We start from the raw sequence: 114,997 nt of genomic DNA, 5'->3' as shown, positions 1-114,997 counted from the left end.
CGGTCGACCCACGTCCCAGCGGATGGGCTCTTTCAGGGGCATCACGCTGGGATGGCCTTGCAAGAGGCGCCGGCTGTCGCCGGTGGAGAGGTCCACCACCACGAGCGCCGCCTTGTCGCCGACGCCGCCCGAGCCTTCGCCGATGGCCTCATCGGCGATCACGATCACGTTGTGCTTCAGGTCCACCACGAAGTCGTTGTGCTGCGACTCGGTGAGGGTGGCTTCCGGTGAGATGGGTACGACGCGCTCGAGCTTGTTCTGGTGGGTGTTCCACCCGACGAGCTTGGGCACGAGGCCAGCCGGGCGCCCCGCCGCCTTGTCCGTGGATTTGGCCGAGTCGAGCAGCCAGAGGACGCCGTTCTGGTCCGTGTGCAGGCCGAGCACCCAGTCCAGGCAGGCGTTGAAGTCGGATTTCCAGCTGCCGTCGGCGTTCTTGCAGCTTTGCCACTCCGCGCTCGGGTACGGTGTGGTGGACTCCCGGTCTGGGTTGAGCAGCGCGACCTGCACCTCGGGCGCGTAGAACGGGTGAAAGCCGATGATGACCCGTCCGTCGGGCATCTGGGTGATGCCGCCGACGCCGGTCGCGTCGAGCCGAGCATAGACCTCGAGTGTGGGCTGCGGCGGCCGCGCCGGGCTGGCGCTGGCGCCGCAGGCCGCCGCGCCCGCGACCAGGGCCGCGCCCGCGGCCAGGGTCAGGCTCGCGAGCTCGAGCTTGAGATGGGCAAACCGATGCATGCTTGTCTCCTCGTCGTGGTGGTCCTCCATGCTTGAGGAGCGCGCCCTGCCGGACAAGCGACGGCACGCGGAAACAGTTTCAGCGTTTCGTTGAGGATGGCTCGACCCGCGCGCCGCGCCGGCGTCCGGTCGCACCACGAGATTGCGCGCTAGCGCGCGCCCCGCCGTGCCTTGAGCGAGCGCCCCCCCGCGGGCGCGAGCTCCCGGAGCGCCGCCGACAGCGACGAGAACGTGGCCAGCGCGCCGAGGTCGACGTCGACGAGGCTCATCGCGATGTCGGGCCGCACGCCGACCAGATAGACCCGCGCCCCGAGCATGGCGGCCGCGCGGCTGGTCATGCCGAGGGAATGCGCGACCTGGGCGTCCACGAACGGCACGCCCGTGAGATCGAGCAGCACGCGGAGCGCCTCGTGCCGGCTCACCCCCTCGGCCACCTTCTCGAGCACCTGCTGGGCGCGGCCGCCGTCGATCATCCCGATCAGCGGCACGAGCAGCACGCCGGGCAGCAGCGGGATGAGCGGACAACCCAGCTCGCGCACCGTCTCCGAGAGCGCGCGCTCGCTCGCATAGGCCTTCTGCAGGTCGACGTGCTGCGCCGACAGCGACTCCACGAGCGCGTCGCGCTCCAGCGCCGCGCCGAGCAGCGTCCCCCAGATCGCGACCGTGCCCTCGTCGCCGGTCATCGCGACGATCGTCGGGCCGACGAGCGCCAATATCCCCCAATCGCGCTGGGCAGAGCGGATCGGCAAGAGAAACACCGAATACGTGCCGTCCGTCGCCGAGGGCGGCAGCATCGTCTCCGGCGGGAACGCCCCCAGCCGGCAGCGGCTGCCGTCCGGGGGGACCGGGCCGCCGTCGCGGCTGTACGCGCCGGCGATGACGAGCTCCGCGCGCGCCGCCGGATCGTCCCATAAGGCAAGGCAGCCCCAGACCACCGTGGTCGTCTCGAGCCACGAGAGCGACCGGTATTCCTGCTGAGTGCCGCCGAGCAGGGCGAAGCTCACCTCGTAATTGGTCCTCGCGAGCACCCCGAGCTGGTGGACATACTGCGTCTCGGCCGCGAGCCGGGCCCGCGCGATCGCGAGGCGCGCGAGCTCCAGGAAGTCTTCCACCCGCCGCCTGGCCGCGGCGTCCAGGGGCGCGCGGCGCCGCTCGGGGAGCTGGCCGAGGAGCCGCGCCGTCGCCAGCAGGGCGCCCAGATCGGGCGTGATGTCGACCGCCTGCCGATAAGCGCGCTCGAGCTCGGCGGCCGGCGCCGGCGCGGCGCCGCGGAGCGCCGAGAAATACATGTCGACCACCCGCGTGACCGCCGGCCATACGTCGGTCGGCGGGGTGTCGGGCGGGAGCGGCCGGGGCAGGATCAAGAGCTCGACCAGCTGCCGGGCGACGGCGTCGACGGCGTCGTCCTCGGGCGCCTCGTCCCTCGCGTCGAGGAAGTTCTGGATCACATTGCATCCGCACGAGCTCCGCTGGATCAGCGCGTTCGCCGTGCGCACGCCCTCGGCCGGGAATGCCTCGCCGGCGATCATCGTCAAGATGAGCTCGCACGCGGCGCTCCCCATCATCTCGAACCGCTGGCGCACGGTGCTCAGCGGCGGATCGGCGCTCTGCGCCTCCGCGACGTCGTCGAAGCCGATGATCGCGAAATCCTCGGGGAGGCGGACGCCCGCCGCCTTCAGCGCGGACATCATCCCGAGCGCGTTCTTGTCCGTGCCGAAGACCGCCGCCGTGCACCCGGGCAGCAGCGCGAGGAGCTCGGGCGCGACGGCCCGGCCGCCGCTGTACATGTTGTTATCGCACGGGATGACCAGATCGGGATCGAAGGGAATGCCCGCCTCGGCGAGCGTGTCCTTGTAGGCGTCGCGGCGCTCGCGCACGTCGTACGCGGCGAAGTTGCCGACGAACGCGATGCGCCGGTGCCCGTGCTCGATCAGGTGGAGCACCGCGCTCCGGACGCCGCCGTGGTTGTCCGGGAGCACGGCCGGGCAGACGATGTCGGCGGGACGGGCGCCGAGCGTGATGAACGGGACCCCCGCGCGCGCGAGCTCCGAGAGGCCGTCGAACTCGATGATGACGATCCACCCGTCCACCTGCTCCCCCCCGAGCGAGGGCGCCTGGACCTCGGACGGCGTGCCGCGCAGCACCAGCGTGCGATGGCCGCGCTGCTGCGCCGCCTCGTGAATGCCGATCAGGACAGGGCCCCAGAACGCGCCGGAAAGGAAGGGGGCGACGACGCCGATGGTGCGAGGGCTGGCCGCTCCGCGCGGGACGTCGGCCCGGCCCGCTGCGCCGGAGGTTCCCCTGGCCCGCCGCGACGCGGTGCCGGGCAGATCACCCCACTGCTCCGGCAACGGCACTCCACTGCGCTGGCGACCCTGACCCATTTCTGACGGCCTCCTGCTGTCAACCCCTGGTCGCCCTCCCCACGACGGCTGCGGACCCTTCCAGCGTACACGCTGGACCGGGGGCCCGGGCGAGAAGTCTGGCATTCTGCCGCGGAATCCGCGGCGAACCGTCAGACCGCGGACACGGCCGCCCCACGATTGCCGCGCCGTCGGCGGAGCGCCCCGCGGCGCGAGGCGCTCCGCCGGCGGCGCGTCGGGCGAGCCGCGCGCCCGCGCGTCGGGCGAGCCGCGGGTGCTATCGTTGTGCGATGCGGTACCGCGACGAACGGGACGCGCTGCGCGGGCGCGTGGACAGCCTCGAGGAGCAGCTCGCGTCGGCCAGGAAGGAGCTCGAGGATCAGGGGGACGAAGGCCGGGCGGCGCGCGTCGAGCAGCTCGAGCGTCAGATGGACGAGGCCCGCCGCGTGCTCGACCAGCTCGGCCGCGAGCTCGACGATTTGCGGGGCGGGCCGAAGCGCTCGCTGATCGTGCCGGTCCTGGCGACGATCGCGGGCGTCGGGTTCTGCGCCATGGTCGCGGGCTACGCGATGAGGCGGCCGGAGTCTTACGCGATCAACGGCCCGCCGCGGCCGGTCGCGGCCCCGCCGCCCGAGCCCGTCCCCGTGTCTCCGGCGCCCCCGCCCGAGCCCGCGCCGCCGCCGCCGGAGCCGGCCGCGCCCGCCCCGGAGAAGCCGCTCGCGACCCGGACCGCGACGTGGAAGGCGACCGTGGCGCGCGCCACGGGGCTCCCCCTCTCGGCCGGCGCGCCGTGCACCGTCGAGGCGAAGCTCACGAGCTCGGGCGACGACCTCCGCGTGCCCGCGCTCGACGTCGTCTGCGGCGGGAGGGCAATCTATCGATCGAGCGATCCGCTCAATGGCATGTCGATGTTCCGCAGCGGCGTGGAGGAGGACGGGGGCGCGGCGCCCGGCACCTATGTTTATGCGCTCTCCTACGACGACAAGGGAACGCGCGCGGGGGAGCGGGCCGAGGTGTCGCTCGACAGCCTCGGCCGGACCGGCGCGGTCTGGCGCGACTCGGCGCCCGCGTACCGCGTCGAGCTCACGCTGTCTCCCCAGAGCGCGCCCGTGGGCGGGGAGCCGCTCCTCGACGCCACCGGGAAGGCGCTGCGCCGGTCGGCGCGCGTCACCGAGACCACGGGCCCGAGCCCGGTGAAGGCGGGCGCGAAATGCGCGCTGCGCTCCTCGTGGATTCCACGGTCCGACAAGTGCCGCACGCGCATCGAGTGCGGCGGCCGCATGCTCTACGGCGCCGGCACCACCGGCATGTCCGGGTGCGCGGTGGAGGAGGGCCGGGTCGTCCGCGTCCACGACGCGAACACGACCCAGAACGGCGGGGATCCGGCGCTCGATCTCGACGTCGCCGCGGGACGGGCGACCCTGCGCGACGAGGGGAAGGGCGGCGCGTGGACCGCCGGGATCGAGCTCGATCCGAGCGAATAGGCATTTCGGCGGTTCAAAAGGAGAGCCGCGCCGACAGCCCGGCGATCGCGCCCGAGGCCGCGGGCACGATCCGGAGCTCCACGCCGCCTCGATCCTCGCTGCGATACGTCCGCGGCATGTTGAGGAACACGAGGACCGCGCCTGCCGCCAGGGTCGCGCCGCCGGCGATGAACAGGCCGGTGGCGACGCGGCTCTCCGTGAGCCCCCGGCTGGTCGTGTCCGTCGTCGTCGGAGCGCAGCTCGACGTGCACGTGTCTTCGAACTGCTGCTCCGCCGCTTCCATGTGCTCGTCGGCTTGCCAGCGCAACACCGCGCCCGCCAGCCCGAGGCCCGCGCCGGCCCCGACCACGGCCCACGGCTTCCAGGCGGCCCACCGGCGCACCGTGACGAGGCCGTCGGCGCTCAGCGTGAGCGCGCCCGAGGCGTGCGCCCCGGCGAGCACGACGACGGGCTCGACGAGGGGGAAATACCCCTCCTTCCGCGCGCTGATGACATGCTCTCCCGGCGTCACGAACCGGCGCGCCGAGCCCGGGCCGACGAACCACGGCCTCCCGTCGAGCAGCACCGCGGCGCCGAGCTCATCGCAGCGCATCTCGACGACGGCCAGCTCCCGCTCGACGAGCTCCTTCATCAGCGCGCGCGCCTCTTCGAGGTCCTCCGGATCGAGCGACGCCGGCCCCCACCGGAGGGACAGGCGCAGGTTCTCGTAGGCGAGCAGCGGCATCCCCATCATCTTGAGCACCCTGCCCAGATAGAACCGGAGATCCGGGTGCTCCCACAGGGCGAGCGCCTCCTCGTACTTCTTCTTGGCGTCGCCGAGCACCATCCTTCGGTGCAGGTCCCGCCCCTGCATGAAGAGCTCCAGCGCCGCCTGCTTGCGCTCCTCGGGGACGCCCTCATGCCAAGGGGGCAACGCCGCCTCGGCCTGAGCCCACGCGGGCGCGGCCCGGGACGCGAGGACCGCGATCGAGAGCCATGAACAGATCGCGGCGCGCGTGCTCGTCGGCGTCCTCTGCACGGGGGATGGTTCGATGATCCCCCGGAGCGCTTTTTACCTCAAGCGGTCCCGGATCCGCCCGACGGAGCGCTGGATGAGCTGCTCCAGCTCTTCCTTGCTGCGCCGCTCGTCGTCTGCGGCTTGCTTGGCCCTCCGCGCCTCGACGCCGGCCCTGGCCCGCTCGTCATCGGCCTGGGCCTTGGCGCGCCGCGCCTCGACCTCGGACGTCCGCGCCTCGTCGCGCGCCGTCCGCGCCTCGCCGGCCGCGGCGCGCGCCCGCTCGGCCTCGGCTTCGGCCCTGTCCCTGGCCTCCTCGGCCTCTCTCTGCAGCAGCTCCGCCCGCTTCCGCTGCTCTTCCGTGCTCATCCTCGCCTGCTCGGCGGCCTGCCGGGACGCCGTCTCTCGCGCGAGCGCCTCCTCGAGGCTGTCCTCGGTCCGGCGGATGTCCGCGAGCTGCGCGCTGATGACCCGGTTCTGGCGGACCACCGTGACGATGCCCGCGGTGGCCCCGACGACCAGGAGGGCCAGGCTCGCGATGGTCCCGACGATGAGGTTGCGCTTCCTGCGCTGCGCCTGGCCGGCCAGCCCGATCACGGCGTCGAGGTAGCGCTGCTCGCGCTCGGGCAGCCGTCGCTCGGAGCGCTCCCGGAAGCGGCGCGCCTCCTCGGCGAGCTTGCCGCGCCACAGGAGGTCGTCGGCGCCGCCGCTCGACGCCCACTGCCGGGCCGCGGCGCGCAGCTTGTCGAGGAACACGGCGTCTTCCTGGTTCTCGTCGAGCCAGCGCAGCAACGTCGGCCACCGCTCGATGAGCGACTCGTGCACGATCTCCACCCGGCTGCCGGCGTTGTCGCGCCCGGTCTCGATGGCGAGGAGCCGCGCGTCGGCCAGCAGGTGGACGACGCTCTCGAGCTCGTCGGGATCGCCGTCTCCGGGCAGCTCGCGGAGCTCTTCCAGGCTGGCGATGGCCCGCGTGCGCTCGGGCGTGACCAGGCGCTCGAGGATGGCGCGGCAGAGCTTCGCCTGGCGGCCGCCGAGCCCGGCCAGCACCGCGTCGGCGTGGCTCGCCAGCGTGCCGGCCACGCCGCCGATCGCCTCGTAGCTCGCCCGCGTCAGGAGCCGCCGCTCGCGGTCGCGCATGTCCCACAGCCTGGCCGCGGTGAACTGCAGGAGGGGGAGCGCGCCGTGGGTCGTCTCCAGCACATCGAGGATGCCGTCGACCATCGCCGGGTCCTCGATCTCGTACCGCGCCGCCTGGATCGGCTTCAGGAGCGCGTCGCGCAGCCCCTCCCGGCCGATGGGCGAGAGGAACACGAGCCCGCGGGTCACCCCCGCCATGAAGCGCCTGTCCTCGGCGACGCGCTCGATGAAGTCCGAGCGGGTGGAGAGGATGACGCGCAGGGGCGAGGAGGCGTCGTCGGCGACGCCCTCGAGGCACGAGAAGAAGGCGGCGCGCTCGCGCGCGTCGCACGAGAGCGTGTAGAGCTCCTCGAACTGATCGACGAACAGCACGACGCGGCGCTGGTTCCGGGCGGACCACGCGCGCAGCGCGGCGCCGAGGTAGCCCGGCTCGGCGCGCAGCCGCTCGATCCGCTGGCCGCGCGCGGAGTCGCGGGCGAGCGCCGCGGGCGCGCCGTCCTCGGTCTTGGCCTCGGCCTCCTCCCGGAGGGCTGGATGGCCGAGCAGATCGGCGAGCGCCGCCATGGGCTCGCGGCCTGGCCGCAGGACGAGCGACGCCCACCCGGCCCCGGAGCGCTTGAGCGCCGGGATGATCCCCGCCCGCACCAGCGACGATTTCCCCACGCCCGAGGCGCCGACGATGGCGAGGAGCGGCTGGCTCTTCAGGCGCGCGACCATGCCGGCGATGTCGTCCTCGCGACCGAAGAAGCGATCGGCGTCGACCTCCTGGAAGGCCGACAGGCCGGCGAAAGGGCTCTCGGCGGCGCCGAGGACGATCTCGCGACGCCCGGGCAGGAGCGGCGTGAGCTCGGCGAGGAGCTGCTGGGCCGAGGCGAAGCGCTCGGATCGCTGCCAGCGCAGGCACCGCTCGATGATCGGTCCGAGCGGGCCGAGGTCGCCCCACCCCGCGCCGATCGCCCGGACCGGCGCGTCGAGCGCGGCGGGGCGCGCGGAGCCGGGCGCCCCCGCCTCCTCGAACGGGTGCGCGCCGGTCACGAGCTCATGGAGCATGATCCCGACGGCCCAGATATCCGTGGCGTGGTCGATCTCCTCGCCGGCCCGCTGCTCGGGGGACATATAGGCGAGCGTGCCCATGACCGCGCCGTCGCGCGTCAGGGGGAGCGCGCCCATCGCATCGGTGGGGGCGTGGGGAGCGCGCTCGTCGCGCGCGGAGGCGGCGTCGGCGTCGAGCTGCTTGGCGATGCCGAAGTCGAGCACCTTGATGGCGCCGGACGCCTCCAGCATGATGTTCTCCGGCTTGAGATCGCGGTGCACGATGCCGAGCTTGTGGGCGCACGCGAGGGCGCGCACCACGGGCACCATCACCTCCACCGCCGCGCTCGTCGATAGCGGGGTGGCGGCAGCGCCTCTCGCCGCGCCAGCCGGCCGCCGCTGCGTCATCCACGCGCGGAGGCTCTGGCCTTCGATGTATTCGAGCACCATGTAGGGGTGCCCGCCGTGCTCGTTGACATCGTGGATGGTCACGATGTTCTCGTGCTTGCAGCGCGCGGTGGCGCGGGCCTCGACGAGGAACCGGTCGAGCCGGTGGCCGGTCAGCGTGGTGACGAGCTTGATCGCCACGAGCCGGCCCAGCCGGACGTCGCGGGCCAGGAAGACCGTGCCCATGCCCCCGCGGCCGAGCTCGCGAATGAGCTCGTAGTGGCCGAGGAACGTCCCGGCGGCGACGGGCGGCGCCTGCGGCGCTCGTCGCGGAGCGCCGCTCGCCCCGGCGGGGCGCTCGTCGGTGGGCGGATCGTAGGCGGTCGACGCCGTGCGCGGCGGCGCCTCGGTGACCAGGGTCATCGATAGGCCGACTCCCTGTCTCGCCTGCGGACGCCCCCTCTGGCCCGGCGGCGGGGTGACGGCCTCCTCGTCGTCGGAACCGCTGCCGCGGGCGTCCATCACGGGCACGAAGGATATTCCGCTCTCCGGGCTCATGCCAATGTCGCTGCGCGCGCCTCACAGGTCCAGGGCCGTGGGCCGGGAACATGGCCCTTGCAGAGGCGATGGACCGGCTGCGGCGACGCCCGGGGGCGTTGGGGGATGCTCCAGGGCGTCCATCGCTGAACGAAGCCGGCCGAGGCGAGCCTCCGTCCTCCGCCTTCAAGGACGGAGCGGCGTCCGGACGAGCCGATAGCTGCGCCCCTGCTCGCCGAGGAAAAACACGTCGCTGGTGGAGGTGCCCCATACAGCCACCACATCCAGAGGGTCCAAGTCAACGGGCAGCCAGGATACCCCGTCGAAGTGCAGCACCGTGCCCCCGTCCCCGACGGCGAAGACATCGCTCGGACCGCTTCCCCACACGTCCATGAAATGCGCATGGACCGGCGAAGCGATCGAGGTCCAGGCGCTGCCGTCATAGTGCAGCACCGTGCCCCCGTCCCCGACGGCGAAGACGTCGCTTGGACCGCTGCCCCACACGCCTCTGAGCGAAACAGTGACCGGCGAAGGCATCCAGGTCCAGGCGCTGCCGTCATAGTGCAGCACGACGCCCGCATCTCCGACGGCGAAGACGTCGCTCGGACCGCTGCCCCATACGTCGTGAAGAGGCACAGCGACCTGCCAATGCATCGAGGTCCAGGTCCATGCGCTGCCGTCATAGTGCAGCAAGGCGCTCGAATCTCCAACGGCGAAGACGTCGCCCGGACCGCTTCCCCATACCTCGTGAAGAGGTACATCGACCGGCGAAGCCATCGAGGTCCAGGCGCTGCCGTCATAGTGCAGCACCGTGCCCCCGTCCCCGACGGCGAAGACGTCGCTCGGACCGCTGCCCCACACACCGCTGAGCGAAACATCGACCGGCGGAGCCATCGAGGTCCAGACGCTGCCGTCATAGTGCAGCACCATGCCCAAGTTCCCGACGGCGAAGACGTCGCTCGAACCGCTGCCCCACATATCGTACAAACCGTACAGTGCAGGGGCCGAGAAAGGCAGCTCTAGCTCTATCCGCGCCATGCCGTCAAAATGCAGCACGACGCCGGCACCTCCGACGGCGAAGACATCATTGGCGCCGCCACTCCACACACCCCGAAGAGGGCTATCTATCGGCGATACCATCCGCGTCCAGGAGCTGCCGTCATAGTGCAGCACGACACCGGGGTGTCCGACGGCGAAGACATTGGCCCCGCCACCCCACACGTCAGCAAGAGGCGCATCGACCGGCAAATCCATCTGTACCCAGGAGCTACCGTCATAGTGCAGCGCGATGGCCGGATCCCCGACGACGAATACGTCGCTCGGACCGCTGCCCCACACACCGGAGAGATTCACGTTGTCCGGCAAAGTGACCGGCAGAGCCATCTGCGTCCAGGAGTTGCCGTCATAGTGCAGCAACATCCCCGCATTCCCAACCGCGAAGACGTCGCTCGGACCGCTGCCCCACACGCCTAAGAGAGCCGCGTAGTCCGGCAAAGCAACCGGCAAATCCATCGATGTCCAGGAGCTGCCGTCATAATGCAGCACAGCGCCGGCGGCCTCGAAACCGGAGAATCCGACGGCGAAGACGTCGCTCGGACCACTGCCCCACACGCCGTAAAGCTCCCCAGGCCAAGTGACCGGCAAATTCATCGGTGTCCAGGAGCTGCCGTCATAATGCAGCCCAGCGACGAACCTCCCGGAATCGGAGGATCCGACGGCAAAAATGTCCCTCGAACCGCTGCCCCACACATCGAACAGGTGCATCCCGGGCGACAATAACTTTTGTGTCCAAGAGGTGCCGTCGTAGTGCAGCAGGGAGTTCCACCCGACGGCGTAGATATCTTTGGGCCCGCTGCCCCACACGCTTGTAAGGGGCAACTCGGACGGCGTATGCATAAAGCGCCACCCGAACTCGCCGCAGCCCTCGACGTCCAGCGAGTCGCAAGCACGCGCACAGCCGGGGCGACCGAAGTCAAAACGCAGATCCACGCAGGAGACGGTCGCTGGAGCAGCGGGATCACACATCTCCTCTTCTGCTTTCTCGCCGTCACCGCAATGAAGCCGGCAGTCCGGGCGGCACAGCCCACCAGCGGGCGCGTTCTGGCGGTCGCGGCATAACGGGTCCCGGGGCGCGACCGCATCGGCGCCACAGTCGCACTCCTCGCCGGGATCGGGGATCGCGTTGCCGCAGACCTCCCGCCGGCAGGTCGCGCCGCACCCGTCGCCCGCCTCGACGTCGCCCTCGTCGCACTCTTCACCGGGGTCGAGGATTGCATTGCCGCAGACTTCCCGCCGGCAGCTCGCGCCGCATCCGTCGCCCGGCTCGACATCGCCCTCGTCGCACTCCTCGCCGCTCTCCAGGATCCCGTTGCCGCAGACTTCCCGCCGGCAGCTCGCGCTGCACCCGTCGCCCGGCTCGACATCGCCCTCGTCGCACTCTTCACCGGGATCGAGGATCGCGTTGCCGCAGACCTCCCAACGACAGCTCGCGCCGCATCCGTCACCCGGCTCGACATCGCCCTCGTCGCACTCCTCGCCGAGCTCTTGGATCCCGTTGCCGCAGGCGTCGCGCGGCGTGTCGGGCGAGACGCACCGCGGCGCTCCGACAATCGGGGTGCGGCACGTGTAGTCCGCAAGGCAGTAGCCGTCTCCACAGGGCGTGGACATGTCGCTCGCACACGCGACCGCGAGCGCTGCGAGGAGGATGCTCCACATCCACAACAGATGTCGTTTCATGGCTCAGAACGCCTCCGGTGATGTGCCTCTACGAGCCGGCCTCCATGCTCTACGCCGACGAAGGCCGGATACCCGACGCGCCCCTGGCATGCGAGGGAACGTCGCGCTGGATCATTCGCCGCGCCCGGCGGCCAACACTCGAGCTGCGCTCGCAAGAAAAGCTCCTTCGAGGACCAGCGAGCCTCCGCTGGCCCGTCGCCGCGCGGACGACATACCCCTCCATGGACCTGCCCAGGTCCACAGCAATCCATGTGCCATAGATGCCGGCACAGAAGCGAGCCCCGAGCGCCGCGTTCCGCGCGCTGGCACGTCGGATGGCTCGCGCGCGGGCACGGGCACACGGGCCGGGCACATGGGCGGGCACACGGGCCGGCCACCGGGCATCCTGCGCGCGCGCCGCATTGCAGCAACGGCGCGGAGGCTCGTCGATCGCGGCCGGTGCCCTCTGCACCGGACGAGAGACCCGCGTTACACTCCGCGGGGACGTGGTGCTCCCCGCACGGAACACGACCCTGGACGACGCGCCCGGCCTCCCGTCCGAGCAACTCGGTCCCAAGGAGCCGAAACCCGGGCTGTTGCTCATCTTCTCGGTGGACAGCCCGCGCTGCGACGTGCTCCCGCTGGAGGACGGCGAGATCGAGCTCGGGCGGTGCGAGGTCGCGGGCGTGCACCTGGACGATCAGCGGATGTCGCGAAGGCACGCGCGCGTGCGCTGGACCGGCGGCGCGTGGCGGGTCGAGGATCTCGACAGCCGGAACGGCACCTGGCTCGACGGCGTCCCGCTGGTGGGCGCGCGCACCGGCGCCGATTTCCGGATCGTGCGCACGGGCTGGTCGGTGTTCCTGCTCCTGGCCGACGTCGAGCCGTTCCGCGCGGGGGTCTCGCGCACCGGCGGCACGATCCTCGGGGCGACCCTCGCCCGCACGTGGGACGCGATCGACCGGGCGGCGCGCCTCGGGGCGACGCTGCACGTCGCCGGCGAGAGCGGAACGGGCAAGGAGCACGCGGCGCGGGCGTTCCACGCCCTCGGCCCGCGGCGCGACGGGCCGTTCGTGCCCGTGAACTGCGCGGCCATCCCCGCGGGGCTGGCCGAGCGGCTGCTCTTCGGCGCCCGCAAGGGGGCGTACTCGGGCGCCGCGGCGGACGCCGAAGGGTACGTGCAGGCCGCGCGCGGCGGGGTGCTCTTCCTCGACGAGGTGGCCGAGCTCGACCTCGGCGTGCAGGCGAAGCTCCTGAGGACGCTGGAGGCGAAGGAGGTGCTCCCGCTCGGGGCGTCACGGCCCGTGCAGGTGGATTTCGCGCTGGTCTCGGCGACCCACAAGGACCTGCGGGCGCAGGTGGCCGCCGGGAAGCTGCGCGACGATCTCTTCTTCCGCATCGCGCGGCCTTCGGTCCGCATGCCGCGGCTCCGGGAGCGACCGGAGGACGTCCCGTGGCTCGTCGATGCGGCCCTGCGACATGCGGCGGCCGGCGCGCGCGCCGAGGCGAGCGCGCCCCCTCGGGCGCATGCGTCGCTGATCGAGGCGTGCCTCCTGCGGGCGTGGCCAGGGAACATTCGAGAGCTCACCGCGGAGATCCGGGCAGCGGCGCAGGAGGCGCACCTCGCGGGCAGCTCGGTGGTGCAGGACCATCACCTCTCCCCGTCGGCGGGGCAGCTGGCCTTCCCCGGGACGCCGGCGGTCGTGTCCGGCAGCGCCACCGGCACGGCGGCGAAGGACGCCGCGCGGGCGCCGCAGCCGGCGGCGGAGGAGCGGCCCTCGCAGCGGGCAGCGTCGTGGCCCGCCGAGGAGGAGATCGAGGCGGCGCTGCGCCGTGAGCAGGGCAATGTGACGCGCGCGGCCCGGGCGCTCGGCATGCACAGGAACCAGCTCCGCCGCTGGCTCGCGCGACGCGCCGCGGGCGGGGGCGAGGACACGGGGGGGTGAGCAAACAGCGCGGATTCGTGGTCCAGCTCCGTCGATGTCCCGAGGCTCACGGTGGCATCGGCGTATCAGGTGGATACGCCGTCATCGGGCGTGATCCCGATCTCCACGAGATCGCAGATGGCCCTACCCCCCGAGCACCTCGGCGTAGAGCTCCTCGTACGCGCGGACCATCTGGTCCAGCCCGAACCGCTCGATCACCCGCGCCCGCCCGCGCTCCCCCATCGCGGCCCGGTCCTCCCGCACCGCGACCGCCTCCAGCGCGGCCGCCAGCGGCTCCGGCGCCCCCGGCGACACGAGCAGCCCCGTCGACCCCTCCTCGATGATCTCCGGGTTGCCCCCCACCCGCGTCGCCACGATCGGCAGCCCCGCCGCCGCCGCCTCGATCAGCGTCAGCGAGATCCCCTCGGTCAGCGACGCGAGCGCGAACACGTCGAACGCCGGCAAGAGCTCCGCCACGTCGCCGCGCGTCCCCGTGAACGCGACCGCCCCGCCGAGCCCGAGCCGCGCCGCCTGCTCCTCGAGCGCCGGCCGCAGCGGGCCGTCGCCGATCAGCGTGAGGTGCGCGTCCGGCCGCACCTCACGGAGCCGCGCGAACGCCGCGAGCAGCGTCGCGTGGTCCTTCTCGGGCGACAGCCGCGCGACGCACCCCACGTGGTAGCCGGACGCCGGCACCCCGAGCCGCGCCCGCGCCGCGCCCGCGTCGCCCGGCCGGAACACGTCCGTGTCCACGCCGTTCAGGATCGTCACCACCTTGGCCGGATCGACCCGCTCCACCTCGAGCGCCACCGCGCGCGCGTCGTCGCTCACCGCCACCACCCGGTCCGTGAGCGCCGCGGCCAGCCGGTTGACCAGCACCTTCCGCTTCTGCTTCGGGTAGTTGCGCCCGTGCTTCGTGTGGATGACGCGCGGCCCCCCGCCCCGCCCCGGCAGGCTCGCGGCCCGCGCGAGGCCCGCCGCCAGCGCGCCGTAGAGGTGCGGCCCCGGGTTGTGCGTGTGCACCAGCCGGATCCCCTCGCGCCGCAGCCACGCCGACAGCCGCACCGGCAGCCCCGGGTCGAGCCCGGGCCGCCGCGGCAGCACCACGAGCGGCACGCCGAGCCGCGCGAGCTCCTCGGCCAGCGCGCCGGGCTCCTCCAGCGCGCACACGATCGGCGCGAACCGGTCGCGCGCCGTCCGCTCGAGCAGCCGCAGCACCACCCGCTCGAGCCCGCCGACGTTGAGCGAAAGGACGACGTGGGCGACCTTCGCGGGATGGCCCGGCGCGGCGCGCGGCCCCTCGCCGCCCGCCGGCCGGACCTCGGGGGCACCGTTCACGCCGCGGCCTCGCGCCCGAACTCGATCGGCACCTCGGACACGGTGAAGCGGAACTTCCCGCCCGAGGTGACCGGGATCTCGTCGACGAGCTCCACCCGGATGTCCGCCCGCTCGCCGAGGAACCGGCGCAGATCGCGCTCGATCGCCTGCGACGTCTCCGGCTGGTAGCCCGCGCTGGGGACGATCCGGATCGTGATCGCCCGCGACTTGTCCTGGTGGACCTGGTACCGCTCCACCGTCGGGTTGTCCTTGAAGAAGTAGGGGAAGAACACGGCCGAGAGGAGCTGGCCGTCCGGCCCGACGATCATGTCGAGCACCCGCCCCTCGACCGAGGCGAGCAGCGGCAGCCCGCGGCCGCACGAGCAGGACTTGTCGGCCGCGACCACCACGTCCTCGTTCTTGTAGCGGATGAGCGGCATCGACCGGCACAGGAGGTCGGTCAGGATCACCTCCCCCGGCTCGCCTGGCCGCGCGAGCCGGCCGCCGCACTGGACCTCGACGAAGACGTTCTCGATGTTGAGGTGCTTGCCCTCGCGGCGCTCGCACTCCGCGCCGATCAGCATCATCTCCCTGCATCCGTAGCGATCGTAGACCGGCGCCTGGAACGCCTTCTCGATGACCTCGCGCTGGTGCGGGAAGAGCCGCTCCGCCGTCGCGATGATCCCCTTCGGCGTCGGCAGCCTGCGCCCCGCCTCGAGCGCGTAGCGCGCCGTGTAGTAGAGCGGGCTCGTGTACCCGACGACGAGGTTCGGCTGGTAGCGGAGGATCTCGTCCACCACCCCCGCGAGCCGCGCCTCCGCCAGGTTCCACGCGCTGACCGTCTTCTTCCGGAGGACCGCCTCGTGCAGCGTGCGCTTCACCTTCTTCCATCGGGGCTCGTGGGTCGGTATGCCCCAGATGTACAGCTCCTTGTCCCCGATGCGGCCGCCGGCCCACGCGTCAGCGCGCAGGGCGGCGGCCTGACGACACTCGTACGTGGTGTGATCGTAGAAGAACTGCGCCGGCTCCCCGGTCGATCCGCCCGTGCCGCTCCTGAAGAGCTTGCCGTTCCAGCCCTCCGCGATGAGCTCGCCGCCGTGCGCGCGGAGATCGGCCTTGGTCAGGACGGGGAAGCGCACGAGATCCGCGGGCGCGTGCACGTCCTTCACCCGCACGCCGTATTCCGCGAAGCGGCGCCGGTAGAAGGGCACCTTCTCCTCGGCGAAGCGGAGGGTCGCCAGCATCTTTCGCCAGTTGAGCTCGCGCAGCTCGCTCTCCGGCCGCCACTGGGACCGCTTCAGCTCATCGAGATATGTCAGCGTCGCCCTCCTTCGGAGTTTCGTCTCGTAAACGGGAAACAGCACGTTCCGGAAGAGTACTGAATACATATCTACCGACGGACGATTCTTTCGGAGCTCCGACAAACAGTCAAGCTGCCGCGGCCGCCGCGGCGCGCGCGTTTCGTGCGCTCTCACGAGGGTAACGGAGGTGTCGTGGATGGACTTCGCATCAAGGCTGTTCCAGCGCCGGCGAAAGCACACGCCCGCGACGCTACGGGCGGCGCTCCGTCGACGCCGCGCGGCCGGCCAACGCTGCGCGGCCGGGCGAACGGGCTCGTCGCGCTTCTACGCGGCACGCGGCACGCGGCGCCCGGCCCGCGACTCGGCGCCTCATTGCAGGGTGGGCTCCGCCTCTTGCTGCCAGAGCGCCGCCAGCGCGAACGTCTTGGCGTTCTCCGGCACCGCCTGGCAGAAGCTCTGCCGCCGCGCCGGGTCGCGGATCCACTGCGCCCGCGCGACGAGCCGCTGCATCGCCACCGCGATCGCCTCGCGCGCCGCGTCGTGGTGGCCGGCGGCCCGGAGCGACTCGGCGTACACGAGCCGGATCTGCGCCTCGCCCTCCTCGGTCCCGCCGACCGACACGAGCAGCCCGAGCCCGCGCCGCGCCGCCTCGAGCGCCTCGTGGGCGCGGCCCTGCTCGAGCAGCACCCGCGCGCGCACCGCGAGCGCCAGCGCCTGGAGCGTCGGCACGTGCGCCAGCATCGCCACGGCCGCGCCCGCCTCGTTGTCGGCCGCCCCCAGGCTGCCGAGCCGGGTCAGGATCGCCGCGAGGTAGGCGCGCGACCGCGCCTCCTGCCGCCGGTTCGCCTGCGCCGCGAACGCCTCCACCGCCTCGGCCGTGACCGCGCGCGCCGCGCCGAGATCGCCCTGCTGGATCCAGAGCAGCCCCAGGTTCTGCTTCGCGAACGCCGCCACGTTGTAGAGCCCGAGCCGCTCCGCCTCGGCGAGCGCGTCGCGCAGCTCCGCCTCGGCGCGGCCGTACGCCCCGAGCTGCACGAGGCAGTGCGCCGCGTTCACCCGGCTCAGGCACGCGTTCCGGATGTCGCCCGTCTGGAGGTACGCCGGGATGCTCTGCTCGGTCCACTCCAGCGACGCCGCCGGGTCGCCGTAGCAGAGCGCCTGCGACGCGCGGAGCGCGTGGAGGCGCGCCGCCACCGCCGCGTCCCGCTCGGCGAGCGGCATCGCCACCCGCGCGAGCTCCTGCACGATCTCCTCGGCGGCGGCGTACTGGCCGCCGTGCAGGAGCGACCCGGCGATGCGCGCCAGCGCGCTCACCGAGGCGCCGGTCGCCTCGTCGAGCAGCTCCGGCGGCCCGCCGCGCTCGCCGCTCGGCCGCCCGCCCCGGAGCTCGTCGACGAGGTCCGCGAGCCTCTCGCCCATGCCGAGGCGCACGCGCATCGACGCCGCCTCCGCGGCCGCCGCGTACCAGAGCGCGCTCTTCCTCGGGAAGCCGTTCATCGCCATCACGGCGCACCGCTCGGCCTCGGCGGCCTCGCCGAGCCACTTGTGGGCCTCGGCCTGGACGAGGCGCAGCGCCGCGAAGAGCTCCCCGTCGACCTCGGCGCTCGCGGCGCCCTGCTCGGCGCGCTGGATGGCGGCGCGGAAGTCGTTCGCCCCGAGCGCCTGCTCCGCCGCGCGCCGGAACCAGATGACCGCCCGCTCGGCGTCGCCGCCGCGCTCGAAGTGGTCGGCGAGGAGCGCCGCGTCGCGCTCGCCCGCGGCCTCCAGCCACTCGCCGGCGAGCAGATGGCCGAGCGCGCGGTCCGCGTCGGTCAGCGTCGCGTACGCCGCCTCGCGCACGAGCGCGTGCCGGAACGCGTACTCGTCGTGGCCCCGGAACTTCCCCTCGCCGCGGCGCGCGATGAGCTCGCGATCGACGAGCACCGCGAGCCACCCGTCGACCTGCGGCGCCCGGCGCTCGCCGCCGAGCAGCGCCATCAGCCCGCCGCGCCAGAACTTCTGGCCGAAGACGCTCGCCGCCCGGAGCACGCGCCGCGCCTCGCCGTCGAGCGACTCCAGGCGGGCCTGCACCATGGACAGCACGGTCTCGGGCAGCGCCTCGGTGCGCCCCGAGGCGGCGGCGCGGATGAGCTCTTCCAGGTAGAACGCGTTGCCCCCGGCGCGCTCGCACAGCCGCGCGCAGAGGTCGGGCGTCACCGCGTCCCCGAGCACCTCGCGCACGAGCCGCTCGCTCCCCCGGCGCCCGATCTCGCGCAGCCGGATCTCCTGCACGCCGCGCGAGACCCACACCTTCGGGAAGACGGCCTCGACCTCGGGCCGCGCGAGCGCGAGCACCATGAGCGGCTGGTCCCGGAGCGCGAGCGCCGCGTCGATGAGCTTGACGGTGGGCACGTCGCCCCACTGGAGGTCCTCCAGCACGAGGAGCACCGGCTCGTCGCGGCACTCGGCGAGCACGAAGTCCTCCCAGGCGCGGCGGATCTGGTCGCCCATGAGCATCGGGTCGCTGCGCGCGGCGCGCAGCTCGACCCGGCCCTCGTCGGAGAAGTGGATCCGCGCCACCTCGCCGAGGAACTCGGTCACGCGGGCGAGGTCGCCGCCCGAGAGGGTGCGGCCCACGCGGGCGCGGAGGCGCTGCTCGCGGACCTCCTGCGGCTCGCCGCCGGACAGCCCGGCCTCGCGGCGGAGCATCTGGCGCAGCATCCCGAACGGCGAGCCGGCGCTCATCGGGTCGGCGTGGCCGAGCCAGACCTGCACGCGCTGCTCGCGCTCCTCGACGCGGCGGAGGAACTCGTAGCGCAGCCGGCTCTTGCCGAGGCCCGCGGGCGCGGTGATGAGCACGGCGCGCGCGGTCGGCTCGGCGAGGCACTCGTCGAGCACGGCGTCGAGGATGGCGAGCTCGTGGTCGCGCCCCACGAACGGCGTCGTCCGGCCGAGGAGGGTGCGCGCCGCCTCGACGAGGTCGCGCTCGGCGCGGAGCACGAGGCCGGTCGCGTCGCCGCCGACGTCGAAGCGGGCGTCGAGCAGGCCGGCCATCACCTCGTCGAGGCGGACGGAGCCGCCGTCGGCGCGGTCGAGCAGGCGCACGGCGCGGTCGATGGTCGGGCCCATCGGGAGGCGGTCGTCGGCGGAGCCGCGGCCCGCGACGAGGGCCATCTGCACGCCGGGCAGGAGGTCGCGCACCTCGAGGGCGCACCGGGCCGCGCGCGCCGCCTGGTCGGTGATGAGGCCGCGCCCCTCGAGGGTGATGAGCAGGAGCCCGTCGGCCAGCGTCTGGAGGGTCCCGCCGAAGCGGGTGGCCACGCGCTTCACCTCGTCTTCCGAGACGGTGCGCGCGAGGGGCATGGTCATCGGGAGGGTCATCGGCATGGTGGGCCCTTGCCAGGCCGGCGCTTCCGGCTGGCCCACCCGGGCGAGCATCAGGCAGACGGTCCGCCGCTCGCCGGTCGTGAGCGCGCTCGCGCGCCGGCTCACGGGCGCCGGGGGGGTGCTCTTGATCTCGCCGACGCGGAGCAGCTCGATGGCGACGGCGGCGCCGTTCGCGGGCCGCTGGGCCGGGTCCTTGGCGAGCATGTGCGCGACGGCGGCGTCGATGCTCTCGGGGATGTCGGCGCGGAGGTCGCGGAGGCGGGGCGCCTCGTCGAGCACGACGCGGAGGAGGGCGGTGTGGATGTCGTCGCCGACGAACGGCGGGCGTCCGGTGAGGCAGTGGAACAGGACGCAGCCGAGGGCGAACACGTCGGCCGGGGTCCCGACGGCGCGCTCGCCGCGCGCCTGCTCGGGCGCCATGTAGAACGGCGTGCCCATGACGACGCCGGTCATGGTGAGGGGCGCGAGCGAGGTGAGGCGCGCGATGCCGAAGTCGAGGAGCTTGACCTGCTCGACCGCCTTGTCGACGAGGTAGAGGTTGCTCGGCTTGAGGTCGCGGTGGACGACGTTGTTGCGGTGGGCCTCGGCGAGGGCCTCGGCGACGCGGAGGCCGAGGGTGACGCTCTCGGCGACGGTGAGCCCGCGGCGGCGGAGCCGGTCGGCGAGGCTCTCGCCCTCGAGCCACTCCAGGGCGAGCCACGGCTCGCCGCTCTCGGTGGCGCCCTGGGCGATGTACCGGACGATGCCCGGGTGCCTGAGCTCGGCGAGGACCTGCGCCTCGCGGGCGAAGCGCTCGCTGTGCTCGAGGCCGCGGCCGGACATGACCTTGAGGGCGGCGGTCTCGCCGGTGTGCCGGTCGAGGGCGCGGTAGACGGAGCCCATCCCGCCCGACCCGGCGAGGCGCTCGATCAGGAAGCGGTCGGCGACGATGTCCCCGGGTTTCATCGGGACGGCGAGTATCACACGGAGGGCGGACCGAGAGGCGAGATCCCGGCGCCCGTGCGCGGGACGAGGCCGCCGGCGGCCCTGGCGCGCGGGGCGCCGGGGGCGGTGGAGCCGTGGGGAGGTGGGAGGAGCGGCGAGGAGCACCGCCGGGCTGCGGGGGGTGACCGATGTACGCCCGCCGTTTGCGGCTGGGCCTGCGAAGTGACACGACGTGTGCCCCGTCGTTTACAGCACGGCCTGCGAAGTGACACGACGTGTGCCCCGCCGTTTACAGCACGGCCTGCGAAGTGACACGGACTGCGTTCCGTCGTCTCCAGCGCCTCCCGGCGGGCGCCGCATCGCTCCTCGACGGCGTCGTCGCCACGGTGTTCGCGAGCAGCCCGGCCGCCCGGCGCGGAGCGTCGCGCCTGTCGACCGAGGTCGCGCCGGTGCGGCGGCCCTTGTCGAGGGAGCCCGAGCGGCGCCGCGGCAGCGCGCTGCCCGATTGCGAGGCTCTGCGCTGGTAGGCCGCTCCGATCGAGCGTGGTAAGACCTCACGCCGTCGGTTCCCCGTGACGAGGTTCTCTCCATGAAGATCAGCCGAGCGACGATCGAGAACTTCAAGAAATTCGCTCCTCCCGGCGTCGAGCTGGACTTCAAGAACAAGGCGACCGGGGATGTGGCCGATCGTTACTTGATCCTTGGCGACAACGCGTCAGGGAAGACGACCATCCTGCAAGCCATCGCCCTCACGCTCTCGCTGGCGCAGCGGAAGATCCCCGATATACGCCATTTCGGCTGGACCGGGTGGGCACCCGAGCGGTATTTCGTGCACGGCGATCCGATCGTCGAGTTGACGGTCGAGTTCGAAGACGACGAGATCGCCGCGACACAGGAAGCCGCGAGGCGCTGGTGGGACCTCGTGAGCCCCACGAGCCATGAGTCGTTCAGGGAGCCCGGGGACAGCCGGGTCGTGACGTTGCGTCTCGAGGGGGCTCGGGTGAGGACGACCGGCTCCGCGCGCGAGATCTACCAGTTCCGAGGGCGCTCGTACGTCGCCGCCTCGGTCCGGAATGACGCCAAGCTCCGCGCCCTCTTCTCTCGGCTGCCAGGGGTGTTCTGGTACGACCAGTTCCGCAACATCGCGCTGTCCGGCGCGCGCGAGCTGTCGGAGCGCGAGGCGTCCGACCCCACTCCGCCGAACGAGACGGGAGTCCGGTTTGAGACCGCCGTTGCTCGGCTCGATACGATACTCAAGATTTGGCACCGAAACCGGGAGCGGCTCGGACCACACCCAGAGCGCGACTACCTCGGCGAGCTGGAAGCTCTCTACCGGACGGCGTTCCCGGGTCGCAGCTTCGCTGGGCTCGAGACCCTGTTCGACGGACCCACGCCGGCGGACGATCGCTTCGTGCTGAAGGACGGAGGCCGCACGTACACGCTGAGCGAGATGTCGGCGGGCGAGCAATCCGTCTTTCCGGTCGTGTTCGAGTTCGTGAGGCAGCAGATCCACCGCTCGGTGGTGCTCATCGACGAGATCGACCTGAACCTGCACCCGCCGCTCGCGCAGACGCTGCTCGGCCTGTTGCCCCGCCTCGGCGAGGACAATCAATTCCTGTTCACGACGCACGCGCGCGCGGTCTCGACGCTCGTCAGCCCTCACACCATCCACCGGCTTCCGGAGGGACGGCCGTGCCTGTGAGCGTGCTGCTGTGCGAGGGCGAAGACAACGGTCCCGACGTCAGGCTCCTCCACGCGATCCTCCGGGGCACCGGCGTTCAGGTCGAGCCCTCGGGCGGCAAAGACGCCTTCGCGGGCTTGATCCGCGGCCGGCGCCGCCAGAACCCTGGCGTCTGCGGGCTCATCGATGGCGACTTCCCCAGGGACCCCGGCGCCTGGACGGAGGCCACCGACCCCGGCCCTCGTCGGTGGACCCTACGCCAGGGCGAGAAGCAGCTCGTGCTCGGATGGATGTGGCGGCGCAAAGAGGTGGAGAATTATCTTCTCGACCCCGACGTCCTGGCGCGCGCCCTCCGGTGGGATCCAGCGGCGAAGAGCCGTTACGTGGCGCAGCTCGAGCGCGTCTTCGATGCGCTCGGTCGCGTCACCGCGGCGCGGATCGCGTTGACCTGCTGTGCGCCGTGGCGGAACCGGCTCGAGACCCAGGTGCGCCTCGACGCCACCAAGCAGGAGCTTCAAGACAAAGCCGACGCGTACACCGAGGGCGCTCGGCTCGACAAAGACAAGCTGCTCCAGGCCTTCGAACGCCACGTGCCAGACTGCCTGAGCGGCGGGCGCTTCCGTCAGCACGCGCTCGAGGTGTTCGCCGGGAAAAACATCCTCGCGAAGATCCAGCACACACCTGGATTCCACCCGATACTCAAGAGAAAACCCGAGCTCGAGGAGCGGATCCTCAACGCGCTGGAGCACGACGCGGAGCCCCATTCGTGGCTCCCCGAGTGGGCGGCGCTCCGGTCGGCCGTGGAGGCCTGGATGCCCGCGCCGGAAACCGAGGCGACGAGCGCGGGCGCCTGATCCAGCCGCTCACGCCTCGGAGGTTGTGATACGGTGCGCCCCCATGTCTGCGCTTGTTCTGCCTACCGTCGAGATGCTCGCTCCCTACGAAGCGGGAAAGCCGATCGAGGAGCTCGCGCGCGAGCTCGGCGTGACCGACGCCGTGAAGCTCGCCTCGAACGAGAACCCGCTCGGCCCGAGCCCGCGCGCCATCGAGGCGGCGCGCCGGGAGATCGCGAACATGCACTTCTACCCGGACGCGTCGGCCTACCGGCTCCGCGAACGGCTCGCGGCGATCCACGGCGTCGCCATGGAAGAGGTCGTCCAGGGCAACGGCTCGAACGAGCTGCTCGACCTCGTGGTGCACACCTTCGCGACGCCGGGGTCGCACATCGTCTTCGGCGACCCGGCCTTCGTCGTCTACAAGCTCGTCGCGCTCGCGTACGGCGTCCCGTTCACCGCCGTGCCGCTGCGGGACCTGCGCCACGACCTCGAGGCCATGGCCGCGGCCGTCACCCCGAAGACGCGCCTCCTCTTCGTCGCGAACCCGAACAACCCGACCGGCACGCACGTGAGCCGCGGCGCGGTCGAGCGCCTGCTCAAGGAGGTGCCGCCCGAGGTCGTCATCGTCATGGATGAGGCGTACATCGAGTACACCGACGCGCCGGACTTCCCGGACTCCATGCGCCTCCGCCACCTCCGCGAGCGGCTCCTCGTCGTGCGTACCTTCTCGAAGATCTACGGCCTCGCCGGCCTCCGCGTCGGCTACGCCGTGGGCCCGGCCAAGCTCATCGACTACATGAACCGGACGCGCGCGCCGTTCAACGTGAGCGCGATCGCGCAGGCGGCCGCCATCGCGGCGCTCGACGACGCCGAGCACGTCGAGAACAGCCGCGCGCTGAACCTCCGCGAGCGCGACCGGCTCACGCGCGAGCTCACCCGGCTCGGGCTGTCGGTGGCGCCGAGCCAGGCGAACTTCGTGCTCGTCGACGTGGGGCGGCCAGCGCGCCCCGTCTACGACGCCCTGCTCCGCAAGGGCGTCATCGTGCGGCCGTTCGGCAACCTGCCGACCAGCCTGCGCGTCACCATCGGCACCGAGCGCGAGAACCAGCGCTTCCTCGACAGCCTGGCGGACGTGCTGAAGTGACGCCCTCGGGAGCGCCGGCCCGCCGGGCGCGCTGAAGCGCGCTCGGCGAGGCGCCCCCTACCCGCGCTTCGACGACGGCCCCGCATAGCGCGCCGCCGCGCGCACCATGCCGCCCAGGCTCAGCGGCACGAGCGTGACCAGCCCGCGCCCCTCCGCCGTGCCGGGGTGCGCCGACACGAAGCAACGGACCGACGGGTTCTCGTAGAGGTGCAGAAAGCCGCAGTCGTCGGCGGGCTCGTCCGCCCGCCCGGCCTCGAAGACGAGCGGGCTGCCATGCTCGCTCGACTCGAGATCGAACGAGGCGGCGAGCTCCGCCATGAGCGCGTCGGCGCCCGCCACCTGGCTCTCGACCGGGCCCGTGTGGGTGATGTCGACGAACCGCGAGAACAGCGCGTAGCTCGACGGGTGCGCGAGCGAGCACAGGCAATGGACCGGTCGACCCGGGTGGGCGAGCATGTAGCGGATCAGCCGCTCCAGGACGAGGCGCAGGACGACATCGCCGACGACGCGCAGGGCGCCATCGCCGCCGGAGCGCCCGCCGAGCGCGCCGGACTCGCCGCGGAAGATCGCGACCGTCGCGCCGCAGGACTCCCGCTCGAGGATCTCGATCGCGAAATAGCCGACGAGCTGACCGCCCGCGCCCCGGTGGAGCACGACCGCGCCGTGCTCCGCGCCGGCCTCGACGACGTTGCTGGCGAAGCTCCGCTTCCGCTGCGCGCCCTCGAAGATCCGGCGGCGGAGGGCATAGAGCTCGTCGACGAGGATCTGCTTTTCGTCCGGCGTCATCTCGCGTGGAACAACGACCTTGATGGAGGTCTGCTCGCTCATGGATTCCTCGATGCCTGTCCTGTCGGCCGCCTCGGCGGCGGGACGGCGGTTCGCCGGCGCCCTCGCGCCGCGCGCGACGAGAGCGCCGCCGAGGGCCGCGCCGTCGCCGTCGCGTCGAGCGCGCCGCACCGGCGTCAGCGAGGTTGAGCAATGGCGGTGCCAGGGGTGGGAGGCGTCGTGAGCAACCCGCGATCGTGCCGTCGGCGGCGCATGGGTCGCCGCCGCCCGCGCCGCGCGCCGCGCTGGACGCGCTCTGCCGCGCGCCGGACCCGCGGGCCGTCGAGGCGCGGCCGCTCCGGCCGGATCGCGCGGCGGAGCGGGTGCGGCCCGCAGGCATCAGGCCGGCAGACATCAGGACAGCCGGACGCTCCGCGCGTCGAGGGGCGCTTACGTCTCGGACCGGTCGAGGCGCGGCCCGGGCGCGAAGCGGATCGGCAGGCGGGTCGGGCCGAGCACGTGGATCGCCCGGCGCGGCTCCCACGGCGCGTCGCTCGCGAGCCGGAGGTCCGCGAGCCGCGTCACGAGATCCGACAGCGCGATCCTGGCCTCGAGGCGCGAGAGCGGCGCCCCGAGGCAGAAGTGGAGCCCGTGCCCGAACGCGACGTGCGGGTTTGGATCGCGCGCGATGTCGAAGCGGTGGGGGTCGCGAAACTGCTGCGGATCTCGGTTCGCCGAGCCGATCATCACCAGCACCGGCTTGCCGGCCGGGATCACCTGGCCGTGCATCGGGACGTCGCGCTTCGTCACGCGGAACATCGCCTGGACCGGCGAGCGGTAGCGCAGGACCTCCTCGATCGCGGCGGGCAGGAGCTCGGGCTCGGCCCGGACGCGGGCGAGCGCGGCCCTGTCCTCGAGCAGGCACAGGACGGCGTTGCCGATCAGGTTCGTGGTCGTCTCGTGGCCGGCCACGAGGAGGAGCTGGAAGAAGCCCAGGATCTCGTCCTCGCCCAGCCGCTCGCCGTCGACCTCGGCGTCGACGAGCCGGGTCAGGAGATCGTCCCTCGGCGCCTCCCGCCGCGCCGCGATGAGGCCCCTCAGGTAGGCCTGCATCTCGGCGCTCACCGCGGTGAACGCGGCGATCGCCCGGGCCCCCGCCTCGGTGCCCGAGACCGTAGTGCTGAGGTCGAGGATCACGTCGCTCCAGCGCTTGAACCGCGGCTGGTCCTCGATCGGCGCGCCGAGCATCTCGGAGATGACGAGCAGGGGGAGAGGGACCGTGTAGTCCTCGACCAGGTCCATCTCGCCGCGCTCGATCGCGCGGTCCAGGAGCCGGCGCGACAGCTCGCGGACGCGCGGCTCGAGCGCCGCCACGGCCTTCGGGGTGAAGGCGCGCTGGACGAGGGCGCGCAGCTTCGTGTGGCGCGGCGGGTCCATGAAGAGGAGCCACTCGGAGGTCCTGTTGCCCGGCGGCGACACGACGGAGCTGAACGCTTCATGGTCGTGGAGCGCCCGCTTCACCCCGTCGTAGTCGAAGATCATCCACGTGTCCGAGGGGGGATAGTGGAGCACGGGAGAGCCGCTCCGGAGCTGGTCGTACAGGGGGTAAGGGTTTCGGCGCATCTCGTCCGAGAACAGGTTCATCGCTCACGACCTCCGTCGCGAGCCACGGTAGGATTCGAGGGCGTGGGCCGCTTGAACGAATCCCGGATCGGCGCCGTGATCGCGGAGTCCTTCGCGGTGCGCGCCTCGACGGCGATGGCGTCGTCCCTCCACGCCGAGCACGGCGCGGCGGTCCTGGTCGGGCTGGAGAGCGACGTCACGGTGACCGCGCCGGAGCCGGGCGGCGGCGTCGTGCGCGGGCGCGTGGTCGTGGTGCCCCCGGACCAGTGGCACGCCGCCTCGTGCCCCGGGCCCACGATCGGGCTCCTCTACGACCCCGAGGTGACGCCGCACGTGGCGGGCTACACGCGCCAGCGCGGCGGGGCCTGCCCGCTCGAGGGCCGCCTCCGCGCGCGCATCGACGGGGCCGTGGCGGCGCACTCCGCGTCCCTGTCGCGCCCCGACGTCCTCGACGGCCTCGCCCGGGAGATCGCGGCCTGGCTCGCGCAGGAGTCGCCGCGGCGCGCCCCGGACGGGCGCGTCGCCCGCGTCCTCGAGGCGCTGCGCGATCCGGCGGGGGACCGGCGGCGCGCGGTCGCGCGCGCCGGGATCTCCGAGGCGCACTTGCAGGCGCTGTTCGTGCGCGACGTGGGGGTGCCGATCCGCACCTTCCAGCTCTGGCGCCGGCTCCTCGTCGCGCTGGCGGCGTTCGCCCGCCTCGACGCGACGGGCGCCGCCCACGCCGCGGGGTTCGCCGACCTCGCGCACTTCTCGCGGACCTGCCGCCGCATGCTCGGCTACTCCCCGACCGAGCTGCGCACCGGGCTGATGCAGTGAGCCCGCGCCCGGGGGCGGCCTCTGCGATTGACGTGGTGCTGCCCTGCCGGCAGCGTGTCGGCCTGGCGAGGAGATGACGTCATGACGATGGATATCGCCGCGCTGCGCCGCGACACCCCGGCCTGCGCCAGCGTCCTGCACTTCAACAACGCGGGGTCGTCGCTGCCCCCGGCCGCGGTGGTCGACACGGTGGTCGAGCACCTGCGGCGCGAGGCGGCCATCGGCGGCTACGAGGCCGAGGCGGAGGCGGGCGAGCGGCTCGCGGCGGTCTACGGGTCGGTCGCGCGGCTCATCGGCGCGGCGCCGGACGAGATCGCGCTGGTCGAGAACGCGACGCGCGCCTGGGACATGGCGTTCTACTCGCTCCGCTTCGGCCCGGGCGATCGCATCCTGACCGCGCGGGCCGAGTACGCCTCGAACTACATCGCGTTCTTGCAGGTCGCGCGGCGCACCGGCGCGGAGATCGTCCCGATCCCGAGCGACGAGCGCGGCGCGGTCTCGCTGTCCGCGCTCGATCGCCTGCTCGACGAGCGGGTGAAGCTGATCGCGATCACCCACGTGCCCACGAACGGCGGGCTGGTCAACCCGGCGGAGGCGATCGGCCGCCGGGCCAGGTCGGCGGGCGTGCCCTTCCTGCTCGACGCCTGCCAGTCGGTGGGGCAGCTGCCGATCGACGTCGAGGCGATCGGCTGCGATTTCCTGTCGGCGACGGGGCGCAAGTACCTGCGCGGGCCGCGCGGCACCGGCTTCCTCTACGTGCGGCGCGCGCTGCTCGACCGGCTGGAGCCGCCGTTCCTCGACCTCCACGCGGCCACCTGGACCGCGCCGGGCCGGTACGAGCTGCGGCCGGACGCCCGGCGCTTCGAGAACTGGGAGAGCTACGTCGCCGGGCGGCTCGGGCTCGGCGCGGCGGCCGAGTACGCGCTCCGGCTGGGCCTGCCCGCGATCCGCGACCGGGTCTGCGCGCTGGCCGAGCGCCTGCGCGCGCGGCTGGCCGAGCTCCCCGGGGTCGCCGTGCGCGATCTCGGGGAGCAGCGCTGCGGCATCGTGACCTTCACCCGGGACGGCGAGGACGCCGCGGCCGTGAAGGCGCGGCTCGGCGCCCGGGCGATCCACGTCAGCGTGTCGACCGCGGCGGGGACGCTGCTCGACTTCGAGGCGCGCGGGATTCCCGATCTGGTGCGCGCCTCGGTCCATTACTACAACGACGAATCCGAGGTGGATCGCTTCGCCGCCGCGGTCGGCGCGGCCTGAGGGGGAGGCGCGGCGTCCGCTTGTTGCTCGTCGTTCTCGGCGCGCGCGGCCCCGGCTAGCATCGCGCGATGCGAAACTTTCTGAAGGGGCTTGGGATGACGCTGTGCGTGGGCGCGCTGGGCCTGCTCGCGGCGTGCGGCTCCGTCGATGATGACAATGAGCCTGTGGGGTCGGGTGGCGCCGGCTCGGGCGGATCGGACGGCTTGGATGCCAAGCAAGCGTGCATGAACTTCTGCAACGCTCGCAATGCGAGCGGCTGCGAACCTCAGGAGTCGGACTGCGAGGACTTCTGCGACGACCGGATCGAGGACGCCGGCGGCTTGTGCGAGGACAAGGCCGCCGTGCTCTTCACGTGTGCCCTGCCCTACGCTTCCACGTGTCCGCGCGATGTGCCCCCCTCGTGCCAGGAGCAGATGGTTGCGCTGGAGACGTGCATGGAGACGCACGGATGCGCCGGCGGCGAGCTGTGCTCCGGCGGAGGCGGCGAGGACGGCGCGACGACGTGCTCGTGCGAGGCCACGTGCCTGGGCAAGCGGCACGAGATGCGGTGCGACACGCCCGCTGGCGGCACGACGACGTGCGTCTGCCTCGTCAACAGCGTGGAGGTCGGGACCTGTCAAGAAGCCCTGCCCGACCCGTGCGGGGTAAAGAAGGGCTGCTGTCAGGAGTTTTTCAACATCCCCTGATCGTTCACCTCGAGGACGTCGCCGTCTTCCCTCCTCGCGTCGAGCTCGAGTCCCTCGGAGCGCGGCTCACAGGATCGTCGCTATCCGCAGCGACGGCGGCAGGAGCTCGTTGAGCCGCGCGAGGTCGCGCGCCATCTCGAGCCGGCGCGGCTCGCGGCCGTCGTGCGACGGGAACGGGATCGCGGCGAACGCCTCGAGCGCGGCCTCGGCCACGCGCGCCGCGCCCTCCGGGCGGAGGAGGGCGCGCTCGAGCGCCACGGCGGCCGCGCCGAGGTACGTGTCGAACAGGTGCACGCCCGAGACCGCGAGCTCCTGCCGCGCGCGCTCGGGCGTCGCGACGACGTCGTGGATGAAGATCGCCTGGACCGACTCCGGCGCGCGCTCGAGCATCCGCTGACCGAAATGGATGTCGCCCTGCCCGCTGTCGCCGACGAAGACGAAGCCGTATTCGGGGTACAGCCGCCGGTATTCCAGGAAGTTCTCGAGCTTCTTCTCCGCGATCGCGCGATTGCCGATGAGGCGCGTGAACGAGCCCGCGAGCACGGTCGCGGCGAGCTGGCCGCGCGCGGCGAGCGCCCTCAGCGTCGCGTCCTCGACGAGGCCGAGGCGGTCGCCGGGGCGGGCCGTGACGAAGGTCAGGTCGCCGGCCCGCCCGGGCTCCGGGCCCGGCCCGCGGTCGAGCTCCGCGTAGAACTGGAGCACGCCGGGATAGACGGTCTTCTTCGGATACCGCGCGTCCTTCCAGTTCGCATAGAAGGTGTCGTCGATGTCGGAGAGGATCTTCACCTCGCCCGTCGGGACGGCCTCGGCCGCGATGTGCGCGAGGAGCTCCTCGCGCAGGCCGTCGTCGTCGATGTCGTGATAAAAAAGCTGGTGGAGGTCGTGGTAGCGGCCCCGACCGTCGAGCGCGTTCTTGAGCCGCGTGACGTCGGCGCCGCGCGTGCCGAGCCAGAGGCGGCGCAGCGCCTGCTCGTCGCGGCGGCCCGTGCGTCCGCGCTGCAGCGCCGAGGCGAGCGCGGCGCGCGCCGGGACGCCGAGGTCGCCGAGGCGCTCGGCGGTCAAGAGCTCGAGCAGCGCGGTGCGGTTGTCGGGGCCGAGGAGGCGATCGTCGATGTCTCCCAGCAGCGCGGGCAGGTCGAGCAGGACGAGCAGCTCGTCGAGCTCGGCGGCGGTCGATCCGGCGAGGATCTCGAGGATCCGCCGCTCGTCCCGCCGGTCGGTGTGCGAGGCCATGCGCTGCCGGATCTCGTCGAGCTTCGGCAGCACCGACGGGATGGACGCGTCGGGGGTGGCGTCGATCGTCATGGCGCCCCGGCAGGATAAGGGATCTGCCGGCGCCCTGTCCGGCCGGAGATCCCGCGGCGCCGCGAGGGCGCGCCGCCGGGGCTCAGCCGCCGGCCGGCGCGCGGCCGCGGAGCACCTCCGCGAGGGCCGACGCGCCGCCGCCGAGCACCTCCGAGAGGGCCACGAGGACGCCGTCGAGGCGCGGCCCCGCGCCGCGGAGCGCGCGCAGGAAGCTCACGAGATCGGGCGCGAGCAAGTGCGCCGGAGAGGCGTAGTCGCCGGCGGTCAGGTAGATCTCCGCGGTCCCCGCGCGAACCGCGAGGTACATGGCCACCGTGAGCTCGATCTCGACGCCGCGGTCGGACTCCGTGTGCACGATGTGCCCCGGCAGCCGGGCGAGCGTGAGGAGCTCCATCGCTCCCATCCTGCTCGACGAGGTCGATTTGCGGAGGACGGTCCCCTGCGCGAGCGGCGACAGGACGACGATCGCCGCCGGCGGGAGCGCCGCGGGCCACGGCACCCGGGAGGGCGCGCCGCCCGCGTCGAGGAGGGCGAGGCCGTCGATGGCGGCATAGAGCGCCTCGATCTGCGGGTGAAGCGCCCCGCGCTGCGCCTCGACCTCGGCCACCTCGCGCCGGCGCTCCGGCGAGGGGGTCTTCACCGCGACGGACCAGCCGGCGCGCGGCGCGGAGGAGGCGAAGCTGCCCCGCACCAGGGCGCTGCGGAGGGTGTCCTCCAGCCGGTCGTCCGCGGGCGCCGCGTCCCGCCTGCCCGCGCCGGGCGCGGCGCGGCGCGGGTCGAGGCAAGCGTCGATGAGCTGCGCGAGCGCCTCGTCGACGGCCGGGTCGGGGCGGAGGGGGCCGCGGTCGAGGAACGGCGCGTAGCGGAGGTCGGCGGCGATGCGGGCGACCTCCTTGCGGCCGCGCTCGCCGTAGCGCCGCTCGAAGTGCGCGCGGAAGGCGTGCGCCGTCTCCCCGAGCGCCGGGCGCGCCGCGCGCACGAGCGCGTCGACGTGCTCGCCGGCGAGGACCATCCCGAACAGCATCCCGCCGCCTCGCTCCACCGCGATCAGGCCCTGCAGCACCGAGGTGAAGCGCGCCTGCGCCTCCATGAACGAGACCGCGTCGTCCGGCTGGTGGCGCGCCAGGGCCTCGTGGAACCACGCGAGCAGGCGTGCCGCACCGTCCATGGTGCCTGTCAGTCTACGCCCCGACGTGGCGCCGGCCCAAGGCCCGCCCGCCCAGCCGTGCGGGGTCAAGGCGCGCCAGGGCTGGGATCCCTGAGCGTCGGAACCGTGCGGCCCCCCCGCGAGCTCAGCCGTGGCGCGGCAGCTGCGCTCGAATCGTCCCGCCACATTTCACTCCCGGGAGCTGTGACCTCGGCGCTCGCCACACCTTCCGTCAGCGAGGGCGCCGGCGTAGGCTCCGGGGCGATGATGGCTCCTACAGCGGTCGTGTTCGATCTCGACGGCACGCTGATCGACAGCCGAGGCGACATCGTGGCGGCGGTGAACCATGCACTCGAGGCGACGGGGCGCGCCCCGCTGCCGGGGCAGGTGATCGTCCGGTACGTGGGCGACGGCGCCCGCGCGCTGTGCGCGCGCGCGGCCAGGCTCCCCGAGTCGTCCGACGACGCCGATGAGGTCCTCCGGCACTTCCTCGCCTACTACGAGCGGCACCCGCTCGATTTCACGCGCTGGATGCCGGGCGCGCAGGACATTATCGAGAAGCTCTCGGACGTCGGCGATCTCTCGCTCTGCGTCTGCACCAACAAGCCGCGCTCGACCACCGACGCGGTGCTCGCCGCGCTCGGCGTCGGCGCGCGCTTCCACGCCGTGGTCGCCGGCGGCGACGTCGCCGACAAGAAGCCGTCGCCCGCGCCGCTGCTCCACCTCGCGGAGCTCCTCGGCATCCAGCCGCGCCGGATGGTGATGGTCGGCGACGGCCCCCAGGACATCGAGTGCGCGCGCCGCGCAGGCGCGCGGTCGATCGCCGTCCTCGGCGGCTTCGCCTCGGAGCAGGAGCTGCTCAGCGCCCACCCCGATGTGATCCTCCGCACGCTGAACGAGCTCTGGGACGTCCTCCGCCGCTGGCGCGACGCGACCGCCCGGATCTCCGTCCTGCGCTAGCGCCGCGCGCGGCCTTTCCGCCCGCGCGGTCTTTCCGCCCGCGCGGTCTTTCCGCCGCGCGCGGTCATCCCGCCCGCGCGGCCATCCCGCCCGCGCCGCCCCTCAGGCCGCGACGCCCTCGGCGATCTCCCGGCCGAACGCGGTCGCGTTGAGGATCGCGCGCAGCCGCACGCGCGCGCGGTGGAGCCGCGATCGCACGGCGCTCTCGCTCACCGCGAGCTTCTGCGCGATCTCCTGCAGGCCGAGATCCTCGTGGTAGTGCGCCAGCACCACGTCGCGGTAGTCCTCCGGCAGCTCGCAGAGCGCCTCGCGGACGTACGCCTCCCGCTCCGCCGCCGACGCGGCGTCGTCCTCGCCGATGGTGCTGCGCATCGTCGGGAGCAGGCCGAGCTCCTCGAAATCGAGCCCCTCGACGATGCGCGCGCGCTGCCGCCGCTGCGACCGCATCAGCATGAGCGCCTCGTTCGCCGTCACCCGGAACAGCCACGTCGTGAAGCTCGAGTCGCCGCGAAACGAGCGGATCGTCCGCACCACCTGCAGCAGCGTCGACTGCACGAGGTCGAGCCGATCCTCGTCCGACACCGGGTAGCGCGCGAGCTGCCGCTCCACGTGCGGACGGATGAGCCGCGTGAGCTCGTCGAGCGACTCCCGGTCCCCCTCCTTCGCCCTGCCGATCACCTCGGCCAGCGGGCCCGCGCTCGCGGCCCGCGGCGCCGGGCGCGGACCGACCGCGCCCGGCGGGGTGAGACCGCACGGCGCCAGAGGAGTCTCGGGCCTCGTGGTGGCGCTCGGAACATCGGTCGGAACGGCGGTCAGAGCCATGAGCCATCTCTCCGTCGAGGGCGCCGCGTGCGCTTCCGGCCCACGGGCCCGGTGGTGCGCTCCGATGAGCAAACCGCTTGCCACGGCAAGCTCAACGGACGTGCGCGCCGCGTGCGCACCGCGTGCTCAGCCGGTATAAGCGGGGCCACCATGTCCAGCGACGCTCCGCGATGGGATGCCCCCCGAGGGGATGACCGCCACGCTCCGACGCCCGAAATGGACCGGCCAGCGCCGTCCGTATCCGCGCCGCCCCGCGCGCTTGCGCACCCGCTGCCCGCCGGCATGCGCGATCTCCTCCCGGAGGAGGCGCGGCGCCGCCGCGCGCTCGCGAAGCGCGTGCTCGATCACTTCGTCCTGCACGGCTACGAGCCGGTCGCGCTGCCCGCGTTCGAGTTCGCCGAGGTGCTCGAGCGCGGCCTCGGCACCCTCGACGCCGCGGACGTGCTGCGCTTCATCGAGCCCGAGTCGGGCGAGGTCGCCGCGCTGCGCCCGGACATGACCCCGCAGATCGCCCGGCTCGTGGCCACGCGGCTCGCCGACGCGCCCCGCCCGATCCGCCTCTGTTACGAGGGCACCGTCCTGCGGCGGCGCCAGGGCCGCGCCCGGCGCCACCGGCAGATCCCGCAGGCCGGCGTCGAGCTGTACGGCGTCGGCGCGCTCGGCGGCGACCTGGAGATCCTCCGCCTCGCCGCCTCCGCGGTGCGGGAGGCCGGCCTCGAGCACGTCGTGGTGGACCTCGGCCACGCGATGATCGCGCGCGCGCTGCTCGACGCGGTCCCGGCGGGGCTCGCGGCCGAGCTCTCCGAGGTGCTCGAGCTGAAGGACGCGTCGCGCCTCGCCGCCGTGCTCGCCAGCCCGCGGGCGACCGACGTCCCGCGCCGCATCGTCGCCGCCATCGCCGCGCTCCCGGACCTCGCGGGCGGCGGCGAGGCCGACCCGGACGGCGCCCTGGTCTTCGAGCGCGCCGGCCGCCTCCTCGCCGGCACGCCCGCCGAGGCCCCGCTCGCCGAGCTGCGCGCGCTCTGGGACGCGGCGCGGAAGAGCCCGGAGCTCGGCCCGGCGCTCCGCGTCGACCTCGGCGAGCTCCGCGGCCTCGCCTACTACACGGGCGCAATTTTCCACGTGCTCGCCGACGGCCCGGGGGAGCCGATCGCGGCGGGCGGGCGCTACGACATGCTGCTCTCGCGGTTCGGGCTGCCGATGCCGGCCGTCGGCTTCGGCCTGAACCTCGACGCGGTGGCGTGGGCGCGCGACGTCGCTGGCGCCGCGGACGAGCCGGCGCTGCGGGTGCTCCTCGCGATGCGGGCGGAGCGCGCCGAGCCGCTCGCGGCGGCGCTGCGGGGGCTCGGCGTCCCGGTCGTGACGCACGCGCCGGACCAGGATCCGGAGGGGTACGCGCTGTCCTGGCGGTTCTCGCACCTGGTGCGCGAGCGGGACGGGGCGCTCGTGGTCGAGGCGGCGGCCGGCGGCGGCGGGGCGTCCGGCGGCCCGGGGTCCGAGGCGGGCGTCGTCCCGGCGGGCCTCGACGACGCCGCGGCGGCCCAGGCGATCGTGCTGAAGACGAGGGGGCCGCGTCCGAGCGGCAAGTAGACGCTCGCTCGGCACGCGAGCCTGGGGTAAAGGCGGACGTGGACCCGGACGGAGCCGCTCGGAGGGACGAGCGGGCCGAGGACGGGCCAGGTGATTCGGGAGGAGCTTCGGAATGACCGCGATCGTGATCGTCGGCGCGCAGTGGGGCGACGAGGGCAAGGGTAAAGTCGTCGACCTTTATACGGAGAGCGCCGACCTCGTGGTGCGCTACGCCGGCGGGCCCAACGCCGGACACACGCTGGTGGTGGGCGGGGAGAAGCTGATCGTACGGCTCATCCCGAGCGGAATTCTCCGCGCGAACGCCCGGTGCGTGATGGCGCAGGGCATGGTGGTCGACCCGGGGGTGCTCGTCTCCGAGATCGACGCGGTCGAGGCGCGGGGCTGCTCGACGCAGGGGCGGCTGTTCGTGTCGGATCGCGCGCACCTGATCCTGCCGTACCACCCGCTCGTCGACTCGCTCCGCGAGGCGGCGGCGGCGGACGGGACGCGGCTCGGGACGACGAAGCGCGGCATCGGCCCGTGCTACGAGGACAAGGCGTCCCGGCGCGGGGCGCGGCTCGGCGACCTGCGCGACATGAAGCGGCTGGCGCAGCTGGTCTCGCGGTCGCTCGAGGCGTGGACGCCGACGTTGCGCGCGCTCGGCGGCGAGCCGCCGTCGCTCGACGCGATCATCGAGGAGCTCACCCCGCTGGCGAAGCGCATCACGCCGCTGCTCGCGGACACGTCGCAGCTCATCGACGGGGCGCTCCGCCGCGGCGAGCGCGTGCTGCTGGAGGGGGCGCAGGGGACGCTGCTCGACATCGACCACGGCACGTTCCCGTTCGTCACGTCGTCGTCGGCGATCGCGGGCGGCGCGTGCGTGGGCGCCGGGGTCGGCCCGACGCGCATCCGCCGGGTGCTCGGCCTGGCGAAGGCGTACTGCACGCGGGTGGGCGAGGGCCCGTTCCCGACCGAGCTCGGCGGCCCGCTGGGCGAGCGGCTGCGGTCGGTCGGCGGGGAGTACGGCTCGGTGACCGGGCGCCCGCGGCGGACCGGCTGGCTCGACCTGCCGGCGCTGCGCTACGCGGCGCGCGTGAACGGCCTCGACGGGATCGCGCTGACGAAGCTCGACGTGCTGACGGGCATGCCGGAGCTCAAGGTGTGCGTCGCCTACGACACGCCGTCGGGGCGGACGCGGGAGTTCCCGATCGACGAGATCGCGACGGCGAAGCCGGTGCTCGAGCCGGTGGCCGAGTGGAGCGAGCCGATCGACGCGGCCCGCTCGATGACCGAGCTGCCGGCGGCGGCGCGGCAGTACGTGGAGCTGGTCGAGAGGGAGACGGGGGTGCCGGTCGACGTGGTGTCGGTCGGCGCGGACCGCGACGCGACCATCGTGCGGCGCAACGCGTTCGCGTGAGGGGGAGCGGGCGGCTCCCCGACGGCGCGGGCTCTCGGCCTCTCACCAGACGGAGAGCACCGCGTCCAGCGTGGAGGCGCGCTCGCACCACGCGATCAGCTCCCCTTCCTCCGGCTCTGTCACGATGACGATATAGTCCGACGCTGGTGACCACCGGCCCTGATGACCGCAGGAGCCGATCGGGCCCGAGCCGCTGCTCTGCAGCGCGAACACGCCGAGCGACGTATCGCGCGACGGGCGCCCCCAGACGAACGTGGAGCCGCGCGCGCCAGCGTCGAGCACCAGCTGCCTGGACGCGGAGCCATCCATCTCTAGCCATACGACGAGCGTCTTGTCCGCCGCGTGGCTGCGGATGCTCACCGTCCTCCACATGAAGAAATAAGCCCACAGCGCCGCGATGACAGCCGCGACGAGCAGGGCGCGCGCGGCAGCTCGGCCGAGAGGGAGAGAACGAGATCCAGGGCTCATGCGCTTGCCACCGATGTGCCGAGCTGCTCGGCCACGGGGAAGGAGTTGTTCAGTAGGCTATAGGTATTGTTGCTGTGCGCTGCCGCGCAGCTGACTCCAGCGTGGTCCTTGATATCGGTCGCGAACGACGGAAGCGCCGCGCAAAGCACGGCCAACCCAAAGAGACCCACGAGCTTCCGCCCACGAACCCTAAGAATCTCCTCGCCGTTAACAGCAGCCCAATCGTCCTCTGTTCGGAGCGCGCGCGTTACAAGCAGGAACGAGAAAGGCACGCGCCGGCCTCGCTTTGCGCCCCACGCTCGCGTGGTCAGCCGCGCTTCGCGCATCGACGTGCGACGGGCACACGAGCGACCTACGAGCACCCAGCGCACGCACCCAAGCAACCCACGTACCAGCCTGCGTGTCCTTGCTCGCCCGGCATCGACGCGCTTGATCGCCATCCGTTCCGCGCCGGCGCTCAGCCGATTACCGTGCCACGGTGAGAGTCCACGGACGCACGTGCCAGCGGTGCCAGCGTGTCAGCGTGCCAGCGTGCCACCGCGCGCACGAAGAGCCATCCGTCGTCGACAGCCAAGCTCGGGGCCGAACATGGAGGGCAGCGCAGCATGCGTGTGCTCTCAGGATGCCCTGCGATATGAAAGCATCCTGACCGAGCGGCCGGTAGTGGTCAACTTTGCCCAGAGAGAGTCAATATGAAGGCGGGAAGGCGGGAAGATCATCAAGGTTGTCTTCCCGCCTTCCCGCCTTCATGTTCGAATTTGACCACTACTCTGGTCGAGGATGGAGAAGGGCGTGCCCGCGGACGCGATATCGGCCGGCGCGATCGCGGCGCGACCCTCGTGCGGAGCGAGCACGTTCGCATAGCAGCGCGCTATGCCGTCTCGGTCCGCGACAGGTGCGGCGGAGTGCGGGCTAGCGGGCGCGCCGGCTCACCGAGGTCATCCGCCGCCCGGCGTGCGCGTACCGCCCTGGGTGCCGCTGCCTCCCTGGGTGCCGCTGCCCGGTGTGCGGGTGCCGCCTCCCTGGGTGCCGCTGCCTCCCTGGGTGCCGCTGCCGCCGTGGGTGCCGCTGCCGCCCGGTGTGCCGGTCCCGCCGCTCGGCGGCGCAAAAGAGCCGCCCCCGTGGGTGCCCGAGCCGCCGGTCGTCCCGCCAGTTCCGCCCGGCGTCCCGCCCGTCGTCCCGCCCGGCGTCCCGCCGGTTCCGCCCGTCGTCCCACCGCCGGTCGTCCCGCCGGCTCCGCCCGGCGTCCCGCCCGTCGTCCCACCGCCGGTCGTACCGCCGGCTCCGCCCGGCGTCCCGGTGCCGCTGCCCCACTCGTGCGTGCCGCCCTGCGTGCCTGCCCCGCCCCGGGCGCCTTCTTCCGGAGATCCCATATCCCCGCCAGGCGTCGTCCCGGTGCCGGGCGTCCCGCTCTCGGGAGCTCCCATTCCTTCGGCGCCGCCGGGGGTCTCTCCGCCCGTGTGCCCGGCCCCCGGCGAGGTCGGTTGTCCGCCACCCTGGCTTCCCCCGCAGGCCATGAGCGGCAGCGCGGCCACCACTACCAGAAACATGCTTCGCATGATGTGTCCCCCAGGTCGTCTGCGTTCGCGGCCCGTGCCGAGCCGCCGGCGATGCGGACGCGTCCATGCGCACGAGGCCCCCGAGGGCCCTGCAGCCTAGCGTCCCACGCTCGACATGCTGGAGCCGCATCCAGCCGCCGGGATCGAGACGCAGCCGGAACGGCGCATCGGGCCGCGCCCGATCGAGCACCGCTGCGCGCTCGCGACGCAGACTGGCCTCCTGACGCCGGCCCGCGCTCGATCGCACGCGCACGCGCACGCGACCGCGCAGGCGGGCGCGTCGGTGCTCGCGCGGCACAAGCCCCCTCACGGCTCTACGCGGCTCGCCCGGCGCTTGCATGGGGCCAGGACCACCTGTGACCGCGGAGCACGCCGCGCCCGCGCGCGGCCGCTCGCGACGCGGCGTGGGCGTACGTGCCGCGCGGCGTGGGCGCAGAAGAGGGGGTGAGGCATGCGCGACAAGTTCCGGAATACGATCGTCGTGATCACGGGCGCATCGAGCGGCATCGGCCGCGCGACAGCGCTGGAGTTCGCCAGGCGCGGGGCCGCGGTGACGCTCGCTGCCAGGCGGGAGCAGCCGCTGCGCGACCTCGCCGCCGAGTGCGAGCAAGCCGGCGGCAAGGCGCTCGTCGTGCTCGCCGACGTGACGAACGAGGCCGCCGTCCTGGAGATCGCGCGGCGCACCACCGAGGCCTTCGGCCGGATCGACGTGTGGGTCAACAACGCGGCGGTGACGCTCTTCGGCCTCTTCGAACAGACGCCCTCCGAGCCCTACCGGCGCGTCATCGAGACCAACCTGTTCGGCTACATCCACGGCGCCCGCGCCGCCCTGGCCCAGTTCCGGCGGCAAGGCAGCGGCGTCCTCATCAACGTGGGCTCGATGGTGTCGAAGCTCTCGGAGCCTTACGTCAGCGCCTACGTCGCCTCGAAGCACGCGATCCGCGGCCTGTCCCAGAGCCTGAGGCAGGAGCTCCAGGTGCTCCGGGCCCGCGACATCCACGTCTCCACCGTGCTGCCCGCGACCATCGACACGCCGTTCTTCCAGCACGCGGGCAACTACACGGGGCGCACGCCGAAGGCCATGCCCCCGGTGTACCCGCCAGAGCGCGTGGCGCGCGCCATCGTTCGTCTGGCGCGGAGGCCGCGGCGCGAGGTGTTCGTGGGCAGCGCGGCCCGGCAGCTGTCCTTGCTGTCGCTCGTCGCGCCGGGGCTCGCCGAGCGCCTGCTCGCGCGGGGCGTCGACCGGCTGCACCTGAAGCACGACCGCACCGCCTACGCGACGAACGGCAACCTGTTCACCCCGCTGCCGGAAGGGACCGCCGTGAGCGGCGGATGGAAGCCGCGCGGCAAGCAGCGGCTCCTGCGCGCCGTGATCGTCGGCCTCTCCGCCCTCGCGCCCGCCGTGCTGGGCCTGCTGTGGCTCCGCCCGAGGCTGCTCCCGTCGAGGTGACGGCGCGCCCCCGCCCCTGCGCCATGGGCCGCCTGTCGCAAAACGACACACCCTCATCGTCGGCCGCGGCGACAGGGGCAGCTGGGCTCGCGGCCCCCACGGGATCTGCGCTGGCCTCGGTTGCGGAGCGGGGCGCCGGCTCTAGGTGCGTGGGAGGGGACATGTCTCCGGACGACCAACAGGGCAGCAGGAACAGGCACGTCCTGGCGCGCCTGTTGCCCTGGTCTGTTGCCAGGGAACCCACCCGACAACCGTTGAGGGCAGTATGAAGGAACGAAAGAAGCTCGCAGGGAAGCGGATCGCGGCGCTCGTGGCGGACGGGTTCGAGCAGATCGAGCTGACCGTGCCGATGAAGGCGCTCCGCGCCGCGGGCGCGACGGTGGACGTCGTCTCGCTCCGTCACGGCAAGATCCGCGGGATGAACCTCCACGAGCCCGGCGCGCGGGTGCGCGTGGACCGGACGCTCGGCGAGGCGGATCCGGCCGAGTACGACGGCTTGCTCCTGCCGGGGGGGTTCATCAACCCGGATCTCCTGCGCCAGAGCGAGGAGGCGCGCCGGTTCGTGCGCGCGTTCGACGACCTCCGCAAGCCGATCGCGACGATCTGCCACGGCCCCTGGGTGCTCGCGTCGGCGGAGCTCGTGAGCGGGCGGCAGCTCGCGTCCTGGCCCGGCATCCGCGACGACATCGTGCACGCGGGCGGCGTCTGGCGCGACGAGGAGGCGGTGCGCGACGGCAACTGGCTGTCGAGCCGCGGGCCGCAGGATCTGCCCGCCTTCGTGCGCGAGATGCTCGATCTGTTCGCCGAGACCGCGCCGATCCACGCTGCGGCGTCGCCGCTGGCCGCCGAGTCGGCGCCGGCGCGCACGTCGCCCCCGCTCGCGGCGCTCAGCGCCACGGCGTTCCTGCCGCCGCCCTCCACGGCAAGGAAGTTCCTGAGCACCGCGGCCACGCTCGGGGTGGGCGGGCTGGCGGTGCTCGCGCTGCGCCGGGCGCTCGCGTGACGTGAGCGAGGCGGACGTACGGGTCGGCGGGCCCACCACCTCCTGCGGCGTCCGCGGGGAGGCTCACGCCTGGACATATCGCCGCGACGAGCGCGGCTGTCCAGCCTGGGCCGAACAGCTCCCTGTGTAGGTCACTCCACGAATCGGCGGAGGGCCGGGCGAGGAGAAGTTCGCTTCTTCCTCAGCGGAATGGACTATTATGTCCATCCCTATGGCCGAGGACAGCTACACGTTTGCGGGTTCGGAGCGCGCGCGAGAGCTGGAGCGCCTGCGGCGGATCGAGGGGTTCTTCGACCCCGCCAGCTGGCGCCTGCTCAAGGCGTCCGGGATGGGTCCCGGCTGGAGCTGCCTCGAGGTGGGAGCCGGCGCCGGGTCCATCGCCTCCTGGATGGCAGAGCGCGTCGGCCAGGAAGGCGAGGTGGTCGCGGTCGACCTCGATGTCGGGTTCATGGATGCTTCTCAGCTGCCGGGCGTCCGGATCATCGAAGGCGACATCCGCCAGCTCGACTTTCACGCGGCGCGCTTCGATCTGGTGCACGCCCGCTACGTGCTCATCCACAACGCCCATTTCCAGGATCTCCTCGACGCCATGCTCGCGGCGCTGAAGCCCGGCGGGCGCCTCGTGCTCGAGGAGCCCGACTTCACCGCGGCCCGGGGCGCGTCCGGCCCGGATATCGAGGCCTTCGATCGGGTGAATCAGTCGATCCTCGCGATGTTCCAGGCCGAAGGCAAGGACCCGGGGCTGGGCCTGCGCCTGCCCGCGATCCTCGCGTCGCGAGGGCTCGCCATCGAGGCCGTCGAGAACGAGGTGCCGCTGTGCCCAGGCGGCCACCCGCTGTCCGAGATCATGAGCCTCTCCGCCACCCAGCTCCAGGACAAGTACCTCGCGACCGGGCGGATCAGCGCGGAAGATCTCGCCGGATACGCCAGGTTCGCGGCCGACCCCGCGGCGTGGGGCATCTACTACGGCACCGTCGGCGTCGTGGCCCGCAAACCGGCCAAGGCCGCGGACTGACGCGCCGTTCGCGCGCCGTTCGCGCGCCGTTCACGCGCCGTTCACGTACGACTTGCCGGGAGCACGCCGCCCGCGCGCGGGCCTCCTCCAGGAAAGCATCGATGTCCGTCCCGCCGCCTCCGCCGCGGCTGGACATGGCACCTCGCCGATCCCCCGACAGCGCCGCTCCCCTGCCCCTTTCGACCTCCCGTGACCACGCGGGCGCCGCCGCCCTGGCAGCGCCCTCGTCCGTTCAGCCACATCGAGAGGTGGCACCCGCGCGCCGGTCCGTCGCGCGACGCCGACGATTCAACCGATCCTGTGCGCTCGTGAGCATCATCGATTTGACGATCTCGCGCTTGCATATCCCCAGAGCAGTTCAAGATACGTGACGGGGCGGGCCAGGCATCACCGCCAAGCGCTCCGGCGCCGGCGCCGCTTCCGTCATTGACATGGGGGGAAGTATGAAGTTTCGAATCGACTCTCTTCGTTTTGCATGGATCGCAGCCCTGGCGCTCGCGGGGACCAGCGCCTGCTCCGTCGCTGCGGGAGACGGCGGCCTCGCAGCGGCGGACCAGGACAGCGCGGAAGAGGCGGTCGAATCCGCATCGCTGGCCTTCACGCTCTCGATCCCGGAGCTCGCCTCGGTGATCGACGCCTTCGATACGGTCCAGATCGCCGAGGCGCAGACCGCCCGGACCCGCGCGACGGACGCGCACGTCATCGAGCTCGCCCAGGAGCTGCTCAATCACCACACCGCCGCGAACCAGCAGCTCCGGGCCGCGCTCGCGCAGACCGGCGTGACGCCGGACGACAACGAGGTCAGCCGGGCGCTGATCGAGCAGGGCGCCTCGGATCAACAGACGCTCGAAGGGCTCAGCGGACGCAGCTTCGACTGGACGTACGTCAACCTCCAGATCGTCCGGCACCAGGAGTTCCTGGCCCATCTCAAGGAGCAGCTCGTCGTCGTCGGACCCGAGCTGCACCCGGGGATCTCTCACCTCATCCCCGATATCCGGGAGGCCACGTCGCGGCACCTCTCGTTCGCCACGTCGCTCACCTCGCTCATCGGCACACCGTACGTCCCGGAGAACGGCAATCCGCCGCGCGCCCCGTACTACGGCAACGGCGCCCCGTACTACGGCAACGGCGCCCCGTACTACGGCAACGGCGCCCCGTATTACGGCAACGGCGCCCCGTACTACGGCAACGACGCCCCGTACTACGGCCCCGTCTACTACGGCCCCAACGGGCCTTACATGCCGGCCTACCCGCCCTACGGCGGCTACGGGCGCAGCACGTCGCTCGGCTCGGGCACGCCCAGCCCGTATCCCCCTTCCCCCGGCCATCGCCCGTGAGCCGGCGTAGGGCGCCGGCGCCGCGCTCGCCCGCGCCGGACGCCGTCTGACGAGCTGCGGCGCCGACCGAGCCGCCGATCCGTCGACGAGACGGGCGCGGCGCCCTACAGCCGGCGCCGCGCGCGGCCGCGATCCGGGATGACGCCGTGGATCTCCGCCTCGGTGAAGCCGGCCGCCTTGTAGAGGCGCTTCAGGTGCACGAGCTCGATGTGCGCGCTCTTCGCCACCGCGGCGCGGATGCGGTCGAGCACGCTCAGCCGCTCGAGCGGGAGCCGGGTCGCCTCGACCGTCGAGCGCAGCGCCGCGGCCGCCGATTTCACCTCGGCCGCCGCCGCCTGCGCCTTGTCGAGGCTGAGCTTGGGGTGGATCCCCGAGCCGAGCAGCTGCGCGAGCACCTCCAGCCGATCCGGCTGCCCCGTGATGTCGCCGTCCTCGTAGTCGGCGAAATACGCCGCGCCGCCGGGGAACAGGATCGACAGCGCAGGATCCGCCGAGGGGCGGCCCACGGCGTTCCAGACGTCGTCGGCGACCTTGCCGAGCGCGTCGTCGGCGCGCTCGGACTCGGCCTCCACCTTGGCGAGCAGCGGCTCCGCCTCCGACCGCGCGGCGTTGCGCTGGGCCTCGACCCCGTCGAAGAGCGTCAGCACGGGCACGAGCCGCTGCTCGGCGAGCTCCCGGAGGGACCCCCCCTTCGCAGAAGCGCTCTGGAGCGTCGCGCGCACGTCACCGATGATGTCGTCCGCCGGCGCATCCTTGCGAATCACCTCGCCCATGATGTCGATCCTCCTCTGGCCTCACGAGGCACCAAGGCTGCGGAGTCCATCGAAGCACGACCCGCGAACGCCCCCCGTCGGCGCTGTCACCTCGGGCACCATAACGGACCATCGCCCGCCCGATCAACCGGATCGCAGCCCGCCGCCGCCGGCCCGGCGTGGGCCTCCGGGGCGCGTCGCTGGTACACTCCGGCCGTGCACCCCGGCCCGCTGTTGCTTACGGCCCTGCTCGCCCTCCCGCTCACCGCCCACGCCGGCCAGGCGGGCGGCGAGCTCGTCGCCGCGGCGGCCGCGGCGGGGCGGCCGCCCGAGTGCTCGGCGCGGTCCAGCCGGGCCATCGCGCGGGGGCCCACGGTCTGGGAGCGCGCGCGCGCGCCGGAGCTCCCGCGCTACTGCGACCTGCTCGCGCGCGGCCAGGCGCAGCTCGGCAGCAACCCGGAGGCGGCGCGCGAGGCGGCGCGCCTCGCCGACCAGCTCCTCCCGGGGCACGCCGCGCCGCAGGTCCTGCTCGCCCGCGCCGCCCTCGCCCTCGGCTCCCCCGAGGACGCGGGGCGCGCCTTCGATCGCGCGCGGGGCGTCGATCCGCGCAGCGTCGAGGACCCGCACACGATGCACGATCTCGCCCGGTCGCTCGCCCGCACCGGCAAGCGCGACGAGGCGATCGCGATCTACCGCGCGCTCGTCCCGCGCATCGACCTGCTCGGCACCGCCGATCAGCGCGCGCTCGTGCTGCTCGAGGCGGCGCACCTGTCGATGGCCGCCGCCGGCGCGGCCGCGAAGCCGCCCTCCGGCGCGGCCGCGCAGGGCGCCCGCGGCGACCTCGACGAGGCGATCGCCTACCTGCGCGAGGCGCGCCAGCGCGCGCAGACGCAGCTCGCCCGCGACGTCACGCTGTCGCTCGCGCTCGCGCTGGACCGCGCCGGCGACAAGGCCCAGGCCGACGCCGCGCTCGACGGCGAGGCGGCCGACGCGGGCGCCGGGGGCGACCCCCGCGCCCAGGCAGCGGCGCGCGCCCGCGCGGAGGCCGCACGCGCCCGCGCGGCCGACCACCGCGCCGACTCGACGGCGCGGGCGGCCGACCAGCACGCCGGCGCCGCCGCCCGCGAGCACGCCGCCGACGATCTCGCCAGCGCGGCGGCGCGCCTGCGCACCCTCGACTACCTCGCGGTCCCGGAGGACAGGCTCGCCCTCGAGGCGCTCGCGCTGGAGCGGACCATGACGGCGGCGGCGATCGCGCGCTGGGAGGCATACCTGGCGGGCGCCGGCGGCCAGGGGCCGTGGGCCGCGGCGGCGCGCGCGCGCCTCGACGCGCTCCGGAGAGGCGGCGGCGGGGGCCAGCGGCCCGCGCGCGCCGCGGCGACGGGAGCGGCCGGGCGCGCCCCGCAGGAGCGCGGCGCGGCGCCCGCGCCGGGCGCAGGGGGCGCGCGATGAGCCAGGAGCCGCGCCTGCCCCGGCGGGCTCGCTCGCCCGGGCGGGCTCGCTCGCCCCGGCCGCCTCGCTCGCCCCGGCCGCCGCTCCTGCCCGGCCTCGCGGCGCTCCTCGCGCTCGCGCTCGCGGCGGCGCCCCTCCGCGCGGCGCCGACCGTCTGGTCCCGCGCGCTGGATCCGGCGGCCGACGAGCGCGCGGCGCTCATCGCCCAGGCCGACGCGCTCCTCGCCCGGTACGACCGGCTCCGGCGCTCGCCGCTCCTCGAGCGGGTCGACGAGATCGGCCCGCTCTGGCTGCGCGAGGCGCGCAGCCTGTACGAGCGCGCCGGCGCGCCGGCCTCGCGCGATCCGTCGGTGCGGCTGCGCTACGCCGACATCCTGGAGCACCTCGGCGACGTGGAGGGCGCGGTCGTGACGCTCGAGGGGCTCTTGCGCGCCAACCCGCCGGCGCCCTCCCGGGCCGACGCGTGGCACGCGCTCGCGGTCTGCTATGCGCGGCTCGGCAGGTACACGGAGGAGATCAAGGCGTACGACGAGGCGCTCGCGCTCGAGCCGCACGCCGCGTCGCGGGCGCTCTTGCTGGCCAACCAGGCCGAGGCGCACATGGCGCTCGGCGACATCACCGCCGCGGTCGAGGGCTACCGCGCGGCGCTCTCGACGCTCGGGTCGCTCGACATGTTCCGCTACGGCGTGACCACGCTCTGGGGGCTCGCCGTGGCGCTCGACCGGTCGGGCGACCTGGAGGGCGCCATCGAGCACATCCGGCTCGCGAGGACCTACGACCGGAACGATCAGCAGATCAACGGCGCGGGCTGGTTCTACGTGCCCCCGTACGACGACGCCTGGTACGCGGCGCTCGGCCACTGGGCCGCGGCGCGGAGCGCCGAGCTCGGCGCCGCGCGCGCGGAGGCCTACCTGCAGGCCGTGGCTGCGTGGGAGTCGTACATCGCGCGCGCCCCCGGAAACGACCACTGGGTGGCGCTGGCCAAGGCGCGGCGCGCGCAGTGCGATCGGGAGCGGGAGCAGACGATGAAGCGCCTGCGCAAGCCCGCGCCCGCGGCGCCGCTGCGGCGCTGACCCGCGACCGCGGCGCCGCTGCGGCGCTGACGGGCGGCGATCGGCCGGGCCGCGCGCCGCGCTCCGGTCGTGATCGCGCCGCGCGCCGCGCTCCGGTCGCGATCGCGCCGCGCTTCCGGCCGCTCCCGCAGGTGCTTCCGGGAGTTCCTGCACGCCGCCTCCGGTCGCGCATCGATCGCGCCGCAGCGGACGCGCGTCGCGCCGCGGCGGGATGCGAGGACGCCCCTTTACGACCCCGCCCGGCGGGTTCACCTTAGCGTGGTCGTCCTCGCGCGCGGGGGCGGCGCCGGCCAGCTCACCCCGAACGGAGATCCGTCGAGATGCGCGACTCGGTGTTCAATGAGCCCGTGCTCTGGTCCGGACGCCCCAAGGTCGTCGCGACGCCGCTCCTGTACGTCGTGGGCGCGGTGGTCTGCGGCGTGACCTCCGCGATCAGCACGGCGTCCGCCATCGTCGTGAGCAAGGCGCTCGGCGCGTCGCCGACCCAGCTGCTCGCCTTCGCGGCCTGGATGGCGAGCCTCGCGGTGGCGTTCAGCTACCTGCCGCGCTGGTGGCGGTCGGAGCTCGAGTACCTGCTCACCGACCGGCACATCGTGGTGCAGCGCGGGAAGCTCCGGCGCTCCATCGAGCGGCGGTCGATCAGCTACGCGCGCATCCACTGGCACCCGAAGCACCCCGGCGTGGGCGACCTCGAGCTCGTGAGGGCGGTGCCCACGGGCGCCCTCCGGCGGCGGCTGTCGATCGTGCTCTGCGGCGTCGTGGCCCCGGATCGCGTCTGGGCGATCCTGCGGGGCGTCGTCCCGTCGGCGCCCGCGGGCGACGGCCACCGGCTGCTCTCGCAGCGCCTCGACGAGGGCGAGCGGGTGCTCTGGTCGGCGCACCCGGCCGACGGCTGGCACAAGTGGCTCCCGAACGGCCTGCGCGGGGTCGGCTCGGTGCTGCTCGGCGTGCTCCTCGGCGGCTTCGCCGTGGTCACGGCGGTGCACGCCGTGCGCAGCATCCGCATCGTGACCGCGGCGGGCATGGATCCGGAGAGCGTGTCGTTCGTGGCGCTCGTCGCCTCGCTCTCGCTCACGATCGTGCTGCTCGTCGCCGCGGGCGCGGCGATGCTCTACGTGTCGGTGGTGCGCCCCGCGCGGCTCGCGGCGCGGACGCGGTACCTCATCACCGACCGGCGCGTGCTCATCCAGCGGGGCGACGAGGAGCTGCACCTCGATCGCTCGCGCATCGTCGACGTGATCGACGCGCCGGGCGCCGGCGGCCTCCGCGACGTGTTCCTCGTGCTCGACGGCCCCCGCGCCCGCGCCGTCGCGGCGAGCGGCGCCTTCGGCGAGGCCCCGGGCGCCGGCCTCCAGCCGGTGCTGCACCGGGTCGCGGACGTGGAGTCGGTGCGGCAGATTTTGCGGCCGGCGTAGCGCGCGCCTCGTGCCCGCCTCGCGCGCGCCGGCAAGCGCGCTCACCTGCGCGCGACCCGGGCCTCCAGGTCGCGCACGCGCGCCTCGAGCTCGCGCACGCGCGCCTCGGCGGCGGCGCGGGCGCGCTGCTCGGCGACGCGGGCGCGCTGCTCCTGGGCGCGCGCCTCGCCCTCGGCGCGGAGGGCCTCCTCCTCGGCGGGCACGAGATCGGTCGCGCGGGAGGTCCGCGCGACGCGCAACGTCGGGTGCGGGCCGTCCTTCAGCACGACCACGTGCGCGTCGAACGCCTCGATCCAGAGGGGATCGGCGCCGGCGTGGACGCGCAGGTAGGTGCCGTCCGGATCGCGGCGGTAGAGCTGGAGCGGCACCCGCTCCTCGGAGAGCGGCGCGCGGGCCGAGGCCGCCTCGGGATCGAAGAGCAGGAGCTCGGGGCAGCCGAGCTGCCAGTACTTGGCCGGCGCGACCTCGTACGCCCGGCGATGGTCGCCCGTGACGATCTCCAGCGCGAACCGCGGCGGGCGGTGGCCCGGCAGCCACGTCTGCCACTGCCGCGGCAGCGGCGGCAACGGGCGGTGATCGAGGACGTAGAGATCGGGCAGGACGCGCACCAGCGGTTCGGCCCGCACCCAGGCGAAGGCGTGGTCGGCGCCGGCGTACCAGTCGACCCAGCCGCGCTCGCGCGCGAGCTGCGCGAGCACCGAGAGCAGCAGGCGGACGATTCCGGAGCGCTCGGCCTTGCCGTGACGCTCCGCATCATCGGGCAAGTACCAGCCGGACCAGTCGATCGCGGCGCTGGCCTCCTCGGGCGACAGATCGCGGAGCACGAGCGCGCGGGGCGGCCGCCGGGGGCTGAGCGGGTACCCGATGCGGTTCGGCGAGGCCACGCGGGGAAACTAGCACCCCGGCGCGTGCCGCGGGAACGCGCCGGCGTCGCCGGAGCGCCGGCGTCGCCGGATGCGGGCGCCTCAGGACCCGCGGCGCGCTCCGCCGAGCGCCTCGTCGGGCGACAGGTGCCGCCGCTGAGCGCCCCCGCGCGCCCCCTTCAGACGACATGTCCCTGCGACTCGCTTGACAGGGGCAAAGGTTCCATGTCTTCCTACCTGATAAGAGCTTTCTTTACATCTTGCACGTCGGGAAGGGCGGCGCGTCGCGCCGAGCGATCTCGCGATCTGCGATCGGCCGCCGGAGCCCGGCGCGACGAAACAGCAGCGCCACGGCGACCACGCACTCAGCGCGTCTGCCCGGATTCGGGCGCGCCGAGCCGCGTGGTGGTCCGGGCGAATCGAGCCCTGAGCGCGCGCACGGAGGAACTTAAAATGAGAACCTTGCAACATCGGATCGGGACTCTATCTGTCGGCGTCGGCGCCGCCTTCATCGCCGCTGCCTTCGTGATCGCCTGCTCGGCAAGCCCGAGCGGCTCCCCGCAGCAGGGCCAGGGCGCCGGCGGCTCGGGCGGGGCGCCGGAGGAGTTCGGCGCGGGGACGGGGAACATCTTCGACGTGGGCAGCGGCGGCCCCGCCGAGCCGCCTCCCTGCGAGGTCTGCGAGGACTTCCCCGCGGCCCCGGTGCTCGACGACGCCGGGGCGCCGCCGCCGGCCAACGCGCCCGAGCTGTTCGGCGCCCCGGGCAGCGGCGCGCCGGGCGGGCCGTGCCTCGCCGAGCCGGAGATCGGGGCGCTCTTCCCGAACAACTGGCTGCGGCCGAGGTTCCGGTGGACCGCGCCCGAGGGGCAGGACCTGTTCGAGATCCGCGTGCACGCCGACCGGGAGAAGAACGACCTGGTCGTCTACACGACGAACCGCGAATGGAAGATGCCCAAGGACATGTGGGAGAAGCTGGCGTCGCATGTCCGGAACGAGCCGATCACCATCACGATCCGCTCGGTGTCGACGAGCGCGCCGGGCGCGCCGCTCGTCGGCACCTCCGGGCCGATCACCATCGCGCCGGCCCCGGCCGGCGGCAGCATGGTGTACTGGGCGGCGATCGGCGAAGGGCCGGCGGACGCGTGGCTGGCCGGGTTCGGCGTGGGCGAGGAGGGCGTCGTCGACGCGCTCAAGGTCGAGCAGGTGCAGCAGGGCGGCCGCAGGACCGAGAACGGCGGCCTCCGGAACGACGGCGCGGTGAGGTGCATCGGGTGCCACACGTCGACGCCCGACGGCGAGTCCGTCATCTTCACGGATCACTGGCCGTGGGGGCTCGCCATCGCCTCCGTGCAGAAGGACTCCGTGGGCGAGGTCCCCTCGTACGTCACGCCGGGCGGCTCGGAGGCGATGAGCCAGGCCTGGCTCGGCGCGCCAAGGATGTCGGCAGCGCACTTCTCCCCGGGAGACCGGATCGTCGTCACCTCCTATGGCCGGGATCGCGGCACGGTCTGGGACGGCCAGTCGTACAGCGCCATGCCGAACGCGCGCCTCGCGTGGATCGACCTGGAGTCGCAGGTGCCGACCTACCCGCTCGACGCCAACCCCAACCTGGTCAAGGAAGAGATGGCGGCCGCGGAGGGGACCGCTTACGGCTTCATCCCGCGCGAGGGCGACACGCGCGGAGCGCTGATGCCGGACTGGAGCCATGACGGCGACACCATCGTTTACGTGTCCACCGACGCCGGCAAGGACGGGCGGATCGCCGCCGGGGCAGGCGATCTCTACACGGTGCCCTACAACGACCGGCAGGGCGGCGCGGCGACGCCGCTGCAGGGCGCCGCGGAGCCGGCGTTCAACGAGTATTACCCCGCCTTCTCGCCCGACGACCGGCTGATCGCGTTCAACCGGACGCCGAGCCCGGGGGAGATGTACTATAACCCCGCGTCCGACATCTACGTCGTCCCCGCGGCCGGCGGCGCGGCGACGCGGCTCGCGGCCAACGATCCGCCGGCGTGCGTCGGCGTCACGAGCCCGGGGATCCACAACAGCTGGCCCAGGTGGTCGCCGGAGGCCACGACCGTCGACGGCAAGACGTATTACTGGGTCATCTTCTCGTCGTCCCGCGACGGCTACACCCTCCAGAAGGACCCGCAGAAGAAGGCGTCGCAGCTCTACGTGACCGGCGTCGTCGTGGAGGGCACGACGGTGACCACGTACCCGTCGATCTATCTCTGGAACCAGACCACGAACACGAGCAACCACACGCCCGCATGGGACGTGTTCAAGATCCCCCCCGCGCCCGTTCCCCTCTGACGCCGCGCGCAGGCGTCCCGGCCGGGAGAGCGAGCCCCCGCCGCCCTCGGACACGTGCCCCCCGATACGGCGCGTCCGTCCGGGCCCAATGAACCTCCGTCTCATCGCGTGTTGGCGGAAATAGCCAGTCTCATCACCCATCCATGGCACACGTGTGCCAGGCGGCCCCCGCCAGCGCAGGCATGTCGTGCCTCGCGCCGCCCGGCGGGCCGTGCGCGCGCGCGAACCGCCGCATTTCGCGGTGAATTGAGCGAGCGGGCGGCTGGCGCGGGCCTTGCGACGCCGGCGGGCACCATGCGAACCCACCGCGCCCATTCCTCTCTCTGGCTTCTCCTAGCAACAGGCATCCTCGCCGTCGGATGCGTCACGGAGTCCTCGTCACCCGGACCCGACGAGAGCGCGTCGCAGCGCGCGGCGCTCCACCGGGCTCAGTCGTGCGACGACCTCGAAGCGCTGCTGAAGCAGGACGCGCTCGCCAAGATGAACGCCCAGATCGACGCCATGATCGCGAGCTACGGGGCGATCGGCGACGGCCGCGGCGTCGGCTTCGGCGGCCCCGGCGTCGCCGTGCCCGGGGGGGCCGCGGACCCCACCGGCGTACCTTCCCCGACGCCGCCCGTGGCCGGCAGCCCCGAGGACGCGGCGTCGGGCGGCGAGAGCGATGCCCCCGCCCACTCGGACACGAACACCCAGGTCGCCGGCGTCGATGAGGCCGATATCGTCAAGACCGACGGGAACAACCTCTACATCCTGCACGACCAGAGCTTCTACACGCTGACCGCGTGGCCGGCGTCGTCGCTCGCGGTGGGCAGCTCGCTCGCGATCGAGGGCAGCCCGCTCGAGATGTTCGTGGCAGGCGACAAGGTCGTCGTCTACTCGTCGGTCAACGGGGCCGCGATCTACGAGAAGGCGGGCGTCGAGCCGCGGCCGGGGTACTACGACTACAGGATCGACATCGGCATCGCCCTGCCCGGAGGCGCCGGCGCGCCCGCCGGCGCGCCGGGCAGCGCGCCATCCAGCGGGCCGGATCAGGACGATGCGCCGGCCCCCCCGGAGGGGTCCGACACGCCGTCCAACCCGGGAGGCGGCGACCCGCCGCCGGACGGCGCCGACAAGCCCGCGGAGCCGCTGCCGGACGGCGACACCGAGCCCACGCCGCCGGCCGGCGCCCCGTCCCCCGATGAGCCGGTGACCGACGCGCCCCCGCCGCCCGACGCCTACGCCCCGCTCACGAAGCTCACCGTCCTGAGCCTCGCGGGCGGCGCCCCCAGCGTGGCCAGGGAGCTCTACTTCGAGGGCGGCTACGCCTCGTCGCGGCGCGCGGGCGACGACGTCCGCACGGTGCTGTCCGGCGGCGCCCACGGCCCCGCGCTCAACTACTGGCCCACCGACCTCACCGCCTTCCCCGAGACCGCCGAGGCGTGGACCGCGGCGTTCGAGCAGCTCCGCGCCGAGAACACGGCGATCATCGAGGCGTCGTCGCTGTCGGCGTGGCTGCCGTACCGCTTCGAGAAGGAGGGCGAGACGGTCACCGAGCTCGGCGCGAGCTGCGCGGACTTCTACGTCCCCGAGGCGGGCACGACGTCGTACGGCCTGACGCAGATCGAGTCGATCGACCTCGCCGACCTCGACGAGGCGCCGGCGTCGACCTCGATCATCGGCGCGACCGACACCGTGTACTCGAGCCACGACGCCCTCTATGTCGCCGCGCGCGGCTGGCAGGCGCCGACGGCGCCCAGCGCGGTGAACGCGAGCACGGACGTCACGCACCTGCACAAGTTCGATCTGGTCGCCGACCCGAGCCAGCCCCGGTACGTCGCGTCGGGCTCGGTGCCCGGCCACATCCTCAACCAGTTCTCGCTCGACGAGCACAACGGCAAGCTCCGCGTCTCGACGACCGCCATGGTGCCCGGGACCGAGCGGTGGACGACCCGCAACGGCGTGTTCGTCCTCGAGGCGCAAGGGGCCGAGCTCTCGCGCATCGGCGCCATCACCGACCTGGCCCCGGGCGAGCAGATCCGCTCGACCCGGTTCATGGGGGATCGCGGCTACGTGGTGACGTTCCTCCGGGTCGACCCGCTGTTCGTGCTCGATCTCTCCGACCCCGAGTCGCCCTCCGTCGCGGGCGAGCTCAAGATCCCCGGCTTCAGCGAGTACATGCACCCGCTCGACGACGGGCACCTCCTGGCGATCGGCAGGGACGGCGACGAGAGCGGCGTGGTGACCGGCCTGGCGCTGCAGATCTTCGACGTCACGGACCCGTCGGCGCCGGAGCTCCTGCACAAGAAGTCGCTCGAGGGGGACTACACGTCTTCCGAGGCCGAGTACAACCACAAGGCGTTCACGTACTACGGTGAGCGCGACGTGCTCGCCTTCCCGGTCGTGAGCTACGACCGGGAGACCGGCGCGGTCGCGAGCACGCTGGAGCTCTTCAACGTCGATGTCGCCGAAGGGTTCAGCCACCTCGGCTCGGTCGACCACAGCGGCTTCTTCAGCGCGACGTCGGGGTGCTACTACTACGGCGGCGCCGACGTGAAGCGCGGCGTGTTCATCGAGGACTACGTCTACTCGATCTCGTACGGCGGCGTGCTCGTGAACGCGCTCGACGACCTCGCGACGCCGGTTGCGTCGCTGCCCCTGCCCGCCCCGGCCTCGTGGGGGTCCGCCTGCGGCGGCGTCGACGTCGCCGAGCCCACGCCGGCCGAGCCCGCGCCGACGCCGGCGCCCGAGGAGTAGCGCCGGGCAGCGGAACGCAGGCCGCGGCGCCCCGCCCCTCGAGCGGGGGCGCCGCGGCGGCGCCGCGGCGCTCAGGCCCCCTGCCGGGGCGCCTCCCACGGGTGATCCGGGTAGAACTCCCGCATGAGCCGCGCGGTGTACGCGACGAGGTTCGCGAAGCCCTCGGCCCTGCGCCTGAGCGGCGAGTCGAAGAACGGCGTGAGGATGCCGGCCAGCGCCGCGAAGGCCGTCGCGTCGACGCCCGCGGGGCGCCCGCCGAACAGGTACGGCCTGTCCCCGAGCAGCGTCGAGAGCGCGGTCAGCGAGCGCACGCCGAGCGCGACGATCTCCTCGTTCGAGTGCCGCGCGATGCCGAGCGCGCGGTAGTTGTCGCGGACGCGCGCGAGGAGCTCCTCGCGCAGCTTCGGGCGCTGCTCCTCCGGCGCGCCGTCGACGAAGTGCGCCGGGCCCTTCTCGAAGTTCTCGGGGATGAGCCAGCGCGCGTACCCCGAGGTCGCGACGAAATGGTTCTCGAGCATGCGCTCGATGGCCCACGCCTCGGCGCGCTGCCGCGCGTCGAGGCCCGCGTCGAGATCCTTGCCGTACTTCCGCTCGAGGTGCTCGCGGATGAAGTGCGAGTCGGCGACGCGCGCGCCGTCGTCGTCGATGAAGGGGAGCTGCCCCTTCGGCGACAGGTCGGGCCGCGCGCGCTCCTTCCGGTAGGGCAGGCCGAGGAGCTTGAGCTGGACCTCGGTCTTCGTCACATAGGGGCTGGCTTCGGGCAAGCCGAACGTGGGGCCGAAGCCGTAGAGCGTGATCATGAGAACCTCCGGGAGCTTGGGTCCGCCGTGGACCGCGCTTGATGTAGCCTCGCCCTGCTGACAACCTGGTGTCAGCATCCTCGTGCGGCGCGCCGACCGATTGTTCCAGATCCTTCAGATCCTGCGCCGGCAGCGAGCGCCGGTCACCGCGGCGGCGCTCGCCGAGGAGCTCGAGACGTCGAAGCGGACGGTGTACCGCGACGTCGCGGATCTCCTCGCCCAGCGCGTCCCCATCCGGGGCGAGGCCGGCACCGGCTACGTGCTCGAGCGCGGCTTCGACATGCCGCCGCTGATGCTCACGCCCGACGAGATCGAGGTCGCGGTCCTCGGCGCGCAGTGGGTCGCCGGCCGCGGGGACGCCGCCCTGCGGAGGGCGGCGCAGGACCTCATCGCGAAGATCGCCGCGACGGTCCCCGAGCGGCTGCGCCCGCTCGTGCTCGAGCCGACGACGGGCACGCCCCCCGCGCTGGACCAGGTCCCCGACGGGCTCGACCTGGCCGAGGTGCGCGCGTCGATCCGCGCCGGCACGAAGATCGCGCTCCGCTACCGCGACGAGGCGGGCCGCGAGAGCGAGCGCGTCGTGTGGCCCGTCGTGGTCGGGTATCGCGAGTCGACGCGCCTCCTCGTGGCGTGGTGCGAGGTCCGCCAGGACTTCCGGTCCTTTCGCACCGACCGCGTGGTCGGCGCCACGTTCCTGAAGGAGCGCTACGGCGAGAGGCCGAGCGCGCTGCGCGCGCGGTGGCGCGCGACCCTGCCCGCCCGCCGCGAGCTGTGGAAGCGCACGGGCGCGCCGCGCGCCGGGGAGTGACGCGGCGTTCGACCCTGGCCGGGAGCTGATGCGTGGGGGCCGCTCCGCCCGCGCCGTCGGCCGTGCCAGCCCGTCGTTGGGCGCCGGCGGAGCCGCGCGCAGCGGGCAGCCCCCGGGCTCAGGGCGCCTCGGCGTCCGGGCCGCCGGAGGGCGCGTCCGGCGCGGCGCCCGCGCTGCGGTCCGGCGTTTCCGCCGGCCGTGCCTTCTGCTCCAGGAGAACGAGGACCACATCCACCGTGGCCCCCACAGCGCGGTTGACGAGGCGGATCGTCCCGTGGACGCCGGACAGCGTCGTATCGTGGATGACCCGAATCCCCCTCACGGGCGCCTGGATCGGGGGAATCTGCTCCAGCAGATCGAAGGGCAGCTTCGCCGCGTGCTTCTGCAGGCGCTCCACGGCCCGCGAGCCGTGCTCGACCGCCTCCTGCACGAGATCCTTCAAGCCGCGCCACCGCTCCATCACACCGCCTCCTCGCACCACGCGCGGATCTGCGCGTAGACGTCCGGGTCGTGGGCCAAACGCAGGTGCCCGAGCGACGGCATGATCCGCGCGTGCGCTTGAGGGAAGGGCGAGCACCGGTCCTCGGCGACCGCCCGGCCCGTGGCGCTCCTCAGCGAGACCATCGCGTCGCCGAACAAGAGGGAGAGCCTCGGGTCGGCCGTGAGCGCGCCGGCGATGAGGTGATGGCGAATGTGGGGGAGCAAGGGCACGGGATGACGGCGATTCTGGAGCAGGGCGTCGGCGCCGGCGCCCTCCCAGTCCTCGCGGCGGAGGTTGGCGTAGCCCAGGTCCTTCATCCCGCCGCTGCGGAGGTTGACGATATCGGCGATGAGCTTCGTGTACGGATTGCCGATGCTCGCGAGCGCCCACGTGACAGCGTTGCCGAAGCGCTCCAGCGGGGCGCCGAGGTGCGGTGTGCCCAGGTAAAAGGCCCGCTTGGCGAGGGGCAGCCACCTTCGAGGCTTGTCGCTCGCCGCGTGCGCGGCGCTGCGCGCGACGAGGCCGCCCATGCTGTGGCCGATGAGGACCAGCTCCTCCACGGCGACCGGAGAGGCGCAGACGAGCTGCTCGAGGAGGACATCCAGGGCCTCGCCGTTCTCGGAGACGCGGAGGCCGCTGTTGTACCGCACGTAAAACGGCGTGTACCCGAGGTCGCGCGCAAGACGCGATCCGTACGTCTCGCCGTCCGGCATCGTCCAGATCTCCTCGGTGCTCATCAGCCCGTGCACGAGCACGACGACACGGGGTGTGGCTCGATCAGCGGCGGTCGCGGGGAATGCGCTGGCAAGCGGCAGGCGGCGTCCGTCGCGGACGAGCTGCATCGCGGTCGCGAGGCCGTTGCTGGTCCGCTGTAGATGGTCGCCGAGGAGCCCGTTGAGCACCCCGACGACCCGCTCCAGGTTGTTTCCCATGCGCCGATCCGGCCCGCATCGTGGCACGGATCGGCGCCTCGCGCAGCGCTGCAAGGCGGCGGGCGACTCTGCAGGTCGGAGCGGCGCCGCACGCCGAGCTCGGCGGGTGGGGCGCGGCCCGCCCGCTCAGCGCCCGAGCTTCGCGAGGAACGCGTCGCGGCCGCCCTGCCCCGCGAGCGGCCCGCCGCCGAAGTCGAGGGCGCCGTCGAAGTAGCCGGTGAGGAGGACGTCCCCGCCCGGGTCGAACGCGACGTCCGTGGGCGTCTGGCTCTGCGCGTCGCCGAAGCGATCGCCCCACAGCGCGCGGCCGGCGGCGTCGAGCTTGACGAGGAAGACGTCCTCCTCCCCCGCGCTCTCGATCCGCCCGCACGCGAGATCGAGCGCGCCGCGGAAGAACCCGGCGACCGCCACGTTGCCGTCCGCGTCGGCGGCGATCGCCGTGCCGTCCTGCCGGAGCGCGCCGCCGAGGCGGCGGCTCCAGACGTGACGGCCCCTCGGGTCGAGCTTCAGGACGAACGCGTCGTTGTCGCCCGCGCTGCGGCGCGGTCCGCCGCCGAAGTCGACGCTTCCGGCGAAGCCCCCGGTCACGAGGATGTTGCCCCGCGGATCCACCGCGACGGCGGAGGCGTTCTGGCTGCCGGGATCTCCATAGCTCCGGCTCCAGACATGATGGCCGTCCGGATCGAGCTTGGCGACGAAGATGTCGGAGCTCCCGGCGCTCGGGAGCGGCCGGCCGCCGAAATCGAGGCCGCCGCCCAGGGAGAACCCCGCGAGGACGAGGTTGCCCGCGCCGTCGACCGCGAGGCCCTCGCCGCGATCGATATCCACGGTGCCGAACGCCTTGCTCCAGAGGTGATCGCCGGAGGCGTCGAGCTTCGACACGAAGATATCCTCGTCGAACAGGCCTCCTGTGCTGACGAGCGGCGACGCTCCGCCGGAGAAGTCGAGGGAGCCCTCGAACGAGCCCGAGACGAGGACATTGCCGGCGCCGTCCGCGGCGATGGAGCGCGGGAAGTGGCGCTCGTCGCCGGACGCGGCGCGGCTCCACAGGTGGCCGCCGCTGGCGTCGAATTTGGCAATGAACGAGATCTGGAGTCCGCCGAAGGGGTTCATCAGCGGGCCGCCGCCGAGATCGATGGGATCGCGGAAGCCGCCCGCGAGCAGGATGTCGCCGTCGGCGTCGACGGCGACGGCAGAGGCAAACGATGACGGGGCGTCGAAGGCGCGGCCCCAGAGGAGATCTCCGTCGGCGTCGAGCTTCGCGAGGAACGCCCCCGAGGCGGAGACCGGCCCGCCGCCGAAGTCGACCGTGCCCGCGGCCGAGCCCGCGATGACGATGTTCCCCGCGCCGTCGGCGGCGACCGAGTACCCGATCTGCTCGCGATGATCGCCGTACCGCCGGCTGAAGAGGTGGGCGGCGCCGGGACACGAGCGGTGGCACACGTAGCTCGCGGGCGGGCGCGGCGCCTCGCGGCGCGCGGGCTCCGCGTCTTCCGCGCGGCACGGCGGCGGGGGCGCGCCGTGGCTCGGGACCGCGCCGTCCACGTCGCGGCGCGGCCCGCGAGGGGGGACGGCGGCGTCCTCGACGTCCCCGGGGCCGCCCCGGCGGATCGGGGCGCAGGGCGGAGACGCCGCCTCGGCGGGGATCGCGAAGAGCACAGGGAGGACGAGGAGGAGCTGAGGAATAGAACATCTCATGATGTTCTCCGGTGCCGGAGCGCGGCTGTCCGTTGCTATCGCACCGCGGTCGTCGGCCGATGCCGCCGAGCGCGCCGCCTCGGACGAGCCCGCTCCCCGCTGCCGGACGGCCTCGAGCGACCAGCGCGAAGCGCTCGACGCCCGCCGCGATTTCGATCGCATGACGGGGCGGAGCCGGATGGATGGCTTGACAACGGACCGGCCGATCGCGCCTGCTGGCACGATCCCCGCGCCGCGCTCCGCCGGTGGGGTGTAGGTCGAACACGCATGATCACCGGTCTGGACCTCTTCGCAGCGCTGCATCGCATCGTACAGGACGCCACGGACAGCCTGCCTGGAACGCGGCGCGGCGGCCTGCTGATCCGAGAGGGAGATCGCCTGTTCTACCGGGCCGCCGTGGGCCTCGAGAGCCTGCTCTCAGGCCCGCTGCCGATCCCGTCGGACGCGGGGCCGGCCAGCGCGGTCTCGCAGCTCGACCCGGGCGACGGCGCGCGCGCCGTGGCGGCGGCCGCGTGGTACCGAGAGCACCTGCCGGGCGCGGTCGCGCTCGACTGGCTGCCCGCGGACGCGGTCGTGGTCCTCGCGCCGGTGCGCATGCGCGGGCGGCCGGTCGGCGTGCTCGCCGTCGAGCAGCCGGCCGCGGAGCCGCTTTCGGACGAGCGCAGGTTGCGGCTGATGGCCCTGGCCGGCAGCGCCGGCGCGGCGCTCGAGCGGCGCGAGCTCTTCGACGACAAAGCGCGGTCGGCCCACGAGAACCGGGTGCTCGAGGAGGTGCTGAACGCGGTGGCCTCGCAGGCCAGCCCGCAGGAGCTCGTGGAGATCATCTCGAGCGGTATCAAGAGCGTGCAGCTGCGGCCGCAATGGAGCGCGGTGGAGCTCGCCCTGGTGGAGGACGACACCTGCGGGGCCTCGCCCGCGAGCGAGCGCGGCGCGGACCGTGAGCTCCGCGTCTACCGGGCGCCGCGGCGCGCGCCGGTGGTCTACTGGAACAACCTGCGGGAGGGCGCGCTCGTCGCGGGGCGCGCCCTCGGCGTCGGCGTGATCCACCGGTGCGGCAGCGCCGGCGGCGAGGGCGGCCAGAGCGCGCTCATCGACGAGGGCGTGCGCCGCGGGGTGAGCGGCATCGCCGTGGCGCCGGCCGACGCCGCGGCCCTCGAGCCGGCGATCCGGCGAGCGGCGGAGGCCGGGATTCCGGTGATCACGTTCGATACGCCGCCGGCCGACGGCAGCAGGGCGCTGGCCTACGTCGGCACCGACAACGTGGCTGCCGGCCGGCTCGCCGGAGAGACGATGGCGCGGCTCCTCCCGGACGGCGGGGTCGTGGGCGCGCAGGTCTCGTCGCTCCGCGCCATGAACGGTTGCGATCGGGTCGCGGGGTTCGGCGCGGCGGCCTTCGGGACGTCCATCTCGATGCGATCTCCGCTGGAGAGCCACTACGATACTTCCGCGGCGATGCAGCTCGCCCTGGACGCCTTGCGCGAAGGAGGGCTGTCCGGCGCCTTCGGGGCTTGCGCCGAGAACGGCCCGGCCTGGGGCGCGGCCGCGAGGGCCCTGGGGAGGGCGGGAGATCTCAAGATCGTGGCGTTCGATCTGATCCCCGAGACGATCGCGATGCTCCGGGAGGGCACCATCCATGCGGCCGTGGTCCAGCGCGAGCACGACATGGGCTATCGCGCCGTCGAGCTGCTCCACGACATGGTGTCGAGGGGGGTGGAGGCGGCGCTGGCCGAGCTCCCGGCGCCGGGGCAGGCCGAGGATCGGCGCCTCCCGCGCTTCATCGACACCGGCGTGGACCTCGTGACCCTCGAGTCCACGCCCTGGTCTCGTCCGCTGTCGGAGCAGCTGACCCTGGAGACGAGCCGCAAGTCCGCGAGCCGGAGGCGCGGGGGCGCGGCGGTGGATCGCTCGCGCGAGCTCCTCGTCATCAGCCTGGACGCCGACGAGCAGGGCCTCGTCGAGGGGTGCGCCCGGCTCGAGCGGGAGTCGCTGGTCGGCCGGGTGCTGAGCGCCGGCCGGTCGTTCGTCATCGACACGCTGGCGGGCGAGCACGACCTCTGGCCGGATGTCGTCGAGGCGCGCCGGAAGGGCAGCCGCACGCGGGCCGGCGTCCCGCTGCTCGCCCGGGGAAGGGCGCTGGGCGTCCTGGTCCTCGACAGCGAGCGCCGCGCGGCGTGCTCGCCCGAGGACCTCGAGCTGATCGAGCGCATCGCCGACACCCTGGCGGTGGCGCTCGAGAACGCGCAGCTCCTCCGCCGCGTCACCGAGCGGACCCAGGAGCTCGAGCAGGCGAACCGGCAGCAGGCGGCGCTGCTCAGCACGATCCATGAGCTCTCCAGCCCGGTCGTCCCGGTCGCGCGCCAGATCCTGGTGATGCCCATCGTCGGAGCGATGGACAGCCAGCGCTCGGGCCGCTTCCTCGAGTCGATGCTGCGGGAGATCTCCGAGCGGCACGCGCAAGTGGTGCTGATCGACGTGACGGGGATGGCGGCGGTGGACGCCGCGGCTGCGGATCACCTCATGACGGCGGCGCGGGCGGCGGGGCTGCTCGGGGCCGAGGTCGTGCTCGTCGGCATCACGCCGGCGGCGGCGCAGCTGATGGTGGAGCACGGGCTGGACCTCGGGGGCGTCGTCGCCCGCTCGACCCTCGAGCTCGGGTTCGCCTACGCGCTGTCGAAGACGGGCGGCCGGCTCGTCTACGGCGGCTCGCCCCGCGCTGCGCGGTCGTGAGCCGCGCGCCGCGGCGCGCCCTCGGCCCTTCGGCGGGCCGGCGGCGCCGAGCGCGCCCCTTCAGCCGGCGTCGAGCCCGAAGGCGCCTTCGTAGATGGCGTCGACCGGAACGGCGGCGCCGATCGCGAGCGAGATCGCGCCTCCCGCCTCGATCACGAGGTAGCGCCATGAGCCGTCGGCCTCGCGCCGGAAGTGCTCGACGCGCACCGAGGTCTGCGAGACGAGCAGGTAGTCGGTGAGGGACGGGATGCGCTGATACGCTGCCCACTTCTCGCCGCGGTCGTACGCCTCGGTGCTGGGCGACAGGACCTCGACGGCGACGCTCGGGTTCGCGAGCACGTCGCTGGTGCCCGGCTCCATCCGCACACCGCCGCACGCGACGACGGCATCCGCGTAGACGTAGCGCTCCCCCTGCTTCGCGGAGATCCGCTGGTCCGGTGACAGGACATGGCACGGCCTGCCGCGAACGGCCGCGCGGAGCTCCGCCCCCACGGCGTTCGAGAGGAAGTTGTGCCGCGGGCTGCCGCCCGCCATCGCGAAGACCTCGCCGAGATGATACTCGTGCTTTGCGACCTGCGCGCGCTCCCACTCGAGATACGCTGAAGCGCTCATGCGCTGGGTGGTGGCGGCGTCGCCCATGCGCGCGAACATAACGTAGCAGCCGCGCCGGAGCCAGGTTCAGCGATTCAGGCTGCGCGGCCGCCTGCCTGCCGCCGCTGCCCGAGGGGAGCAGACCGGCGCGTCAGGTGCCGAAGCGGCGCGCGTTGCGGAGGCGGGCCTTCGCGGCCTCGACTTCCTTGTTCTTGGGTGGAGCCGTGGTTTCCAGCGACTCGACGAGCCGGCGCGTGATGGCGGCGATGTCGTCGACGGCTTGCTCGAAACAGGCGACGTTCTTCCCGCTGGGGGTGCGGGTGCCGCTCACCTTGCGCACGTATTGCAGGGCGGCCGCCCGGATCTCTTCCTCCGTCGCCGGCGGCTCGAAGTTGAATAGAGGACGGATGCTCCGACACATGGCGCGAGCGTACCGCCGAACGCGGCGCGGTGGAACCGGCGCGGCGAAAAACACGGCCAAAACCGCGCGGTCGACCGGCGCGGCGCTCCTGTCGTGCGCTGCGGCGCTGCGGCGCTGCGCCCGGCGCGACGTGCGTTATCGCGGCTCCAGCTGCTCCAGCTCGCGCACCCGGGCCTCGAGCTCGCGCACCCGCGCCTCGGCGGCCTCCCTGGCGCGCGCCTCGGTCGCCGCGACCTCTTCCTGGGTGGGCACGAGCTCGCCCTTGCCGTCCGGGCGCGCGAGCCGGAGCCGCGCGTCGGCCGCGCTGCCCACGACGCAGAGCCAGCTGTCGAGCGCGGGGCTCCACGCGGGGCCGGCGCCGGCGTGCACGCGCACGTACGCGCCGTCGGGGTCGCGCCGGTAAGCCTGGAGCGCCACCCTGCCGGCGGGCGGCCGCTGCGCGGCGGCCAGCGGATCGAAGATCGCGAGCTCGGGACAGCCGAGCTGGCAGTACTTGAGCGGGATGTCCTCGTAGGCCTTTTGCCAGTCGCTCGCCACGATCTCGAGCGCGAAGCGCGGCGGGCGGTGGCCGGGCAGCCAGGTCTGCCACTGCTTGGGCAGCGGCGGCGCGGGCCGGTGATCGAGGAGGTAGACGTCCGGCGAGACGCGCACGAGCGGCTCCTCGCGCACCCACGCGAAGAACCGGTCCGACCCGGCGTGGTGGTCGGTCCAGCCGCGCTCGCGCGCGAGCTGCGCGATCGAGGACAGGAGCAGGCGGGCGATCTCGTCGTGCTCGCCCCACGCGCCGATGCCGTCCGCGTCGTCGAGGTACCAGTCCGACCAGTCGATGGTCGCGCGGAGCTCCTCGGGCTCCGGATCGCGGACGACGAGCGCGCGCGGGAGGCGCGTCGCGTGGGGGTTGGCTCCGGTGCGGACGGGCGGCACGAGCTTCGACCGTAGCACAGCACCCCCGGCGCAGCGGCGGGAGGCGGGCGGGCGCGGGCGGGCGGCGCGGGCAGGCGGCACGGGCGGGCGAGGGCGAGCGGCGCGTCAGGCGTTGCGGGCCGCCGGCCGGCGCGGGCGGACGGCGCGGGCAGGCGGCACGGGCGGGCGCGGGCGAGCGGCGCGTCAGGCGTTGCGGGCCGCCGGCCGGCGCGGGCGGACGGCGGCGCATCGCATCGCCAGGGCGCGCTCGGGGCTCCCGGTGCCGCGCGCGGGTGCCATGTCGGCGGCATGCGTTTCGAGGGGGTCCTCTTCGACGTCGACGGGGTGGTGGTCGACTCGCCGCACGAGCGCGCCTGGCGCGAGGCGCTGGAGGCGCTGATGGCGACCGAGTGGCGCGCGATCGCGCCCGAGACGCGCTACGCGCCCGAGCGGTTCACGACGGCCGTCTACCAGAGCGAGGTCGCCGGCAAGGCGCGCGAGAGCGGCGCGCGCGCGGCGCTCGACTACTTCGGCGTGCCCGACGCCGCCGAGCGCGCGCGGCGCTACGCCGAGCGCAAGCAGGAGGCGCTGCTCCGGAAGATCGAGGCGGGGGAGTTCGTCGTCTTCCCTGATGCGATGCGGCTGATCCTGGGGCTCAAGGCGCGCCGCGTGCCCATCGCGGCGGCGTCGTCGTCCAGGAACGCAGGCCAGCTCCTCCGGAGGATCCGCGCCGACGCCTTCGCCGAGCAGCAACGCATCCGCCGCCCGGCCGTCGCGCCCGGCACGACGTTGCTCGACCTGTTCGACGCCGACCTCTGCGGCGTCGCGGTGGCGCACGGCAAGCCGGCGCCGGACCTGTTCCTGGCCGCCGCGCGCGCGCTCGGCGTGCCCCCGGCGCGCTGCCTCGTCGTCGAGGACGCCCCCGCCGGGGTGCAGGCCGCCAAGGCGGCAAGGATGACCGCGCTCGGCGTGGCGCGGCTCGCCGACGACGCGCTGCTGGCCGCCGCGGGGGCGGATCGGGTCGTGACGACGCTCGACGCGGTCGATCCGGATGGCGTGGTCGAGGGGCGGATCGCGGCGCGGGCGGCGTGAGGGGGGCGCGCAGTTCAAGCCTGCGCGGTGTGTCGCTCTGTGATCTGCCGATTGCCCCGGGAGCGGCAAACCTGGGTCGTCTCAAGCAAGACAGTTTGGCGCTAGCGGATGTGGAACCGGACGAATCGATATCTTGATCCAGCAGCGCTCCGTGACGCCCCGGGCGCCGGAACAGGCCGCGCCTCAGCCGCCCTGCTTGCGCACGACCGCGAGGCTCCAGATCTCCCCGGCGCTCGTGCCCACCCACAGCGTCGGCGACCCCTTGCCGGCGGCCACCAGCACGGTCGGCTCGCCGCGGGCGCCGAGCGCGACGCTGGCCGTCGGCGCGAGCGGCGCGCCGGAGGCGGCCTCGATGGCGGCGCCGTCGAACAGCGCGACGCGGCCGTCCGCGAAGCAGGCGAACAGGCTCGACTCGAGGACCGCCACATCGGCGACCGGATCGCTGAAGGCGAGCATCTTCGCCGCCAGCTTGCCCGACGACCGCACGACGGCGCAGGCCGCGCTCGCGCCGCGCTTGTACACCGCCGTCAGCTTCGGGCCGCCGCGCACCCGGTCGAGGTTCTGGGCCGCGCGCGGCAGCGAGGCGCGCAGCGTCGGGCCCGGCTCCGGCGTCGCGCCGGGGTGGACGCGGAGCTCGCCCCCCTCCCCGGCGCCGTCCATCACCGCGTGCGTCTCGGTGTCGGTCACGTCGAACGCCCGCGCCGCGCCGCGCACCGCGAACGTGCGGCCGTTCACCTCGGTCTTGTCGAGCTTCAGCTCCGTCGCGCTGCCGTCCCAGCCCAGCGACAGCGCCGTCTCGCCGGACGGGCGCGTCGCGAGCTGCCGCGCGTCCCGCCCGACCTGATCGAGCTTCGGGCCGTGCGTGATGCCGAGCAGCGCCCAGACCGCGTCGTCGCTCCGCACCACGGCCACGTCCTTCGAGAGCAGCGCCACGTCGTGCGCCGAGGAGAGCGACAGGTTCGTCGTCTTCGCGCCGGCGCCGCCGATCGGGCAGACGCCGAGGCGCACGGGGTCGGTCGAGACCATCGCGACCAGGCCGGGGCTCGCGAGGAACGCGGCGCCGCGGATCTCCGCGTCGAGGCCGTGCACCTTGCGGGGGGAGCTCAGATTGCTGAAGGGCATGGCCGGCGAAGATACCGGTTCTCGCGGGGCGGCGTCAGCCCTTGATGAGCGAGCGGACATCGATGTCGAGGTTCTCGGACTCCGCGACGGCGTCCATCGCCTTGCGGAGCTGGGCGAGCGACACCCCGACGGGGACGTCGACGTGGGCCTCCATCCGGAAGAGCTGCGAGCCGGTCACCGGCGCCTCGTAGGCCGAGGTCTCGAGCGAGACGATGTTGACGCCCGCGCCGTGGAGCGCGCGCGACACGGCGCGGACGATCCCCTCGTGATCGAGCGCGTCGACGGAGATGACGCAGGGGATGGTCGCCGCGCGCCGGTGCGACTCGGGGCTCTTGGTCCTGCGGCTCTGCACCGTGAGCCCCGTCGCCCGCGTGAGCGCCCCGGTGTCGCGCTCCACCGCCTCGATCGCGCCCGGGGGGCCCGACGCGAGCAGGAGGATGCCGAACTCGCCCCCGAGCACCGCCATGCGGCTGTCCTCCACGTTGGCGCCCCGCTCGGTCAGGTAGTGGGTCACCTCCGCGACGAGGCCCGTTCGGTCAGGGCCGAGGCAGGAGAGGACCAGGAAGGCTTCGGGCTCGGGCGTCGTCGTCATGCGGCGCATCTTAGTCCGATCCGCGCGACCGACGCGACCGACGCGACCGACGCGACCGACGCGACCGGCGCGACCGGCGCAGGCCATCGCGGGCGCGCGTCCGCGGCGGCGAGCGCCCGGGCAGCGCCGTCCGGGTCGGCGCGCGCGCGTCCGCGGGGATCGAGCGGCCGCGCGCCGCGGCCGACGAGGCGCTTGTCTCCGGCGGGGCGGTGGGCGAGAGGACGGCCATCCCCATGCCGTACGAACGCGACAACATCCACCGCCTCACGCCCTACACGCCCGGCGAGCAGCCGCAGCGGGCCGACGTGGTCAAGCTGAACACCAACGAGAACCCGTACCCGCCGCCGAGCGCGGTGCTGGAGGCGATCCGGGGCGTCTCGGCCGATCAGCTCCGCCGGTACCCGCCGCCCCGCGCGCAGCAGTTCCGCGAGGCCGCGGCGAGGCTCCATGGCCTGTCGCCCGAGCAGGTGATCGCCACGAACGGCGGCGACGAGCTGCTGCGCATGGCGGTGACGGTGTTCTGCGAGCCCGGCGGCCTCGGCCTGGGCGAGACGTACCCGACCTACTCGCTCTACGACGTGCTCGCCGAGATCCATGGCACGACGATCACCCAGGTCCCCCTCGAGGAGGACTGGTCGGTCCCGGAGGACTTCGCGAGCCGCCTGAACGACCGCGGCTGCCGGCTCGCGCTCCTCGTCAACCCGCACGCGCCGTCGGGGCGGCGCGAGCCGCTCGACAAGCTCGAGCGCATCGCGCGGGCGTTCCGCGGCGTGGTCCTGATCGACGAGGCGTACGTCGATTTCGCCGAGGCCGACGCGATCCCGCTGCTCGATCCGGCGCGGGGGCTCGACAACGTCCTGCTCCTGCGGACCCTGAGCAAGGGGTACTCGCTCGCGGGGCTCCGGTTCGGGTACGGGCTCGGGCACCCGCGGCTCATCGAGACGCTCGACAAGGCGCGCGACAGCTACAACACGGATATCCTCGCGCAGGCCGCGGCGACCGCGGCGCTATCGGCGCGGGACGAGGCGAGCGAGAGCTGGGAGCGGGTGATCGCGGAGCGCGCCCGGCTCACGGCGGCGCTGCGCGAGCGGGGGTTCACGGTGGCGCCGAGCCAGACCAACTTCGTCCTGGCGACGCCGCCGGCAGGGGGGCTGTCGGCGCAGGCGATGTACCGGGCGCTCTACGACCGGGCGATCTTCGTGCGCTACTGGGACGCGCCGCGCCTCCACGACAAGCTGCGGATCACGGTGGGCACGCCCGAGCAGAACGACGCGCTGCTCGGGGCGATCGCCGAGGTGTCCCGCGCGGCGGCCGGGGCGTAGACAGCCCCCGTTCGCTGTCCGCTTCGTGCGCGAGTGTACGATCCTTGCGCAGCTCCTCACCTCCCCTGCCTCGCATTTCGCCGAGCGGCTCCGCTGGCCTCGACCGTGCAACGAGCAGCGCGCATCGGACAGCGCCCCCGCGAGGTCGGCTGATCCAGCTTCATTCTTCACTAGGAGAGGAGATCGCTTCATGCGCCACCCCAGCATCCGGTCATCGAGTCACGTCCTGTCGCGCCTGCTTCGCGGCGGGAGCGTCGCCTGCGTTTCTCTGGCGCTCGTGGCGGCGTGCGGTCCAGACGCCGGCGACGGCAGCCCGATGGGCGCGCTGACCTCCGGCGTGAGCGACGCGGGCGGCGGCGGTGAGGGCGCGGGCAATGGCAACAGCGGCGGCGGCCCTGGCAGCACCGGCGGCGACGGCAACAGCGACGGCGCCGGCGGCAGCGACGGCAGCAGCGGCGCGGGCGATCCGCCCGGAGCCTGCGGGCTGAGCGGCGCCACCGTGGAGCGCTCCTATTCGCCGAAGCTGTTCGCCGCGGGCGCGGATCCCTCCGGGGACGCCGAGTGCAGCGGCGTGCTCAACCCCGAGCGCGGCCTCTTCCGCTTCACGGATCTCCGGAGCCTCGGCTCGCTCTCGCATCTTCGGGGCGAGGGCTACACGCTGATCTACGGCAAGGTGCTCATCGACGACTACCGCACGCGGGACATCGACCAGGACCTCGTCGACCAGCTCGACGCGAGCTTCGCCGCCGTGCGCGCGGCGGGGCTGAAGGTGCTCCCCCGCTTCTACTATGCGGACACGGGCACCGCGCCGGACGCGCCGCTCGACCGCGTGCTGTCCCACATCGACCAGCTCAAGCCCGTGCTCGAGCAGAACGCCGACGTCATCGCCGTGCTGCACCCCGGCTTCGTCGGCGCCTGGGGCGAGTGGCACTCCTCGACGAACGACCTCACCAGCCCTGCCAGCCGCGAGCAGATCTTCGACGCGCTGCTCGCGGCGCTGCCGAGCGACCGGATGACCCTCGCGCGCCGCCCCTCGCACAAGCTCGAGGCGTACGGCGGCCCGCTGACCGAGGAGACGGCGTTCTCCGGAGCGCCGCTCTCGCGCGTCGGCCACCTCAACGACTGCTTCCTCGCGAGCGCCGACGACGTCGGCACCTACCAGCTGCCCGGCGAGAAGGACTATGCCATCGCGGACTCCGCGTTCACGCCCGTCGGCGGCGAGACGTGCGCCCCCAATCCGCCGCGCAGCCAGTGCCGCTCGGCGCTCGACGAGCTCTCGCTGCACCACTGGAGCTTCATCAACACGGACTACCACACCGACGTGATCGACGGCTGGCGGTCCGAGGGCTGCTTCGAGACGATCGCCTGCCGCCTCGGATACCGCTTCGCGGTGATGGGGCACGCGTCGCCCGAGCAGGTCGGTCGCGGACAGCCGCTGTCGCTGCGGCTGCGCCTGTTCAACGATGGATATGCCCGGGCCTACAATCCGCGCCCGGTCTACCTCGTGCTCCAGCAGGGCGAAGCGCGGCGCGTCGTCCAGGTCGACGCCGATCCGCGCCGCTGGGCGCCGGCCGAGGAGAGCGACCTCTGCCTCGAGGCGCAGGTCCCGGCGGATCTCCCCCCGGGCGACTACCAGCTCGGCCTGTGGCTCCCGGACGCGTCCGAGCGCCTTCGCGACGACCCGCGCTACGCGATCCAGCTCTCGAGCGGCGCGGCGTGGGACGGCGCGAGCGGCGTCAACCTGCTCGACGCCACGGTCCGGGTGGTCGAGTAGGCCGATCCCCTCGCGTCGGCGCCGGGACGGCGCGCCATGCCCTTGCATCTCCGGCGCGCGGGCTTACCTCATCGCGTGATCCCGGCCCTCATCTCGCGCGTGGGCCCAGGCGGATCGTCGGAAAGGAACCGGAAAGGAAGTCACGCCATGCGCGCTGTCGATCGTCTTGAAGTCGAGAACAACCCCGCCGTCACCGCCGAGGGCGGCGAGGGAGCTCCGTCCGGGAGCGAGAAGACCGTCGAGACCTCCTGGTCCGATGCCGTGCGCCTCCTGGAGCAAGCCGCCGCCATCGCCGCCGCGCGCGGGTGCGACCCGCAGTCGTTCACGAACGCCGCCTTCGCCGCCTACGTGGCCAAGAACCCGGCCTTCCGCCAGTGGCTCGAGACCGCGCATCTCGCCCACCGGCTCGATCACCTGCGGCGGGAAGGGCGCGTCGGGGTGGCGTGATCGCCGCCTGGCGCAGCGCTCACAGCACCCGCGCGAACGCGCTCTCCAGCGCGGCTCTCCCGCCGCGCTCGATCACGTCGCCGTGCGCCACCACGATGCGCTCCGGCGCCCACGCGAGCATCCGCTTCACCGCCGCGCCCACCGCCGCGCGATCGCGCATCATCGAGCGCGCGAAGCGCGACGGACCGAACCGCCCATACGCCCCGTTCAGGCGCATGAAGAGGCGCGTCGGGAAGTGCGCGCTCTGCGTGATGTGAAAGCAGAGATCCCAGAGGAAGAGGGTCCTGCTCGGCCGGTGAAAGAAGGCCACCTCGTCGACCTTGGGCATCCCGCCGACCGTCACCTGGTCGATCTCCGCCGCCCATAGCGGGTCCGGCGCGTCGCCGAGCTCGTCCGTGAACGCCACGTCGGGGCGCTTCTCGCGGAGCCGCCGAGGACCGTACAGCCGCGCCCCCGGGAACGCCCGCGCCGCCGGCGCGAGGCCGAGGTGGTGGAACAGGTTCGGCGCCACGATCGCCCGCACCTCCCCGAGCGCCCGGATCTCGCCCGCCACCTGCTCCACGCCCGGCAGCGGCGAGAAGAGGAGCAGCCCGCCGTCCCCGAGCCGCACGACCGGAGACCGCACCGGGAAATGCATGGCTGGCAGCTTCAACGTGTCTTCCGCAACCCAGAGGGCTTGATCGAGTTGTCGCAGCATGCTCCAATTGGTAAATCTGCTTGACCATTTAGTCAAGCAGCTTTACCATCATGGCAAAGCACGACCTCGATCCCAGGGATCTCGCCGAGCTCGAGCGGCGCAAGCGCGCGAGCCTCGGGCAGCTCCTTCTGCGCTCGGCGCGGCTGCTCGACGAGCGGGCGGTGGCGCGCATCGCGCGGCGCGGGGCGCCTGGGGTGCGCCGGGCGCACACCGCGCTCATGCCGTACATCGATCTCGAGGGCACGCGGCTGACCGATCTGGCCGAGCGCGCCCGGGTGACGAAGCAGGCGGTGGGCCAGCTCGTGGAGGAGCTCGAGGCGATGGGCGTCGTGGAGAGGACGCCCGATCCCGACGACCGGCGGGCCAAGCGGGTGCGCTTCACGCCGCACGGGCTGAAGGCGCTGCTCCACGGGCTCGGGGTGCTCATGGAGCTGGAGGAGGAGCTCACGCGGAAGCTGGGCGAGAAGCAGATGGCGTCGCTGAAGAAGGGGCTCGCCGCGCTGCAGGCGGCGTTGGAAGAGCCGCCCGAGGGAGGGTGAGCGCCGGGGCGGAGGATGTCGCGCAGGCGCTGGGCGAGCCGCTGCTCAGGAGCGCGATCGCCAGGGTGCGTATTCCGGGCCGACGTGACGGCCGATTCCGAGAGCGCGTGACGGCCCGTTCCGAGGGGACGCGACCGGGCGTTCCGGGCCACCCGACGGGGTGTTCCGACACACCTGACGGCTCGTTCCGACGCACGTGACGGGCCGTTCCGAGGGACGCTCCGCGGCGGGTCGATGCGGAAGAAGAAGGCGGTGGCTCCCGAGGTGACCGAGACGAAGACCTGACCGCGCTCGTCGCTGCGCTCCGGTCCACGTCACGCCGGACTGGGCCGTCGCGTCGCTCCGGAATGAGCCGTCACGTCCGTCAGAATACGCAGGGAAGCTAGGGAAATCTCCACGCACTGAGTGGGGGCTGGACCCCCCCGTGTCAGAGAAGTTGTCGCCCCATCTGATCCGCTTACGCAGGATCAGGTCACCGGTCTCGGGGAGCGGAGACAGGCTTTGAGGTGAGAGAGTACTCAGAATCCTTCAAAAGAAAAATCGCACGGCCGTTCCGGCCGTCGTCGTGGTGCATGCCAAGGAGATGAAGGACGCGTGGTGTCTGGCGACCTCGCTTACTGAGAAGAAGGCGCCAGAGGTAGTGAAGCTCTACGGCAAAAGGTTCACCATCGAGGAAACATTCCGCGATGAGAAGGACATCCACTTCGGCCTGGGTCTGTCGGCAACCCACATCAAGAATCGTCAGCGGCGCGATCGGCTCCTGTTCCTGGCGGCCATCGCTCACGCCCTTCTGACGCTGCTCGGCGCCGCGAGCGAGGAGACCGGGCTCGATCGCACGCTGAAGGTGAACACCACGAAAAAGCGCACGCTCTCGCTCTTCCGCCAGGGATTGTACTGGTATCACGCGATGCCCACCATGCGCGACGACTGGCTTGAGCAGCTCATGATGGCGTTCAACCGCATCGTGGCGGACCATCGTGTCTTCCGCGAAATCTTCGCGGTCATATGAGGGGATGCCTCAGGGAAATACCGTCTCGCGAGTCCCGGATCGGGCGTGGCGCCGATGCGGGTCGCGCCTTGCCGCGACGGTCCCCGTCACGCGTACTTTTTGCCGCGCCTTCTACCTATCTTTAGAAAGTCGATCAGCACCTCGAGCTTGGGGGCGAGGTTCAGCCGGCTCGGATAGTAGAGAAAATAGCCCGGGATGTGCGGGCAATACCCATCGAGCACCCGCACGAGTCGCTTCTCGGACACGAGCCCGCTCACCATGTCTTCGAAGACGTAGGCGAGTCCGACGCCCTCGACGGCGGCGTCTACCAATACCGACCCATCGTTGGTCACGACGCGGCCGTCGACGACCAGCTCGAACTCCTTGTCGCCCTCGACGAACTTCCACCGGGCGACTGCGCCCGTCGACATGCGCAGACCAATGCACTCGTGCCCGTGAAGCTCGCGCGGATGCGTGGGCTTGCCTCGGCGTGCGAAGTAGTCCCGTGAGCCGACGACCACGAGGCGCTGGTCCGGGCTAACGCGAACAGCGATCATCTCGCGATCGAGGCTGTGGCCGAGGCGAATCCCCGCGTCGAAGCCTTCGACTACGATGTTCGACAGCGCCTCCTGGAGACAGATGTCGATTCGGATGTCGGGGTACGCGGCGAGAAAGGCCGCGAGCTTCGGCTTGATGACGTCGTTGTAGCCGGTTCGGAGCATCGTCAGGCGCAACAGACCCGATGGGCGTCCGTTCATGGCCATGAGCGACTCGAACGCGGCGTCGATGCCGTCGAATGCAGGCCTGAGCTGCCCGATGAAGTGCTCACCGGCCTCGGTCAAACCGACGTTACGTGTGGTTCGTTGAAGCAGGCGCACACCGACGCGCTCTTCGAGGGCGCGAACGATCTGACTAACGGCAGATGGCGTCACCCCCAGCTCGGCGGCCGCCGCACGGAAGCTCCGCTTTTCGGCCACGCAGAGGAGGGCCCGAAGCCCGGATAGGTCGTCACGCATTGTTTAGCCTGGCTACCTATAGCATGCACGATTCCGCGCGTTCTCTTTTTTGTTTGGCGAGACTAGTGTCTCCGAAGCGAACAACGCAGAGGAGAACACTCATGACGCCCGCACTCCCCAAACCCATAGCCGCCTATGTCGAGGCAAACGCACAACTCCATGTGGACGGCATGCTGAAGCCTTTTGCCGCCGATGCGGTCCTCTCGGACAACGGAAAACGTCACGAGGGCCACGCCGAGCTGCGAACCTTGTTTGAAGACGAGGTGATCGCCGTCAAGGCGATCTTCACGCCGGATGCCGTTCGCCACGAGGACGGTCAGGTCGTGGTCGAAGGTCTTGCCCATGGCGACTTCAAGGGCAGCCCGATCCGCTTCACCTATCGCTTCACGCTCGAAGACGACGCTATCAAAGCACTGGAGATCACGATATGAGCATCAAAGCTAATCCCGCGGAGTTCGCTGGAAAACGTGTGCTCGTGAGCGGCGGCAGCAAGGGTCTGGGCCGCGCCACCGTCGACCGCTTCCTGGCCGGGGGCGCCCGGGTTATCACCGCAGCCCGCGGAACCCTGGAGCCCATCGACGGCGTCGAGTTCGTCCGCGCGGATCTGACGACGGCCGAAGGCGGCGAGACCCTGGCCAAGGCGGCGCTCGAGCGTATGGGCGGCGTCGACATCCTCGCCCACGTGATCGGTGGCTCGGCCTCGCCGGGCGGCGGCTTTCTCGCGCTGACGGACGATCACTGGCTCGCCGAACTGAGCCTGAACCTCATGGCCACGGTCCGTCTTGATCGCCTCTTGGCTCCGCAGATGATGGAACGGGGTGCCGGCGCGATTGTGCATATCACCTCTATCCAATCCATCCTGCCGCTTCCCGAATCGACCACTGCCTACGCCGCCGCAAAGGCCGCGCTCAGGACCTACAGCAAGTCGATCTCCAAAGAGCTGGGGCCGAAGGGCGTGCGGGTCAACGCCGTCTCCCCCGGCTGGATCATGACCGAGTCGTCCGTCGACATGCTGAAGCGTCTGCAGGCCGCCAATGGTGGCACGGTCGAGGAGGCGCGGCAAGTAGTCCTTGATGCTCTGGGCGGTATCCCGATCGGGCGTGCGGCCGAGCCCGAAGAGGTTGCCGATCTCATTGCCTACTTGGCCTCGGATCGCGCCGCCGCGATCCACGGCGCCGAGTTCATCATCGACGGCGGCACCGTCCGGACCGTCTGACGTGGGCGTCTGCGCCGGGACGCTGTACCGGTGGCGGCATGATAGGCTGCACGGCGTTCTGGTGAAGGACGATCCGGTCCCCCGGGACCGGTGAGCGCCCGCCCAAATCCCTCCTTCGGAGGCGAAGTGCGCCGCAGGCGAACGAAGACTCCGGATTCGGCGCGGCCCGCTGGCGGCTCTTTCGGCGCCCTGAGCGGGACGGCTTCTACGTCGCGGACCTGACCTGAAGCTCTCTCGCCGCGCGAAGCTGCCACCCGCGATGGCGATCCCGTTGGGACAGAGTTCGGTTGCGGGACGGCTCGCGTTCAACGAATAGGCGTTTGCGGGACTGCGCCTGAGCAGCAGCGGCGGCGAGGTTCCGGCGCAGTCCCGCAAACGTCGGGTTGGACCGGGTTGGGTCGATGCCTTCCAAACGGGTGCGATCAGCGGCCTGGTGCCCCCCAAATCCCGGAGGAAGCGACGGATCGCGACGGTTCGGCACCGCAGATTCGTTCCGTGTCAACACCTCCCCCCAAACAGAGGACGAGCTTCGGCGACCTCTCGCCTCTCGCTCGCCCCACCGCCCCAGCGACTCTCCCCGGAGCTCAGCGCTTCCCCCGGACCCGCCTCCGCGATACGACATCGCCGTGACCCGCACGATCGCCCTCATCCGCTGGCTCCCCCTCCTCGCAGCGCTCTCCTCCGGCTGCGCCCCCGCGCCGGCCCCCGCCGCACCGGCGGCCGACGAGGGCGCCACGAAGGCGGCGAGCGCGGCGCTCACCGCCCTGTCGCACCGCAAGTTCGACGTCCACGGCTGCGCCGCCTCCGAGGCGCGCGTCGTCCCGGAGGCCGAGGCGCGCGCGGGCTCGCCTCAGGGCGAGCGGTGCGTCATCCTCGTCGCGCGCCAGAGCGACCAGACATGGCTCGTCGCCGTCCGCTCCTCGCTGTCGTCCAGCTCCTTCGGGGCGCAGGCGCTCGTGACCGTCCTCCCCCAGGCCGAGGGCGTCGGCGCCATCGAGTACACGCGCTGATCCGGCGCGGGAGCCGCTCCCGCGCCGGCTCGGCTCCGCAAACCGCTCACCGCGCCGTCGCGACGAGGAACAACCTCCGGAACGGAAACGGCGTCTTCCCGTCCGCCGCCTTCGGATACGCCGCGGCCACCCGCGTCCCGTACGCCTCCAGGAACTCCGCCCGCTCGTCCTCGCCATCGAGCGCCGCGAGCAGCGGCCGCAGCGCCGTCCCCAGGGTCCACTCGACCACGGGGCTCTCGCCCTCGAGGATGTGCAGATACTCCGTCTCCCACAGGTCGATCCGCGCCGCGTGCGGCGCGAGCACGCCGTAGTACGCCGCTGGCGCCGCGACCGGGCTCTCCCGCACCAACCTCGCCAGCCTGTCGCGGAAGCGCGGCATCCGGCTCACCTCCACCATCGCCGTGTGCGACGGCGCGCCGTGGTTCCGCGGCATCTGCACCGCCAGCACGCCGCCGCGCGCGAGCCGCCCGAGGAGCGCCGGAAACAGCGCCGCATGGTCGTCCAGCCAGTGAAGCGCGGCGTTGCTGAAGATCAGCGCCGGCGGCGCGGGCGGCGCGAAGCGCGCGATGTCGCCCTCGACGAACCGCGCCCCCGGCAGCGCGGCGCGCGCCTTCGCCAGCATCTCCGGTGAGCTGTCGACCCCGACGATCCCGCGGTCCGGGAAGCGCTGCGCCACGAGGCGCGTGATGTTGCCCGCCCCGCAGCCAAGGTCGACGATGTCGCCCGGGACGGTGACATCGACCCGCCCCAGCAGATCGACCGCCGGACGCGCCCTCTGGTCCTCGAACTTCAGGTACTGAGCAGGATCCCAGCTCGCCATGTCGCCCTCCACCGGACCAGCGCTGCAGCTCGTGAGCTCCCCGCTGCCCGTGTCATGCCTTCCCGTTCCACCAGATCCGGACGCGCCTGTCGACGCAGAAATCAGGGTTGCCCGCTCCCCCGCGGCGACCGCCGGCCCGCCGCGTGGCGATCTGCCACAGCCTTGCCAGGTCGCCACGGCGGCGCCGGTCGCGGCGCTCGCCCGCGCTGCGCCCACCGCGCTCGGCATATGCATTGCTCGACGCGCGCCCGGAGTCCTGCGACTTCTTGGCAGCACGGTCCGGGAACGCGGCCGCCGGCCGCCGCCCCTCGTTCGCACCGACCCACAGGAGAACGCTTGAACACCCCAGCCACGAGCCGTCCACCGCCGCGCTCTCGCATGACACCGACGCTCCTCTTCCTTGGGCTCGCCGCGCTCGCGGCGGCGCCCGGCTGCTTCAGCGCCCGCGCCTCCTCGGGCGGCGGCGAGACGACGCCGCCGTCCCCCGCCCGGTCGATCCGCACCGCGGACATCGAGCTGCCCGCCGGATACGTCATCGAGGTCGTCGCCACCGGCCTCACCTTCCCGACCGGCGTCGCGTTCGACGACGCCGGGCAGGTCTACGTCACCGAGGCCGGGTACTCCTATGGCGAGGTGTTCACCACGCCACGGCTCCTCCGGATCGAGCCGGGCGGCCGCACCACCGTCGTCGCGACCGGGAAAAACCCGCCGTGGACCGGCGTCGCCTGGGCCGACGGCGCGTTCATCGTCTCGGAGGGCGGCGTGACCGAGGGCGGCCGGATCCTCCGGATCACCCCCGGCGGCGAGAAACAGACCCTCGTCACAGGGCTCCCGAGCTTCGGAGATCACCACACGAACGGGCCCGTCGTCGGCCCCGACGGCTTCATCTACTTCGGTCAGGGCACCGCCACGAACTCCGGTGTCGTCGGCGAGGACAACTACAAGTTCGGCTGGCTGAAGCGACACCCCGAGTTCCACGACGTCCCCTGCAAGGACGTGACGCTGACCGGCGCCGCGCTCACCTCGCCGAACCCGCTCACCAAGGACGAGGACGACGAGGCCACGACCGGCGCCTTCGTCCGGTTCGGCACCCAGACGCAGAAAGGACAGGTCATCCCCGGGAAGGTGCCGTGCAGCGGCGCCGTCATGCGCGTGCCCGCCCGCGGGGGCACGCTCAACCTCGTCGCCTGGGGGTTCCGCAACCCGTTCGGGCTCGCGTTCTCGCCGGACGGCAAGCTGTTCGTCACGGACAACGGCTATGACGAGCGCGGCAGCCGCCCGGTCTGGGGCAACGCGGATTCCCTGTGGGCCGTGACGCCGGGCACCTGGTACGGATGGCCCGATTTCGCCGACGGCCGCCCCGTCGCGCAAGATCGCTATGCCCCGCCCGGCGGGCAGCCGCCCCCTGCCCTCCTCGAGACGCTGCCGAACCCGCCGCCGCAGCCGGTCGCGCTCTTCGCCGTGCACAGCTCGTCGAACGGCATCGACATCTCGCGCGACCCGTCGTTCGGCTTCGTCGGCGACGCGTTCGTCGCGCAGTTCGGCGATCAGGCGCCGGACGTCGGCAAGGTCCTGCACCCCGTCGGCTTCAAGGTGGTCCGGGTCGACCTCAAGACCGGCGTCATCCGCGATTTCGCCGTCAACCGCGGCAAGGACAACGGCCCGGCGTCGCGGCTCAAGACAGGCGGCCTGGAGCGGCCCATCACCGTGCGCTTCGATCGCGCGGGGAAGTCGCTCTACGTCGTCGATTTCGGCGTCATGCTCATGGATGAGAAGGGCGCCAAACCGAAGCAGGGCACGGGCGCGCTGTTCCGCATCACCCGCGCGGCGGCCGCAGGCTGAAGGAGGAGGCGATCATGGTCCTGCGCGCTGTCGTTTGCGGTCTCCTCGCCACGTCGCTCGGGCTCGCCGCCGGGTGCGGCTCCTCCCGCAGGAGCGAGCCTATCCTCGGGCCGCCCCCGCTCGACGAGCCGCCCGAGCGGCGCGGCGAGGTGATCTTCATGAAGCAATGCAACCAGTGCCACCCGGGCGGCGCCGGAGGGCTCGGCCCAGGGCTCAACAACAAGCCGGCGCCCGCGGCGGCCATCCGGCTCCAGATCCGGAGCGGGCTCGGCGCGATGCCCTCCTTCTCGGAGAAGGAGATCTCCGACGCGGACGTGGACGCGATCATCGCTTACATGTTGTCCATCCGGTCCTACGAGAAGGGCGATTGAGCGGAGAGCCACGGCGGCGAGCCGCCCTCGGCGCGCCGCCGCCGGACAGACCAGCTCGAAGCAGCGGTATCACACGCAGAGAAATCTACAAAACCAGGAGAGGACCCCGGTCATGGCAGCCATTCGCGGCGTAATCTTCGACGTCGACGGCACGTTGATCGACAGCAATGACGCGCACGCCCGCGCCTGGGTCGATGCGCTGGAGGAGTTCGGGCACAAGGTCCGGTTCGAGGAGGTGCGGCGCCTCATCGGGATGGGCGGCGACAAGCTCCTCCCCGAGGTGACCGGGATCTCCATCGAGAGCCCCGAGGGAAAGAGGATCAGCGGGCGCTGCTCGGAGATCTTCATGAAGCAGCTCCTGCCCGAGCTCCGCGCCTTCCCCGGCACGAAGGAGCTGCTCGAGGAGCTCCACCGGCGCGGCCTCAGGATCGTCATCGCGAGCTCGGCCCAGAAGGAGAAGCTCCGCGAGCTCCTCAAGCTCACCGGCGCCGACGGGGTCATCGAGAGCGCCACGTCGTCGAGCGACGCCGAGCAGTCCAAGCCGGATCCGGACATCGTGCAGGCGGCGCTCGACCACCTGAAGCTGCCGCACGGCGAGGTCGTGATGATCGGCGACACGCCGTACGACGTCGAGGCGGCCGCGCGGGCCGGGCTGCGCACGATCGGCTTCCGCTCGGGCGGCTGGACCGACAGCGCCCTCGAGGGCGCCATCGCCGTGTACGACGGCCCGGCCGATCTCCTGGCGCAGCTCGATGCATCGCCCCTCGCCGGCGTACCGGGGAACGCGAGCACCGCCCACCAGGCCGAGAAGACCCCGCAGCAGCGATACGTCTAGGCAGGCGCTCGCCCGATCGCCGCCTGGCGCGGCGCGACGGCCGATGTCCGACCGAGGCTTGCCCGGGGCCGCGCTCCGCTCAACGTGCGGGCGCATGGACCCGTCGAGCGATACCCGCGATCCTCAAGAATCGGAGATCACCCAAAACGACGATTCGAACGAGCTGCTCCTCACGAGGTCGCTGGAGCGATGCGCCCGGCTCGTGCAGACGGACGAGGAGCTCCGCCGGGCGCTGCCCTCCCCGGCGGCGCTGGAGAAGATCCGGAGCCGTCACACCACCATCGAGTGCGTCGCGACGGCCTTCGAGCTCTACGCGGACCGCCCCTGCGTCGGCCACCGCCCGCTCGACACCGCGGCGACAGCGGCCGACGGCGGCAGCGCGCCGCGCTATCTGCCGGAGTTCCGCGCCGTCAGCTACGCGGACGTGTGGTCCCGCGTCGAGGCGTTCGCCAGCGGCCTCCAGCACGAAAAGCTCGCGAACACGGGAGATTTCGTGGGCATCTCGGGCTTCGGCAGCACCGACTGGGTCGTGGCCGGCCTCGCCTGCATGTACCTCTCCGCCGTCTCGGTGCCGCTGCAAACCGACCTGCCCCCCGCCGACCTGGAGCTCATCGTCACCGAGGCCGAGCTCGCTTGCGTCATCTGCAGCGTGGGCCAGCTCGCGCGGATCGAGGACGTCCTGCCGCGGTGCCCGTCCGTGCGCAGCATCGTCGTCATGGACCTGCTGGAAGGGGATCGCTGCGGGCAGAGCGAGCTCGAGCGCGCGAGGCGAGCCCTGCGACCGCTGGAGGCGCGAGGCCGCCGCCTCGCCGTGCGGGCCATGCACGAGGTCGAGCGGCTCGGCCGGCAGCAGGGCATCGCGCCGAAGGTGCTGCCCGCGCAGCGGGGCGAGCCCGATCCGCTGATGACCCTCATGTACACGTCCGGGAGCACCGGCTCGCCGAAGGGCGCGATGATCCCCGAGAGCCTCTGGCACCGGTACTGGCAGCTCGCGTTCACGAGGAGCCAAGATCCGCGCCTGGACCTCTTGCCGCACGTGGGCCTCAACTACAGCCCGATGAACCACTTCATCGGGCGCAGCCAGGTCGGCCGCTCCCTCATGCGCGGCGGGATCACGCACTTCGTGCTGAAGAGCGACATGTCCACCCTGTTCGAGGACATCCGCCTGGCCAGGCCGACCACGCTGTTCCTGGTGCCGCGCATCGCGGAGCTGATTCACCAGCAATTCCAGGCCGAGGTCCTGAGGCGCGCTCGAGGGCTGGGCGCCGGCGGCGACGACGCCGCGCGACGGCGGATCGAGCGCGAGATCATGGCGGAGATGCGCGGGTCGCTGCTCGGCGACCGGCTGCTCCTCGCGAGCATCGGGTCGGCGCCGACGCCGCCAGAGGTCTTCTCGTTCCTGAAGCGCTGCTTCGACGTGCCCGTCTTCGAGGGCTACGGCTCCACGGAGGCCTCCTCGCTCACGACCGATGGCCGGCTGGATCGGGAGCTCGTGACCGAGTTCAAGCTGGTCGACGTCCCGGAGCTCGGCTACTCCGCCGCGGACCAGCCGTACCCGCGCGGCGAGCTGCATATCCGATCGAGCCTCATGGTGCCCGGCTATTACAAGAACGAGAAGGCCACGAGGGCGCTCTTCGACGAAGAAGGGCTCATGAACACAGGCGATATCGTCGAGCAGCGCGGGCCCGACACCGTCGTCTGGATCGATCGCGCGCGGAACGTGCTCAAGCTGTCGCAAGGAGAGTTCGTCGCCACCTCGCGGCTCGAGGCCCTCTACAGCGCGGGCAGCCCCTTCATCCAGCAGATCTTCCTTTACGGCAACAGCACCCGCTCGTACCTCCTGGCCGTCGTCGTCCCCGAGATGCGCGAGATCTCGGCCCACCTGCGGCAGCGCGACGTGAAGCCCGACGGCGAGCCCGTCAGGCAGCTGCTCCGCGCGGAGATCGACCGCATCGCCCGGGAGAACCAGCTCCGCGGCTACGAGATCCCGCGCGACTTCCTGATCGAGCCGGCCCCGTTCACCCGGGCGAGCGGCCTGCTCACGGAGACGCAGAAGCCGGCGCGCGCCCGGCTCAAGGCCAGGTACAGCGCCCGCCTCGAGGCGCTCTACGCGACGATCGAGCGCACCCAGCTCGAGGAGCTCCGCAGCCTCCGCGAGGGCGGGGCGACGCCGGCGTCCGCCGCGCTGGTGGTGAAGAAGGCCCTGGAAGCCACGCTCGGGATCACCGGCGTCGAGCCGCGGAGCGCGCGGAGCTTCGCGCAGCTCGGCGGCGACTCGCTCAGCGCCGTCCGCCTGAGCCGCCTCATCGAGGAGATCTCCGGCGTGGCCGTGCCCGTGGGGCTCGTGCTCAACCCGACGAGCAGCGTCCGCGCGATCGCCGATCACCTGGAGCACGCCCTGGCGGGCGAAGCCCCCCGCCGCGCCGCGCGCTTCGACGAGGTGCACGGCGCCGGCGCCGAGGTCGTCCGGGCGGCGGACCTGCGGCTCGACCGGTTCCTCGGGCCGGACGAGCTCGCGGCCGCGAGGCGCGCGACGCCGGCCGCCGCGCTGCCGGCGCAGGCCCGGGTGGCGCTCCTGACCGGCGCCAACGGGTTCCTCGGCCGGTTCCTCGCGCTGGAGCTCCTCGAGCGGCTGCCCGAGGAGGGCCGGCTGTACTGCGTCGTGCGCTCGCCGGACGACGCGCTCGCCTTCGATCGGCTCCGCGCGACCTACGAGTCCGATCCCGCGCTCCTGGAGAGGTTCGACGCGCTGTCGGCGCACGGCCGGCTGGTCGTGCTCGCCGGCGATCTCGTGGAGCCGAGGTTCGGCCTGGCGGACGACCTCTACGCGCACCTCTGCGTGGAGGTCGACTGCGTGGTGCACAACGGCGCCCTGGTGAACCACGCCCTGAGCTATCCGCAGCTCTTCGAGCCCAACGTCCTCGGCACGGTGGAGGCGATCCGCCTTTCGCTCGCGCACCGGGTCAAGTCGATGAACTACATCTCGACCATCGCCGCGGTCGGCGGCCTCGACCGGAGCGGCCCCATCCGCGAGGACGAGGACATCCGGGAGCTCTGGCCGGAGCGCGCGCTCAGCGCCGGTTACGCCGTCGGGTACGCGACGAGCAAGTGGGCGAGCGAGGTGCTGCTGCAGGACGCCCACGACGCGCTCGGCCTCCCCGTCAACGTCTACCGCCCGAGCGGCATCATGGCGCACAGCCTGTATCGCTCCCAGATCAACGTCCCGGATTTCTTCACGCGGCTCCTGTGCGGCGTCGTGTACACGGGCCTCGCCCCGAGATCGTTTTACGAGGGCGGCCGCCCGCACCGCGACGGCCACTACGACGGCCTGCCCGTGGACGCCGTGGCGCGGAGCATCGCCGCCGTCGCCGTCGATCGACGGCCCCGCACGGGGACCGTCGCCGTCGATCAACGGCCCCCCACGGGCGGTGAGGGGGAGAGGGCGAGCCGCGCGACCTATCATGTCGTGAACCCCTACTGGGACGACGGCATCTCGCTCGACGTCATCGTCTCGTGGGTCCGATCGGCGGGTTACCCGGTGGAGCGCGTCGACGACTACGCCGCGTGGTACGCGGCGTTCCGCGACCGGCTGATGCAGCTGAGCGAGCCGCTCAGGCGCCACTCGCCGCTGCCCATCCTCAACGCGTGGGAGCGCCCGGCGCGCGCCGACGGAGAGGTGTTCGACGCGGAGCGCCTCCTCGCCCGGCTGCGGCAGCTCGCGGCGCGCGGCGGGGGGGGCGATCTCGCGACCCTGCCGCACGTCAGCGAGCCGCTCATTCACAAGTACCTGGACGACATGGTCGCGCTGGGGCTCATCGGGCCCGCCGCCGTGCGCGCCGCGTCCTGACGCGGGCGCATCGCCCCCGCGCGCTCGACCCGCCCGAGCTCGCTACCGCTCGCCGCCCGCGATGTGCGCGAACAGCACCTCGGGGGCGATCGGCTTGACCAGGTGCGCGTCGCACCCCGCCTCCCTGGATCGGCGCACGTCGTCCTGCTGGCCGTACCCGGTGAACGCGAGGATCCGCAGGGCGCCGGCGCCCGCCTCGCCGCGCATCCTCCGTGCGACCTCGTAGCCGTCCATGGCCGGCAGGCCGATGTCGAGCAGCACCACCTCGGGCGCGAACGAGCGCGCCGCCTCCAGCGCCGAGGGACCGTCGTGGGCCAGCGCGGTCACGTGGCCCGCCTGCTCCAGGAGGAGGACGAGGGCGTGCGCGTGATCGCGGTTGTCGTCCACGACGAGGATCCGGCGCGCGAGCGTGCCGGAGACCGGCCCGGCCGCGCCCTCGGCCTCGGCCGGCGGCTCCACGGCGGGCAGGCGCACCGTGAACTCGCTGCCGCGGCCCTCGCCCTCGCTCGCCGCCGCCACCGAGCCGCTGTGCATCTCGACGAGCCGCTTCACCAGCGTGAGCCCGATGCCGAGGCCGCCGCGCGCGCGGCCGAGCGTCGGGTGCGCCTGCTCGAAGAGGTCGAAGATGCGCGGCAGCATCTCCTCCGGAATGCCGTACCCCGTGTCCTTCACCCGGACGACGATCTCCGACCCCTCCTGGCGCGCCGAGAGCCAGATCCGCCCGCCCTCGCGGGTGTACTTCGCGGCGTTCGTGAGCAGGTTGACGATCACCTGCTCCAGGCGCGCGGTGTCGCCGAACACCGGCAGCGGCCGCGGCCCCACGTCGAGCGCGAGCTCGTGCTTCGAGGCGTCGATCAGCGGCGCGGCCGCCGCCACCGCCTGGTAGACGATGTGGCCGAGATCGAGCGGCTCCTGCTTCAGCGTGATCTTGCCGCGGGTGATGCGCGAGACGTCGAGCAGATCGTCGACCATGCGGCCGAGCTGGCCGAGCTGCCGCTGCATGACCGCCTGCGCCCACGCCCGCCGCGGCTCGGGCACCGTGGGCATCTGCGAGATGCGGAGCGCGAACTGGATGGCCGAGAGCGGGTTCCGGAGCTCGTGCGCGAGCATCGCGAGGAACTCGTCCTTGCGGCGGTCGCCGTCGAGGAGCGCCTGCTCGGCCTGCTTGCGCGCGGTGATGTCGTTGAAGGAGACCGCCACGCCGTCGCCGACCTTCACCGCCATGTTGCGGACCCACACGCGGTGCCCGCGGGCCGTGTACGCGATCTCCTTGTCGTGCGGCTCGCCGGTCTCGACCACGCGCACGTAGAGCGGGAAGAGCTCCGTCCGCTGCTCGGGCATCAGGTCGAGCAGCCGCCGGCCGACGAGCGCCGAGACGGGCGCGCGGAGGAGCCGGCCGGCGGCCGGGTTCGCGAAATCGAAGAGGAAGTCGGCGATCTCGCCCGCCTCGTCGCGCGCCGGGCGCAGCACGATGAACGCGTCGAGCGAGAGCTCCTGGGCCGCGCGGAAGCGCTCCTCGCTGCGGCGCAGCGCCTCGTCCGCCTGCTTGCGCGCGGTGATGTCCTCGACCACGCCGACCGCACGCAGCGGCTTGCCGCGCTCGTCCCGGAACACCGAGCCGCGCACCACCACCCAGCGGACGCCGCCGTCCTTCCGGACGAACCGCTTCTCGCTGCGCCACTCGCGCTCCGCGCCGTGGACGACCCGGTGGAAGACGGCGAGATCCCGCGCGCGATCGTCGGGGTGCGTGAGGTCGACGAAGGTGCGCTCCAGGAGCTCCGCCTCGGAGTAGCCCGTCAGCGCGCAGAACTCCCGGCTGACGGCGAGGATGCGCGCCGTCGACGGCTCGCCCGTGGCGACGGCCACGCCCGCCAGCGCGAGCGCGAGGTGGAGATCGCGCTCGCTCAAGAGCGCCGCGGGTGCCCGGTCGAGCTCGCGCCGAACGCCGCCGTCGCCGGAGCTCTCTGGCCCGGAGAACGATGCATTCTCCGCGTCTTTCCGCTCTTCTCGAGTCCCCGTCACCCGCCCTCCCCCGGCGACGCCCCGCCGGATTGCCGGCCAGCGGGCCGGCGGCCCGGCGCGCGTCGCGGCCATCGTAGACCAACGGCGCGCTCCTGACAGTGACGAAACGAGCGGGCCCGACGCGTCGCAAAAGCGCCATGGACGCGGCGCCCCGTGGACCGGAGTCGCCACGCGCCGGCGACCTCGCCCCCTCGACACGGCGCCTGTCGACAGCGCGGATCGGCGCCGCGCCGGGCGCGGGATGGCTCGGCAGAAAGCTCAATGATCTTCCGATCTTCTCACCTCCACGGGGCGCCAGCGCGGCCGGCGCCCGCGCTCCGCCGAGCGGGCGGATCGCCCGCGCCGCGAGGTCGTCGCGACGTTCGCGGCGCTCGCGGACGGCGCGCGGGCAGGGTTTGCGCGCCGTCGAGGCCCTCGACGCGCCGCGCGCGCGCGGGGTAGCATCGCGCGCCTCAATTCACCGATAGCAAGGAGCGCCCCGCGGCGCCTCGACCGCCGCACGCAAACCCTATGAAGCTCGCTGTCATCTCAGGTAGTCACCGCAATGGCTCCGAATCGGGGAAGGTCGCCCGCTACGTGCAGCAACAGCTGTCGTCGGCGCCGGACGTCTCCTCCGTCTACCAGCTCGATCTCGCCGACAACCCGCTTCCGCTGTGGGACCCGGAGGCCTGGCAGCCCTCGGAGAAATGGGAGCGCCTCTGGTCGCCCATCTCCGCCGAGCTCGCCGCGTCGGACGCCTTCGTGATCGTGGCGCCGGAGTGGCACGGCATGGTCCCCGCGGGGCTGAAGAACTTCTTCCTCTTCTGCACCAAGGGCGAGCTCGCGCACAAGCCCGCGCTCATCGTCGCGGTCTCCGCGGGCCCGGGAGGCGCCTACCCGATCGCCGAGCTGCGCATGAGCAGCTACAAGAACTCCTACCTCTGCTACATCCCGGATCACGTGATCGTGCGCAACGTCCGCGAGCTCCTCAATGATCCGGCGACGCCGCAATCGCCCGACGACGGGCGCATCCGCGAGCGGTTCCAGTACGCGCTGGGCCTCCTCCTCCAGTACGGCAAGGCCCTGCAGCAGGTCCGCGCGAGCGGCGCCGTCAACCTGGCCCGATACCCGTACGGGATGTAGCCGCCGGCCCGAGCGCCGGAGATCCCGGCGCGCCGGGCCATGCCCGCATCGCGACCTCGACGGCCGCGCGGAGGCTCTCCCGCGATGCGCCATCCCGCGCCTGGACCGACATCCCCAGCAAGACGGTCACATAGAACGTGGCCAGCGCGGCGGCGTCCGTGTCGGGCGCGAGCTCGCCGGCCTCGACGGCTCGCTGGATCCGCGCCTCGAACCCGCTGTGCCAGGTTTCTCGGTACCCCCGCAGCAAGCCCTGTACGGGCCGGGCGCCGGGGGAGCACTGGGTCCCGGCCAGCGCGATCATGCACCCGGGCGGGTGATCGGGCCGGGTGAGCTCGTCGGCCGCCGTCTCTAGCAGCCGCTGCACCGCGCCCCGGGCCGTCGGCTCCTCGGCGACGATGCGGTCGATGTACCCGCCCCGCCCGGCGAGATACCGGTCGACCGCCGCCCGGAACAGCTGCTCCTTGCCCCCGAACGTCGCGTAGAGGCTCGACGGGCTGATGCCCATCGCCGCGCTCAGCTCGTCGAGCGACGTCCCCTCGTACCCCCGCTCCCAGAACAGGACCATCGCCCGCTCCAGCGCCGCCTCCTGATCGAAGCTGCGCGGCCGCCCTCGACCCCGCTGGAGCGCCCCCGTCGCTTTTTTCATAACGGTCGTTCCATAAATCGCTTGACGGACTGCAGTACCCTACTTAGCTTCCATTTCAGGAACGATCGTTCCATAAAAAAGAGAGGACTTGGCCATGGGTACGTTGAAGGGCAAGGTTGCGCTGGTCACCGGGGGTTCGCGGGGTATCGGGGCGGCGATCGCCAGGCGCCTCGCGCGCGAGGGCGCCGCCGTGGCCATCACCTATGCCGCGTCGCCCGCGAAGGCGGACGAGGTGGTGGGCGCCATCGAGGCGGCGGGCGGCAAGGCGATCGCCGTGCGGGCGGACAGCGGCGACGCCGACGCGGTGAGGAGCGCCGTCGCCGAGACGGTGAAGGCCCTCGGCCGGCTCGACGTGCTGGTGAACAACGCCGGCGTCGCCGCCATGGCGCCCCTCGATCAGTTCTCGCTGGAGGAGTTCGATCGCGTCATGGCGGTGAACGTCAGGGGCCTCTTCGTCGCCGCGCAGGAGGCTGTCCGCCACATGGGCGAGGGCGGGCGCATCATCAACATCGGGAGCGTCTCCGGCGACGTGGCGCTCATGCCCGGGATGTCGGTCTATGGCGCGACAAAGGCGGCGGTCGCCGGCCTCACACGCGGCTGGGCCCGGGATCTCGGTCCACGCGGCATCACGGTCAACAACGTCCAGCCTGGCCCCGTGGACACCGACATGAACCCGGCCGACGGCCCGCTCGCCTCCGGGCTGAAAGGCCAGATCCCCGTGCAGCGCTACGGACAAGGCGACGAGGTCGCCAGCATGGTGGCGTACCTGGCCGGCCCCGAGGGCGCCTTCGTCAACGGCGCCAACCTGAACATCGACGGCGGCATCACCGCCTGATCGCGCCGGTCGACCGCCCAGGCAGGCTGTGACGCTACGCCTCGTCGTCCACCAGCGTGACGGCGAGCAGGGCGCCCGCCGGCGCGATCGCCCGCAGCGCCGCGGGGACGGCCGCGAACTCGAGGCGCTCGACCTCCTCGCCGACGACCGAGGGTCGCACCAGGATCGAGCCAGGGGCGCGCTCCGGCGCCGGCGCATCGCCGTCGAGCTCGGCAAGCGACGTCCACACGAGCCCGTCGTGGTCGCCGCCCACCGCATGGGCTGTCGGGTCGACGCAGCACTGGGCCGCGAGCAGCACCAGGTGCGCGATGTCGACGTCGACCTCGGCGGCCCCGGACGCAGGATCGACATAGGAGGCCACCTCGACGGCGTCGGGCACGAGCTCGCGCCAATCGACCTGCGGCGTCCACGAGGGCTGCGCGACGAGGCGCGCCAGCTCGAGCTCGAGCTCGATGACGGCGGCGGCGGCACCGAGCTCGCGCAGCACCTCGACGCGCTGCGCCGCGAGCGACAGGGAGTTGTCGACGACGGTCGACCCCTCGACGAGGTCGGCGCCTGTCGCGCGGGCGCGCAGCGCCGCCGTCACCTGGTCGCGCGAGAGCCCGAGGACCGCGGCGAGCGTCGCGATCCGCGACGCCTCGATGGGCGAGCGCATGCCGGCGAGCGCGCGGTCGAACGCCGGCCGCCGCCGCGCGAGGAACCCGAGCAGGTCGTCGAAGGCAAACGCGCGGGGCACCTGGCCTTCGAGCTCGGCCGGCGTGACCGCGTGCCGCTCGCGGAAGGTCGCCTGCAGCGCGGCGTGGAGCTCCTCCACGACCTCGAGGTCTGCCGGAAACACCCACGCTCCCGGAGGGAAGAGCCCGCGCCCCTGGCGGCCCCGGATGGCGAAGCGCTCGGCGCAACGGACGGTCATGCCGGCATGGCTATCACGGGTGGGCTGGCGCGTCAGGCGCTCCCCCGACTCAGGGCGGGCAGGCGCCGGCGCCGTTGTTCTCCTGGAGCACCATGAGAGGCGGCCAGTCGAGGCGCTCCACGAGCGCCTCGACCTCGCAGCTCGGCAAGCTCTCGTTGTCCCGGATTTCCATCGTAATATTGATCGATCGAGCTCCCAGATCGCGAAGCGTCGCGAGCGACCGGTTCCCCTCGACGTCGAGGTGATCGATCGTGGTCAGGTCCTCGAGCCCGGTCAGCCCGACCAATGCGTCATTGTCTCGGATGCTCAACTGGCCCACGCGAGCCAGGCCGCGCAGAGCGTCGATGTCGACGAGCGCCGGGTTGTCGGCGAGCGTCACATGGCTGATCGCGCCGTCGCCCGCGCCGAGCGCGCCGAGCCCGTCGAGGCTCGTGAGCGCGGCGTTGTTGGAGATATCGAGCCCGCTTCGCACGTCGCGGACGCCGCTCAGGCCCACGAGGCTCGTGAGCCGCGGATTGTCGTAGATCTCCAGCCGATCGAGGTCCGAGACCTGCTCGAGCCCCGTGAGGCTCACGAGCCCGGAGTTATGGCTCACGGCGAGGGCTGACATCTCGGTGACGCCGGCGAACCCGGACAGGTCCGAGAGGGCGCCGCAGCCGGTGACGGACAGCTGCCGCAGCCGTGCTCCGTCGCCGAGCTCGATGGTGGCGAGCCTGGGGTTCTTCGAGAAGTAAAGCGACGGCGCGTGGTCCAGATCCGCGCGAAGGCGCGCGAAAGCGTTGGCGCTCACCAGCTCGGGATTCGAGTCGACGGTAGCTTCCTGGACGACATCGCGGAGCGATGGCACGCCGTCCAGGCTGCTCATCGCTGAATTGCCGCTGACGATGAGGACGTCGGTGGTCTCGAGCGCTCCGAGCCCGGTCAGGTCCACGAGCCGCTCGTTCGAGTAGATGGCGATGCGGCGCGTGGAAACGAGGCCATCCAGGCCCACGAGGCTCGTGAGCCGAGGATTGTCGATGATCTGCAGCCCATCGAGCTCCGAGACCAGCTCGAGCCCCATGAGGCTCACGAGCCCGGAGTTCTCTCCCAGGATGAGGGTCGACATCTCCGTGATGCCGGCGAACGCGGACAGGTCCGCGAGGGAGCCGCAGCGGGTGACGGACACCTCGGCCAGCCGCGTCACGTCGCCGAGACCGATGGTGGTGAGCTTGGGGTTGTTCGAGAAGGAGAGCGACGGCGCGCGGTCCAGGTCCGAGCGAAGGTGCGCGAAGGCGTTGGCGCTCACCAGCTCGGGATTCGAGTCGACGGTGGCTCGCAGGACACCGCGGAGCGAGGGCGCGCCGTCCAGGCTGCTCATCGCTGAATTGCCGCTGACGATGAGAGCGTCGGCGGTCTCGAGCGCCGCGAGCCCGGTCAGGTCCACGAGCCGCTCGTTCGACGAGATGGCGATGACGCCTGCGGAGATGAGGCCGTCGAGGCCGCGCAGCGAGCTCAGCTGCCGGTTTTCCCGCAACGTGAGCTTCTTGACGGCCGTGAGCCGCTCGAGGCCTTGCAAGCTGACGAGCCCGTCGTTCCCGGAGATGAAGAGCTCCTCGAGGCCGTCGACGGCGCCGAGGCCCTCGAGGCTGGTCAGCGCGTCGTTGTCGACAAGGTTGAGCCACCCCCGGCGCAGGCTGCGCAGCCCGTCCAGCGTCGCGAGCCGGTCGTTGCCCTCGATCCAGAACACCCCTTCCTCGACGTCCTCGAGTCCTGACAAGGACTCGAGGGCATCGTTGTCGACAACGCGCCACTCGGCCGCTTTCACCCCGACGCCGACGACGCTCTCGAGGAGCGGGTTCTCGCTGATGAGGACCGCCACGGCCTCTCGCAGGCTCCGAAGCCCGCGGAGGCTGAGCAGCGAGGGGTTCCGCATCACCTGCAGCTGCAAGCCGACGTAGGAGAGGGAGCCGAGGCCATCCAGGCTGGAGAGCCGCGTGGCGTCGATGATCTGGAGCTTACCCTTGATCGTCCTCAGACACGCGAGGGGGGACAGGTCGGAGACGTCGCCGCCGATGGTGAGCGTGCCATCGAGCACGGTGACGCCGCGCAGGTCCTCGAGGCCGTCCTGGTGAGCGACGCTCAAAGAGCCGCTGTACACGCGCGGATCGCACCCCGGCTCGGCGCCGCCGGCGCCCGCGTCCGGCTCGCTCGGCATGCCTGTCGACGAGGTTTGGCCGCCTGAGCTGGAGGCTTCCACGGCGCTCGCTGGGCCGCCGGCGCCCCCGGCACCGCCCGCGCCCCCGGCACCGCCAGCGCCTGTCGTCGATCCGACCTCGCCTCCGTCCGCCGGCGGTTCTTCGATATGACGATCGACCTGGCCCCCACAAGCCGGCACGAGCGCAACCGAGGCAAGGACCCCCATCCACCACGGCATCCGCATGTCGCGACGCTGGGCTCACCCCAATTCGGCGTCAAGACCGGCCAGGGCCATGCTGAAAATGCGCGATTGCAACACGGAAACTTTACAGGAGACGCGGAGCGCGATGCGCCCGTCCAGCGCTGATGGCTGCACACCGCCCCGAGACCCGCGCAACGAGGGCGGGTATCTCTCCTCCGGGAGCGGCGTCGCTCGGCGTGCTGCCTCAGTTCGTCTGCAGCTCGCAGATCGGGAAGCCCTCCTCGTCCAGCGCGCAGCTCGTGCCTTCAAAGCACGGAAAGATCTCGATCCCGCTCCGCGCCGAACAGAACCGCGTGGCGGACACGCCTTCCTCGGTGACGGTGCAGTCGCCGAGCTCGGGCAGGGACGAGCAGTCGTACGGCGTGGAGTTCGGCCGGAACCAGCAGAGCGGGCGGGCGCCGGGTCCTTCCGCGCAGGCGGCGTACGCGGCGTCCGCCTCGACCGTGGGATCGATCTCGACCAGGCGCGCGTACGGCGGGACGAGGCCGGGGATGTCGGTGCCGGGGTTTCGCACCTGGCACAGGGCGCCGGCGAAGATGGTGTCCACGCGGCATTGACCCCCCGTGTTGTTGACGTTGGTGCCCGTCACGACCGTCGTCGAGGGCGTGTCGGTCGACACCGGCGCCCGGCCGAGCCAGACCCCGAAGTCGTTGGCGACCGCCGCGATGCGGTAGCAGAGATCGCGCTCCGCGTCGCCCGCCCATACGCCGTCGCAGCGGGACTTTGTCGCCGGCGACACCCGCGTCCGGTACGCGCTGTTCTCGTCGATGTCATCGCCCCACATCCGCGGCAGGCAGTCCTTCGACGCGAAGTAGTCGGACTGGCCCTCGGAGGAGCTCACCGTGCCGAACTGGCCTTGCTCGAGCCCCTCGACCTGGATGCGCTGCAGCGGGCCGTCCTTGAACGGGAAGCCGCCGAGCGCGTGGCCCACCTCGTGGCAACCGATGAATGTCGCGAGGTCGCGCGTGAGGCCGGGACGGAAGAGGTCGGACCCCACGAGGATGCTCCAGGTGCGGTCCGCGGCGAACTCGATGCGCGTCAACGAGCCCGTGACACGCACGGTGAACTGCGCCCCGTGGGCCTGCGCTTCAGGGGCATAGGCTGCCGCGACGCCTTCGATGAGGAGCTTCGCGTCCGCCTCGGACACCGGCTCATCGCCGACCAGCGGCATGTCCGACGCGTCGACCCCATCCGGATCCTGTCCCAGGGCAGCCGCGGGGGGGCTCGAGCACCCGAGGATGGCGCTCGCGGCCATCGTTACCGCGAGGAAGGCTTTTGCGCTTCGCATACCAACAACGACCATGATGCTCCTTTCGCCGCGCGTGCCGCGCGGAACGGTGCGCGCCCACGCGCGGCTCGCAGGCTGCGGCTGTTCGCGGATGAGCCCGCGTCTCGCTACGATTCCGAGTCGATGCGGCGCCCCGCAAGGATGCCGCCCGCGGCGTCACTCCCCTGCGCGAGGCGCGGGGCGCCTCGATCGGAAGAATGGGCGCCGGCGGGCTCGACCTTAGAGGTCCAGCTGGGCCCAGCGTCGCTGCTCGGCTGTCCTGTGGATGCCGGCGCCCTCGGTCGTCCTTCGCTCGAACCGCACGGGACGGCGTCGTTTTCCTGCTGTGCCGGCCGGCGGCCCGACGCGCCGCGGCGCACCCCTCGCGCCAGCTGGCTGGTTCCGCGCACCAGGAGTCCGGCCAGGGATCCGGAGAGAGAGTTCAACGCAAAGGCGCAAAGGCGCAAAGGCGCAAAACAAAATTATTATGTGCTTTTTTTGCGCCTTTGCGCCTTTGCGCCGTTGCGTTAAACACTTCTCTTCGCTCGCGAGGCAGATCCCTGGCGGGATTGCTCGGCGGAGGCGACCCCCTTTGGCCTGCTCGGCGATGGCATCGTCGGAGACTTCGTATGCCATGCCGTGTCCTTCTCATCGCTCTCGACGAGAGACGCTACCATGACGGACCACCGGCCCCGACAGTCGGGCCCGATGCCGCCCTGGTAGCCCACGGACCCCGGAAGCGACTCGACGTCCGCCGGCCCGCCCGAACGCGCGCGGGTCGGGCGAGCACGCGGCGGACGGGGGCCAAGTGCCCGCCTGCGCCGACACACCCCCCCCCCCACCGGTCACGGTCCAGCCCGAGGAGACCCGCGCCAAGACCCGACCGCTGTGCCGAAATCCCTCGCCCAGGCATCGCCTGACGCACTCGGTGCATATCTAACTTGACAGGTGAACAGTACCGCGCAAAGTTCGACCGGGTAGGCCCGCGCTCGCCCCCCTTCGAAGCGAGGAGATGACAATGCCCATCATCGGACGACAGTGCACACGCGATGGCAGGACGGTCTGCCTTCGGATGAGTCAAGCCGATCTTCCGGTCAACCTCGAGGGGCCCGGGCTCACGGTCGTTTACGGATGGTCGAGCGAGGAGCGCCGCGCGAAAGGGCTCCCGGCGTCGATCCAGGGCATCGAGTTCCGCGCTGACTCGGGCAAGGTCCTCGTGTTCGATCACTGCCCGTTTTGCGGCGGGGAGCTCGCGGGGAGCGCGACGAGCGTCCGAGCGACCGTGGCACGACGCGCCGCGTCGGAAGGCGCGCGTACCGAGCAGCCGCCGGTGAAGGCCGAGCCCGCACCGCGGGAAGTGCGTGCGATCGAGGTCGCGCGGCCTCGCCCTGCGAGCGCACCGGCGACGAGCGCACCGGCGCGCGAGCAAGCGGCGCGCGAGCAAGCGACGACGGGCTCGACGTCGCTGAAGGAGCTTCGCGAGAAGCTCGGGCTCTCGCAGGCCGAGCTCGGCGGAAAGCTCGGGCTCGCGCGCAGCTCGGTCGCCAACTACGAGAACGGACGGTCACCTCTCTCGCAACGGCTCCGCAAGTGGATCGCGAAGCACGAAGCGAAGCTCACCGAGGGGGGAAACGGCGCAGGCCGCCGCGGGAGCGCGGCCGCGTAGGACGCTCGGCGCAGGCCGCCGCGGGAGCGCGGCCGCGTAGAACGCTCGTCATCGCGGGCGCAGCGGAAGGTCGAGGATGAACGTCGCGCCCCGCCCAGGGGCGCTCCGGCACGTGAGCGTGCCGCCCATCTCCTTCGCGGCCAGCGCGCTCGTGTGGAGGCCGAAGCCGTGCCCGCTCGGCTTGGTCGTGAAGCCCTGCGTGAACAGCCTCGAGGCGAGCTGCTCGTCGATCCCGGCGCCGTTGTCCTCGACCATGAGCTGGAACCGCGCGCCGCCGTCGCCGCGGATCGAGGCGACGATGCGCCCGCCCTCCCGGCCGCACCCGGCGATCGACTCCGCGGCGTTGCGGACGAGGTTGACGAGGATCTGCAGCGCCTTGTGGCGATCCAGCGTCGCCCCCGCGACGGGCTGGTAATCCCGCGCGATCTCGATGCCCGTCAGCGCGAGCGACGCGGAGACCAGCGCGATCGCGTCGTCGACGAGCCCCGGGAGCTCGCAGAGCTCTGTCACGCCGAGCGCGGTCGCATAGCTCTGCTGCTTGTTCACGATCGCCTTGAGGTGAGAGAGGTACTCTTGCAGCCGCGTCACCTCCGAGAGGATCTCGTCGCGCTCGGTCGCGAGGTGCGCCGAGAGCTCCCTCAGGAAATTGAGGATCTTCGAGGCGCGATCGGCCGTGGAGAGCGAGGCCGGGAGGTTCTCGCCCTCCGCCTCGAGCAACCGGACGAGCTTGCCCACGTTCCCGACGCGCGACGCCCGCAGGCGCTCGGCGACGAGCTCCGCGCCGACGTTGATGCTCGTGAGGACGTTGCCGACGTTGTGCAGCACGCCCGCCGCGATATCGGCCATCCCTGCCCGCCGCGACGTCTCGGCGACCAGCTTGGTCGACGCGATGAGCTCGCGCTGCGTCCTGCTGAGCTCGCGCAGGCTGGCGTCCAGCTCGCGGTTGGCCGCGACGATCTCGGTCCGCTCGCGCTCGACCTGGGCCGCGAGGATGCTGTTGTTCACGAGCGCCGCGAGGTGGTTGCCGAGGAGCATGAAGTGGTTCTGATCCTCCTCGGAGAACCTGTGAAACTTGGCGGTCCGCGGCGAGCTGCCCGCGAACAGGAGGAGGCGTGAGCCGCTGCGCACGCTGCCCCTTCGCACGTTGGAAGAGAGCCAGAGGAACTCCTCGAGCCCGATGGCGTCCGCGAGCCTCCGCAGCGCGGGCGGGGCGCTCGGATCGCACCGCCCGCTCCCCTTCGCCCGGAAGAGCGCGTCCGCCTCTGCCTCGACGTGGGTCAGCGCGCGAGGCGGCCCCGGGTCCATCGTCTGCATCGTCACGCGCCCGCTCGGCGCCTCGTATTCGAGCGCGCCGGCGCTCTCGAAGCTCAGGCTCCCCACGAGGAGGTCGCTCCACCTGGCGATCAGGCCCGCCATGTCGGTGTCCTGGAGCTCCGGCGAGAGCGCGTGAAACGCCCGCAGCCACTCCTCCGTGCGGCGGCGCGCCTGGCGGAGCTCGAAGAGCTCCCGTTCTCGATGGAGCAGGAGCGTGGCCTTCGCCTTGAGCGTCTCGACCAGCGCCGCGGGATCCGTCGCCATGGGACGCTCACTCCGCGAGGGCGAGGACCGGATACGTGTAGTTATGGTAGACCGGCTTTCCGGCCACCGGGTAGATCTCGCCCCAGCACACGACGCCGGCCCACGCCGCGTCCGGGCCGAGCGCCGCCTGCATGTCGAGGTTCTCCTTGTTGGTCAGCGCGTCTCCCAGGAACGGCTTGGTCCGCGCGCCGCACTCGAAGCCGAAGACGGCGCGGAGCTTCTTGCCTTCGAGCCGGGCCTTGAGCTCGCGCACGAGCCGGTCTGCGCTCGCGAGCACGTCGTCGACCGTCCGGTGGTGGAGCATGACCCGGGTCCCGGTCGGGATCGCCGCCCCGAGGAGGACGCCGCTGCGGCTCCTGTCGAGCACGAGCGCGCACCGGATCAGCTGCTCCGTCGCGGCGCCCGCGCCATCGACCGCCATCCCGATCGCGACGGCCGAGGTGTTGCCGACGTCGCCGGGCGGCGCGGCGCCGCCGGTCATCTCCTCCCACACCTCGAGGGCAGGCCGCCCGTCCAGCTCGACGAGGTAGTTGCCCTCCGCCCGCGTCACCGTCATCTCGAGGCCGACGGGCGAGCACCCGATACAGCTCGCGATCGTGGCCGTGAAGTCACCCCATAGCGCGCAGGCGACCGCAGCGTGGGTGAGCACGCGGTCGTCGTGGTATTGAAAGGTCTCCGTCATCTCCCGCCCGAAGAAATGGGAGGACGCGCCGCCGACGACAGGGCACTGCACCTCCGCGTGCAGGGCGTCGAGGAACACGTGCGCGTCGATGCCCGACAGCGGATCGTAATTCAAGATGACGACCTTCGGCGGCTCCGGCGAGCCGGCGCGCAGACGCTGGCCGCAGAGCCGGCCCTTCTCCGCGGTGTCGGTCTGGAGCTCCTCGACGCTCGCGGCCGCGATCCGCACGCCGTCCCCGCCGAGGCCGAGGACGCTCGCGGCGTACCCCTCCTCGCGCACGCCCCCGCGGCCCATGACCCCTTGTCCGGAGCAGCCCACGATCGAGGCGCCCGCCCCGAGGCCCTCGCGCAGGCCCCTCAGGAACGCGGCCTGATCGTGATTCACGGTGAGGTACGCAAACACCACCTTCGGAGGATCGGCGAGCTCGCGCGCGAGGCGCTGCCCGCTCTCGAGGCCGGTCTCGTACGACCGTCGCCCCTGCGTCATGATGCTCTGCACGCTCAGCTTCATGGTCGACCCCCTCCTGAACGTCGCGCTTCGCTGTCGGCCGCCTTCCACCGCTGCGCGGCCTCGAGGTGCTCGATTCGCTCCAGCGTGTTTCGCCGGGAGCATGGAACGCTACTGGACTTCACTGCAGGCGTCCATCTTGTGCGCGGGCGGGCGTCCGTGGTTCGTCGCAGGTGGATCCCCGGGCTGGGCGGTGGGTCGCCCGGCCTGGCGAAGCGGGGGGATGCGCGGCGCGGGCGGCGAGGCACGCTGGTCGGCGGCGGGAGCCGCGGGGGCCGCCCCGGCGCGCTGCGCGTTCTGTGGTTCCGTCGCTGCGCGACCTGGGTGAAGCTCCAGGAGCACGGCATCACGATGCCGGGTGGGCGTCGAGGCGCACACCCCGGAGCGATCGAGCTCCGGAGCGATGAGAGGAGCGCCATCATGCATCGATCGTGGCCTGCAGTGGTCCCCTGGTTGATTCCCCTCCTTTCGGCGATGCACGTCGCGTGCGGCGACGCCGGCGCGGATCCTGGCGGAGCAGGCGGCGCGGGCGGAGACGCGCGCGGCGGCTCGAGCTCGCCAGCCCCGGCGGCCACCTCCTCGACGTCGGCCGCCGGCGGGGGCTCCGACCTGTGGATCCCGGCGCTCGACACGCCGTGGCACTGGATGATCGACCATCCCCTGGACCTCGACGACCCCAAGGACATGGGCCTGGTCGATCCCACCGGCGCGCCGCTCGAGCTGCCGTCTCCCGTGGTCTACGACATCGACTGGGAGTTCACGCCGGCAGAGACGGTCGCCGCGCTCCACGCGAGGGGGGCCAAGGTGATCTGCTATGTCGACGTCGGCGCGTTCGAGGACTATCGGTCGGACGCCGGCGACTTCCCGGAGTCGGTCAAAGGCGAACCGGACTACCACTGGGAGGGCTCGTTCTGGCTCGACATCCGGCAGATCGACGTCCTCGGGCCGATCATGCAGGCCCGGTTCCAGACCTGCAAGGACAAGGGCTTCGACGCCATCGAGCCCGACGAGGTCGACGGGTACGCCAACGAATCCGGGTTCCCGCTCACCTACGAGGACCAGATCGCCTACAACCGGTTCATCGCGGAGCTCGCGCACGGGATGGGCATGTCCGTCGGGCTCAAGGGCGACATCGACCAGGCGGAGGACCTGTGGCCATACTTCGACTGGACGCTGAACGAGCAGTGCTTCGAGTTCGAGGAGTGCGAGATCCTCGTCGATACCTTCGTGGCGAACGGCAAGGCCGTGTTCCACGTGGAGTACGACGATCCGTTCTCGGGGCACATGACGGACAGGTCGCTCTTCTGCGAGCAGACGAACGCGTGGAACTTCAACAGCATGGAGATGCCGCTCGACCTCGACGGCGGCCGGTGGCCCTGCCGGTGATCTCCGGGCCTCGCGCGCGTTCTGCCCCGCGTCGACGCCCTGGCGGCCGCCTTTCGTCCAGCCCTCGCGCAACTGGATCTTGCCCGGGCGCTTCCGGCGCAGACAGTCCGGCTACGGCGCATCTCCTCGACGCCCTCGGGATCCGCTCGTAAACGACGCGCATTCCCCGAATCGCCATCGTTTCTCCCCGGCCTGCATCGCCATTGCGCGAAGCGCCTGCGGCCGATTTCATGACACCGACGCGCTCTCCAGCGCGAGCGCGACCGCGCTCCGTCGACTATCCTCGCGCACCGATGAACGTCAGTATTCTCGCGTGCGCTTTCGCGATCACCGTTCTCACCGCATGCTCGAAGACCTCGCCGGATACGACGTCGACGGACGCAGGCGCGGCGCCGAAGAGCGGCGCGCGACTCCGCATCGCCGTCGTGCCGAAGGGGACGACGCACGAGTTCTGGAAGAGCGTGCACGCGGGCGCGGTGAAGGCCTCGCGCGAGCTCGATGTCGACATCGTATGGAAGGGGCCGCTCAGGGAAGACGACCTCAAGGGGCAAATCGATGTGGTCTCGAGCTTCGTCGCGCAGGGCGTGTCCGGCATCGTGCTCGCGCCGCTGAACGGCACGGCGCTGAGGTCGCCGGTGCGCGCGGCGGCGCAGGCGAAGATCCCGGTGGTCGTGTTCGACTCCGACCTCGCCGGCGACGAGCACGTGAGCTTCGTCGCGACCGACAATTACGGCGCCGGCAAGCTCGCGGGAGAGCACCTCGCCAAGGCGATCGGCGGGAAGGGCAATGTCCTCATGCTCCGTTATCAGGAGGGCTCGGCGAGCACGCAGGGCCGCGAGAAGGGGTTCCTCGACGCGGTGCGCGCGATGCCCGACATCACGCTCGCGAGCGAGAACCAGTACGGCGGCGCCACCACCGAGACGGCGTTCAACAAGAGCGAGAGCGTGCTCCTCGCGCACAAGGCCGCGGAGGGGACGATCGCCGGGGTGTTCACGCCGAACGAATCGACGACCTTCGGGATGCTGCAGGCGCTCCGCAAGACGGGCGCCGCCGACAAGGTGAAATTCGTCGGCTTCGACGCGTCGGAGAAGCTCCTCGGCGCCCTGCGCGAGGGCGACGTCGAGGCGCTCGTCGTCCAGAACCCGTTCTATATGGGGTACGTCGCGGTCAAGACGATGGCGGCGCACCTCCGCGGCGAGCCGGTCGAGAAGCGCATCGACACGGGCGCGCGCGTCGTCACGAAGCAGGACCTCGACGACCCGGCGGTGCAGGAGATCGTGAGGCCCGACCTCGCCCGGTGGCTCGGGGAGTGAGCGGCTCGTGATGGCAGAGCGCACGCCCCTGCTCGAGGTGATCGGCCTCGCCAAGGCGTTCGGCCCGAGCGCGGTGCTTCGCGGCGTCTCGCTGCGGATCGCGCCCGCGAGCGTCCACGCGCTCCTCGGCGAGAACGGCGCGGGCAAGAGCACGCTGACCCGCATCCTGCTCGGCATGGAGCGCGCCGACGCGGGCTCGCTGCGGCTCGGGGGGGCGCCGTACGCGCCGGCGTCGGCCGAAGGCGCGCGCCGCGCGGGCGTCGTCCTCGTCCCGCAGGAGCGGACGCTCTGCCCCCACCTCTCGGTCGCGGACAACGTGGTGCTCGGGATCGAGCCGGCCGCGCGCGCGCGCCCCGGGATCCGCGACCGCGCGCGCGCCCGCGCCATGGCCCGGGAAGCGCTCGCGCTCGTCGCCGACGGCCCGGGCCGCGTGCCGCTCGACGCGCCGGCCGGGGAGCTCGGCGTCGCCGATCAGCAGCTCGTCGAGATCGCGCGGGCGCTCGCGCAAGGCGGCCTCCGCGAGGGCGGGCGGCTCGCGGCGCGGCTGCTCGTCCTCGACGAGCCGACCTCGAGCCTCGGCCACGCGGACGCCGCGCGCCTGTTCGACCGCGTCCGCGCCCTGCGCGACGCCGGCCTCGCGGTGCTGCTCGTGACGCACTTCCTCACGGACGTGCGCGAGCACGCGGACCGCTACACGGTGCTCCGCGACGGCCGCGTCGCCGGGGAAGGCGATCCGCGCGAGACCGAGCCGGCGCAGATCGTCCACGAAATGCTGGGCCGCGCGCTCGAGGACGCCCGCGAGCGCGCGGCGTCCGAGGGGCCGCCGCCGGGCGGCGAGGTGGTGCTCGACGTCAGGGACGTCTCCGGCGTGAAGCGGCCGAGGCGCGCGTCGCTGACGCTGCGCCGCGGGGAGATCCTCGGGATCGCCGGCCTCGTCGGCTCGGGCCGGACCGAGCTCCTCCGCATCCTCGCGGGGCTCGACCCGAAGCAGAGCGGCACGATCGCGCTGCGCGCTCCCCGCGGGGTCGGCCTCCTCAGCGAGGATCGCGGCGGGGAAGGGCTGATGCTCGGCCGCTCGATCGCCGAGAACGTCTGGCTCTCGCCGCGCGCGCCCCTCGTCGCCGCGCCGAGGGCGCTCCTCCCGGAGGCGGCGCGCTGGATCGAGGCGCTCGCGATCCGCGCGGCGGGGCCGGAGCAGCGCGCCGGCGAGCTCTCGGGCGGCAACCAGCAGAAGGTCCAGCTCGCGCGCCTGCTCCGCGAGGACGTGGACGTGCTCCTCGTCGACGAGCCGACGCGCGGCATCGACGTCGCGAGCAAGGCGCAGGTGCTCTCGCTGCTCCGCGAGCTCGCGGGCGCCGGCAAGGCCATCGTGCTCGTGTCGAGCCAGCTCGACGAGCTCGTGACGACGTGCGACCGCATCGCGGTCCTCCGGCGGGGGACCCTCGATCCGCCGCGGCCCGCGGCGTCGTGGACCGCGGCGTCGCTCCTCCTGGAGGCCTCCTCGTGAAGAAGCGCCCGCCGTGGCTCGGCCCGCTCGTCGCCCTGCTGCTCGTCTACGCGCTCTTCGCGGCGCTCGCGCCCGACACGTTCCTGCGCAGCCAGAACCTGCTCACGATGGCGCGGCAGACGGTGGTGGTCGCTATCTGCGCCCTCGGCATGACCCTGGTCATCGCGACCGGCGGGATCGACCTCTCCACGGGCTCGCTGGTCGCGTTCACCACGGTCGTCCTCGCGACGCTCCTGCGCGCGGGGGCGCCGGCGCTGCCCGCGGCGCTCGCCGCCACGGCGGCGGCGGGCCTCGCGGGCGTCGTCGCCGGGACGCTCGTGGGGCGGGCGCGGATGATGCCCTTCGTCGTGACCTTGGGCACGATGAGCGCGCTGCGCGGCGCCGCGAAGGGGCTCGCGTCCGAGCAGAAGGTCGACGCCGACCCGCGCGGCCTCGACGCGCTGCTCTCGGCCGACCTCGCCGCGCCCGGGCTGTGGACGACCGCGGCGCTCGCGCTCCTCGTCTTCGCCGTCCTCACCTTCACGCGCTTCGGGCGCCACGTGTTCGCGGTCGGCAGCAACGAGGCCGCGGCGCGGCTCTGCGGCATCGACACCGGGCGCGTGAAGATCGCGGTGTACACCCTGTCGAGCCTCCTCGCCGGCGTCGCGGGCGTGATGGAGTTCTCGACGCTGACGGTGGGCGACCCGACGGACTCGGTGGGCCTCGAGCTCGAGGTCATCGCGGCGGTCGTCATCGGCGGCGCGCCGCTCTCGGGCGGCGAGGGGAGCGTCGCGGGGAGCGTGGTCGGCGCGCTGCTCATCACGGTCATCCGGACCGGCGGCGTCCACCTCGGGCTGCCGAGCTGGGTGCAGGAGATCGCGACGGGCGCGATCATCGTGGCCGCGGTGGCCGTCGATCGGGTGCGCCGCGCGCGCGGGGCCCGCGCGGCCGCGGGCCGTCAGCCTGCGCCGCGAGATCCACCAGCGCGACCATCCTCTGCGCAATCGCCGTGAAGGTGTCCTCCGCCTCGCGGTCCTCCGGCAGCCGGTCCGGCAGGGTCGGGCGCGTGCGGTGGATACGATAGCGCTCGGCGAGCCGCGCCCCCGGGAAGGCGCGGTGCAGCTCCTCCATGCCGCCGATCAGCGCCACGAGCCCGCCCATCGTCGCCGTGCCGTTGTCGGAGTCCCACCCGGACAGGGTGCCGATCTGGACGGTGCGCCGGAAGCTCCCCCCGCCGAACAGGAGGGCCATCGTCCCGGTCGCCAGGTTGATCGCGGACTCCGTGAACCCTCGGTAGACGAAGCCGTGCGCCCGGGCCTGCTCCTGATAACGATGCGCGATGGCGTCGCGGACGCTCTCCCAATCCTCGGGATCGTCCGCCGATAGATAGGCCGAGAGCACGAAATCGATGACATCGGCGGCCTTCGACGCATCCGGCAGGTAGCTCCTGGCCTCGCGGACGATGCGCACGATCTCCTCGCGCCGCGGTTTCTCCGGATCGACGGTCGCCGCGAGCGAGAAGAGGAGGACATGGAACTGCGCGGCGTGCGCGGCGTGCGCGCGCGCCGTGGTCCGGATGGGGAGGTCGGCGATCCGCAGCGCGAGCTCCGGCATGCCGGGCGCGAGGGCGCCGAAGATCTCCGTGGTGAGCTGCGCGTCGATGTGGAGCGCGTCCGGGTTGAGCGCCAGGTGGCTCGTCCTGGGGGGCAGCACGCCTCGCTCCAGGAGGTCGCGCGCCCTCCGGTTGGAGACCCAGATGAAATCGTTGATGTGCGCTCGCCACCCGTCCCGGATCGCCTCGGGAGACAGGAAGAGCGTCCGCGCCTCGGTCATGAGGTGCAAGTAGACATATTCGATATCGGTGTCGTCATCGGCCGGGCACGGGTCGAGGAGCACGAAGTCGATCCGCGCCCCGTTGCGGCCCTGGGGTGTCCCCCAGTCTGCGTCGGTGAAGAAGGGGCGCTCGATGCGGACGCCCTCCGTCGTCAGCCCCGTCCAGTTGGCGATGCACTCGCCGAGCCACATCGCGCGGAGCCGCTCGGCGTAGGCCGCGCGATCGAGCTGCCCGCGCGCCCTGGAGGAGATTCCCGGAAGGTCGCGTCGCTCCACGTGGCCTGCCGGCGCGCCGCCCGCGCCCGCGAGCGACGGGATGGAAAGAAGCGCGAGCAGCAGGCCGCGCCAGCGCGCAGAAGGCGCGATGCGGCATGTTCCTTCGAGGAGGCGAGGGCCGCCACGGGTGCGCATGAATCACTCCTTGAATGCGCGCCCGGAGCGTCGCGCCTGGTTTCGCCTCGCGTTAATGCAAGCGAGGTGCCGAGCCCGCTCCCCCGGCGCCGATCTCCCCCTTAGGTTGTGCTCATGAACCTCGGGCAGCACATCGCGCGCGCCGCGGGCGCACGCCTGGACACCCTCGTCTCGCGCGCGGGCCGCCATCTCCTCGGCGGGGCCCTCGCCGTCACGCCGGGCGTCGCGTCCATCGCTCCGGTGCTGGAGAATCTGCTCTCCTTTCACCCGGGGTGGATATCCCGGAGCGTGACCACCCACGACCCCGCGGGTGGCAACAACGATGGATATCGCGCTGGCGTCGCGCAGGAGGGGGATCACCGGGTCCTGTTCCACGCCCGCGGCGAGGGGAGAATCACGCGGATATGGATGACCGCCCCGCGCGCGGAGCTCGACAAGCCGGGCCAGGAGATCTGGATCGAGATCGACGGGCGCACGGCCTTCCGCGGCTCACCCCACGACTTCTTCGAGGGCCGCGGCCCCTGGAAGCCGCCCCTCGTGCTCGGCGTCGACGCGAGCTCGGGCGCGTTCACCAGCTACGTCCCCTTCGCCTGGTCCAGCGAGGCCAAGGTCCGCTTCCGGGGCGTCCCCATCTATTACCAGGTCACCTACCGCGAGGGCCCCGGCGCCGCGTCGGGGCCGACGCCCGAGGAGCTCGCGGGGTTCATGACCGAGGACTGGACCGCCGCCCTGCCCGCCCCGACGCACCGGCAGGCCCCGAGCCCCGGCGCACCGCTCGTCCTGGCGATCGGCCCAGCCACGGTATCGGGCCTCGATCTCCGGATCCCCGCGGGAAGCCTGAAAGACCTGGACGTGAGGATCGGTGAGCAGCCGCCGGTGCCCGCGTCGTTCTTCTTCGGCCTGGCCAGCACGGGCGCCGAGGCCGACGGCGGATGGACCACGTTCCGGAGCGCGCTGCACGCCGCCCGGGCGCCCGACGCCGCGGGGTTCGGCAGGCTCGCGACGCGCCTGCCCATTCCGCTCGCCGAGGGAGAGGTCCTGTCGCTCGGGGCCGCGCCCGGGTCATCCATCGCGGGCCTCGAGGCGGCCGTCGATCTCGCGCCCGCCCGCCCCGGCGTGCGGCTCCTCGCGCAATACCGCGATCAGGTGGCCCCCGGACGCGAGACGACGATGCCCCTCTTCGAGGGCGAGGGCCCGCTCCAGCTCGTCGCCGTCCTGGAGCACCTCAGCGGCGGCCGGCCCAACGACCGGACCTATCTCGAGGGAGACGAGATGATCCGGACCGACAGGATGTCGTACCCCCTGCAGATCGGGACCGGCACCGAGGATTACTTCAACGGCGGCTTCTATTTCCTGGGCGCGCACCATAATCCGTTCAGCGGCCTGCTCCGCTTCATCGTCATCCATCCCGAGAATCGCTGGCGGAACGCCCTGTTCGACCATTCCTTGTACCGCCTGCACGTGGCCGACCCCATCGTGAGCCGCTCCGGCCTGCGCTTCGGCATCGAGGCCGGCCCGACCGGCGCCTATACGCCGCTGCGGGCGCGCTCGCTGGGCCTCGCCTACGCCTTCTCGGATCCTCGGGAGATCGGCGAGCAGGAGGTCCACCTCGAAGGGATGCGGCGCCGCGCGCGCGCGGCCTTCGACGCCGAGCGCTCGGAGCTCCGGCGGGTCTCGCGGTCGCGCGAGGGCCGCGGGATCACCCGGATCGAGGTCGACTGCCCGCCGGACGCGCGCGGGCTCCTGCTCCTCCGCGCGTACTCCGCGGCGAAAGCCCCCCAGACGGCGCGCGTGCGGCTCGACGGGCGGGAGGTCGGCGTGATCCACGAGATGCAGGCGAACCCGGTCCGGCCGCTCGCGGAGGACGCGCTCTGGATCGATCTGCTCCCCGGCCAGTGCGGCGCAGACCAGCGCCCGATCCTCGAGATCGACGCGCGGAGCTCCCCCGCGCCGTGGAGCGAGCGCGGCTACACGCTGCGGTTCTTCTCCGGGCCCCCCGCGCCGCACCTGACGCAGGGCCCCGCGAGGAAGATCTTCGACGCCAATGCCCTCCGCGAGGCACCGTCCTACGTGAACGATCACTCGATCGTCCAGCTCTCCGACGGCCGCTGGCTCCTCACGGGCATCTTCAACCGCGAGCCCTATCGGCCAGACACCGAGATCGAGTTCGTCCTGGCGACGGCGGCCGGGCCCGGGCCGGCGCGCTGGGTCGAAGCCGCCTCGCCGAGCTTCGCGCTGGCGCCCGAGCGCTTCTCCACCCGTGCCCTCCCCGACGAACGCTGGATCTGGGCCCCGCACGTGGTCCGGGACCGCGACGGCAGCCTGGTCATGATCTTTCACGTGGGCGCGCCCGACCCCGACCGATCCGGCTTCCGGATCGCGCGCTCGCGCGACGGGATCGCCTGGACCCGCCACGGAGGTACGCTCTTCGAGGACATCTGCGTCGCCCGCGATCCGATGCTCGTCCGGCTCGGCGATCTGTGGGTGGTTTATTATACGCGCTGCGCGTCGCGGGAATCGCGGCGGAGCGGCGTCGCTTACCGCACGTCGCTGGATCTCGTCCACTGGAGCCCGCCGGCCATGGCGCTCACGCTCGGGCCGGAGACCGCGATGAACAACAGCGGTCATACCGAGTCCCCGTTCGTGTTCGCGCGGAAGGGGTGGTTTTACCTGACGGTCACGAGCTATCCCGTCGACTACGACGCCACGTTCGTCTACCGCTCGCGCTCGCCGTTCGCGTTCCCCCCGCACCCCGTTGCCCGGCTGCGCGCGCACGCGGCCGAGTGGGTCGCGGAGGGGGGCAGCTTCGACGCGGGGCGCCTGTTCTTCACGCACGCGGGGGCCGGCAGGGGCGGCGTGTTCCTCCAGGAGCTCTTCGGCCTCTGAGCCGCGCCGCGAGGGGGCAGGGCGCCCCCCGAGAAGTTGAGGTCCGGGCACCCTGCCGGTAGGGATCCCCGGAACCCCGACTGGGACCACCGAAAGGACGGCGATGAAGCTGATTTACTTCCCGATACGCGGGCTCATCGAGCCGGCGCGGCTCCTGCTCGAGCTGGCCGGCGCGCGGTACGAGCTCGAGACGATCCCGATCGAGCTCTGGCAGGGGCCGCAGGGCAAGCAGCGGTTCCTGCCGATCACGCCGTTCGGGCAGCTGCCGGTGCTGGAGGACGGGGCGTTCGTCCTCTGCCAGTCGCAGGCGATCGGCCGCTACGTGGCCCGCAAGCTCGGCCTCTACGGCGGCACGCTCGAGGAGGCCGCGCGCATCGACGAGGTGACCGAGGTCGCGAACGAGGTGCTGCGCGACCTCGGCGTGACGTGCTTCGATCCGCGCTTCCACGAGATCCGCGCCGCGCACCGGGCGGCGATGGGCCAGAAGCTCGACCTGCTCGAGCGTTACTTCGCGCGCACGGCCGCCAGCGCGGAGCACTGGGCCCTCCCCGGCCGCTACACGCTGGCCGACGCCACGATGGCGTTCGCCCTGGAGTCGCTGTGGCCCGTGCAGCCCGGCCTCCTGGACGAGTTCCCGAAGCTCCGGCACGCGATGACGTCGTTCTTCGCGGCCGAGGGGGTCCGCGGCTACGTGCGCGGCGAGCGGCGGTTCCGCACCTGGACCGCCCCGAGCGCCACGTTCGGCGGGAGGCCCGAGGAGACCTATCACTGGTCGGATTGACCGCGCGACCCCGCGGCCGGCGCGGGGTCGCGCGCGCCGGCCTCGCCGCGCGTCACGAGCCTGTCCCCGTCCCGATCGAGCACCTTCAGCAGCTCGCCGACGACCACCTCGGACGGCGTCTCGGCGGTCGCCCGCGAGACGGCCGCCCGCAGCTCGTCGGCCGAGACGCGGCCGTCGCGGTCGGCGTCGATCGCGTCGAAGGGCCCGAGCTGGCGCCAGAGCTCCACGGCGAACGACTCGACGAGGACGAGCTTCGGCTCGCGCCCGGTGTCCGCGGGCGGCACCTCCTCCGGGTGCGCCTCGGCGAAGCGGACCAGCGGGGCGATGTCATCCATGCCGCCGAGGAGCGCTCGCGGGAGGGCGATCCGGTACGCGCGATCGTCGACCAGCGGCAGACCGCCGATCGCGGTCAGGACGCCCCGGTCGTCGATCGCCATCCGGTCGTCGATCTGGAGGAAGCCGGCGTGCTGGGCGGGGGCGCGCGACCGCGACGCGGCGACGGCCTCGCGCACGACGCGGCCGGGGAGGCGGACCACCACGAGCTCGTTGCTGAAGGGCACCTCGGCCTTGAGATCCCCGTAAGTGAAGCGCTCGCGGTACTCGCGGCCCCCGCGAATGCCGCCGCCGTTGAAGAGGCACCCGTCCGCCTGGAGCGTGTCCCGCATGCGCGAGCAGAGGAGCGTTCCGAGCGAGGTCTGCCGCGTCCGCGTGCCGATCGACGACAGCGCGCTCCCCGGGGGCAGCCGGAGGAGGGTGGCCGCGTCGAGGTCGCGCACGATCTGCATGTGGCGATCCACGCGCGCGCGCATCGCCGGATCCTCGGGATAGGCGCGGACGTCCTCGAGCCGGACGGTGACCGCGGGCAGGTCGGGCCCCCCGGCGGGCGGAGGCTCGGCGGGCCACGCGAGATCGATGACGGCCGCGCTCTCGGCGTCGGTGCCGGACTTGACGACCCAGCAGCCGTCCACGTCGTCGATGAGCACCTCGTGCTCGTGGCCGCCGAGGATCACGGGAAAGGGCGGATCGCGCTGCGCCCGCGCGAGCGCGAGATCCGCGTCGCGGCTCTGGTGCGTTATCGGGATCACGCAGGCGCAGCGCTCCTCGCGGACGAGCCGTTCGGCCCAGCGGACGGCCGCCTCGTTCGCCGGCTCGATGGCGCATCCTCCGAACGCGCCCCGCCGGTACAGGCCCTTCACGTGGACGAGCAGGCCGAGGAGGCCGACCCGGACCGCGCGCCCGCCGGGGCTCGCGATCTCGAGGATCTCGTGGGTGGGCAGCGCCGGAGAGAACGAGGGCATGTTGGTGTTGAGCCACGTTCCCCGGAACTCCTGCACCCGCGCCCTGAGCTCCGGGAGCTCGATGTCGGCCTCGTGGTTGCCGAAGATGGTGTGCGTGATCGGCACCGCGTTCATGCAGTCGACCATGCCCCTGCCGTGATCGAGGCTCGAGAGGAGGCTCGGCGCGAGGAAGTCGCCGGCCAGCACGGCGATGAAGCGATCCGCCGGCCCGGCGGCGTGATGCCTCACGAGGCTCGCGAGGCGCGGGAGGTTGTCGAGCGCGTAGACGTCGTTCACGCAGACGATCCGCAGAGAGGGGCCTCTGGGCGTGCCTTGTTCGCCGGCGGTCATGTCCCCTCGAAGATAGCCCAGCGCGCGGGGGTGTGCCCTCCGCGCGCACGGCGGCGCCCGGGGATCCACCGTCGCGCCGCGGAGGCGTCAGAGGGTGGTGCGCACCGGCGCGCTCTCGAAGGAGAACACCCGCCAGGGATGCGGACGGCCCGGGCGCGTCGTCTCCGTCGCAGCGCCGCTCGTGAACTCCGCGACCACGCTGCGCCAGAACGGGAGAGCGCCCGCATTCCCCTCGGAGACGCGCACGGTCCACGCGCCCGGAGAGCGCTGCCATAGAAGGACGGCCGCCCGGCGGCCCACGCCGGAACGGCGGTACCGACGCATGATGAAGAACTCGGCGACATCGAGGACATCCGGGTTGTCCGCCGCCGGTGAGCCCCGCGTCGTCAGGGCGAAGCCCGCGATGCGCCCGTCACACCGGACGATGAAGGCGAACCGGCGCTCCCGCTCGGACCAGTAAAGAGGGAGCTTGTCGTACCCGAAGCGCCCATCCGGCCCCAGCTCGAGGCCGGGGAACACGTCGCTGAGGTCGTGAATGTACAGCTCGAGGAGGTTGGACAGCAGCAGGGCATCGGCCGAGGTCGCCTCCTCGAGAGCAACTGTGTTGAAATCCGCCATGGCAACTCCTCTGACCTGCTCAGACCCGACGGCCGGCCTGCCTCGAACAGGACGACACCGCACTGTAGCAAGGAGCGCGGTCGCTGAGCCAGGGAATGAGTGGTCGATCCGCATCTTCGTAGAGACCGGATGAATGCGGCGCTCCCTTCGAGCAACGAAGCGGCCATGGCCGAACACATTGCGCATGGAGGTTGGAGCCCCAAGGGTCGCCTGTGGGCCGCTTCCGCCCTGACCATCACGGCCCTTGCCGGCCTCACCGCGTGCGAGCCGATCGGACGCGGCGGCGGCAGCGGCGGCGAAGCAGGCACAGGCGGCAGCGGCGGCGCGCCCGGCACTGGCGGCGACGGCGGCGCGCCCGGCGCCGGTGGTAGCAGCTCGACGGGCGGCACCCCGCCGGGCACGTGCGTGCCGGGCTCGGTCGTCGCCTGCTACACGGGCCCTGCCGCGACCAAGGGCGTCGGGCGCTGCGCTTCCGGGACGCAGACCTGCCGCCCCGACGGCTTCGGCTACAGCCCATGCACGGGCGAGGTGACGCCCGCTCGAGAGCTCTGCGCCACGCCGGAGGACGAGAGCTGCGACGGCGAGCCCCGCTGCGCTCAGCCGCCGCCCTGGGCGCGGGGCTTCGGCGGCCCTGGCAGGGACCAGGGCTGGGATATCGCGAGCGACGCCTACGGCAACTACTACGTCACGGGCTCCTTCGAAGGAACCGTCGATTTCGGTACCGGCCCTCTGACCAGCGCCGGACAGTCGGACATCTTCTTTCTCAAGCTCGACGCCGCGGGCTCGGTGCTCTGGAGCCAGCGCTTCGGGACCCAGGACTACGATGACGAAGTCGTCCTGACGGTCGACGAGGACGGCAACGTCTTCCTCGCCGGCAGGTACGACCTCCCGCCCGGGGAGCCGGGCCTCGATCTGCACGGGTGTCTTCTCCACACCTACGGCCCCGCCTTCTTCGTTGCCAAGTTCGATCCCGACGGCAACCACCTCTGGAGCCGTGGTGCCTATGCTGATTTGGACGTGTACTCCGTCGAGCAGATCGCCGTCGATGCTCACGGCGACATGTACGTCGCGTACCTCCAATGGGAGCGCGCCCACCTCGCGAAGATCGGCGCAGCGAGAAAGGACATCCTGTGGACAGAGGAGCTACCAGGACGTTCCGTCATCAGCGCGCGGCTCGCGCTCGACAGCGCCGGTAACCCCGTGGCGGTGGTGAACCTCCGCGCGAACAACGTTGAGAACATTTCGAAGAGCTTCGTGGTCTTGAAGTACGCTCCGACGGGCGATCTGCTCTGGTCGCAAGATTTCCAAGCCACCTCGGATCCTTCATTGGGCGGCCGCGCGACGGCGCGCGCGGTGGCGATCAACGCGGAAGACGAGATCTTCGTGACGGGCGACACGGACGGATCCGTCGACTTCGGCAGCGGGATCCTCCCCGCCGGCTCCGCCCTCGTCAAGCTGGATGCCGCAGGCGAGCCCATGTTCAGCCGCTCCGTCCGCTTCGGCAGCGACGTCGCGGTCTATCCCGCCGGCGACATCATCGTTGCGGGGCGCGGCCTCGCGATGCTCGACGCGAGCGGGACGGAGCTCTGGTCGGTCGACTTCGATGCCTATGCGCACATCTCCTTGTCCCCGAACGGCGCTGTCGGCGCCGTCGGCTTCGCGGTGGGCCCCGTGGACTTCGGAACCGGCCCGATCTCCTACGGAGGAGGATATGACGACGCCTACGTCGCCACGTTCAACCCGCCAAGGAGCGGCGACGACGGCGAGGGCGGCGACGGCGCAGGGGCGACCGGCACGGGCGGCGGCGGCGACCCGCCTGCGACGTGCATGCCTGGCTCCGTCGTCGCGTGTTACTCTGGCCCCGCCGGGACCCGGGGCGCCGGCCCCTGCGCTCCTGGCGCGCAGACATGTCTCCCCGACGGTGCTGGGTACGGTCCCTGCGTCGGCGAGGTGACGCCCGCCGCGGAGATCTGCGTGACGCCGGAGGACGAGGATTGCGACGGCGAGCCCCATTGTCCTCTGCAGCCGCCGTGGTCGCAAGGATACGGCGGCGCCGGCGCAGACGCAGGCTGGTCCATCGCGAGCGACACCGCCGGCAACTACTACGTCACCGGCTCCTTCGAAGGTACCGTCGACTTCGGCGCCGGCCCGCTGACCAGCGCCGGCCCCACGGACGTGTTTCTCCTCAAGCTCGATCCCGCCGGCGCGTTGCTCTGGAGCAAGCGCTTCGGCAGCGACTCCGCGGACACCGGGCACGCCGTCGCCGTCGATGGGAGCGGCAACGTCTTGCTGGCCGGCATCCACGGTAACAACAACGGAACGCGGGACATGAGCTATGGCGGCTGCGAGCCCCTGCCCCCTCTCGGCTCCGAAGGAGTCTTCGTCGCCAAGTTCGACCCCGAGGGGAACCACATCTGGAGCCGGCGATCCGTGGTGGACAGGCGCATGCGCCACCTGTTCGAACAACTCGCCGTCGACGCGCTCGGCGACGTCTACGTGGCGTTCTTCCTGGGCGAGTGGTACTGGGATCCATCCAGCCCCTACGTCACGAAGCTGGACAGCGCAGGAAACCTGCTCTGGAGCAAGCCGCTCACGGCGGGGATCCCGTATCACGTCGAAGACCAGCGTCAGAGCGACAACGTCCTCCTCGCGGTCGACAGCGCCGGCTTCGTGATCGCGGCGAGCGCGTCCATCAGCACGTCCATCGTCAATGACCCGTCCTGCCCCTGCGCTCACCGGTTCACCGTCCAGAAGCTCACCCCGACCGGCGACGTGGTCTGGAGCCGCGAGCTCGGTCCCTCGGACCCCGCCGACACAGGCATCGGAACGTCCGCCCTCGCGCTGGCGGTCGACGCCGACGACGAGATCCTCCTGACGGCCTACACCGACGGGACCGTCGACCTCGGCGGCGGCGTGTTCCCCGAAGGGCCCGTCCTCATCAAGCTGGACGCCGCGGGCGAGCACGTCTCCAGCCAGCCCATCCCCTTTGGCGACGCGCTCGCCCTCGACCCCTCGGGCAGCATCGTCATCGCCGGCCACGGGCTCTCCAAGCTCGACGCGAGCGGCACGACGCTCTGGACGAGCACCTTCGACGCGAGCGCCAAGGACATCGCCATCGCCCCGAACGGCACGATCGCCCTCACCGGCGCTGTCGAGGGAGCGACCGACTTCGGGACCGGCCCGATACCGTACGCCGCCGGCACCGACGCCTTCGTCGCCACGATGCTCCCCTGAGCGCCCCGGCGCCGCCGTACCGCCACGGAGCAGACGATTTTCCGGACGATCGTCCGACGAGCGCACCGGTGAGGTGCGAGAGGTGAGGAGAAGCATGCGAGTCATCCGCTTTCTGCTGGCGTCGCTGTTCTGCGCGCTCGCCATGCTGCCCACGCGCGAGGCCTGGGCGGCCATCACCGTGACATTCGTGGAGCCCGGGCAGCACGCGTGGAGCCAGACGTATGTCAATGTTCGCGTCGAGGTGAGCTCCACGGTCCAGATCGCGCGCGTCCAGGCGCAGCTCGGCGCAGGATCGGTGATCCTCACGAACATCGGAGGCACCACGTACAAGGCGGGCATCTCGACCTTCGGGCTGCCCTATGGCGAGCACGCCCTGACCGTCACGGCGACCGACGTCGAGGGCACCAGCGTGTCCGCGCAGCGCACCGTGTTCCAGGACCAAACGCCCACCGCCCAGGTCCTGGCGCCGACGCACGAGGCGGTCGCCCATCCGTCGCTCCGGATCGCCGCCACCTGCGTCGACGACCACCCGGCGGACTGCTCCATCCGGGCCATCGCCACCTTCCTCGACACGAGCCCGTCGACCTCGGTCGAGCTCGCGCGGGCCACCGCGGCGCTCGACGCCGTCGTCGACCTCAGCGCGTACAGCGGCCGTAAATTCAATTTGAAATTCGAGGTGCTGGACATCCATAGCATGATGGTCCTCCAGGGGCCGACGATCCTGGTCGAGGCCAGCCCGCTGCTCGAGGCGATCGACGAGGTCCCCGGACGCATCCTCGATTTCGACGCGACGCGGATCCTGTTCATCAAGGGGCGACAGGAGATCTTCCTGCTCGATCGGGCGACACGGGACAGCACGCGAGCCATCAAGTTGGCCTATCCGTACCAGTTCAACGACGCCACGAGGGCGTTCCTCACCGGCGCCGGCGCCGCGATGGAGGTGCCAGCGCCGCCCGCCATCGGTCGCCCCCCGACCGCCGTCTACGAGTGGCGCCACGGCGCCCTGCTGATGCTGGCGGAGAACGGCCGCATGGCGTTCGTGAGCGGCGATACCATGGCCTACTCGGGGAGCGGTACGTACGTGCGCGATCTCGCGTCGGGCACCGACGAGCTCGCGCTCGGGGTCGCGCTGGACCGCCCCAGCATGGATGTCGCCGAGGACGGGCTCTTCGTGTATGTGAACGTCGCCGGGTCGCTCTACACGCGCAGGGATGGAACGAGCACGCTGCTGGTCAGCAGCGGCGGTGGAATCTCGCGCCCCGTGACGGACGGGCTCAACGTGGTATTCACGAAGGCCCTCAGCTCCGGTCAGTCTCAAAGCATCCTGGCCACACCTTCCGGACAGGTGCCGCTCGGCGTCGCCCCTGTCGCGCGCCCCGAGGGAGCCCAGACGGGCGCCTACCAGCTCCACGCGGGTTACATCGCGTTTCTCAAGGGCTCGAGCGGCGCGGAGCAGGTCTGGCTCAGGACCCCGAGCGGCGCGCAGCACCAGCTCAGCTCCAGCACCCCCAGCCAGCTCGATGATCCGCCCGCGCGTCTAGGCCATGACGGCATCAGCGACACCGGCGAGGTGATGTTCCTCACCCCGCCGAAGCGCTACCTCGGCGCCGCCGGCGCCGCTCCGCGCGAGATAAGCTCGCACCTGGGACATGCGCGCTGGCTCCAGGGCGCCTGGTACGTGGTGATGGGAAATACACTGTTCCAGGTCGACGACGGGTCGAGCGGTGAGGGCGAGGGCGGCGGCGCCGGCGGGACGGGCGGCTCCACCGGCGAGTCGTTCACGAGCGCGCGCGGCGCGCGCGCCGCCCTGTCGATGACGAGGGTCGGCGAAGCGGGCGCGCGCGCGACGAGCGCCCCCGCGGCAGGCTCGCCCGACCTTCCAGAAGGCGAGCTTCCGGCGTCCAGCGGCTGCGCTCTCGCGGCGCGAAAGCCCGGGCTCGGCGGCGCCCTGGAGGCCGCCGTCCTCGCGACGCTCGGCCTTGCCATCGCGGCGCGGGGCCGACCCAGGCTCAGGCGAGATCGCGGAGGAGCCGACGCGACGCCGTCGAGGCGAGCGACGCGGCAGCAGGGCTCGGACCCGCCGAGCCCCCGCGCGGCCGGCTACTCCTGCGTGCGCGCGTCGCCCAGGTAGTAATCGCGCTGCGACGGGTAATAGTCGGCGAAGCTCGGCAGCGGCTCGCCGAGCCGGGAGGCGACGAGCATGTCGAGGTAATACTCCCAGCCCGGCCCGGTATCGCCGGCGAGCGCGGGATCGGTGAGGTGCTGGATGAAGGTGAGCTCGGTCGTCTCGCCCTTCGCCGCGAGCGACAGCTCGAGCCGCCACTCGCCGTAATCGTCCTTGGCCGAGAGCGCGAGGCGACGCGGCGGCTCGCAGGCGTCGATCGTCATGTCGCACCACGGCGCGCCCTTCTCGAACGCCATCTGGAGGCGCACCGTCTTGCCGGGCCCCGCCTCCCCCTCCCACGGGCCGATCCAGCGCGCCGTGCTCTCCGACGCGGTGACGCTCTGCCAGACGTCCTCGATGGGGGCGCGGAAGCTTCGTTGGATCACGAGATCGGCGCCTGTCGCCGTGCTCCGGACGCGGCCGGTGGGTCGGGGGCTCATGCTGTCTCCTTCCTTCGCTTCGTCTCGTTCTGGGACGGGGTCGCGGCCGCCATGCGCCGCTGCCGGCCGACGCGGTGCACCTCGGTCTCGAGCGCGTCGAACCGGCGGTGCCACGGGCTCTCCTCGCGCAGCTCTCGCAGGAACGCCTCGAGCTCGGCGAGCGCGCCGAGATCCAGGCTGTACTCGCGCTCGCGGCCGCGCTGCACGTCGCGCACGAGGCCCGCCTCGCGCAGGACCCGCAGGTGCCGGCTGACCGCCGGGCGGCTGACCGAAAACGCGCCGGCGATGCTGCCGGCCGCAGCGGCGCGGCCGCGCAGCATCCGCAGGATTTCCCGCCGGATCGGATCCGCCAGCGCCTGAGCAACCGCGTCCATCGGCGGACGTGTAACCGATATGTTACGCGTCGTCAAGCGGCGCGGCGCACCTCGGCGGCGGGTGCAGCGCTCGGGCGGCTCCCGATCGGCGCGCGAATGAGCGCCGCGCCCTCCGAGGCGCGATGTGCAGCTCGTCGAGCAGGACGCTGGAGCTCCCAGCTCCGCCAGGTCCGGACGAACCCGGCGGCGCTGGGATACC

Annotated in this window: 87 protein-coding genes and 1 pseudogene (1 of these 88 cut by a window edge); 47 read left to right on the top strand and 41 right to left on the bottom strand. The window is 72.5% G+C overall.

Annotated elements, in window-relative coordinates; genetic code table 11:
* Both WMF33_RS48455 and WMF33_RS48450 read right to left on the bottom strand, forming a co-directional pair.
* Nucleotides 1–735: the 5' portion of an L-dopachrome tautomerase-related protein gene (locus WMF33_RS48455; RefSeq protein ID WP_437334923.1), read on the bottom strand. The gene continues 477 nt to the left of window position 1, outside the view; 735 of the gene's 1,212 nt are visible here — the first part of the coding sequence; the start codon lies at nt 733–735; the stop codon falls past the left edge of the window.
* 149 nt (nt 736–884) lie between these two features.
* On the bottom strand, nt 885–3,119 hold the full coding sequence (locus WMF33_RS48450) for a substrate-binding domain-containing protein (RefSeq protein WP_437334922.1): 2,235 nt from the start codon (nt 3,117–3,119) through the stop codon (nt 885–887).
* A 269-nt stretch (nt 3,120–3,388) separates the two neighbouring features.
* Here WMF33_RS48450 and WMF33_RS48445 point away from each other — a divergent pair, with 269 nt between their 5' ends.
* Complete coding sequence (locus tag WMF33_RS48445; protein WP_437334921.1) at nt 3,389–4,582, top strand: hypothetical protein; 1,194 nt, start codon at nt 3,389–3,391, stop codon at nt 4,580–4,582.
* A gap of 13 nt (nt 4,583–4,595) precedes the next feature.
* Here the strand turns inward: WMF33_RS48445 and WMF33_RS48440 are convergent, their stop codons facing one another.
* The 3 genes from WMF33_RS48440 to WMF33_RS48430 all read right to left on the bottom strand — a co-directional run bounded on the left by WMF33_RS48440 (nt 4,596) and on the right by WMF33_RS48430 (nt 11,408).
* Nucleotides 4,596–5,600, bottom strand: a complete 1,005-nt coding sequence (locus tag WMF33_RS48440) for a hypothetical protein (protein ID WP_437334920.1) — start codon at nt 5,598–5,600, stop codon at nt 4,596–4,598.
* A 33-nt stretch (nt 5,601–5,633) separates the two neighbouring features.
* Complete coding sequence (locus WMF33_RS48435) at nt 5,634–8,558, bottom strand: nSTAND1 domain-containing NTPase (RefSeq protein WP_437334919.1); 2,925 nt, start codon at nt 8,556–8,558, stop codon at nt 5,634–5,636.
* A gap of 300 nt (nt 8,559–8,858) precedes the next feature.
* On the bottom strand, nt 8,859–11,408 hold the full coding sequence (locus tag WMF33_RS48430; protein ID WP_437334918.1) for a glucosyltransferase-I: 2,550 nt from the start codon (nt 11,406–11,408) through the stop codon (nt 8,859–8,861).
* A 485-nt stretch (nt 11,409–11,893) separates the two neighbouring features.
* Here WMF33_RS48430 and WMF33_RS48425 point away from each other — a divergent pair, with 485 nt between their 5' ends.
* On the top strand, nt 11,894–13,333 hold the full coding sequence (locus WMF33_RS48425) for a sigma 54-interacting transcriptional regulator (protein ID WP_437334917.1): 1,440 nt from the start codon (nt 11,894–11,896) through the stop codon (nt 13,331–13,333).
* Nucleotides 13,334–13,456: 123 nt separating this feature from the next.
* Here the strand turns inward: WMF33_RS48425 and WMF33_RS48420 are convergent, their stop codons facing one another.
* The 3 genes from WMF33_RS48420 to WMF33_RS48410 all read right to left on the bottom strand — a co-directional run bounded on the left by WMF33_RS48420 (nt 13,457) and on the right by WMF33_RS48410 (nt 20,238).
* Entirely contained in the window at nt 13,457–14,647 is a 1,191-nt protein-coding gene (locus WMF33_RS48420) for a glycosyltransferase family 4 protein (protein ID WP_437334916.1), read from the bottom strand.
* A complete protein-coding gene (locus WMF33_RS48415) occupies nt 14,644–15,990 on the bottom strand; it encodes a phenylacetate--CoA ligase family protein (RefSeq protein ID WP_437334915.1) in 1,347 nt (448 codons plus the stop codon). The genes WMF33_RS48420 and WMF33_RS48415 overlap by 4 nt, the downstream gene beginning before the upstream one ends.
* A 306-nt stretch (nt 15,991–16,296) precedes the next feature.
* Nucleotides 16,297–20,238, bottom strand: a complete 3,942-nt coding sequence (locus WMF33_RS48410) for a protein kinase domain-containing protein (protein ID WP_437334914.1) — start codon at nt 20,236–20,238, stop codon at nt 16,297–16,299.
* Nucleotides 20,239–20,806: 568 nt separating this feature from the next.
* On the opposite strand from WMF33_RS48410, the gene WMF33_RS48405 reads away from it, so the two are divergent.
* Genes WMF33_RS48405 through hisC (WMF33_RS48395) form a run of 3 tightly spaced genes read left to right on the top strand, consistent with a single transcriptional unit; the run spans nt 20,807 to nt 23,878 of the window.
* Nucleotides 20,807–21,919 carry an AAA family ATPase gene (locus tag WMF33_RS48405; protein ID WP_437334913.1) on the top strand — a complete coding sequence of 371 codons (1,113 nt, stop codon included), beginning with the start codon at nt 20,807–20,809 and terminating at the stop codon, nt 21,917–21,919.
* A complete protein-coding gene (locus tag WMF33_RS48400; protein ID WP_437334912.1) occupies nt 21,910–22,752 on the top strand; it encodes a hypothetical protein in 843 nt (280 codons plus the stop codon). Before WMF33_RS48405 ends, WMF33_RS48400 begins: the two co-directional genes overlap by 10 nt.
* 43 nt (nt 22,753–22,795) lie before the next feature.
* Nucleotides 22,796–23,878: a histidinol-phosphate transaminase gene (hisC, locus tag WMF33_RS48395; RefSeq protein WP_437334911.1), complete on the top strand. Its 1,083-nt coding sequence runs from the start codon at nt 22,796–22,798 to the stop codon at nt 23,876–23,878.
* A gap of 57 nt (nt 23,879–23,935) precedes the next feature.
* Here the strand turns inward: hisC (WMF33_RS48395) and WMF33_RS48390 are convergent, their stop codons facing one another.
* Together WMF33_RS48390 and WMF33_RS48385 are read right to left on the bottom strand one after the other, a co-directional pair.
* Complete coding sequence (locus WMF33_RS48390) at nt 23,936–24,706, bottom strand: hypothetical protein (protein ID WP_437334910.1); 771 nt, start codon at nt 24,704–24,706, stop codon at nt 23,936–23,938.
* 387 nt (nt 24,707–25,093) lie between these two features.
* On the bottom strand, nt 25,094–26,287 hold the full coding sequence (locus WMF33_RS48385) for a cytochrome P450 (protein ID WP_437334909.1): 1,194 nt from the start codon (nt 26,285–26,287) through the stop codon (nt 25,094–25,096).
* 42 nt (nt 26,288–26,329) lie between these two features.
* On the opposite strand from WMF33_RS48385, the gene WMF33_RS48380 reads away from it, so the two are divergent.
* From WMF33_RS48380 to WMF33_RS48370, 3 genes are all read left to right on the top strand, one after another.
* Nucleotides 26,330–27,082 (top strand): helix-turn-helix domain-containing protein, encoded by a 753-nt coding sequence (locus WMF33_RS48380; RefSeq protein WP_437334908.1) that lies wholly within the window; start codon nt 26,330–26,332, stop codon nt 27,080–27,082.
* A gap of 81 nt (nt 27,083–27,163) precedes the next feature.
* Nucleotides 27,164–28,336 carry an aminotransferase class V-fold PLP-dependent enzyme gene (locus WMF33_RS48375; RefSeq protein WP_437334907.1) on the top strand — a complete coding sequence of 391 codons (1,173 nt, stop codon included), beginning with the start codon at nt 27,164–27,166 and terminating at the stop codon, nt 28,334–28,336.
* Nucleotides 28,337–28,404: 68 nt separating this feature from the next.
* Nucleotides 28,405–29,022, top strand: a complete 618-nt coding sequence (locus WMF33_RS48370) for a hypothetical protein (protein WP_437334906.1) — start codon at nt 28,405–28,407, stop codon at nt 29,020–29,022.
* A 66-nt stretch (nt 29,023–29,088) separates the two neighbouring features.
* Here the strand turns inward: WMF33_RS48370 and WMF33_RS48365 are convergent, their stop codons facing one another.
* Both WMF33_RS48365 and WMF33_RS48360 read right to left on the bottom strand, forming a co-directional pair.
* On the bottom strand, nt 29,089–30,327 hold the full coding sequence (locus WMF33_RS48365) for a phosphatase domain-containing protein (RefSeq protein WP_437334905.1): 1,239 nt from the start codon (nt 30,325–30,327) through the stop codon (nt 29,089–29,091).
* An 82-nt stretch (nt 30,328–30,409) separates the two neighbouring features.
* Entirely contained in the window at nt 30,410–31,495 is a 1,086-nt protein-coding gene (locus tag WMF33_RS48360; RefSeq protein WP_437334904.1) for a hypothetical protein, read from the bottom strand.
* 243 nt (nt 31,496–31,738) lie between these two features.
* Here WMF33_RS48360 and WMF33_RS48355 point away from each other — a divergent pair, with 243 nt between their 5' ends.
* Nucleotides 31,739–32,434 (top strand): HAD family hydrolase, encoded by a 696-nt coding sequence (locus WMF33_RS48355; protein ID WP_437334903.1) that lies wholly within the window; start codon nt 31,739–31,741, stop codon nt 32,432–32,434.
* A gap of 102 nt (nt 32,435–32,536) precedes the next feature.
* Here WMF33_RS48355 and WMF33_RS48350 read toward each other — a convergent pair whose 3' ends face one another.
* Nucleotides 32,537–33,256, bottom strand: coding sequence for an RNA polymerase sigma factor (locus WMF33_RS48350; protein WP_061624338.1), 720 nt, complete (start codon nt 33,254–33,256; stop codon nt 32,537–32,539).
* 282 nt (nt 33,257–33,538) lie between these two features.
* Between WMF33_RS48350 and WMF33_RS48345 the strand changes: the two genes are divergently transcribed.
* On the top strand, nt 33,539–34,846 hold the full coding sequence (locus WMF33_RS48345; RefSeq protein ID WP_437334902.1) for an ATP phosphoribosyltransferase regulatory subunit: 1,308 nt from the start codon (nt 33,539–33,541) through the stop codon (nt 34,844–34,846).
* A 112-nt stretch (nt 34,847–34,958) separates the two neighbouring features.
* Complete coding sequence (locus WMF33_RS48340) at nt 34,959–36,242, top strand: adenylosuccinate synthase (RefSeq protein WP_437334901.1); 1,284 nt, start codon at nt 34,959–34,961, stop codon at nt 36,240–36,242.
* A 42-nt stretch (nt 36,243–36,284) separates the two neighbouring features.
* On the opposite strand, the gene WMF33_RS48335 is transcribed toward WMF33_RS48340, so the two are convergent.
* Together WMF33_RS48335 and WMF33_RS48330 are read right to left on the bottom strand one after the other, a co-directional pair.
* The gene (locus WMF33_RS48335; RefSeq protein WP_437334900.1) at nt 36,285–36,710 is read right to left on the bottom strand and encodes a hypothetical protein; all 426 of its coding nucleotides are present in this window, start codon (nt 36,708–36,710) and stop codon (nt 36,285–36,287) included.
* A gap of 938 nt (nt 36,711–37,648) precedes the next feature.
* The gene (locus WMF33_RS48330) at nt 37,649–38,269 is read right to left on the bottom strand and encodes a hypothetical protein (protein WP_437334899.1); all 621 of its coding nucleotides are present in this window, start codon (nt 38,267–38,269) and stop codon (nt 37,649–37,651) included.
* Between the two features lie 451 nt (nt 38,270–38,720).
* Here WMF33_RS48330 and WMF33_RS48325 point away from each other — a divergent pair, with 451 nt between their 5' ends.
* The 4 genes from WMF33_RS48325 (at nt 38,721) to WMF33_RS48310 (ending at nt 43,074) form a co-directional block, all read left to right on the top strand.
* A complete protein-coding gene (locus tag WMF33_RS48325; RefSeq protein ID WP_437334898.1) occupies nt 38,721–39,719 on the top strand; it encodes an SDR family oxidoreductase in 999 nt (332 codons plus the stop codon).
* A gap of 265 nt (nt 39,720–39,984) precedes the next feature.
* Nucleotides 39,985–40,722: a type 1 glutamine amidotransferase domain-containing protein gene (locus WMF33_RS48320; RefSeq protein WP_437334897.1), complete on the top strand. Its 738-nt coding sequence runs from the start codon at nt 39,985–39,987 to the stop codon at nt 40,720–40,722.
* Nucleotides 40,723–40,921: 199 nt separating this feature from the next.
* Complete coding sequence (locus WMF33_RS48315) at nt 40,922–41,737, top strand: class I SAM-dependent methyltransferase (protein ID WP_437334896.1); 816 nt, start codon at nt 40,922–40,924, stop codon at nt 41,735–41,737.
* Between the two features lie 443 nt (nt 41,738–42,180).
* Entirely contained in the window at nt 42,181–43,074 is an 894-nt protein-coding gene (locus tag WMF33_RS48310) for a DUF4142 domain-containing protein (RefSeq protein ID WP_437334895.1), read from the top strand.
* A 104-nt stretch (nt 43,075–43,178) separates the two neighbouring features.
* Here WMF33_RS48310 and WMF33_RS48305 read toward each other — a convergent pair whose 3' ends face one another.
* A complete protein-coding gene (locus tag WMF33_RS48305) occupies nt 43,179–43,847 on the bottom strand; it encodes a hypothetical protein (RefSeq protein ID WP_437334894.1) in 669 nt (222 codons plus the stop codon).
* Between the two features lie 195 nt (nt 43,848–44,042).
* Between WMF33_RS48305 and WMF33_RS48300 the strand changes: the two genes are divergently transcribed.
* The 3 genes from WMF33_RS48300 to WMF33_RS48290 all read left to right on the top strand — a co-directional run bounded on the left by WMF33_RS48300 (nt 44,043) and on the right by WMF33_RS48290 (nt 47,766).
* Complete coding sequence (locus WMF33_RS48300; RefSeq protein ID WP_437334893.1) at nt 44,043–45,278, top strand: hypothetical protein; 1,236 nt, start codon at nt 44,043–44,045, stop codon at nt 45,276–45,278.
* Nucleotides 45,275–46,351: a tetratricopeptide repeat protein gene (locus WMF33_RS48295; RefSeq protein ID WP_437334892.1), complete on the top strand. Its 1,077-nt coding sequence runs from the start codon at nt 45,275–45,277 to the stop codon at nt 46,349–46,351. Before WMF33_RS48300 ends, WMF33_RS48295 begins: the two co-directional genes overlap by 4 nt.
* Nucleotides 46,352–46,671: 320 nt before the next feature.
* Nucleotides 46,672–47,766 carry a hypothetical protein gene (locus WMF33_RS48290; protein WP_437334891.1) on the top strand — a complete coding sequence of 365 codons (1,095 nt, stop codon included), beginning with the start codon at nt 46,672–46,674 and terminating at the stop codon, nt 47,764–47,766.
* A 41-nt stretch (nt 47,767–47,807) separates the two neighbouring features.
* Here WMF33_RS48290 and WMF33_RS48285 read toward each other — a convergent pair whose 3' ends face one another.
* The gene (locus WMF33_RS48285) at nt 47,808–48,650 is read right to left on the bottom strand and encodes a Uma2 family endonuclease (protein WP_437334890.1); all 843 of its coding nucleotides are present in this window, start codon (nt 48,648–48,650) and stop codon (nt 47,808–47,810) included.
* A 504-nt stretch (nt 48,651–49,154) separates the two neighbouring features.
* Between WMF33_RS48285 and WMF33_RS48280 the strand changes: the two genes are divergently transcribed.
* Both WMF33_RS48280 and WMF33_RS48275 read left to right on the top strand, forming a co-directional pair.
* Complete coding sequence (locus tag WMF33_RS48280; RefSeq protein WP_437334889.1) at nt 49,155–50,942, top strand: hypothetical protein; 1,788 nt, start codon at nt 49,155–49,157, stop codon at nt 50,940–50,942.
* A gap of 294 nt (nt 50,943–51,236) precedes the next feature.
* A complete protein-coding gene (locus WMF33_RS48275) occupies nt 51,237–53,678 on the top strand; it encodes a beta-propeller domain-containing protein (protein ID WP_437334888.1) in 2,442 nt (813 codons plus the stop codon).
* A gap of 71 nt (nt 53,679–53,749) precedes the next feature.
* On the opposite strand, the gene WMF33_RS48270 is transcribed toward WMF33_RS48275, so the two are convergent.
* The gene (locus WMF33_RS48270; protein WP_437334887.1) at nt 53,750–54,478 is read right to left on the bottom strand and encodes a glutathione S-transferase family protein; all 729 of its coding nucleotides are present in this window, start codon (nt 54,476–54,478) and stop codon (nt 53,750–53,752) included.
* A gap of 82 nt (nt 54,479–54,560) precedes the next feature.
* Between WMF33_RS48270 and WMF33_RS48265 the strand changes: the two genes are divergently transcribed.
* Entirely contained in the window at nt 54,561–55,286 is a 726-nt protein-coding gene (locus WMF33_RS48265; RefSeq protein WP_437334886.1) for a helix-turn-helix transcriptional regulator, read from the top strand.
* A 118-nt stretch (nt 55,287–55,404) separates the two neighbouring features.
* Here the strand turns inward: WMF33_RS48265 and WMF33_RS48260 are convergent, their stop codons facing one another.
* From WMF33_RS48260 to WMF33_RS48250, 3 genes are all read right to left on the bottom strand, one after another.
* Complete coding sequence (locus WMF33_RS48260; protein WP_437334885.1) at nt 55,405–55,746, bottom strand: hypothetical protein; 342 nt, start codon at nt 55,744–55,746, stop codon at nt 55,405–55,407.
* Nucleotides 55,746–56,699 carry an esterase/lipase family protein gene (locus WMF33_RS48255; RefSeq protein ID WP_437334884.1) on the bottom strand — a complete coding sequence of 318 codons (954 nt, stop codon included), beginning with the start codon at nt 56,697–56,699 and terminating at the stop codon, nt 55,746–55,748. The genes WMF33_RS48260 and WMF33_RS48255 overlap by 1 nt, the downstream gene beginning before the upstream one ends.
* Before the next feature lie 126 nt (nt 56,700–56,825).
* The gene (locus WMF33_RS48250; protein ID WP_437334883.1) at nt 56,826–58,397 is read right to left on the bottom strand and encodes a nucleotide-binding protein; all 1,572 of its coding nucleotides are present in this window, start codon (nt 58,395–58,397) and stop codon (nt 56,826–56,828) included.
* Here WMF33_RS48250 and WMF33_RS48245 point away from each other — a divergent pair.
* Nucleotides 58,396–58,653: a hypothetical protein gene (locus WMF33_RS48245; protein WP_437334882.1), complete on the top strand. Its 258-nt coding sequence runs from the start codon at nt 58,396–58,398 to the stop codon at nt 58,651–58,653. The genes WMF33_RS48250 and WMF33_RS48245 overlap by 2 nt on opposite strands.
* Nucleotides 58,654–58,664: 11 nt before the next feature.
* Nucleotides 58,665–61,124, top strand: coding sequence for a substrate-binding domain-containing protein (locus WMF33_RS48240; protein WP_437334881.1), 2,460 nt, complete (start codon nt 58,665–58,667; stop codon nt 61,122–61,124).
* Between the two features lie 60 nt (nt 61,125–61,184).
* Here the strand turns inward: WMF33_RS48240 and WMF33_RS48235 are convergent, their stop codons facing one another.
* The 3 genes from WMF33_RS48235 to WMF33_RS48225 all read right to left on the bottom strand — a co-directional run bounded on the left by WMF33_RS48235 (nt 61,185) and on the right by WMF33_RS48225 (nt 63,060).
* On the bottom strand, nt 61,185–61,736 hold the full coding sequence (locus tag WMF33_RS48235; protein WP_437334880.1) for a Uma2 family endonuclease: 552 nt from the start codon (nt 61,734–61,736) through the stop codon (nt 61,185–61,187).
* A gap of 130 nt (nt 61,737–61,866) precedes the next feature.
* Nucleotides 61,867–62,136 carry a DUF2277 domain-containing protein gene (locus WMF33_RS48230; protein ID WP_437334879.1) on the bottom strand — a complete coding sequence of 90 codons (270 nt, stop codon included), beginning with the start codon at nt 62,134–62,136 and terminating at the stop codon, nt 61,867–61,869.
* A gap of 135 nt (nt 62,137–62,271) precedes the next feature.
* Nucleotides 62,272–63,060, bottom strand: a complete 789-nt coding sequence (locus WMF33_RS48225; protein ID WP_437334878.1) for a Uma2 family endonuclease — start codon at nt 63,058–63,060, stop codon at nt 62,272–62,274.
* Nucleotides 63,061–63,348: 288 nt separating this feature from the next.
* On the opposite strand from WMF33_RS48225, the gene WMF33_RS48220 reads away from it, so the two are divergent.
* Complete coding sequence (locus WMF33_RS48220) at nt 63,349–64,131, top strand: HAD family hydrolase (RefSeq protein ID WP_437334877.1); 783 nt, start codon at nt 63,349–63,351, stop codon at nt 64,129–64,131.
* Nucleotides 64,132–64,314: 183 nt separating this feature from the next.
* Here the strand turns inward: WMF33_RS48220 and WMF33_RS48215 are convergent, their stop codons facing one another.
* Nucleotides 64,315–65,253 (bottom strand): hypothetical protein, encoded by a 939-nt coding sequence (locus WMF33_RS48215; RefSeq protein WP_437334876.1) that lies wholly within the window; start codon nt 65,251–65,253, stop codon nt 64,315–64,317.
* 34 nt (nt 65,254–65,287) lie between these two features.
* Entirely contained in the window at nt 65,288–65,845 is a 558-nt protein-coding gene (locus tag WMF33_RS48210; RefSeq protein ID WP_437334875.1) for a glycine cleavage system protein R, read from the bottom strand.
* Nucleotides 65,846–66,078: 233 nt separating this feature from the next.
* Here WMF33_RS48210 and hisC (WMF33_RS48205) point away from each other — a divergent pair, with 233 nt between their 5' ends.
* From hisC (WMF33_RS48205) to WMF33_RS48195, 3 genes are all read left to right on the top strand, one after another.
* Complete coding sequence (hisC, locus tag WMF33_RS48205) at nt 66,079–67,167, top strand: histidinol-phosphate transaminase (protein WP_437334874.1); 1,089 nt, start codon at nt 66,079–66,081, stop codon at nt 67,165–67,167.
* 190 nt (nt 67,168–67,357) lie between these two features.
* The gene (locus WMF33_RS48200; RefSeq protein ID WP_437334873.1) at nt 67,358–68,941 is read left to right on the top strand and encodes a DUF4832 domain-containing protein; all 1,584 of its coding nucleotides are present in this window, start codon (nt 67,358–67,360) and stop codon (nt 68,939–68,941) included.
* A gap of 147 nt (nt 68,942–69,088) precedes the next feature.
* Nucleotides 69,089–69,388, top strand: coding sequence for a hypothetical protein (locus tag WMF33_RS48195; protein WP_437334872.1), 300 nt, complete (start codon nt 69,089–69,091; stop codon nt 69,386–69,388).
* Between the two features lie 19 nt (nt 69,389–69,407).
* Here the strand turns inward: WMF33_RS48195 and WMF33_RS48190 are convergent, their stop codons facing one another.
* Complete coding sequence (locus WMF33_RS48190; protein WP_437334871.1) at nt 69,408–70,085, bottom strand: DUF4336 domain-containing protein; 678 nt, start codon at nt 70,083–70,085, stop codon at nt 69,408–69,410.
* Nucleotides 70,086–70,135: 50 nt separating this feature from the next.
* Here WMF33_RS48190 and WMF33_RS48185 point away from each other — a divergent pair, with 50 nt between their 5' ends.
* Together WMF33_RS48185 and WMF33_RS48180 are read left to right on the top strand one after the other, a co-directional pair.
* A complete protein-coding gene (locus WMF33_RS48185) occupies nt 70,136–70,624 on the top strand; it encodes a MarR family winged helix-turn-helix transcriptional regulator (RefSeq protein WP_437334870.1) in 489 nt (162 codons plus the stop codon).
* 523 nt (nt 70,625–71,147) lie between these two features.
* Nucleotides 71,148–71,633, top strand: a complete 486-nt coding sequence (locus WMF33_RS48180) for a transposase (RefSeq protein WP_437339588.1) — start codon at nt 71,148–71,150, stop codon at nt 71,631–71,633.
* 86 nt (nt 71,634–71,719) lie between these two features.
* On the opposite strand, the gene WMF33_RS48175 is transcribed toward WMF33_RS48180, so the two are convergent.
* Nucleotides 71,720–72,628, bottom strand: a complete 909-nt coding sequence (locus tag WMF33_RS48175) for a LysR family transcriptional regulator (protein WP_020741952.1) — start codon at nt 72,626–72,628, stop codon at nt 71,720–71,722.
* Between the two features lie 101 nt (nt 72,629–72,729).
* Between WMF33_RS48175 and WMF33_RS48170 the strand changes: the two genes are divergently transcribed.
* The 3 genes from WMF33_RS48170 to WMF33_RS48160 all read left to right on the top strand — a co-directional run bounded on the left by WMF33_RS48170 (nt 72,730) and on the right by WMF33_RS48160 (nt 74,854).
* Nucleotides 72,730–73,059 (top strand): nuclear transport factor 2 family protein, encoded by a 330-nt coding sequence (locus tag WMF33_RS48170; RefSeq protein WP_437334869.1) that lies wholly within the window; start codon nt 72,730–72,732, stop codon nt 73,057–73,059.
* On the top strand, nt 73,056–73,844 hold the full coding sequence (locus WMF33_RS48165; RefSeq protein WP_437334868.1) for an SDR family oxidoreductase: 789 nt from the start codon (nt 73,056–73,058) through the stop codon (nt 73,842–73,844). The genes WMF33_RS48170 and WMF33_RS48165 overlap by 4 nt, the downstream gene beginning before the upstream one ends.
* A 626-nt stretch (nt 73,845–74,470) precedes the next feature.
* Nucleotides 74,471–74,854, top strand: a complete 384-nt coding sequence (locus WMF33_RS48160) for a hypothetical protein (protein ID WP_437334867.1) — start codon at nt 74,471–74,473, stop codon at nt 74,852–74,854.
* A gap of 46 nt (nt 74,855–74,900) precedes the next feature.
* On the opposite strand, the gene tam is transcribed toward WMF33_RS48160, so the two are convergent.
* Nucleotides 74,901–75,674: a trans-aconitate 2-methyltransferase gene (tam, locus tag WMF33_RS48155; protein WP_437334866.1), complete on the bottom strand. Its 774-nt coding sequence runs from the start codon at nt 75,672–75,674 to the stop codon at nt 74,901–74,903.
* 378 nt (nt 75,675–76,052) lie between these two features.
* Between tam and WMF33_RS48150 the strand changes: the two genes are divergently transcribed.
* The 4 genes from WMF33_RS48150 (at nt 76,053) to WMF33_RS48135 (ending at nt 82,569) form a co-directional block, all read left to right on the top strand.
* On the top strand, nt 76,053–77,516 hold the full coding sequence (locus WMF33_RS48150; RefSeq protein ID WP_437334865.1) for a PQQ-dependent sugar dehydrogenase: 1,464 nt from the start codon (nt 76,053–76,055) through the stop codon (nt 77,514–77,516).
* Between the two features lie 14 nt (nt 77,517–77,530).
* Entirely contained in the window at nt 77,531–77,887 is a 357-nt protein-coding gene (locus WMF33_RS48145) for a c-type cytochrome (protein WP_437334864.1), read from the top strand.
* 112 nt (nt 77,888–77,999) lie between these two features.
* Nucleotides 78,000–78,722, top strand: coding sequence for an HAD family hydrolase (locus WMF33_RS48140; RefSeq protein ID WP_437334863.1), 723 nt, complete (start codon nt 78,000–78,002; stop codon nt 78,720–78,722).
* Between the two features lie 94 nt (nt 78,723–78,816).
* Nucleotides 78,817–82,569 (top strand): thioester reductase domain-containing protein, encoded by a 3,753-nt coding sequence (locus tag WMF33_RS48135; protein ID WP_437334862.1) that lies wholly within the window; start codon nt 78,817–78,819, stop codon nt 82,567–82,569.
* A gap of 42 nt (nt 82,570–82,611) precedes the next feature.
* Here WMF33_RS48135 and WMF33_RS48130 read toward each other — a convergent pair whose 3' ends face one another.
* Nucleotides 82,612–84,591: a PAS domain S-box protein gene (locus tag WMF33_RS48130; RefSeq protein ID WP_437334861.1), complete on the bottom strand. Its 1,980-nt coding sequence runs from the start codon at nt 84,589–84,591 to the stop codon at nt 82,612–82,614.
* A gap of 510 nt (nt 84,592–85,101) precedes the next feature.
* On the opposite strand from WMF33_RS48130, the gene WMF33_RS48125 reads away from it, so the two are divergent.
* Complete coding sequence (locus WMF33_RS48125) at nt 85,102–85,713, top strand: NADPH-dependent FMN reductase (protein WP_437334860.1); 612 nt, start codon at nt 85,102–85,104, stop codon at nt 85,711–85,713.
* Here the strand turns inward: WMF33_RS48125 and WMF33_RS48120 are convergent.
* Complete coding sequence (locus tag WMF33_RS48120) at nt 85,682–86,359, bottom strand: TetR/AcrR family transcriptional regulator (protein WP_061628134.1); 678 nt, start codon at nt 86,357–86,359, stop codon at nt 85,682–85,684. The two genes, WMF33_RS48125 and WMF33_RS48120, sit on opposite strands and share 32 nt — an antisense overlap.
* Before the next feature lie 94 nt (nt 86,360–86,453).
* Here WMF33_RS48120 and WMF33_RS48115 point away from each other — a divergent pair, with 94 nt between their 5' ends.
* Nucleotides 86,454–87,194: a 3-oxoacyl-ACP reductase family protein gene (locus tag WMF33_RS48115; RefSeq protein WP_437334859.1), complete on the top strand. Its 741-nt coding sequence runs from the start codon at nt 86,454–86,456 to the stop codon at nt 87,192–87,194.
* A 34-nt stretch (nt 87,195–87,228) separates the two neighbouring features.
* On the opposite strand, the gene WMF33_RS48110 is transcribed toward WMF33_RS48115, so the two are convergent.
* The 3 genes from WMF33_RS48110 to WMF33_RS48100 form a co-directional block, all read right to left on the bottom strand.
* The gene (locus tag WMF33_RS48110; RefSeq protein WP_437334858.1) at nt 87,229–88,107 is read right to left on the bottom strand and encodes a hypothetical protein; all 879 of its coding nucleotides are present in this window, start codon (nt 88,105–88,107) and stop codon (nt 87,229–87,231) included.
* Between the two features lie 49 nt (nt 88,108–88,156).
* On the bottom strand, nt 88,157–90,526 hold the full coding sequence (locus WMF33_RS48105) for a hypothetical protein (RefSeq protein WP_437334857.1): 2,370 nt from the start codon (nt 90,524–90,526) through the stop codon (nt 88,157–88,159).
* Nucleotides 90,527–90,728: 202 nt separating this feature from the next.
* A complete protein-coding gene (locus tag WMF33_RS48100) occupies nt 90,729–91,832 on the bottom strand; it encodes a hypothetical protein (RefSeq protein WP_437334856.1) in 1,104 nt (367 codons plus the stop codon).
* 1,051 nt (nt 91,833–92,883) lie between these two features.
* Between WMF33_RS48100 and WMF33_RS48095 the strand changes: the two genes are divergently transcribed.
* Entirely contained in the window at nt 92,884–93,477 is a 594-nt protein-coding gene (locus WMF33_RS48095) for a helix-turn-helix domain-containing protein (RefSeq protein ID WP_437334855.1), read from the top strand.
* Between the two features lie 48 nt (nt 93,478–93,525).
* Here WMF33_RS48095 and WMF33_RS48090 read toward each other — a convergent pair whose 3' ends face one another.
* Together WMF33_RS48090 and WMF33_RS48085 are read right to left on the bottom strand one after the other, a co-directional pair.
* Entirely contained in the window at nt 93,526–95,055 is a 1,530-nt protein-coding gene (locus WMF33_RS48090) for a sensor histidine kinase (protein ID WP_437334854.1), read from the bottom strand.
* A 7-nt stretch (nt 95,056–95,062) separates the two neighbouring features.
* Entirely contained in the window at nt 95,063–96,247 is a 1,185-nt protein-coding gene (locus WMF33_RS48085; protein WP_437334853.1) for an FIST signal transduction protein, read from the bottom strand.
* A gap of 417 nt (nt 96,248–96,664) precedes the next feature.
* Here WMF33_RS48085 and WMF33_RS48080 point away from each other — a divergent pair, with 417 nt between their 5' ends.
* The 4 genes and pseudogenes from WMF33_RS48080 to WMF33_RS48065 form a co-directional block, all read left to right on the top strand.
* Nucleotides 96,665–97,630: an endo alpha-1,4 polygalactosaminidase gene (locus WMF33_RS48080; protein ID WP_437334852.1), complete on the top strand. Its 966-nt coding sequence runs from the start codon at nt 96,665–96,667 to the stop codon at nt 97,628–97,630.
* 293 nt (nt 97,631–97,923) lie between these two features.
* A complete protein-coding gene (locus WMF33_RS48075; RefSeq protein WP_437334851.1) occupies nt 97,924–98,943 on the top strand; it encodes an ABC transporter substrate-binding protein in 1,020 nt (339 codons plus the stop codon).
* 10 nt (nt 98,944–98,953) lie between these two features.
* Nucleotides 98,954–100,450, top strand: a complete 1,497-nt coding sequence (locus WMF33_RS48070) for a sugar ABC transporter ATP-binding protein (RefSeq protein WP_437334850.1) — start codon at nt 98,954–98,956, stop codon at nt 100,448–100,450.
* Between the two features lie 107 nt (nt 100,451–100,557).
* Nucleotides 100,558–101,274, top strand: a pseudogene (locus WMF33_RS48065) (ABC transporter permease); the annotation flags it as partial.
* A 46-nt stretch (nt 101,275–101,320) separates the two neighbouring features.
* Here the strand turns inward: WMF33_RS48065 and WMF33_RS48060 are convergent.
* Nucleotides 101,321–102,673 carry an ADP-ribosylglycohydrolase family protein gene (locus WMF33_RS48060; RefSeq protein WP_437334849.1) on the bottom strand — a complete coding sequence of 451 codons (1,353 nt, stop codon included), beginning with the start codon at nt 102,671–102,673 and terminating at the stop codon, nt 101,321–101,323.
* A gap of 114 nt (nt 102,674–102,787) precedes the next feature.
* Here WMF33_RS48060 and WMF33_RS48055 point away from each other — a divergent pair, with 114 nt between their 5' ends.
* The gene (locus tag WMF33_RS48055) at nt 102,788–105,559 is read left to right on the top strand and encodes a DUF2961 domain-containing protein (RefSeq protein ID WP_437334848.1); all 2,772 of its coding nucleotides are present in this window, start codon (nt 102,788–102,790) and stop codon (nt 105,557–105,559) included.
* A 103-nt stretch (nt 105,560–105,662) separates the two neighbouring features.
* On the top strand, nt 105,663–106,340 hold the full coding sequence (locus WMF33_RS48050) for a glutathione S-transferase family protein (protein WP_437334847.1): 678 nt from the start codon (nt 105,663–105,665) through the stop codon (nt 106,338–106,340).
* Here WMF33_RS48050 and WMF33_RS48045 read toward each other — a convergent pair.
* Together WMF33_RS48045 and WMF33_RS48040 are read right to left on the bottom strand one after the other, a co-directional pair.
* Nucleotides 106,325–107,968: a 5'-nucleotidase C-terminal domain-containing protein gene (locus WMF33_RS48045; protein WP_437334846.1), complete on the bottom strand. Its 1,644-nt coding sequence runs from the start codon at nt 107,966–107,968 to the stop codon at nt 106,325–106,327. The genes WMF33_RS48050 and WMF33_RS48045 overlap by 16 nt on opposite strands.
* Before the next feature lie 87 nt (nt 107,969–108,055).
* The gene (locus WMF33_RS48040; protein WP_437334845.1) at nt 108,056–108,586 is read right to left on the bottom strand and encodes a GNAT family N-acetyltransferase; all 531 of its coding nucleotides are present in this window, start codon (nt 108,584–108,586) and stop codon (nt 108,056–108,058) included.
* A 165-nt stretch (nt 108,587–108,751) separates the two neighbouring features.
* On the opposite strand from WMF33_RS48040, the gene WMF33_RS48035 reads away from it, so the two are divergent.
* Both WMF33_RS48035 and WMF33_RS48030 read left to right on the top strand, forming a co-directional pair.
* A complete protein-coding gene (locus WMF33_RS48035; RefSeq protein ID WP_437334844.1) occupies nt 108,752–111,820 on the top strand; it encodes a hypothetical protein in 3,069 nt (1,022 codons plus the stop codon).
* A 94-nt stretch (nt 111,821–111,914) separates the two neighbouring features.
* Nucleotides 111,915–113,951 (top strand): hypothetical protein, encoded by a 2,037-nt coding sequence (locus tag WMF33_RS48030; RefSeq protein ID WP_437334843.1) that lies wholly within the window; start codon nt 111,915–111,917, stop codon nt 113,949–113,951.
* Here WMF33_RS48030 and WMF33_RS48025 read toward each other — a convergent pair.
* Together WMF33_RS48025 and WMF33_RS48020 are read right to left on the bottom strand one after the other, a co-directional pair.
* A complete protein-coding gene (locus WMF33_RS48025) occupies nt 113,921–114,424 on the bottom strand; it encodes an SRPBCC family protein (RefSeq protein WP_437334842.1) in 504 nt (167 codons plus the stop codon). The two genes, WMF33_RS48030 and WMF33_RS48025, sit on opposite strands and share 31 nt — an antisense overlap.
* Complete coding sequence (locus tag WMF33_RS48020) at nt 114,421–114,798, bottom strand: ArsR/SmtB family transcription factor (RefSeq protein ID WP_061627305.1); 378 nt, start codon at nt 114,796–114,798, stop codon at nt 114,421–114,423. Before WMF33_RS48020 ends, WMF33_RS48025 begins: the two co-directional genes overlap by 4 nt.
* Between the last annotated feature and the right edge of the window lie 199 nt (nt 114,799–114,997).

Source organism: Sorangium sp. So ce394 (assembly GCF_051474665.1).
In the GTDB taxonomy this organism is placed as follows: Bacteria; Myxococcota_A; Polyangia; order Polyangiales; family Polyangiaceae; genus Sorangium; species Sorangium cellulosum_D.
This window is presented reverse-complemented; position numbering and strand designations above follow the sequence as displayed.

What these genes read in the sequence shown, in the direction of transcription:
- WMF33_RS48030 (WP_437334843.1), top strand. Translation starts at nt 111,915, where the DNA reads ATGCGAGTCATCCGCTTTCTGCTGGCGTCGCTGTTCTGCGCGCTCGCC.
- WMF33_RS48150 (WP_437334865.1), top strand. Translation starts at nt 76,053, where the DNA reads ATGACACCGACGCTCCTCTTCCTTGGGCTCGCCGCGCTCGCGGCGGCG.
- WMF33_RS48070 (WP_437334850.1), top strand. Translation starts at nt 98,954, where the DNA reads ATGGCAGAGCGCACGCCCCTGCTCGAGGTGATCGGCCTCGCCAAGGCG.
- WMF33_RS48190 (WP_437334871.1), bottom strand. Translation starts at nt 70,085, where the DNA reads ATGCTGCGACAACTCGATCAAGCCCTCTGGGTTGCGGAAGACACGTTG.
- WMF33_RS48170 (WP_437334869.1), top strand. Translation starts at nt 72,730, where the DNA reads ATGACGCCCGCACTCCCCAAACCCATAGCCGCCTATGTCGAGGCAAAC.
- WMF33_RS48035 (WP_437334844.1), top strand. Translation starts at nt 108,752, where the DNA reads ATGGCCGAACACATTGCGCATGGAGGTTGGAGCCCCAAGGGTCGCCTG.
- WMF33_RS48270 (WP_437334887.1), bottom strand. Translation starts at nt 54,478, where the DNA reads ATGATCACGCTCTACGGCTTCGGCCCCACGTTCGGCTTGCCCGAAGCC.
- WMF33_RS48430 (WP_437334918.1), bottom strand. Translation starts at nt 11,408, where the DNA reads ATGAAACGACATCTGTTGTGGATGTGGAGCATCCTCCTCGCAGCGCTC.
- WMF33_RS48050 (WP_437334847.1), top strand. Translation starts at nt 105,663, where the DNA reads ATGAAGCTGATTTACTTCCCGATACGCGGGCTCATCGAGCCGGCGCGG.
- WMF33_RS48090 (WP_437334854.1), bottom strand. Translation starts at nt 95,055, where the DNA reads ATGGCGACGGATCCCGCGGCGCTGGTCGAGACGCTCAAGGCGAAGGCC.
- WMF33_RS48335 (WP_437334900.1), bottom strand. Translation starts at nt 36,710, where the DNA reads ATGAGCCCTGGATCTCGTTCTCTCCCTCTCGGCCGAGCTGCCGCGCGC.
- hisC (WP_437334911.1), top strand. Translation starts at nt 22,796, where the DNA reads ATGTCTGCGCTTGTTCTGCCTACCGTCGAGATGCTCGCTCCCTACGAA.
- WMF33_RS48055 (WP_437334848.1), top strand. Translation starts at nt 102,788, where the DNA reads ATGAACCTCGGGCAGCACATCGCGCGCGCCGCGGGCGCACGCCTGGAC.
- WMF33_RS48085 (WP_437334853.1), bottom strand. Translation starts at nt 96,247, where the DNA reads ATGAAGCTGAGCGTGCAGAGCATCATGACGCAGGGGCGACGGTCGTAC.
- WMF33_RS48230 (WP_437334879.1), bottom strand. Translation starts at nt 62,136, where the DNA reads ATGTGTCGGAGCATCCGTCCTCTATTCAACTTCGAGCCGCCGGCGACG.
- WMF33_RS48345 (WP_437334902.1), top strand. Translation starts at nt 33,539, where the DNA reads ATGCGCGATCTCCTCCCGGAGGAGGCGCGGCGCCGCCGCGCGCTCGCG.
- WMF33_RS48450 (WP_437334922.1), bottom strand. Translation starts at nt 3,119, where the DNA reads ATGGGTCAGGGTCGCCAGCGCAGTGGAGTGCCGTTGCCGGAGCAGTGG.
- WMF33_RS48320 (WP_437334897.1), top strand. Translation starts at nt 39,985, where the DNA reads ATGAAGGAACGAAAGAAGCTCGCAGGGAAGCGGATCGCGGCGCTCGTG.
- WMF33_RS48365 (WP_437334905.1), bottom strand. Translation starts at nt 30,327, where the DNA reads ATGACGATCGACGCCACCCCCGACGCGTCCATCCCGTCGGTGCTGCCG.
- WMF33_RS48350 (WP_061624338.1), bottom strand. Translation starts at nt 33,256, where the DNA reads ATGGCTCTGACCGCCGTTCCGACCGATGTTCCGAGCGCCACCACGAGG.
- WMF33_RS48250 (WP_437334883.1), bottom strand. Translation starts at nt 58,397, where the DNA reads ATGAGATGTTCTATTCCTCAGCTCCTCCTCGTCCTCCCTGTGCTCTTC.
- WMF33_RS48115 (WP_437334859.1), top strand. Translation starts at nt 86,454, where the DNA reads ATGGGTACGTTGAAGGGCAAGGTTGCGCTGGTCACCGGGGGTTCGCGG.
- WMF33_RS48435 (WP_437334919.1), bottom strand. Translation starts at nt 8,558, where the DNA reads ATGACCCTGGTCACCGAGGCGCCGCCGCGCACGGCGTCGACCGCCTAC.
- WMF33_RS48020 (WP_061627305.1), bottom strand. Translation starts at nt 114,798, where the DNA reads ATGGACGCGGTTGCTCAGGCGCTGGCGGATCCGATCCGGCGGGAAATC.
- WMF33_RS48120 (WP_061628134.1), bottom strand. Translation starts at nt 86,359, where the DNA reads ATGAAAAAAGCGACGGGGGCGCTCCAGCGGGGTCGAGGGCGGCCGCGC.
- WMF33_RS48355 (WP_437334903.1), top strand. Translation starts at nt 31,739, where the DNA reads ATGATGGCTCCTACAGCGGTCGTGTTCGATCTCGACGGCACGCTGATC.
- hisC (WP_437334874.1), top strand. Translation starts at nt 66,079, where the DNA reads ATGCCGTACGAACGCGACAACATCCACCGCCTCACGCCCTACACGCCC.
- WMF33_RS48100 (WP_437334856.1), bottom strand. Translation starts at nt 91,832, where the DNA reads ATGCGAAGCGCAAAAGCCTTCCTCGCGGTAACGATGGCCGCGAGCGCC.
- WMF33_RS48390 (WP_437334910.1), bottom strand. Translation starts at nt 24,706, where the DNA reads ATGAGCGAGCAGACCTCCATCAAGGTCGTTGTTCCACGCGAGATGACG.
- WMF33_RS48075 (WP_437334851.1), top strand. Translation starts at nt 97,924, where the DNA reads ATGAACGTCAGTATTCTCGCGTGCGCTTTCGCGATCACCGTTCTCACC.
- WMF33_RS48140 (WP_437334863.1), top strand. Translation starts at nt 78,000, where the DNA reads ATGGCAGCCATTCGCGGCGTAATCTTCGACGTCGACGGCACGTTGATC.
- WMF33_RS48210 (WP_437334875.1), bottom strand. Translation starts at nt 65,845, where the DNA reads ATGACGACGACGCCCGAGCCCGAAGCCTTCCTGGTCCTCTCCTGCCTC.
- WMF33_RS48295 (WP_437334892.1), top strand. Translation starts at nt 45,275, where the DNA reads ATGAGCCAGGAGCCGCGCCTGCCCCGGCGGGCTCGCTCGCCCGGGCGG.
- WMF33_RS48200 (WP_437334873.1), top strand. Translation starts at nt 67,358, where the DNA reads ATGCGCCACCCCAGCATCCGGTCATCGAGTCACGTCCTGTCGCGCCTG.
- WMF33_RS48385 (WP_437334909.1), bottom strand. Translation starts at nt 26,287, where the DNA reads ATGAACCTGTTCTCGGACGAGATGCGCCGAAACCCTTACCCCCTGTAC.
- WMF33_RS48315 (WP_437334896.1), top strand. Translation starts at nt 40,922, where the DNA reads ATGTCCATCCCTATGGCCGAGGACAGCTACACGTTTGCGGGTTCGGAG.
- WMF33_RS48410 (WP_437334914.1), bottom strand. Translation starts at nt 20,238, where the DNA reads ATGAAACCCGGGGACATCGTCGCCGACCGCTTCCTGATCGAGCGCCTC.
- WMF33_RS48175 (WP_020741952.1), bottom strand. Translation starts at nt 72,628, where the DNA reads ATGCGTGACGACCTATCCGGGCTTCGGGCCCTCCTCTGCGTGGCCGAA.
- WMF33_RS48040 (WP_437334845.1), bottom strand. Translation starts at nt 108,586, where the DNA reads ATGGCGGATTTCAACACAGTTGCTCTCGAGGAGGCGACCTCGGCCGAT.
- WMF33_RS48310 (WP_437334895.1), top strand. Translation starts at nt 42,181, where the DNA reads ATGAAGTTTCGAATCGACTCTCTTCGTTTTGCATGGATCGCAGCCCTG.
- WMF33_RS48080 (WP_437334852.1), top strand. Translation starts at nt 96,665, where the DNA reads ATGCATCGATCGTGGCCTGCAGTGGTCCCCTGGTTGATTCCCCTCCTT.
- WMF33_RS48245 (WP_437334882.1), top strand. Translation starts at nt 58,396, where the DNA reads ATGATGTTCTCCGGTGCCGGAGCGCGGCTGTCCGTTGCTATCGCACCG.
- WMF33_RS48275 (WP_437334888.1), top strand. Translation starts at nt 51,237, where the DNA reads ATGCGAACCCACCGCGCCCATTCCTCTCTCTGGCTTCTCCTAGCAACA.
- WMF33_RS48305 (WP_437334894.1), bottom strand. Translation starts at nt 43,847, where the DNA reads ATGGGCGAGGTGATTCGCAAGGATGCGCCGGCGGACGACATCATCGGT.
- WMF33_RS48445 (WP_437334921.1), top strand. Translation starts at nt 3,389, where the DNA reads ATGCGGTACCGCGACGAACGGGACGCGCTGCGCGGGCGCGTGGACAGC.
- WMF33_RS48340 (WP_437334901.1), top strand. Translation starts at nt 34,959, where the DNA reads ATGACCGCGATCGTGATCGTCGGCGCGCAGTGGGGCGACGAGGGCAAG.
- WMF33_RS48215 (WP_437334876.1), bottom strand. Translation starts at nt 65,253, where the DNA reads ATGCCCTTCAGCAATCTGAGCTCCCCCCGCAAGGTGCACGGCCTCGAC.
- WMF33_RS48195 (WP_437334872.1), top strand. Translation starts at nt 69,089, where the DNA reads ATGCGCGCTGTCGATCGTCTTGAAGTCGAGAACAACCCCGCCGTCACC.
- WMF33_RS48125 (WP_437334860.1), top strand. Translation starts at nt 85,102, where the DNA reads ATGAAGCTCGCTGTCATCTCAGGTAGTCACCGCAATGGCTCCGAATCG.
- WMF33_RS48260 (WP_437334885.1), bottom strand. Translation starts at nt 55,746, where the DNA reads ATGGAGCGGTGGCGCGGCTTGAAGGATCTCGTGCAGGAGGCGGTCGAG.
- WMF33_RS48025 (WP_437334842.1), bottom strand. Translation starts at nt 114,424, where the DNA reads ATGAGCCCCCGACCCACCGGCCGCGTCCGGAGCACGGCGACAGGCGCC.
- WMF33_RS48290 (WP_437334891.1), top strand. Translation starts at nt 46,672, where the DNA reads ATGCGCGACTCGGTGTTCAATGAGCCCGTGCTCTGGTCCGGACGCCCC.
- WMF33_RS48405 (WP_437334913.1), top strand. Translation starts at nt 20,807, where the DNA reads ATGAAGATCAGCCGAGCGACGATCGAGAACTTCAAGAAATTCGCTCCT.
- WMF33_RS48135 (WP_437334862.1), top strand. Translation starts at nt 78,817, where the DNA reads ATGGACCCGTCGAGCGATACCCGCGATCCTCAAGAATCGGAGATCACC.
- WMF33_RS48325 (WP_437334898.1), top strand. Translation starts at nt 38,721, where the DNA reads ATGCGCGACAAGTTCCGGAATACGATCGTCGTGATCACGGGCGCATCG.
- WMF33_RS48330 (WP_437334899.1), bottom strand. Translation starts at nt 38,269, where the DNA reads ATGCGAAGCATGTTTCTGGTAGTGGTGGCCGCGCTGCCGCTCATGGCC.
- WMF33_RS48110 (WP_437334858.1), bottom strand. Translation starts at nt 88,107, where the DNA reads ATGACCGTCCGTTGCGCCGAGCGCTTCGCCATCCGGGGCCGCCAGGGG.
- WMF33_RS48185 (WP_437334870.1), top strand. Translation starts at nt 70,136, where the DNA reads ATGGCAAAGCACGACCTCGATCCCAGGGATCTCGCCGAGCTCGAGCGG.
- WMF33_RS48375 (WP_437334907.1), top strand. Translation starts at nt 27,164, where the DNA reads ATGACGATGGATATCGCCGCGCTGCGCCGCGACACCCCGGCCTGCGCC.
- WMF33_RS48165 (WP_437334868.1), top strand. Translation starts at nt 73,056, where the DNA reads ATGAGCATCAAAGCTAATCCCGCGGAGTTCGCTGGAAAACGTGTGCTC.
- WMF33_RS48145 (WP_437334864.1), top strand. Translation starts at nt 77,531, where the DNA reads ATGGTCCTGCGCGCTGTCGTTTGCGGTCTCCTCGCCACGTCGCTCGGG.
- WMF33_RS48360 (WP_437334904.1), bottom strand. Translation starts at nt 31,495, where the DNA reads ATGGACGGTGCGGCACGCCTGCTCGCGTGGTTCCACGAGGCCCTGGCG.
- tam (WP_437334866.1), bottom strand. Translation starts at nt 75,674, where the DNA reads ATGGCGAGCTGGGATCCTGCTCAGTACCTGAAGTTCGAGGACCAGAGG.
- WMF33_RS48060 (WP_437334849.1), bottom strand. Translation starts at nt 102,673, where the DNA reads ATGCGCACCCGTGGCGGCCCTCGCCTCCTCGAAGGAACATGCCGCATC.
- WMF33_RS48235 (WP_437334880.1), bottom strand. Translation starts at nt 61,736, where the DNA reads ATGAGCGCTTCAGCGTATCTCGAGTGGGAGCGCGCGCAGGTCGCAAAG.
- WMF33_RS48370 (WP_437334906.1), top strand. Translation starts at nt 28,405, where the DNA reads ATGCGAAACTTTCTGAAGGGGCTTGGGATGACGCTGTGCGTGGGCGCG.
- WMF33_RS48255 (WP_437334884.1), bottom strand. Translation starts at nt 56,699, where the DNA reads ATGGGAAACAACCTGGAGCGGGTCGTCGGGGTGCTCAACGGGCTCCTC.
- WMF33_RS48045 (WP_437334846.1), bottom strand. Translation starts at nt 107,968, where the DNA reads ATGACCGCCGGCGAACAAGGCACGCCCAGAGGCCCCTCTCTGCGGATC.
- WMF33_RS48220 (WP_437334877.1), top strand. Translation starts at nt 63,349, where the DNA reads ATGCGTTTCGAGGGGGTCCTCTTCGACGTCGACGGGGTGGTGGTCGAC.
- WMF33_RS48105 (WP_437334857.1), bottom strand. Translation starts at nt 90,526, where the DNA reads ATGCGGATGCCGTGGTGGATGGGGGTCCTTGCCTCGGTTGCGCTCGTG.
- WMF33_RS48095 (WP_437334855.1), top strand. Translation starts at nt 92,884, where the DNA reads ATGAGTCAAGCCGATCTTCCGGTCAACCTCGAGGGGCCCGGGCTCACG.
- WMF33_RS48240 (WP_437334881.1), top strand. Translation starts at nt 58,665, where the DNA reads ATGATCACCGGTCTGGACCTCTTCGCAGCGCTGCATCGCATCGTACAG.